The organism is Paracoccus gahaiensis (assembly GCF_005048225.1).
GTDB lineage: Bacteria > Pseudomonadota > Alphaproteobacteria > Rhodobacterales > Rhodobacteraceae > Paracoccus > Paracoccus gahaiensis.
In genome coordinates this window covers 113371-224346 of sequence record NZ_SUNI01000003.1, presented here as the reverse complement: position 1 = coordinate 224346, position 110976 = coordinate 113371, and the positions used below count along the sequence as shown (strand labels likewise).

108 protein-coding genes, 2 tRNA genes and 1 pseudogene (2 of these 111 cut by a window edge) are annotated in these 110976 nt (G+C 69.7%); 36 read left to right on the top strand and 75 right to left on the bottom strand.

The window, feature by feature from the left end; all coding sequences use genetic code 11:
• Positions 1 to 438, bottom strand: the 5' portion of a protein-coding gene (locus FA743_RS05805; protein WP_136884926.1) for a lytic transglycosylase domain-containing protein. 183 nt of this gene lie to the left of the window's left edge; 438 of the gene's 621 nt are visible here — the first part of the coding sequence; the start codon lies at positions 436 to 438; its stop codon lies off the left edge, out of view.
• A gap of 219 nt (positions 439 to 657) precedes the next feature.
• On the opposite strand from FA743_RS05805, the gene ssb reads away from it, so the two are divergent.
• The gene (gene ssb, locus FA743_RS05800; protein WP_136884925.1) at positions 658 to 1164 is read left to right on the top strand and encodes a single-stranded DNA-binding protein; all 507 of its coding nucleotides are present in this window, start codon (positions 658 to 660) and stop codon (positions 1162 to 1164) included.
• A 231-nt stretch (positions 1165 to 1395) separates the two neighbouring features.
• Positions 1396 to 2442 (top strand): Leu/Phe/Val dehydrogenase, encoded by a 1047-nt coding sequence (locus FA743_RS05795; RefSeq protein WP_136884924.1) that lies wholly within the window; start codon positions 1396 to 1398, stop codon positions 2440 to 2442.
• Positions 2443 to 2527: 85 nt separating this feature from the next.
• Here the strand turns inward: FA743_RS05795 and aroB are convergent, their stop codons facing one another.
• Together aroB and FA743_RS05785 are read right to left on the bottom strand one after the other, a co-directional pair.
• Positions 2528 to 3634 carry a 3-dehydroquinate synthase gene (aroB, locus tag FA743_RS05790; protein ID WP_136884923.1) on the bottom strand — a complete coding sequence of 369 codons (1107 nt, stop codon included), beginning with the start codon at positions 3632 to 3634 and terminating at the stop codon, positions 2528 to 2530.
• A complete protein-coding gene (locus FA743_RS05785; protein ID WP_281281767.1) occupies positions 3631 to 4197 on the bottom strand; it encodes a shikimate kinase in 567 nt (188 codons plus the stop codon). Before FA743_RS05785 ends, aroB begins: the two co-directional genes overlap by 4 nt.
• A gap of 109 nt (positions 4198 to 4306) precedes the next feature.
• Here FA743_RS05785 and FA743_RS05780 point away from each other — a divergent pair, with 109 nt between their 5' ends.
• From FA743_RS05780 to FA743_RS05755, 6 genes are all read left to right on the top strand, one after another.
• A complete protein-coding gene (locus FA743_RS05780) occupies positions 4307 to 4507 on the top strand; it encodes a hypothetical protein (protein ID WP_136884921.1) in 201 nt (66 codons plus the stop codon).
• Positions 4500 to 6017: a hypothetical protein gene (locus tag FA743_RS05775; RefSeq protein WP_246054849.1), complete on the top strand. Its 1518-nt coding sequence runs from the start codon at positions 4500 to 4502 to the stop codon at positions 6015 to 6017. Before FA743_RS05780 ends, FA743_RS05775 begins: the two co-directional genes overlap by 8 nt.
• On the top strand, positions 6014 to 6988 hold the full coding sequence (locus tag FA743_RS05770) for a tyrosine recombinase (RefSeq protein WP_136884920.1): 975 nt from the start codon (positions 6014 to 6016) through the stop codon (positions 6986 to 6988). Before FA743_RS05775 ends, FA743_RS05770 begins: the two co-directional genes overlap by 4 nt.
• Positions 6989 to 6998: 10 nt before the next feature.
• Complete coding sequence (locus tag FA743_RS05765; protein WP_136884919.1) at positions 6999 to 8327, top strand: HlyC/CorC family transporter; 1329 nt, start codon at positions 6999 to 7001, stop codon at positions 8325 to 8327.
• 249 nt (positions 8328 to 8576) lie between these two features.
• Positions 8577 to 9521 carry a DMT family transporter gene (locus tag FA743_RS05760; RefSeq protein ID WP_136884918.1) on the top strand — a complete coding sequence of 315 codons (945 nt, stop codon included), beginning with the start codon at positions 8577 to 8579 and terminating at the stop codon, positions 9519 to 9521.
• Positions 9497 to 10366, top strand: a complete 870-nt coding sequence (locus FA743_RS05755) for a lysophospholipid acyltransferase family protein (protein ID WP_136884917.1) — start codon at positions 9497 to 9499, stop codon at positions 10364 to 10366. Before FA743_RS05760 ends, FA743_RS05755 begins: the two co-directional genes overlap by 25 nt.
• A gap of 33 nt (positions 10367 to 10399) precedes the next feature.
• Here FA743_RS05755 and FA743_RS05750 read toward each other — a convergent pair whose 3' ends face one another.
• Complete coding sequence (locus tag FA743_RS05750; RefSeq protein ID WP_136884916.1) at positions 10400 to 11809, bottom strand: class II 3-deoxy-7-phosphoheptulonate synthase; 1410 nt, start codon at positions 11807 to 11809, stop codon at positions 10400 to 10402.
• 170 nt (positions 11810 to 11979) lie between these two features.
• On the opposite strand from FA743_RS05750, the gene FA743_RS05745 reads away from it, so the two are divergent.
• Both FA743_RS05745 and FA743_RS05740 read left to right on the top strand, forming a co-directional pair.
• Positions 11980 to 12963 (top strand): GlxA family transcriptional regulator, encoded by a 984-nt coding sequence (locus FA743_RS05745; protein WP_342774370.1) that lies wholly within the window; start codon positions 11980 to 11982, stop codon positions 12961 to 12963.
• 98 nt (positions 12964 to 13061) lie between these two features.
• The gene (locus tag FA743_RS05740) at positions 13062 to 14189 is read left to right on the top strand and encodes a Hint domain-containing protein (RefSeq protein ID WP_169308780.1); all 1128 of its coding nucleotides are present in this window, start codon (positions 13062 to 13064) and stop codon (positions 14187 to 14189) included.
• Here the strand turns inward: FA743_RS05740 and ftsY are convergent.
• From ftsY to FA743_RS05710, 6 genes are all read right to left on the bottom strand, one after another.
• Positions 14186 to 15232 carry a signal recognition particle-docking protein FtsY gene (ftsY, locus tag FA743_RS05735; RefSeq protein ID WP_136884913.1) on the bottom strand — a complete coding sequence of 349 codons (1047 nt, stop codon included), beginning with the start codon at positions 15230 to 15232 and terminating at the stop codon, positions 14186 to 14188. The genes FA743_RS05740 and ftsY overlap by 4 nt on opposite strands.
• Before the next feature lie 144 nt (positions 15233 to 15376).
• Entirely contained in the window at positions 15377 to 16987 is a 1611-nt protein-coding gene (pgi, locus tag FA743_RS05730) for a glucose-6-phosphate isomerase (RefSeq protein ID WP_136884912.1), read from the bottom strand.
• A 9-nt stretch (positions 16988 to 16996) separates the two neighbouring features.
• Complete coding sequence (gene pgl / locus FA743_RS05725; protein WP_211242205.1) at positions 16997 to 17668, bottom strand: 6-phosphogluconolactonase; 672 nt, start codon at positions 17666 to 17668, stop codon at positions 16997 to 16999.
• Positions 17669 to 17670: 2 nt separating this feature from the next.
• On the bottom strand, positions 17671 to 19116 hold the full coding sequence (gene zwf, locus FA743_RS05720) for a glucose-6-phosphate dehydrogenase (protein WP_136884910.1): 1446 nt from the start codon (positions 19114 to 19116) through the stop codon (positions 17671 to 17673).
• Positions 19117 to 19176: 60 nt separating this feature from the next.
• The gene (locus FA743_RS05715) at positions 19177 to 19716 is read right to left on the bottom strand and encodes an RSP_2648 family PIN domain-containing protein (RefSeq protein ID WP_136884909.1); all 540 of its coding nucleotides are present in this window, start codon (positions 19714 to 19716) and stop codon (positions 19177 to 19179) included.
• Complete coding sequence (locus FA743_RS05710; protein WP_136884908.1) at positions 19716 to 20921, bottom strand: RSP_2647 family RNA methyltransferase; 1206 nt, start codon at positions 20919 to 20921, stop codon at positions 19716 to 19718. The genes FA743_RS05715 and FA743_RS05710 overlap by 1 nt, the downstream gene beginning before the upstream one ends.
• Positions 20922 to 21121: 200 nt before the next feature.
• On the opposite strand from FA743_RS05710, the gene edd reads away from it, so the two are divergent.
• Entirely contained in the window at positions 21122 to 22924 is a 1803-nt protein-coding gene (gene edd / locus FA743_RS05705; protein WP_136884907.1) for a phosphogluconate dehydratase, read from the top strand.
• Between the two features lie 4 nt (positions 22925 to 22928).
• Here the strand turns inward: edd and FA743_RS05700 are convergent, their stop codons facing one another.
• On the bottom strand, positions 22929 to 23792 hold the full coding sequence (locus FA743_RS05700; RefSeq protein ID WP_169308779.1) for a LysR family transcriptional regulator: 864 nt from the start codon (positions 23790 to 23792) through the stop codon (positions 22929 to 22931).
• Positions 23793 to 23939: 147 nt separating this feature from the next.
• Here FA743_RS05700 and FA743_RS20575 point away from each other — a divergent pair, with 147 nt between their 5' ends.
• Positions 23940 to 24170, top strand: a complete 231-nt coding sequence (locus tag FA743_RS20575) for a DUF1127 domain-containing protein (RefSeq protein WP_246054848.1) — start codon at positions 23940 to 23942, stop codon at positions 24168 to 24170.
• Here the strand turns inward: FA743_RS20575 and FA743_RS05690 are convergent.
• The 6 genes from FA743_RS05690 to FA743_RS05665 all read right to left on the bottom strand — a co-directional run bounded on the left by FA743_RS05690 (position 24167) and on the right by FA743_RS05665 (position 28531).
• Positions 24167 to 24643 carry an arsenate-mycothiol transferase ArsC gene (locus FA743_RS05690; protein ID WP_136884905.1) on the bottom strand — a complete coding sequence of 159 codons (477 nt, stop codon included), beginning with the start codon at positions 24641 to 24643 and terminating at the stop codon, positions 24167 to 24169. The two genes, FA743_RS20575 and FA743_RS05690, sit on opposite strands and share 4 nt — an antisense overlap.
• Before the next feature lie 6 nt (positions 24644 to 24649).
• A complete protein-coding gene (locus tag FA743_RS05685; RefSeq protein ID WP_136884904.1) occupies positions 24650 to 25129 on the bottom strand; it encodes a UPF0262 family protein in 480 nt (159 codons plus the stop codon).
• Entirely contained in the window at positions 25126 to 26439 is a 1314-nt protein-coding gene (hisD, locus tag FA743_RS05680; protein WP_136884903.1) for a histidinol dehydrogenase, read from the bottom strand. The genes FA743_RS05685 and hisD overlap by 4 nt, the downstream gene beginning before the upstream one ends.
• 114 nt (positions 26440 to 26553) lie before the next feature.
• Complete coding sequence (locus FA743_RS05675) at positions 26554 to 27030, bottom strand: DUF2948 family protein (protein ID WP_136884902.1); 477 nt, start codon at positions 27028 to 27030, stop codon at positions 26554 to 26556.
• The gene (gene murA, locus FA743_RS05670; protein ID WP_136884901.1) at positions 27027 to 28304 is read right to left on the bottom strand and encodes a UDP-N-acetylglucosamine 1-carboxyvinyltransferase; all 1278 of its coding nucleotides are present in this window, start codon (positions 28302 to 28304) and stop codon (positions 27027 to 27029) included. The genes FA743_RS05675 and murA overlap by 4 nt, the downstream gene beginning before the upstream one ends.
• Positions 28304 to 28531, bottom strand: a complete 228-nt coding sequence (locus FA743_RS05665; protein ID WP_136884900.1) for a hypothetical protein — start codon at positions 28529 to 28531, stop codon at positions 28304 to 28306. Before FA743_RS05665 ends, murA begins: the two co-directional genes overlap by 1 nt.
• Positions 28532 to 28669: 138 nt before the next feature.
• Here FA743_RS05665 and FA743_RS05660 point away from each other — a divergent pair.
• The 3 genes from FA743_RS05660 to FA743_RS05650 all read left to right on the top strand — a co-directional run bounded on the left by FA743_RS05660 (position 28670) and on the right by FA743_RS05650 (position 31500).
• Positions 28670 to 28744, top strand: a tRNA-Thr gene (locus FA743_RS05660).
• Positions 28745 to 28921: 177 nt separating this feature from the next.
• A complete protein-coding gene (locus FA743_RS05655) occupies positions 28922 to 29701 on the top strand; it encodes an SDR family oxidoreductase (protein WP_136884899.1) in 780 nt (259 codons plus the stop codon).
• A gap of 5 nt (positions 29702 to 29706) precedes the next feature.
• Positions 29707 to 31500: a glycoside hydrolase family 15 protein gene (locus FA743_RS05650; RefSeq protein ID WP_246054847.1), complete on the top strand. Its 1794-nt coding sequence runs from the start codon at positions 29707 to 29709 to the stop codon at positions 31498 to 31500.
• Positions 31501 to 31538: 38 nt separating this feature from the next.
• On the opposite strand, the gene FA743_RS05645 is transcribed toward FA743_RS05650, so the two are convergent.
• The 16 genes from FA743_RS05645 to FA743_RS05570 form a co-directional block, all read right to left on the bottom strand.
• A complete protein-coding gene (locus FA743_RS05645) occupies positions 31539 to 32156 on the bottom strand; it encodes a ferric reductase-like transmembrane domain-containing protein (protein ID WP_246054846.1) in 618 nt (205 codons plus the stop codon).
• 5 nt (positions 32157 to 32161) lie between these two features.
• Positions 32162 to 32650 (bottom strand): peptidase associated/transthyretin-like domain-containing protein, encoded by a 489-nt coding sequence (locus FA743_RS05640; RefSeq protein WP_136884897.1) that lies wholly within the window; start codon positions 32648 to 32650, stop codon positions 32162 to 32164.
• A 171-nt stretch (positions 32651 to 32821) separates the two neighbouring features.
• Positions 32822 to 32897: transfer RNA gene (locus FA743_RS05635), tRNA-Phe, on the bottom strand.
• A gap of 124 nt (positions 32898 to 33021) precedes the next feature.
• A complete protein-coding gene (locus FA743_RS05630; RefSeq protein WP_136884896.1) occupies positions 33022 to 33183 on the bottom strand; it encodes a DNA gyrase inhibitor YacG in 162 nt (53 codons plus the stop codon).
• Positions 33183 to 34238, bottom strand: coding sequence for a ribonuclease E/G (locus FA743_RS05625; protein ID WP_136884895.1), 1056 nt, complete (start codon positions 34236 to 34238; stop codon positions 33183 to 33185). The genes FA743_RS05630 and FA743_RS05625 overlap by 1 nt, the downstream gene beginning before the upstream one ends.
• Positions 34235 to 34867 carry a Maf family protein gene (locus tag FA743_RS05620; protein WP_136884894.1) on the bottom strand — a complete coding sequence of 211 codons (633 nt, stop codon included), beginning with the start codon at positions 34865 to 34867 and terminating at the stop codon, positions 34235 to 34237. Before FA743_RS05620 ends, FA743_RS05625 begins: the two co-directional genes overlap by 4 nt.
• 25 nt (positions 34868 to 34892) lie before the next feature.
• Entirely contained in the window at positions 34893 to 35111 is a 219-nt protein-coding gene (infA, locus tag FA743_RS05615; protein ID WP_010397442.1) for a translation initiation factor IF-1, read from the bottom strand.
• Between the two features lie 87 nt (positions 35112 to 35198).
• Entirely contained in the window at positions 35199 to 36329 is a 1131-nt protein-coding gene (locus FA743_RS05610) for a FliM/FliN family flagellar motor switch protein (RefSeq protein WP_136884893.1), read from the bottom strand.
• 60 nt (positions 36330 to 36389) lie between these two features.
• Positions 36390 to 39053: a sensor histidine kinase gene (locus tag FA743_RS05605; RefSeq protein ID WP_136884892.1), complete on the bottom strand. Its 2664-nt coding sequence runs from the start codon at positions 39051 to 39053 to the stop codon at positions 36390 to 36392.
• Complete coding sequence (locus tag FA743_RS05600; RefSeq protein WP_246054845.1) at positions 39043 to 39357, bottom strand: hypothetical protein; 315 nt, start codon at positions 39355 to 39357, stop codon at positions 39043 to 39045. The genes FA743_RS05605 and FA743_RS05600 overlap by 11 nt, the downstream gene beginning before the upstream one ends.
• A gap of 94 nt (positions 39358 to 39451) precedes the next feature.
• The gene (locus FA743_RS05595) at positions 39452 to 39811 is read right to left on the bottom strand and encodes a response regulator transcription factor (RefSeq protein ID WP_136884891.1); all 360 of its coding nucleotides are present in this window, start codon (positions 39809 to 39811) and stop codon (positions 39452 to 39454) included.
• 84 nt (positions 39812 to 39895) lie between these two features.
• Positions 39896 to 41182: a short-chain fatty acyl-CoA regulator family protein gene (locus FA743_RS05590; RefSeq protein WP_136884890.1), complete on the bottom strand. Its 1287-nt coding sequence runs from the start codon at positions 41180 to 41182 to the stop codon at positions 39896 to 39898.
• A 6-nt stretch (positions 41183 to 41188) separates the two neighbouring features.
• On the bottom strand, positions 41189 to 42031 hold the full coding sequence (locus tag FA743_RS05585) for an ATP-binding protein (RefSeq protein ID WP_136884889.1): 843 nt from the start codon (positions 42029 to 42031) through the stop codon (positions 41189 to 41191).
• Positions 42028 to 42939 carry a twin-arginine translocase subunit TatC gene (gene tatC, locus FA743_RS05580; RefSeq protein WP_136884888.1) on the bottom strand — a complete coding sequence of 304 codons (912 nt, stop codon included), beginning with the start codon at positions 42937 to 42939 and terminating at the stop codon, positions 42028 to 42030. Before tatC ends, FA743_RS05585 begins: the two co-directional genes overlap by 4 nt.
• A gap of 1 nt (position 42940) precedes the next feature.
• Positions 42941 to 43540, bottom strand: coding sequence for a Sec-independent protein translocase protein TatB (tatB, locus tag FA743_RS05575; RefSeq protein WP_136884887.1), 600 nt, complete (start codon positions 43538 to 43540; stop codon positions 42941 to 42943).
• A 22-nt stretch (positions 43541 to 43562) separates the two neighbouring features.
• Entirely contained in the window at positions 43563 to 43877 is a 315-nt protein-coding gene (locus FA743_RS05570) for a twin-arginine translocase TatA/TatE family subunit (RefSeq protein ID WP_136884886.1), read from the bottom strand.
• Positions 43878 to 44041: 164 nt separating this feature from the next.
• On the opposite strand from FA743_RS05570, the gene FA743_RS05565 reads away from it, so the two are divergent.
• Positions 44042 to 44662, top strand: coding sequence for a MarC family protein (locus tag FA743_RS05565; RefSeq protein ID WP_136884885.1), 621 nt, complete (start codon positions 44042 to 44044; stop codon positions 44660 to 44662).
• A complete protein-coding gene (locus tag FA743_RS05560) occupies positions 44659 to 45231 on the top strand; it encodes a retropepsin-like aspartic protease family protein (RefSeq protein WP_136884884.1) in 573 nt (190 codons plus the stop codon). Before FA743_RS05565 ends, FA743_RS05560 begins: the two co-directional genes overlap by 4 nt.
• Positions 45232 to 45241: 10 nt before the next feature.
• On the opposite strand, the gene FA743_RS05555 is transcribed toward FA743_RS05560, so the two are convergent.
• From FA743_RS05555 to FA743_RS05520, 8 genes are all read right to left on the bottom strand, one after another.
• Positions 45242 to 46489, bottom strand: a complete 1248-nt coding sequence (locus FA743_RS05555) for a Zn-dependent hydrolase (RefSeq protein ID WP_136884883.1) — start codon at positions 46487 to 46489, stop codon at positions 45242 to 45244.
• On the bottom strand, positions 46486 to 47673 hold the full coding sequence (locus FA743_RS05550; protein WP_136884882.1) for a hypothetical protein: 1188 nt from the start codon (positions 47671 to 47673) through the stop codon (positions 46486 to 46488). The genes FA743_RS05555 and FA743_RS05550 overlap by 4 nt, the downstream gene beginning before the upstream one ends.
• A 33-nt stretch (positions 47674 to 47706) precedes the next feature.
• Positions 47707 to 49992, bottom strand: coding sequence for an FdhF/YdeP family oxidoreductase (locus FA743_RS05545; RefSeq protein ID WP_425467173.1), 2286 nt, complete (start codon positions 49990 to 49992; stop codon positions 47707 to 47709).
• A 71-nt stretch (positions 49993 to 50063) separates the two neighbouring features.
• Complete coding sequence (locus tag FA743_RS05540; protein ID WP_136884881.1) at positions 50064 to 52280, bottom strand: xanthine dehydrogenase family protein molybdopterin-binding subunit; 2217 nt, start codon at positions 52278 to 52280, stop codon at positions 50064 to 50066.
• Positions 52277 to 53239: an FAD binding domain-containing protein gene (locus FA743_RS05535; protein WP_136884880.1), complete on the bottom strand. Its 963-nt coding sequence runs from the start codon at positions 53237 to 53239 to the stop codon at positions 52277 to 52279. The genes FA743_RS05540 and FA743_RS05535 overlap by 4 nt, the downstream gene beginning before the upstream one ends.
• Positions 53236 to 53769, bottom strand: a complete 534-nt coding sequence (locus FA743_RS05530; protein ID WP_136884879.1) for a 2Fe-2S iron-sulfur cluster-binding protein — start codon at positions 53767 to 53769, stop codon at positions 53236 to 53238. The genes FA743_RS05535 and FA743_RS05530 overlap by 4 nt, the downstream gene beginning before the upstream one ends.
• Before the next feature lie 104 nt (positions 53770 to 53873).
• The gene (locus FA743_RS05525; protein ID WP_136884878.1) at positions 53874 to 54857 is read right to left on the bottom strand and encodes a bile acid:sodium symporter family protein; all 984 of its coding nucleotides are present in this window, start codon (positions 54855 to 54857) and stop codon (positions 53874 to 53876) included.
• A gap of 12 nt (positions 54858 to 54869) precedes the next feature.
• Entirely contained in the window at positions 54870 to 56453 is a 1584-nt protein-coding gene (locus FA743_RS05520) for a gamma-glutamyltransferase family protein (RefSeq protein WP_136884877.1), read from the bottom strand.
• A gap of 91 nt (positions 56454 to 56544) precedes the next feature.
• Between FA743_RS05520 and FA743_RS05515 the strand changes: the two genes are divergently transcribed.
• A complete protein-coding gene (locus FA743_RS05515) occupies positions 56545 to 57171 on the top strand; it encodes a GntR family transcriptional regulator (protein ID WP_169308778.1) in 627 nt (208 codons plus the stop codon).
• 9 nt (positions 57172 to 57180) lie between these two features.
• Here FA743_RS05515 and FA743_RS05510 read toward each other — a convergent pair whose 3' ends face one another.
• Complete coding sequence (locus tag FA743_RS05510) at positions 57181 to 60276, bottom strand: efflux RND transporter permease subunit (RefSeq protein WP_136884875.1); 3096 nt, start codon at positions 60274 to 60276, stop codon at positions 57181 to 57183.
• On the bottom strand, positions 60273 to 61376 hold the full coding sequence (locus FA743_RS05505; RefSeq protein WP_169308777.1) for an efflux RND transporter periplasmic adaptor subunit: 1104 nt from the start codon (positions 61374 to 61376) through the stop codon (positions 60273 to 60275). The genes FA743_RS05510 and FA743_RS05505 overlap by 4 nt, the downstream gene beginning before the upstream one ends.
• A gap of 181 nt (positions 61377 to 61557) precedes the next feature.
• Between FA743_RS05505 and FA743_RS05500 the strand changes: the two genes are divergently transcribed.
• Complete coding sequence (locus FA743_RS05500; RefSeq protein ID WP_136884873.1) at positions 61558 to 62355, top strand: inositol monophosphatase family protein; 798 nt, start codon at positions 61558 to 61560, stop codon at positions 62353 to 62355.
• Here FA743_RS05500 and FA743_RS05495 read toward each other — a convergent pair.
• A complete protein-coding gene (locus tag FA743_RS05495) occupies positions 62337 to 63068 on the bottom strand; it encodes an FkbM family methyltransferase (RefSeq protein WP_246054844.1) in 732 nt (243 codons plus the stop codon). The genes FA743_RS05500 and FA743_RS05495 overlap by 19 nt on opposite strands.
• A gap of 197 nt (positions 63069 to 63265) precedes the next feature.
• Between FA743_RS05495 and ribA the strand changes: the two genes are divergently transcribed.
• Genes ribA through FA743_RS05470 form a run of 5 tightly spaced genes read left to right on the top strand, consistent with a single transcriptional unit; the run spans position 63266 to position 67383 of the window.
• Entirely contained in the window at positions 63266 to 64393 is a 1128-nt protein-coding gene (gene ribA, locus FA743_RS05490) for a GTP cyclohydrolase II (protein ID WP_136884872.1), read from the top strand.
• Positions 64390 to 65334: a zinc-dependent alcohol dehydrogenase gene (locus FA743_RS05485; RefSeq protein ID WP_136884871.1), complete on the top strand. Its 945-nt coding sequence runs from the start codon at positions 64390 to 64392 to the stop codon at positions 65332 to 65334. The genes ribA and FA743_RS05485 overlap by 4 nt, the downstream gene beginning before the upstream one ends.
• 17 nt (positions 65335 to 65351) lie before the next feature.
• A complete protein-coding gene (locus tag FA743_RS05480) occupies positions 65352 to 65747 on the top strand; it encodes a 6-pyruvoyl trahydropterin synthase family protein (RefSeq protein WP_136884870.1) in 396 nt (131 codons plus the stop codon).
• 2 nt (positions 65748 to 65749) lie between these two features.
• Complete coding sequence (locus FA743_RS05475) at positions 65750 to 66523, top strand: class I SAM-dependent methyltransferase (protein WP_136884869.1); 774 nt, start codon at positions 65750 to 65752, stop codon at positions 66521 to 66523.
• Positions 66524 to 66546: 23 nt separating this feature from the next.
• A complete protein-coding gene (locus tag FA743_RS05470) occupies positions 66547 to 67383 on the top strand; it encodes a RibD family protein (RefSeq protein WP_136884868.1) in 837 nt (278 codons plus the stop codon).
• 10 nt (positions 67384 to 67393) lie between these two features.
• On the opposite strand, the gene FA743_RS05465 is transcribed toward FA743_RS05470, so the two are convergent.
• The gene (locus tag FA743_RS05465; RefSeq protein ID WP_136884867.1) at positions 67394 to 68542 is read right to left on the bottom strand and encodes a CaiB/BaiF CoA transferase family protein; all 1149 of its coding nucleotides are present in this window, start codon (positions 68540 to 68542) and stop codon (positions 67394 to 67396) included.
• The gene (locus FA743_RS05460; RefSeq protein ID WP_136884866.1) at positions 68535 to 69743 is read right to left on the bottom strand and encodes an acyl-CoA dehydrogenase; all 1209 of its coding nucleotides are present in this window, start codon (positions 69741 to 69743) and stop codon (positions 68535 to 68537) included. The genes FA743_RS05465 and FA743_RS05460 overlap by 8 nt, the downstream gene beginning before the upstream one ends.
• Positions 69744 to 69849: 106 nt before the next feature.
• On the opposite strand from FA743_RS05460, the gene FA743_RS05455 reads away from it, so the two are divergent.
• Entirely contained in the window at positions 69850 to 70740 is an 891-nt protein-coding gene (locus FA743_RS05455) for a LysR substrate-binding domain-containing protein (protein ID WP_136884865.1), read from the top strand.
• Positions 70741 to 70754: 14 nt separating this feature from the next.
• Here FA743_RS05455 and FA743_RS05450 read toward each other — a convergent pair whose 3' ends face one another.
• The 9 genes and pseudogenes from FA743_RS05450 to gmk all read right to left on the bottom strand — a co-directional run bounded on the left by FA743_RS05450 (position 70755) and on the right by gmk (position 80299).
• The gene (locus tag FA743_RS05450) at positions 70755 to 71213 is read right to left on the bottom strand and encodes a DUF2141 domain-containing protein (RefSeq protein WP_136884864.1); all 459 of its coding nucleotides are present in this window, start codon (positions 71211 to 71213) and stop codon (positions 70755 to 70757) included.
• Between the two features lie 5 nt (positions 71214 to 71218).
• Positions 71219 to 71542, bottom strand: a complete 324-nt coding sequence (locus FA743_RS05445; RefSeq protein WP_136884863.1) for a 2Fe-2S iron-sulfur cluster-binding protein — start codon at positions 71540 to 71542, stop codon at positions 71219 to 71221.
• 136 nt (positions 71543 to 71678) lie between these two features.
• Positions 71679 to 73082 (bottom strand): Do family serine endopeptidase, encoded by a 1404-nt coding sequence (locus FA743_RS05440; RefSeq protein ID WP_246054854.1) that lies wholly within the window; start codon positions 73080 to 73082, stop codon positions 71679 to 71681.
• Positions 73083 to 73805: 723 nt separating this feature from the next.
• Positions 73806 to 74777: pseudogene (hflC, locus tag FA743_RS05435) on the bottom strand (protease modulator HflC); the annotation flags it as partial.
• The gene (hflK, locus tag FA743_RS05430) at positions 74777 to 76102 is read right to left on the bottom strand and encodes an FtsH protease activity modulator HflK (protein ID WP_136884861.1); all 1326 of its coding nucleotides are present in this window, start codon (positions 76100 to 76102) and stop codon (positions 74777 to 74779) included. The gene hflK and the pseudogene hflC, both read right to left, overlap by 1 nt.
• Before the next feature lie 115 nt (positions 76103 to 76217).
• Positions 76218 to 77609 (bottom strand): glutathione-disulfide reductase, encoded by a 1392-nt coding sequence (gorA, locus tag FA743_RS05425; RefSeq protein WP_136884860.1) that lies wholly within the window; start codon positions 77607 to 77609, stop codon positions 76218 to 76220.
• A 4-nt stretch (positions 77610 to 77613) separates the two neighbouring features.
• Complete coding sequence (gene rpiA / locus FA743_RS05420; protein ID WP_136884859.1) at positions 77614 to 78369, bottom strand: ribose-5-phosphate isomerase RpiA; 756 nt, start codon at positions 78367 to 78369, stop codon at positions 77614 to 77616.
• A 145-nt stretch (positions 78370 to 78514) separates the two neighbouring features.
• A complete protein-coding gene (locus tag FA743_RS05415) occupies positions 78515 to 79627 on the bottom strand; it encodes a sensor histidine kinase (RefSeq protein ID WP_136884858.1) in 1113 nt (370 codons plus the stop codon).
• Between the two features lie 33 nt (positions 79628 to 79660).
• Positions 79661 to 80299, bottom strand: coding sequence for a guanylate kinase (gene gmk / locus FA743_RS05410; protein WP_136884857.1), 639 nt, complete (start codon positions 80297 to 80299; stop codon positions 79661 to 79663).
• A 225-nt stretch (positions 80300 to 80524) separates the two neighbouring features.
• On the opposite strand from gmk, the gene FA743_RS05405 reads away from it, so the two are divergent.
• Complete coding sequence (locus tag FA743_RS05405) at positions 80525 to 81295, top strand: PAS domain-containing protein (protein WP_211242196.1); 771 nt, start codon at positions 80525 to 80527, stop codon at positions 81293 to 81295.
• A gap of 10 nt (positions 81296 to 81305) precedes the next feature.
• Here FA743_RS05405 and FA743_RS05400 read toward each other — a convergent pair whose 3' ends face one another.
• From FA743_RS05400 to FA743_RS05360, 9 genes are all read right to left on the bottom strand, one after another.
• Positions 81306 to 82289: a GNAT family N-acetyltransferase gene (locus tag FA743_RS05400; RefSeq protein ID WP_136884855.1), complete on the bottom strand. Its 984-nt coding sequence runs from the start codon at positions 82287 to 82289 to the stop codon at positions 81306 to 81308.
• Between the two features lie 4 nt (positions 82290 to 82293).
• Positions 82294 to 83463, bottom strand: coding sequence for a ribonuclease D (gene rnd / locus FA743_RS05395; RefSeq protein ID WP_136885019.1), 1170 nt, complete (start codon positions 83461 to 83463; stop codon positions 82294 to 82296).
• An 89-nt stretch (positions 83464 to 83552) separates the two neighbouring features.
• Positions 83553 to 84011, bottom strand: a complete 459-nt coding sequence (gene mnhG / locus FA743_RS05390; RefSeq protein WP_136884854.1) for a monovalent cation/H(+) antiporter subunit G — start codon at positions 84009 to 84011, stop codon at positions 83553 to 83555.
• Positions 84008 to 84298 carry a monovalent cation/H+ antiporter complex subunit F gene (locus tag FA743_RS05385; RefSeq protein ID WP_136884853.1) on the bottom strand — a complete coding sequence of 97 codons (291 nt, stop codon included), beginning with the start codon at positions 84296 to 84298 and terminating at the stop codon, positions 84008 to 84010. Before FA743_RS05385 ends, mnhG begins: the two co-directional genes overlap by 4 nt.
• A 4-nt stretch (positions 84299 to 84302) precedes the next feature.
• Complete coding sequence (locus FA743_RS05380; protein WP_136884852.1) at positions 84303 to 84779, bottom strand: Na+/H+ antiporter subunit E; 477 nt, start codon at positions 84777 to 84779, stop codon at positions 84303 to 84305.
• A complete protein-coding gene (locus tag FA743_RS05375; RefSeq protein ID WP_136884851.1) occupies positions 84776 to 86275 on the bottom strand; it encodes a Na+/H+ antiporter subunit D in 1500 nt (499 codons plus the stop codon). Before FA743_RS05375 ends, FA743_RS05380 begins: the two co-directional genes overlap by 4 nt.
• Positions 86272 to 86706, bottom strand: coding sequence for a Na+/H+ antiporter subunit C (locus FA743_RS05370; RefSeq protein WP_136884850.1), 435 nt, complete (start codon positions 86704 to 86706; stop codon positions 86272 to 86274). Before FA743_RS05370 ends, FA743_RS05375 begins: the two co-directional genes overlap by 4 nt.
• Positions 86707 to 86708: 2 nt before the next feature.
• The gene (locus FA743_RS05365) at positions 86709 to 87125 is read right to left on the bottom strand and encodes an MnhB domain-containing protein (RefSeq protein ID WP_135817264.1); all 417 of its coding nucleotides are present in this window, start codon (positions 87123 to 87125) and stop codon (positions 86709 to 86711) included.
• A 1-nt stretch (position 87126) separates the two neighbouring features.
• Positions 87127 to 89415, bottom strand: a complete 2289-nt coding sequence (locus FA743_RS05360; RefSeq protein ID WP_136884849.1) for a putative monovalent cation/H+ antiporter subunit A — start codon at positions 89413 to 89415, stop codon at positions 87127 to 87129.
• Between the two features lie 414 nt (positions 89416 to 89829).
• Between FA743_RS05360 and FA743_RS05355 the strand changes: the two genes are divergently transcribed.
• Together FA743_RS05355 and FA743_RS05350 are read left to right on the top strand one after the other, a co-directional pair.
• A complete protein-coding gene (locus FA743_RS05355; RefSeq protein ID WP_136884848.1) occupies positions 89830 to 90372 on the top strand; it encodes a biotin transporter BioY in 543 nt (180 codons plus the stop codon).
• A 54-nt stretch (positions 90373 to 90426) separates the two neighbouring features.
• A complete protein-coding gene (locus FA743_RS05350) occupies positions 90427 to 90867 on the top strand; it encodes a PaaI family thioesterase (protein ID WP_246054843.1) in 441 nt (146 codons plus the stop codon).
• A 24-nt stretch (positions 90868 to 90891) separates the two neighbouring features.
• On the opposite strand, the gene FA743_RS05345 is transcribed toward FA743_RS05350, so the two are convergent.
• Positions 90892 to 91413 carry a MarR family winged helix-turn-helix transcriptional regulator gene (locus tag FA743_RS05345; protein WP_136884847.1) on the bottom strand — a complete coding sequence of 174 codons (522 nt, stop codon included), beginning with the start codon at positions 91411 to 91413 and terminating at the stop codon, positions 90892 to 90894.
• Positions 91414 to 91629: 216 nt separating this feature from the next.
• Between FA743_RS05345 and ectA the strand changes: the two genes are divergently transcribed.
• The 6 genes from ectA (at position 91630) to FA743_RS05315 (ending at position 98263) form a co-directional block, all read left to right on the top strand.
• Positions 91630 to 92166: a diaminobutyrate acetyltransferase gene (ectA, locus tag FA743_RS05340; protein WP_136884846.1), complete on the top strand. Its 537-nt coding sequence runs from the start codon at positions 91630 to 91632 to the stop codon at positions 92164 to 92166.
• Between the two features lie 59 nt (positions 92167 to 92225).
• Positions 92226 to 93518, top strand: a complete 1293-nt coding sequence (ectB, locus tag FA743_RS05335; RefSeq protein WP_136884845.1) for a diaminobutyrate--2-oxoglutarate transaminase — start codon at positions 92226 to 92228, stop codon at positions 93516 to 93518.
• Between the two features lie 5 nt (positions 93519 to 93523).
• On the top strand, positions 93524 to 93913 hold the full coding sequence (locus FA743_RS05330) for an ectoine synthase (protein ID WP_136884844.1): 390 nt from the start codon (positions 93524 to 93526) through the stop codon (positions 93911 to 93913).
• A 2-nt stretch (positions 93914 to 93915) separates the two neighbouring features.
• Positions 93916 to 95343: an aspartate kinase gene (locus FA743_RS05325; protein WP_136884843.1), complete on the top strand. Its 1428-nt coding sequence runs from the start codon at positions 93916 to 93918 to the stop codon at positions 95341 to 95343.
• A gap of 144 nt (positions 95344 to 95487) precedes the next feature.
• A complete protein-coding gene (locus FA743_RS05320; protein ID WP_136884842.1) occupies positions 95488 to 96081 on the top strand; it encodes a biliverdin-producing heme oxygenase in 594 nt (197 codons plus the stop codon).
• Positions 96082 to 96115: 34 nt separating this feature from the next.
• On the top strand, positions 96116 to 98263 hold the full coding sequence (locus tag FA743_RS05315; RefSeq protein ID WP_136885017.1) for a histidine kinase dimerization/phosphoacceptor domain -containing protein: 2148 nt from the start codon (positions 96116 to 96118) through the stop codon (positions 98261 to 98263).
• Between the two features lie 33 nt (positions 98264 to 98296).
• Here the strand turns inward: FA743_RS05315 and FA743_RS05310 are convergent, their stop codons facing one another.
• The 6 genes from FA743_RS05310 to FA743_RS05285 form a co-directional block, all read right to left on the bottom strand.
• Positions 98297 to 98746, bottom strand: a complete 450-nt coding sequence (locus tag FA743_RS05310; RefSeq protein ID WP_136884841.1) for a response regulator — start codon at positions 98744 to 98746, stop codon at positions 98297 to 98299.
• On the bottom strand, positions 98743 to 99867 hold the full coding sequence (locus FA743_RS05305) for a PAS domain-containing protein (protein ID WP_136884840.1): 1125 nt from the start codon (positions 99865 to 99867) through the stop codon (positions 98743 to 98745). The genes FA743_RS05310 and FA743_RS05305 overlap by 4 nt, the downstream gene beginning before the upstream one ends.
• Positions 99868 to 100018: 151 nt before the next feature.
• A complete protein-coding gene (cysW, locus tag FA743_RS05300; protein ID WP_169308775.1) occupies positions 100019 to 100870 on the bottom strand; it encodes a sulfate ABC transporter permease subunit CysW in 852 nt (283 codons plus the stop codon).
• Positions 100867 to 101715: a sulfate ABC transporter permease subunit CysT gene (gene cysT, locus FA743_RS05295; protein ID WP_136884839.1), complete on the bottom strand. Its 849-nt coding sequence runs from the start codon at positions 101713 to 101715 to the stop codon at positions 100867 to 100869. The genes cysW and cysT overlap by 4 nt, the downstream gene beginning before the upstream one ends.
• On the bottom strand, positions 101712 to 102704 hold the full coding sequence (locus FA743_RS05290; RefSeq protein ID WP_136884838.1) for a sulfate ABC transporter substrate-binding protein: 993 nt from the start codon (positions 102702 to 102704) through the stop codon (positions 101712 to 101714). The genes cysT and FA743_RS05290 overlap by 4 nt, the downstream gene beginning before the upstream one ends.
• Positions 102701 to 103792 carry a sulfate/molybdate ABC transporter ATP-binding protein gene (locus tag FA743_RS05285; protein WP_136884837.1) on the bottom strand — a complete coding sequence of 364 codons (1092 nt, stop codon included), beginning with the start codon at positions 103790 to 103792 and terminating at the stop codon, positions 102701 to 102703. The genes FA743_RS05290 and FA743_RS05285 overlap by 4 nt, the downstream gene beginning before the upstream one ends.
• Positions 103793 to 104109: 317 nt before the next feature.
• Here FA743_RS05285 and FA743_RS05280 point away from each other — a divergent pair, with 317 nt between their 5' ends.
• Positions 104110 to 105054 (top strand): bile acid:sodium symporter family protein, encoded by a 945-nt coding sequence (locus tag FA743_RS05280; protein WP_136884836.1) that lies wholly within the window; start codon positions 104110 to 104112, stop codon positions 105052 to 105054.
• 10 nt (positions 105055 to 105064) lie between these two features.
• On the opposite strand, the gene FA743_RS05275 is transcribed toward FA743_RS05280, so the two are convergent.
• From FA743_RS05275 to abc-f, 4 genes are all read right to left on the bottom strand, one after another.
• A complete protein-coding gene (locus tag FA743_RS05275) occupies positions 105065 to 106024 on the bottom strand; it encodes a 2-hydroxyacid dehydrogenase (protein WP_211242195.1) in 960 nt (319 codons plus the stop codon).
• Between the two features lie 32 nt (positions 106025 to 106056).
• Positions 106057 to 107733 carry a gamma-glutamyltransferase gene (gene ggt / locus FA743_RS05270; RefSeq protein WP_136884835.1) on the bottom strand — a complete coding sequence of 559 codons (1677 nt, stop codon included), beginning with the start codon at positions 107731 to 107733 and terminating at the stop codon, positions 106057 to 106059.
• Between the two features lie 307 nt (positions 107734 to 108040).
• Entirely contained in the window at positions 108041 to 108781 is a 741-nt protein-coding gene (locus FA743_RS05265) for a MipA/OmpV family protein (protein WP_169308774.1), read from the bottom strand.
• A 114-nt stretch (positions 108782 to 108895) separates the two neighbouring features.
• Positions 108896 to 110761: a ribosomal protection-like ABC-F family protein gene (gene abc-f / locus FA743_RS05260; RefSeq protein ID WP_136884833.1), complete on the bottom strand. Its 1866-nt coding sequence runs from the start codon at positions 110759 to 110761 to the stop codon at positions 108896 to 108898.
• 117 nt (positions 110762 to 110878) lie between these two features.
• On the opposite strand from abc-f, the gene FA743_RS05255 reads away from it, so the two are divergent.
• Positions 110879 to 110976: the beginning of a GTP-binding protein gene (locus tag FA743_RS05255; protein WP_136884832.1), read on the top strand. It continues 1120 nt past the right edge of the window; 98 of the gene's 1218 nt are visible here — the first part of the coding sequence; its start codon is at positions 110879 to 110881; its stop codon lies off the right edge, out of view.

Genomic DNA, 110976 nt, shown 5'->3' with positions numbered 1-110976 from the left:
GGGGTTCACGCCCAGCTTGGCCGCCGTCCCGGGCATCAGCTGCGCCAGTCCCATCGCGCCCTTGTGCGAGCGGGCATTGGGGTTCCAGCCCGATTCCTGCTGCACGAGGCGCAGGAACAGATCCTCGGGGATGCCGTGGCGCTGCGCGGCCTGACGGGCATGGGGCATGTATTCGCTGCGCCGACCGGTATAGCGGGGAATGGCGGGCGCGATCTCGGGGGCAATCTCGCGCCCTGCCCCGCCCGGCTGCAACCGGCTGGAGGACTGGTACTGCGTGGACAGGCGCGAATCCATCAGCCGGGTCTGGCGGGCGAACTGTTCGGCGCGCGACCGCGACGAGTCGCCCTGCAGGCGGAGCCCCTGCGCCTCGACCGGCAGCGCCACGGTGGTGATCAGCCCCGCGCACAGCGCCGACTTCAGGAAATGTCCCAGCTGCATCTTTGTCCGCCCTCGTTCATGTCGACCGCAGCTTGGTGCCGCTTTTGCTGGCGACTATACATCAAAACCTTCTCGTTTCCAGTCGGCGCGTGCCGGGCCGGGCTGGCGGGAGGACCTTGGGCGGGTTCCTGCGCGTCGCCATGACCGGGAATCCTTGCGAGAGTGGTCCGGGCTGGGCTAGACGCGGGGACAAATCGACATCATCCAAGGAATCCGCTCATGGCAGGCAGCGTCAACAAGGTCATCATCGTCGGCAATCTGGGGCAGGACCCCGAGGTGCGCAGCTTCCAGAACGGCGGCAAGGTGGTGAACCTGCGCATCGCCACCTCGGAGACCTGGAAGGACAAGAACAGCGGCGAGCGCCAGGAGCGCACGCAGTGGCACACCGTCGCCATCTTCTCCGAGCCCCTGGGCCGGATCGCCGAGCAGTACCTGCGCAAGGGCAGCAAGGTCTATATCGAGGGCCAGCTGGAGACCCGCAAATGGCAGGACCAGTCGGGCGCCGACCGCTATTCGACCGAGGTCGTGCTGCGGCCCTATCGGGGCGAGCTGACCCTGCTGGACGGGCGCAGCGGCGGCGGTCAGGGTGGTTCCTCGGGCGGTGGCGGCTCGAGCGACGGCTACGAGGATTACAACCAGGGCGCCCCGTCCGGGCGTAGCGGCGGCGGCGCGTCCTCGGGCGGCGGTGGCGGTCGGCCGGAATATGACGACGAGATCCCGTTCTGAGGGACCGCCCTTCCGAATCACCACCGCGCGGGATGGCCCCAGAGCCGCCCTGCGTTACAGGCGCCGCGACGGGATCTGTCGCGGCGTTCCCCGTTGACGTCGCGCAAGTTGCGCGGGCCCCCTTGCGTCTTTGCGAATGATCCTGCGCTTGCAAACGCATCGGTTCGGCGCACATTGACGACAGTTCTGCGACGATCCCCCGCATCGCGACCCCCCATGAAAGCTGCCCCGATGGCCCTGACATTGACCGACCTGACCGCCCCCGAGGGTTTCGAGCGCCTCGTTCTGGCCGAGGCGCCCGAGGCCGGGCTGCGCGCGCTGATCTGCCTGCATTCGACCGCGCTCGGCCCGGCGGCGGGCGGCTGCCGGATGTGGTCCTATGCCGATGACGCGGCGGCCATCCAGGACGTGACGCGGCTGGCGCGCGGCATGACCCACAAGAACGCCATGGCCGATCTGGGCCTGGGCGGCGGCAAGGCCGTGATCATCGGCGATGCCGCCACCGACAAGACGCCCCGGATGATGCGGGCCTTCGGGCAGGCCGTCGAGGCACTGGAGGGTTGCTACTGGACCGCCGAGGATGTGGGCATCTCGCCCGAGGACATGGCCCATGCCGCCGAGGCGACGCGCTTTGCCGTGGGCCTGTCGGGGGCCTCGGGCGACCCCTCGCCCTGGACCGCCGAGGGGGTGTTCCGCTGCCTGCAGACTGGCGCGGGCCATGTCTTCGGCACCGCCGACCTGACCGGGCGGCGTGTGCTGGTGCAGGGCCTGGGCCATGTGGGCCTGTCCCTGGCCGAAAAGCTGGCCAAGGCCGGGGCGCGGCTGACCCTTACCGACATCAATGCCACGGCCCTGCAGGCGGCGGCCCGCAGGCTGGGCGCGGCGGTCTGCGCCCCCGATGCCGTCTTCGACCAGTCGGTCGAGATCTTTGCCCCCTGCGCGCTTGGCGGCGTGCTGACCGATCAGACCGCGCAGGATCTGTCCGCCAGCCTGATCTGCGGCGCGGCCAACAACCAGCTGGCCCATGACGGCGTGGCCGGGGCCCTGGCGGCGCGGGGAGTCACCTATCTGCCCGATTACGTGGTGAATGCGGGCGGCATCATCAGCGTGGCCAGCGAGATCCACGGCAAGCCCGATGCCTGGCGGCTGGAGCGTCTGACAGCCATCGCCGGGCGCGTGGGCGACATGCTGGCCCGCGCCGCGCAGACCGGCCGCGCCCCCGCCGAGGTCGCGGACGAGATGGTCGCCGCGATGCTCAACCCCCGCCGCGCCGCCTGATCCGACCCGACCCGACCCGTCGGCAGGGGCCGGCGACAGCCAGCCTGGGCGGGCCCCTCGATGGGGGCCGCCCGGGCTTTGCCGCTTAGCGGGCGTCGTGCAGGACGGACTGCAGCATCTCCGCCTCGACCGCATCGCTGACGAAGGCCGCGCCGATGCCGCGCGCCAGAACGAAGCGCAGCTGCCCGTCGACGACCTTCTTGTCCTGACCCATCAGCGCGATCAGCGCCGCGTCGTCCGGCAGGTCGCCCGGGATGTCGGACAGGCGCGCGGGCAGGCCCATCGCCGCCAGATGCGCCAGCACGCGGCTTGGGTCCTCTTGCGAACACAGCCCCATCCGCGCCGACAGGTCGAAGGCCAGCGCGCAGCCGACCGCCACCCCCTCGCCATGCAGCAGCCGGTCGGAATAGCCGGTGGCCGCCTCCAGCGCATGTCCGAAGGTATGGCCCAGGTTCAGCAGCGCGCGTTCGCCCTGCTCGGTCTCGTCGCGGGTGACGATGCCGGCCTTCATGGCGACGGCATGGGCCACCGCGTGCTGGCGCAGCGCAGGATCGTCGCGCAAGCCTGGGCCGTTCTCCTCCAGCCAGGCAAAGAAATCGGCATCGCCCAGCAGGCCGTATTTCGCCACCTCGCCATAGCCCGACAGGAAGTCGCGCGCGCTCAGCGTGTCCAGCACGTCGATGTCGGCCAGCACCAGCGAGGGCTGGTGGAAGGCGCCGATCAGGTTCTTGCCGCGCGGGCTGTTGATGCCGGTCTTGCCGCCGACGCTGCTGTCGACCTGCGCCAGAAGCGTGGTGGGCAACTGCACGAAGCGGACGCCGCGCCGCAGGATCGCCGCCGCAAAGCCCACCAGATCGCCGATCACGCCGCCGCCAAGCGCCAGTACCATGTCGCGCCGCTCGACCTGCTGGTCCAGCAGCCATTCGACGCAGGCGGTCAGATGCGGCCAGCTTTTCGTGCCCTCGCCTGCGGGCAGGACCAGCGCCTCGCTGGCGATGCCCGCCGCGCGCAGGGCCTCCTGCAGCGGCGCCAGATGCAGCCCTGCCACGGTCGCATCGGTGACGATGACCACGCGCGGCCGCGCCAGCAACGGCGCGATCTGGGCGCCCGCCCCTGCCAGCAGCCCGGCGCCGATGCGGACATCATAGGCGCGCGCGCCCAGGGGAACATGGACGGTGACGGGATCGGTCATGGGATCTCCTGGATCAGGGTCGGATCGGCCTCGGCGAGGGCCGCGATCAGGCGGGTGGCCGAGGCCTCGATGCTGTCGCCGGCCTGGGACAGGAATTCCAGCCCGGCCTGCGCATAGACGGGCGCGCGCTCGTCCAGCAGGCGCAGAAGGGTGCCCTTGGGGTCGGCGGTCTGCAGCAGGGGGCGGGTGGGCCGCTGGCGGACGCGGTGCCAAAGCAGCTCGGGCGGACAGTTCAGCCAGACCGACAGCCCGCGCGCCGCGATCAGGGCGCGGTTGTGCGGCTGCATCCACGCCCCGCCCCCGGTCGAGATGATCCCCGGTGGCCCGGCCAGAAGCCGCGCCAGCACCTGGGATTCGCGGGCGCGGAAGAACGCCTCGCCGTCGCGGGCAAAGATCTCGCTGATCGACATGGCGGCGGCGGCCTCGATCTCGGCGTCGGAATCGGTGAAGGGCACGCGCAGCCGTCGGGCCAGCTCCGACCCGATCGCCGTTTTGCCGGCGCCCATCATTCCGATCAGCACGATATGGCGCCTGAGCCGCTTCGACATGCCTGTCCCCTCAATCGGGTGACTGAATGACGTGATCTTTCGGAAATTGCCATCTATATTCGACCCGAACCGACCCGGACGCGGTCGGAGGCCAACGAGACGCGGTCGAGCAAGGGCGAATGGAATGCGGAAGTTGAAACTGCTGGTGGTGCTGATTCTGGCCGGGCTGATCGGCCTGGCGGGCTATGCCTATTTCGGCGACATGGCCCCGGCGCGCCACGAGGTCCGCAGCCCGCTGGCCCTGGACCAGGCCCCGCCCGCGACGGCGGCCCCTGCGGCCTCGACCGCGGATGCGCCTGCCGCAGATGCCCCTGCCGATGACTGATCCCGGCCCCTTGCGGATCTGCGCGCGCCTCCTCGCCGCACCGGCCCTGCTGCTGTCCCTGCTGGCGCTGCCCCTGACGGCGGCGGCGCAGAGCCAGCCCCTGTCGGCCAGCGACTGGCTGTCGGGCAGCGTGCGCGGGCCCGCGCGCGAAAGCTCGGCTTGGCGCCCGGGCGACGCGCCGCCGCCCGACCGTCCCGGCACCCGCCCCCAGGCCGTGGCGACCAGCGGCGCGGTGGGGCCGGTGCAGGTCACGCGGCTGGACCAGGGCGATCCCGACCAGACCGGCACGCAAAGCCCGCGCCGTGCCGGGCTGCCGGTCGATCTGTGGGCAGGCAGCGATCCGCAGCGGCTGGCCGAGATGATCCTCTCGACCCCCGCCCGGCTGCCCTCCATGCAGGCGCTGCTGCGCCGCGTGCTGACCGCCCAGCTGGCCCCGCCCTCGGGCGAGGCCGCCGCCGGCGCGGCGCGCGGGCAGCTGTTCCTGGCCCGGGCCGACCGGCTGCTGGACATGGGCGCGCTGGACGAGGCGCAGGCCCTGCTGGTTGCCGCCGGTCCCGGCCAGCCCGAGATCTTTCGCCGCATGTTCGACATCGCCCTGCTGGAGGGCGACGAGAGCCGCGCCTGCGCCATCATGAACGGCACCCCCGGCATCGCGCCCAGCTTCTCGGCGCGGATCTTCTGCCTGGCACAGACCGGGGACTGGGCGGCGGCGGCCGTCAGCCTGCACGGGGCCGAGGCGCTTGGGGTGATCGACGAGCGTCAGGCGATCCTGCTGACGCATTTCTTGGACGATGCCTTCGTGGACAGCCCCGACCTGCTGGACCCGGCGGACCGCATGACGCCGCTGGAATTCCGCATCCACGAGGCGGTGGGCCAGCCGCTGCCGACCCTGCCCCTGCCGGTGGCCTTCGCACAATCCGACCTGCGCCTAAACAGCGGCTTCAAGGCGCGGCTGGAGGCGGCCGAACGTCTGGCCCGGTCGGGCGCCCTGCCCCCCGCCGCCCTGCGCCAGATCTATGGCGAGCAGCGCCCCGCCGCCTCGGGCGGGGTCTGGGAACGCGCCAGCGTCCTGCGCACGCTGGAGGCGGCGCTGGCCGGGGGCGATCTGACCCAGGCCCTGCCCCGGGCCTTCGACGAGTTCCGCGCCGCCGGCATGGCCGATCTGCTGGCCGGCATGGTGGCCGTTGACCTGCCAGCCGATCCCGCCAGCGACATCTCCGATCCGCGCGCCGCCGAGATCGCGGATCTTCTGCGCGCCTTTGCCGGGCTGCCCGGCGCCGCGGTGCCCGAACCCGCGCCCGAGCTGGCCGCCCCCGTGCCCCCGCCCCCCGCCGCGCAGCGGGGTGAGGCGCTGCTGGCCGCGATGACCGATATCGATGCGGGGCTGGAGGGCGATCTGGCCCGTGCCGCGCGCGGCATCGCCATGCTGCGCGCCCTGGGTCTGGCCGAGGATGCCGACCGGGCGCAGACGCAGATCGCGCTGATGCCACAGATGGCGGCCAGCCCATGAGCCGCGATCACACCGCCATCTCGGCCTTTCTGGACGCGCAGGCGGCCGAGGCGGGGGCCGCGCGCAACACGCTGCTCGCCTATGGGCGCGACCTGCGCGACCTGTCGGACTGGCTGGGGCGGCGCGGGCTGGCGCTGGCCGGGCTGACCCGCGAGCAGGTCGAGGACTATCTGTCCTTCTGCGACGCGCAGGGCCTGTCGCGCGCCACCCGCGCGCGCCGCCTGTCGGCGATCCGCCAGTTCACCCGCTTCGCGCTGGACGAGGGCTGGCGCGAGGATGACCCCGCCATCCGCATCAGCGGCCCCGGCCGGGCCAAGCGGGTTCCCCGCACGCTGGACCGCGACCAGATCATGGCGCTGCTGACCGCCGCCGCCGATCTGGGCCGCACCCCCGTGGACCGGGCCCGCAACCTGTGCCTGATGGAACTGCTCTATGCCACCGGCATGCGGGTCAGCGAGCTGGTCAGCCTGCCCGTGGCGGGCTGCCGGGGCGATCCGGCCGCGCTGGTGATCCGCGGCAAGGGCGGCAAGGAGCGCATGGTCCCCCTGGGCCCCGCCGCCCGCGCCGCGATGCGCGACTGGCTGGCCCTGCGCGACAGTGCCCCGCAGGGCAGCGCGCTCTATCGGCTTCTGGCCGGGCGCGGCGCGCGCTGGTTGTTTCCCGCCCCGGGCGCTGCCGGCCACCTGCCCCGGCAAAGCTTCTCGCGGCTTCTGGGCCAGATGGCGGTGGCGGCGGGACTCGACCCGACCCGGGTCACGCCCCATGTCATCCGTCACGCCTTTGCCACGCATCTGCTGGAAGGTGGCGCGGACCTGCGCTCGATCCAGATGCTGCTGGGCCATGCCGATCTGGGCTCGACCGAGATCTACACCCATGTTCTGGACAATCGCATGCGCGATCTGGTCCTGAACCATCACCCGCTGGCCGACGTTCAGACCTCGGCCAATCCGGCCCCCAAACCTGCAACCTGATCAAGGACCCATGGACGACCCATCCTCTGCCTTAGACTTCGCAGCCCTCCTGACCATCGGAGCCATTCTCGTCTGCCTGATCCTGTCGGGCTTCTTCTCGGGATCCGAGACGGCGCTGACAGCGGCCAGCAAGGCCAAGCTGCGCGCCCGGGCCGATCGCGGCGACAGCGGCGCCGACGCGGCCATCAAGGTGACCGCCGACAGCGAGAAGCTGATCGGCGCCATCCTTCTGGGCAACAACGTCGTCAACATCCTGGCCGCCAGCCTTGCGACCGCGCTGTTCACCCGGCTGCTGGGTGCCAGCGGCGTGGCCATCGCCACGCTGGTCATGACGATCCTGGTGCTGATCTTCTCCGAGGTGATGCCCAAGACCTATGCCATCTCGTCGCCCGAGAAGGTCGCGAGCCTCGTGGCCCGCCCGATCCGCATCCTGACCATCATCCTGGCCCCGGTGGTCACCGTGGTCCGTGCCATCGTGAACCTGATCCTGTCGGTCGCCGGTCTGAAGACCGATCCCGGCAAGCACATGTTCTCGATCGAGGAAGAGATCGAGGGCGCGCTGTCCATCGGCCACGCGCAGGGCGCCGTCAACAAGGAGGACCGCGACCGCCTGCTGGGCGCGCTGGACCTGGGCAACCGCACGGTGGAGGAGATCATGCGCCACCGTAGCGAGATCCAGATGATCGACGGTTCGCTGCCGCCCGAGACGATCCTGGAGACGGTGCTGGCAAGCCCCCACACCCGCCTGCCGGTCTATCGCGAAGAGCGCGAGAACATCGTGGGCGTGGTCCATGCCAAGGACCTGCTGCGCGCCGTCAACCGCGCCGTGCGCGATGCGGGCGATGCCCAGGTCGCGCGCAAGTTCGACATCATGGATGTCGTCATGCCGCCCTATTTCGTCCCCGAGACCAGCGCGCTGGACGAGCAGATGCGCGAGTTCCTGAAACGCCGGACGCATTTCGCGCTGGTCGTCGACGAATATGGCAGCCTGCGCGGCCTGATCACGCTGGAGGACATCATCGAGGAGATCGTGGGCGAGATCGCCGACGAGCATGACACCGAAGAGGACCAGACCCTCAAGCCGAACGCCACCGGCGATTATCTGGTCGAGGGCGGCATGACCATCCGCGACCTGAACCGCCAGCTGGACTGGACCCTGCCCGACGAGGAGGCCAACACCGTCGCAGGCCTGGTCATCCACATGGCGCAGTCGATCCCCGATCAGGGCCAGGTGTTCAGCTTCCACGGCTACCGCTTCGAGGTGGTGACGCGGCGCGAGAACCGCATCACCCGCCTGCGCATCCGCCCTCTGGTTCCGGTCGCCAAGGCCGACGCCTGACCCGAGCCCGATCCCGGGCCGCGCAGGAGACGCCTGCGCGGCCCTTCCCTTTGCCTGCAAGGACCCGTGCCATGACGATCGCCGCCCGCCGCCTGACGGATCCTGGTTCCTGCCCCGCTTCCGGCATCATGGTCGCGTCCACCACGAAAGCGCTGTCGTGAAGCCGCGTTCCGCCTCCGGCGGGGGTATTTGGGCAAAAGAGAAATGCGGGCTTCTTCTTTGCTCAAATACCCAAAGGACCCCCAGCTGATGCGGGTGCTTGCGCGGGGCTTCGCGCTGATGGGACGCGAGCGGGACGGGCTGCGGCAGCCGGGATCGGATCAGGCGCGCGGCATCGCGCTGCTGCTGGCGGCGATCCTGGGCTTCACGCTGATGGATGCGACGGCCAAGCATCTGACGCAGGTCTATCACCCCGCTCAGGTCATCTGGGCGCGCTTCGTGGGCAATCTGCTGATCTTCGCGCTGATCTTTCGGGGCGCCATGCTGCCCCTGCTGCGCACCCACCAGCCGGGCACGCAATTCGCCCGCGCGCTGATGCAGCTGGGATCGGTGGTGCTGTTCTTCACCTCGCTGCAATATATCGGTCTGGCCGAGGCGACCGCCATCATGGACCTGAACCCGGTCCTGATCACGCTCGGCGCGGCGCTGTTCCTGGGCGAGCGGATCGGGCCGCGCCGCCTGGCGGGCATCGCTGTGGCGCTGATCGGGGCGATGCTGATCATCCGTCCGGGGCTGGGGGTCTTCCAGCCCGCCGCCCTGCTGCCGCTGGCGGGCGCCTTCACCTATGCGGCGGGCGCGCTGCTGACGCGGATCGTGCGGGCCGATTCGGTGGCGACCTCGGTCATGTGGTCGGCGGTCGTGGGCAGCATCGCCAGCAGCCTCGTCGTGCCGTTCTTCTGGCAGCCGATCGCGGTGGGAGACATGTGGGCCTTCGCGCTGCTGGCGATCTTCGGCACCGCCAGCCAGTACCTGCTGGTCCGCGCCTTCAGCGCCGCCGAGGCCGGGGTGCTGGCGCCCTTCGGCTATACCGGCCTCATCTGGGCGGGCCTCTGGGGCTGGCTGTTCTTCGGGCAGCTGCCCGATCGGTGGACCATTGCCGGGGCTGCGGTTATCGTGGGCGCGGGCCTCTATGTCTGGTCGCGCGAGGCCCGCGCGACCCGAAAGGAACCATGCGCGACGACCGACCCTCGCTGACCGACCGTCTGGCCAACGGGGCGTTCCTGGCGATCATGTCGCTGGCGCGCCTCCTGCCCTATGATCGCCGCATCCCGGCGATGGGCTGGGTCTTCGCGCATCTGATCGCGCCCCTGGCGGGCTGGCGGCGGCGCATCCGGGACAACCTCGCATTGGCCCGCCCGGACCTGTCCGAGACCGAGATCGCGGCGCTGGTCCGCGCGGTCCCCGACAATGCCGGGCGGTCCCTGGCCGAGATCTATTCGGGCGAGGAATTCACCACCCGCATCCGCGCCGCCGATCCGCTGGAAGGCCCGGGCCTGCCCGCGCTGGAGGCGGCGCTGGAGGAGAACCGCCCCGTCATCCTCGTCTGCGCGCATTTCGGCAATTACGACGCGATGCGGGCGGCGCTGGCCGGGCGCGGCTGGCCGGTCGGCGCCCTCTACCGCCCCATGAACAACGAGGCGTTCAACCGCCACTACGTCCCCGCCATCACCGCCATCGCCGAGCCGCTGTTTCCGCGCGGCCGGGCCGGGCTGGCGGCGATGCTGCGCTTTCTGCGCGGCGGCGGCTGGCTGGCCCTGGGCTTCGACCAATACGACCGCGAGGGGGCCGAGCTGCGCTTCTTCGATCTGCCGACCCGGACCGTGCTGACCCCCGCCGAACTGGCGCGGCGCTACGATGCGCTGGTCGTGCCGATCGCAGGCATCCGCAAATCCGACGGGCTGAGCTTTCGGGTCCATGTCGGCGCCCCGGTGGCCCAGGACGAACCCCGCATCATGATGCAGGCGCTGAACGACGATCTGGAGATGCTGGTGCGGCGCCACATGGACCAGTGGTTCTGGGTCCATCGCCGCTGGAAGTGAAAAGGCCCCGCGCGCTGGCGGGGCCCTTCGGGATCAGCTGGCGGCGGCGGTGCGGGCCGGGGCCGCATCCTCGCGCCGGGCGCGCAGCTCCTCGGCCACAAGGAAAGCCAGTTCCAGCGACTGGCTGGCATTCAGGCGCGGATCACAGGCGGTGTGGTAGCGGTCGGACAGATCCTCGTCGGTGACGGCGCGCACGCCGCCGGTGCATTCGGTCACGTCCTTGCCGGTCATCTCGAAATGCACGCCGCCGGGGATGGTGCCCTCGGCCTTGTGGACGGCGAAGAATTCCCGGACCTCGCGCAGGATCGAATCGAAGGCCCGCGTCTTGTAGCCGGTCGAGGACTTGATGACGTTGCCGTGCATCGGGTCGCAGGACCAGACGACATTCGCGCCCTCGTCCTTGACCGCCTGCACCAGACGCGGCAGGTGGTCGCCGACCTTGCCCGCGCCGAAGCGCGCGATCAGGGTCAGGCGCCCGGCCTCGTTGTCGGGGTTCAGCTTGGCCATCAGCACCTTGAGGTCGTCCGCCGTGGTGGTCGGCCCACATTTCAGGCCGATGGGGTTCTGCACGCCCCGGCAGAACTCCACATGCGCGCCGTCGGGCTGGCGCGTGCGGTCGCCGATCCAGATCATGTGGCCCGAACCCGCCACCGGCAGGCCGGTGGTCGAATCGATCCGCGCCAGCGCCTCCTCGTATTCCAGCAGCAGCGCCTCGTGGCTGGTGTAGAAATCCACCTTGGACAGCTGATGCGCGGTGTCGGAATTGACCCCCGCGGCCTGCATGAAGGCCATCGCGTCGCCGATCCGCCCCGCGATGTCGCGATAGCGCGCCGCCTCGGGGCCGCCCACGAAATCGGCGATCCAGCTTTGCACCCGCTGCATGTCGGCGAAGCCGCCGGTCGAGAAGGCACGCAGAAGGTTCAGCGACGCCGCCGCCTGCGTATAGGCCGCCAGCATCCGCTGCGGATCGGGAATGCGGGAGTCTGGGGTGAAATCGAACCCGTTGATGATGTCGCCGCGATAGCTGGGCAGCTCGACCCCGTCCACGACCTCGGTCGGTGCGCTGCGAGGCTTGGCGAACTGGCCCGCCATGCGGCCGACCTTGACCACCGGCATTTGCGCGCCCCAGGTCAGCACCACGGCCATCTGCAGCAGCACCTTGAAGGTGTCGCGCAGGTTATCGGCGCTGAACTCGCTGAAGCTTTCCGCGCAATCGCCGCCCTGCAGCAGGAAGCCGCGCCCGGCGCCGACCTCGGCCAGCTGCGCCTTCAGGCGCCGCGCCTCGCCCGCGAAGACCAGCGGCGGATAGCGCCGCAGCTGATCCTCGACCGCGCCGAGAGAGGCGGGGTCGGTATAGTCCGGCATCTGGACGCGCGGATAGGCGCGCCAGCCGGCCTTGTCCCATGCGGGGGTGGCGGCGGTCTTGCGGATATCCTGCGTCATGGCCTTGGGCTCCTTGAAAACGGTGGCGCAGGTATAGACGCGAACCGCCGTCAGGAAAAGGCCCTGCCGCCCCGGCGGGCAGGGCGCGCCGCGCCCGCGTTGCGGCCCCTTGCCGCGGCGCGAAATCCCTGTTTGGGTGCCGGATCGACATGTTCGCAAAGACAGCCCCCATGCCCTCCGACAGACCGCGCCGCTTCACCTTCCTGCTTCTGGACCGCTTCACCATGCTGCCCTTCACGGCGGCGATCGAGCCGTTGCGGCTGGCCAACCGCGCGGCGGGCCGGGCGCTGTTCGACTGGCGGCTGGTCGGTCCGCGCGGCGACATGGCGACCTGCTCGAACGGCACGCGGGTGGCCGTGGATGCCAGCCTGGAGGGCGACGCCCCACCGCCCGGCCGCGACGACGTGGTGATCGTCTGCGGCGGCACCGAGATCGCCCGCGAGGCCACCCGCCCGGTGCTGGCCTGGCTGCGCCGGCAGGCGCGCGGCGACACCTCGATGGGTGCGGTCTGCACCGGCGCCTGGATCCTGGCCGAGGCCGGGCTGCTGGAGGGGCGCAAGGCCACGATCCACTGGGAGAACCATGACGGCTTTGCCGAGGCCTTCCCGCAGGTCGATCTGTTCCGATCCGTCTTCGTGCATGACGGCAACCGGCTGACGGCGGCGGGGGGGACCAGTTCCATCGACCTGATGCTGCACCTGATCGCCGAGGCGCATGGCGATGCGCTGGCGGCCGACGTGGCCGACCAGATGCTGCACACCGCGATCCGCACCGATCAGGACCGCCAGCGCCTGTCGATCCCCACCCGCATCGGCGTGCGCCATCCCCGCCTGGCCGCCGTGATCGCCCGGATGGAGGCCACGCTGGAGGAACCGATCAGCCCGGCCCGCCTGGCCCTGGACGCCGGCATGTCCACCCGCCAGCTGGAGCGCCTGTTCCGCCGCTACCTGAACCGAAGCCCCAAGCGGTACTACATGGAAACCCGGCTGGCCCGGGCCCGCAACCTGCTGATGCAGACCGAGATGTCGATCATCGAGATCGCGTTGGCCTCGGGCTTTTCCAGCCCCTCGCATTTCTCGAAATGCTACCGCGCGCAATATGGCAGCACGCCCTATCGCGAACGCGGGACCTCGGCCTCGACCCCGGCGGGCTGAGACCCGGTTAACGAAAAATTAAGCTTCCGTTCGTATGCTGCGGGCAGTGCCTTGCAGCCCCGCGATGCCCGCATCCGGCCCACCGAACGGAGATGCGCATGTCCTATCAGATCACCGTCCTCACCCTTGCCGACAGGATCACCTCCGCCACCGACGAGGGCAACCGCGAGTTTGCGCCCTGGACCGACCGCCAGCCGATCGTCTTCACCGATCCGGTCCTGACCACGATCCGGATCAGCGACGACGATCCCCATTTCAATTCCGGCCTTTACTCGCCCGGGGAAGACCAACAGAAACTGCTCGATCCCGTCACCTTCGGCTATGGTGCGACGGCGGTGACGGTTCCCGCCGGCACGGCGCTGTCGAACTTCCAGGGATCGATCATCGCCGGACAGGGCAGCGACCGGTTCTTCGCCATGTTCCCCCGGACGCTGATCCAGGGCGATCTGGGGGACGAGATCGGCGACCGCCATTCGGTGCTGATCTTTCCCCTGTCCCGTGTCGAGAACGGGGAAACCGTCTTTCCTGTCTTCACGCTGGACCAGACCTACACCTTCGTCTCGTTCCGCAGCATCTACGCCACAGATGATTCTGTCCCCTATGCCCCCATGCCCTGCTTCGCCGAAGGAACGCTGATCCGCACCGCCGAGGGCCCCCGCCCGATCCAGACGCTGCGCCCCGGCGATCTGGTAGCGACGCTGGATCACGGTCTGCAGCCGATCCTGTGGCTGGGCCATCGCCGGGCGGACGCCGCGCATCTGGACCTGCGCCCGCAGGACCGGCCCATCCGCCTGGCCCCGGGATCGCTCGGCCCGGGGCGCCCCTTGCGCGACATGCTGGTCTCGCCCCAGCACCGGATGCTGCTGCGCTCGGCCATCGCGGCGCGGATGCTGGGATCCGAGGACACGCTGGTGGCCGCCCGCCACCTGATCGGCCAGCCGGGCATCGCCCTGCGGGGCGGGGACGATCCGGTGACCTACTGGCATCTGCTTCTGGCGCGCCACGAGGTGATCGAGGCCGAGGGCGCTTGGACCGAAAGCCTCTATCCCGGCCCGATCGCCTTGCAGGCCTTCAGTTCCCTGCAGCTGGCCCAGATCCACGCCGTGCTGCCCCGCCTGCATTTGGACGGCCCGCCGCCCTTCGCGCGCCCCGTGCCCAGCGGGCGCCAGGCCCGGCAGCTGCTGCATCGCCATCTGCGCAATGCAAAGCCGCTGGTGCGCGCCTAAAGCCCGACCAGCGCCCGGGCGAACTCTTCGGCATCAAAGGCGTCCAGATCATCGATCTGCTCGCCCACGCCGATCGCATGGATGGGCAGCCCGAACCGGTCGGCCAAGGCCACCAGCACGCCGCCGCGCGCGGTGCCGTCCAGCTTGGTCATCACCAGGCCCGAGATATCGGCCAGCTTCAGGAAGGTCTCGACCTGGTTCAGCGCGTTCTGCCCGGTGGTGGCATCCAGGACCAGAAGCGTGTTGTGCGGCGCCTCGGGATCCTTCTTGCGAATCACGCGGACGATCTTGGCCAACTCCTCCATCAGATCCTGACGGTTCTGCAGGCGCCCCGCCGTGTCGATCATCAGCAGATCGGCGCCCTCGGCCTCGGCCCGCACCATCGCGTCCCAAGCCAGGCTGGCCGGATCGCTGCCCTGCGGCGCGACCATGACCGGCACGCCGGCCCGGGTGCCCCAGACCTGCAGCTGCTCGACCGCCGCCGCGCGGAACGTGTCGCCCGCCGCGATCACCACCGACTTGCCGGCCGCGCGGAACTGGCTGGCCAGCTTGCCAATCGTGGTGGTCTTGCCGGCGCCATTGACGCCCACGACAAGCACCACCTGCGGCTTTTTCGGATAGATCGGCAGCGGCCGCGCCACCGGCGCCATGATCCGCGCGATCTCGGCCGCCAGCAACTCCTTCAACTCGGTCGAGGACAGCCGCCGCCCCATCCGCCCCTCGGCGATGTTGGCGGTCACGCGCAACGCCGTGTCCACGCCCAGATCCGCCTGGACCAGCATGTCCTCCAGCTCCTCCAGCATCGCATCGTCCAGCGCCCGGCGCGGCTCCTCGACCTTGGGCTCGGCCCGTCCGAAAAGGCGCCCGACCAGACCCGGCTGGACCGGCTGCGGATGCGGCGTGGCCATCGGCGCGGGCAGCTCGGTCGCGGGCAGCGGCGCCTCGGGCGGGGCCGGCGCCTCGCCCACAAGATCGTCCAGACCCGCGCCGATCTTGGCCGAGGACCGGGTCAGCCGCTCGCGCAATTTGGTGAAGAACGCCATGATCGAACCTTTCCGTGCTGGCCGGACCCTAGCGGGTCGCGCCCCAAAGGAAAAGCGGCGCCAAAACCCGCGCCGCCTTCATCTTGGTCGAAATATCCCGGGGGGAGTCCGCAGGACGGGGGGCAGCGCCCCCCTTCTGCGCGCTCAGCCGCGCATCTCGCGGATCAGCGCGGCCAGCCGCAGGGTCGAGGCGTCATGCCCGTCCATTGCCCCGCCCGTCAGCAGCGGCTCGACCTTCAGGGCCAGTTCCTTGCCCAGCTCGACCCCCCATTGATCGAAGCTGTTGATCCCCAGGATCACGCCTTCCACGAAGACCCGATGCTCGTACAGCGCCAGGATCGCGCCCAGGGCATGCGGCGTCAGTTGCTCGATCAGCAACAGGGTCGAGGGGCGGTTGCCCGGAAAGACCCGGTGGCGGGCCTGTCGGTCCTGCTCGGCCCCCTCAAGCCCCTTCGCGGCCATCAGCGCGCGCGCCTCGTCCAGCGACCGGCCCCGCATCAGCGCCTCGGCCTGCGCCAGGCAATTGGCGGCCAGCAGGATGTGGTGATGGGCCAGATCCGGCTCGTGACCCGTCGCGGCCAGGATGAACTCGCAGGGCACCGGTGTCGTGCCCTGATGGATCAGCTGATAGAAGGCGTGCTGCCCGTTGGTGCCGGGCTCGCCCCACACGACCGGGCCCGAGGCATGGGTCAGCTCGCTGCCATCCATCGCCACGCGCTTGCCGTTCGATTCCATCTCCAGCTGCTGCAGATAGGCCGGCAGACGCATCAGGCGGTTGTCATAGGGCAGCACCGCGCGGGTCGGATAGCCGCAGACCTGGTGATGCCAGATCCCGGTCAGCGCCAGCAGGACCGGCAGGTTCGCCTCCAGCGGGGCGTCGCGGAAATGCGCGTCCATCTCGGCCCCGCCGGCCAGGAACGCGTCGAAGGCCTCGGGCCCCACGGCCAGCATCACCGACAGCCCGATCGGCCCCCAGACCGAATAGCGCCCGCCGACCCAATCCTCGAAGCCGAAGACCCGCGACGGATCGATGCCGAAATCGCCGGTCTTTCCCACGGCCGAGGACAGCGCCGCGAACTGCGCCGCAGGATCGGCGACCGAGGCCGCCATCCAGTCGCGCGCGGTCTGCGCATTGGTCATCGTCTCGATGGTGGTGAAGGTCTTGGAGGCCACGACGACCAGCGTCGTCGCGGGGTCCAGCCCCTTCAGCGTGTCGGCGATGTCGGCGCCGTCGACATTGCTGACGAAATGCGTGCGCGGCCCGTCATGATAGGGTGCCAGCGCCAGCACCGCCATCGCGGGCCCCAGATCGGACCCGCCGATGCCGATATTGACCACATCGGTGATCCTGCCGCCCTGCCCCGCGAAACTGCCGTCGCGGACCGCCCGGGCGAACTCGGCCATGCGGTCATGGATGGCCCGCACCTCGGGCATCACGTCTTGGCCGTCGACCGTCACGCTGCCGTCCAGATTGCGCAGCGCGGTGTGCAGGACGGCGCGGCCCTCGGTCTCGTTGATCTTCTCGCCCGCGAACATCGCCTCGCGCCGCGCCTCGACGCCCGCGTCCCGGGCCAGATCCAGCAGCAGGTCGCGCGCACCTTCGTCGATCATCGTCTTGGACCAGTCGAAGACCATCCCGCAGGCGGTTGTCGAAAACGCCGTCGCCCGGTCTGGATCGGCATCGAACAGCGCGTCGATGCGGGCATCGCCCTGGGCGGCACGGCTTAAGGTCAGGCGGTTCCACAGATCGGTCATGTCGGTCCCTTACTCCGCCCAGTGGACGGTGGCTTCGTCAAGAAAGGCGCGGATCGGCGCCTGCATCGGGTCCAGCTTCTGCGCGCGCTCCAGCGCCTCGCGCTTTTCCGGGCCCATGATCAGCAGGTGGATGTTGATGGCACCCGACAGGATCGGCCGCGTCAGGGTGATGCGCGGCTCTTCGGCGCCCTCGGCCCGGATCGCCATGACCGGCGGCGCGTCAGAGGCTAGGGCGGCGGCCAGATGATCGGCACCGGGGAACAGGCTGGCCGTGTGCATGTCGTTGCCCATGCCCAAAAGCACCACCGTCAGCGGCAGATGCGGCATCAGGCGCGCGCCCAGACCCTCGGTCGCCAGATCGGGCGAGGCATCGCCGGTGTAAAGGTCGATATAGTCGGCCGCCGCCGCCTTCTCCTTCAGCAGATGGCGGCGCAGCAGGCGGGAATTCGACCGCTTGTGATCGCCATCCACCCACCGCTCGTCGCCCAACACGACCGTGACGCGGCCCCAGTCCAGATCGGCCCCCGACAGCGTGTCGAAGACCGGCGCGGGCGAGGTGCCGCCCGGCACGCAGAGCGTTGCCCGCTCGTGGCCGCGCAGATGCTGCGCCAGTTGCGAGGCGATGCGGTCGGCCAGCGACAAGGCCAGCATCTCGCGATCGGGATATTCCTTGAATTCCATGGTCATGACCTGATCTCTCTCCACCGGCGATTGTCGCGGTGCATCAGGCGCAACGCCTCGTCGGGCCCCGAGGATCCGCTGTCATAGGGCTCGGGGCGGCGCTTGCCGTCCTCCCAGGCCTCGATGATCGGATCGGTCCAGGCCCAGGCCGCCTCGACCTCGTCGCCGCGCATGAACAGGGTCTGGTTGCCGCGGATCACGTCCATGATCAGCCGTTCGTAAGCGTCGGGCATGTCGGCGCCATCCGCGCCGAGCGCGTCGGCAAAGCTCATGTCCAGCGGCACCTGCACCAGCCGCATCCCCCCTGGCCCCGGTTCCTTGATCATCACCTTGAGGTTCATTCCCTCGTTGGGTTGCAATCTGATGACAAGCTCGTTGGCCTTGGGCACGCCACTGTCGTCGAAGATCGAATGCGGCGGTTCCTTGAAGGTGATGGCGATCTCGGAGGTGCGGGCGCGCAGCTTCTTGCCGGTGCGCAGATAGAAGGGCGTGCCCTGCCAGCGCCAGTTCGAGATGCGGACCTTCATCGCCACATAGCTTTCCGTGCGCGAGGCCGGATCCTCGGCATCGGTCAGATAGTCGCTGCCCTCGCCAGTATATTGGCCGCGCACGATGTCGGCGGGTTCGACCGGCTGAAGCGCGCGGATCACCTTCAGCTTCTCGTCGCGCACCGCATCGGGATCGAAGTGATAGGGCGGCTCCATCGCGATCAGGCACAGAAGCTGCATCATGTGGTTCTGGACCATGTCCCGGATCGCCCCGGACTTGTCGTAATAGCTGCCGCGCCCGGCCACGCCGACGGTCTCGGCCACGGTGATCTGCACATGGTCGATGAACTGCGCGTTCCACAGGGGCTCGAACAGCACATTGGCAAAGCGCACCGCCATCAGGTTCTGGACCGTCTCCTTGCCCAGGTAATGGTCGATGCGATAGATCTGGTCCTCGTGGAAATGCTTGGCCAGCGTGGCATTCAACGCGCGGGCCGAGGCGCGGTCGCGCCCGAAGGGCTTTTCCACCACGATCCGGCTGTCGTCATGGGCGATGCCATGCCCCGCCAGCCGCTCGGCGATGTCGCCGAACAGCGCGGGCGCCACCGAGAAGTAGAAGGCATGGACCGCGCCGGGCCGCATCCGGTCCTTCAGCGCCTGCCAGCCGCCCTCGCCCCTGGCGTCGATGGCGACATAGCCCAGCAGCCCCAGGAATTCCTGCAGCTGAGGATTGTCCTTGTCCACGCTGGAATGATCGCAGATCGCCCGGAACGCCTCGTCGCGAAAGGCCGCGTCGTCCTGCTCGGTTCGGGCGGCGCCGATGATGCGGCTGCTGGCCGGGATCTGGCCCGCCTCGAACCGCCGATACAGGCCGGGCAGGATCTTGCGATGGGCCAGATCGCCCGTGGCGCCAAAGATCACGAGGTCGAAGTCATCGACCGGAATGACACGCGAGACCATGCGGCTCTCCTTCTGGTTGGCGTCGGACTTAGCGGTTGGTAGCGTTAACGGCAATGCGCATCAAGCGGACAGACGCTTGGCCAGGCGTGGAAGGCGGCAGCGCTTGAGCATCTCGCCCAAGGACATGGCACCGCCCAGGGCGGCTGCCTTGGCGCGGGCAGCCTCGACGGCGCGGCGGACGGTCGCAGGGTCCGCGTCGTGCAGATCGCGCAGCAAGGTGTCGGGATGGATCGCCCGCAGCCCCAGCCCAACCATCAGCGGCTGCGGAAAATCGCGCAGATTGGCGGTGACGATCAGATCGGCGCGCCCCGCAAGTGCCGCCTCGACCACATGGCGGTCGGCCTCGTCGGGAAAATCCAGATCGATCGCCGCATCGCCGTCGTCACGCTGCACGGCCTGAGGGAAACGCAGCCGCAGCAGCGCGATCTCGGCCCCCGCCACCGCATCCTGATCGGGACCCAGCCGGGCGGCGGCATGGCGCCATTCCGCCAGGATCCGCTCGGACCACAGCGCGTGATAGAGGCCCGCCTGCGCCAGATCGGTCAGGATCTCGCGCAGGATCGTGGGGAACAGGACATTGGCGTCCAGAACCGCGCGCATCAGTCCAGCCGGAAGAACAGCGTCTTCAGATAGCCCGTCTCGGCCAGTTGCGGCAGGGTCGGATGGTCGGGCCCGGCTTGGCCCGTATGGATCAGCACGCCGCGCCGCCCGCCCCGGCCGATGCCCCGCGCGCTGGCATTGCGGAACGAGGTCAGATCGGCCGCATGGCTGCAGCTGCACAGCGCCAGATAGCCGCCGGGCGCCACCAGCGGCGCGGCCAGCCGGGCCACCCGCTCATAGGCGCGCAGCCCCGCCTCCAGCGCGGGCTTGGAGGGCGCGAAGGCCGGCGGATCGCAGACCACCACGTCGAAGCGGCGGTCCTCGGCGGCCAGGCTCTCCAGCGCCTTGAAGGCGTCGGACTGCAGCGTCTCCAGCCGGTCGGTGGCGCCCATCGCTTGGGCCCCGCCGCGCGCCAGTTCCAGCGCGGGCGCGCTGCCGTCGACGCACAGCGCATGGGACGCGCCCGCCGCCAGCGCCGCCAGACCGAAGCCGCCGACATGGCTGAAGACGTCCAGCACCGGCCCATCCCCCACCAGCCGCTGCAGAAAGGCATGGTTCGGGCGCTGGTCGAAGAACAGCCCCGTCTTCTGCCCGCCCAGCAGGTCGGCCAGATAGACCGCCCCGTTCATCTGCACCGGCACCGGCGCGTCGGGGGCCGTCCCGCGGATCACCTCCAGCCGCTCGGTCAGCCCCTCCAGCCCGCGCGAGCGGCCCTGCCCGTTCACCACCACCGTGGTCACGCCGGTCACGGCGACCAGCGCCTCGGCGATCTCCTCCACCATCCCGTCGGCCCAGGCGGCGTTGGGCTGGATCACCGCCGCATCGCCGAAGCGGTCGATGACCAGCCCCGGAAGACCGTCCGCCTCGGCATGGACCAGCCGGTAGAAGGGCGCGTCATAGATCCGCACCCGCAAGGCCAGCGCCCGCTCCAGCCGCGCCCGCAGCCAGGCCCCGTCGATCACCGCCGCCGGATCGGCATCCATCACCCGCGCGATGATCTTCGAGGCCGGGTTGACCGTCACCAGCCCCAAGGGCACCCGCTCCGGATCCTCCAGCACGGCCATGCCGCCCGGGGGCAGCGCCTTGGTGCGGCGGTCCAGAACCGCCTCGTCGGCAAAGACCCAGGGAAAGCCATGCCGGATGGCCTGGGGCTTCGACTTGGGCCGCAGCCGGATGACGGGACGATCGCCGGTCAGCTCGCTCATCGCAATTCTCCTTTAGCTGCCGATCTGCCACGCCCCATCCGCCCGCACAAGCGCCCGCACCCTTTCATCTTGGCGCAAATATCCCAGGGGGAGGCCGCAGGCCGGGGGGCAGCGCCCCCCTGCCACGCCGCCGCACGCACATGGTTGAACCGTTATCGCTAACGGCATATACTGCCGCCAAAGCCAGAGGAGGCCCCGCCATGACCCTTCACGCCACCATCGACCGCGTCACCGACCGCATCCGCGAACGCTCGCAGGTCTCGCGCGACCGCTATCTCGCCAAGATCGCCCGCGCCGCGCAGGAGGGCCCCGCCCGCGCGCATCTGTCCTGCGGCAACCAGGCCCATGCCTATGCCGCGATGGAGGACAAGGTCGACATGGCCACCACCCGCAAGCCCAATATCGGCATCGTCACGGCCTATAACGACATGCTGTCCGCCCATCAGCCCTATGAACGCTTTCCCGACCTGATCCGGGCGGCGGGCCAGGCGGCGGGGGCCACGGTGCAGGTCGCGGGCGGCGTGCCGGCCATGTGCGACGGCGTCACCCAGGGGCGCAAGGGGATGGAGCTGTCCCTGTTCTCGCGCGACGTGATCGCGCTGGCGGCGGGGGTGGCGCTCTCGCATGACTGCTTCGATTCGGCCATGTATCTGGGCGTCTGCGACAAGATCGTGCCGGGCCTCATCATCGCCGCCGCCACCTTCGGCCATGTCCCCGCCGTGTTCGTGCCCGCAGGCCCCATGCCCTCGGGCCTGCCCAATGACGAAAAGTCGAAGATCCGCCAGCAATTCGCCACCGGCGAGATCGGCCGCGAGGAGCTGATGAAGGCCGAGATGGCCTCCTATCACGGCCCCGGCACCTGCACCTTCTACGGCACTGCCAATACCAACCAGATGCTGATGGAGTTCATGGGCCTGCACCTGCCCGGCTCCAGCTTCGTGAACCCGAACACGCCGCTGCGCGAGGCGCTGACCGTGGCGGCGGTCGAACGCGCCGCCGCGATCACCAATCTGGGCAACGAATACCTGCCCGCGGGCGAGGTGCTGGACGAACGCGCCTTCGTGAACGGCATCGTCGGGCTGATGGCCACGGGCGGCTCCACCAATCTGGTGCTGCACCTGCCGGCGATGGCGCGGGCGGCGGGCGTCCTCATCGACATCGAGGATTTCCACGACCTGTCCGAGAACGTGCCGCTGATGGCGCGGGTCTATCCCAACGGTCTGGCCGACGTGAACCATTTCCACGCCGCGGGGGGCTTGGGCTACATGATCGGCCAGCTGCTCGAGGCCGGGCTGCTGCACCCGGACGTCAAGACGATCAACGGCACCGGCCTCGACGGCTACACCGCCGAGCCGCGGCTGGACGGCGCCCGCATCCGGTGGGAGGCCGGCGCCCGCGACAGCCTGAACGACAAGATCCTGCGCCCGGCCAGCGATCCCTTCGCCAGGACCGGCGGCATGAAGCAGCTTCAGGGCAATCTGGGACGCGGCGTCATCAAGATCAGCGCCGTCGCCCCCGAACGCCACATGATCGAGGCGCGCGCCCGCGTCTTCCAGGATCAGGAGGCGGTCAAGACCGCCTTCCGCAACGGCGAGTTCACCGAGGACACCATCGTCGTCGTCCGCTTCCAGGGCCCGCGCGCCAATGGCATGCCGGAACTGCATTCGCTGACGCCGACGCTGGCGGTGCTGCAGGATCGGGGCCTCAAGGTGGCGCTGGTCACCGACGGGCGCATGTCGGGCGCCTCGGGCAAGGTGCCCGCCGCCATCCACATCTCGCCCGAGGCGGCCAGCGGCGGTCCGCTGGCCCGGCTGCGCGACGGCGACATGCTGCGGCTGGACGCGGCCCACGGCACGCTGGAATGCCTGGAGCCCGATTTCGAGGACCGCGCACCGATGGCCTTCGACCCCGAGGAGAGCAGCGAGGGCATGGGCCGCGAGCTGTTCGCGGCCTTCCGCGCCGTCGCGGGTCCGGCCACCGAAGGCGCGGGCGTGGTGGTCTGATCCGTCAGGCCGCCGCCGCCACCTCGCAGACGACCTGCCGCAGATAGCCCGCGAAATCCGCGGCGATCTGGCGGGCAGGTCCGTCCGCCACATAGACGTTCAGCCAGGTGGGCGGCAGCGGCGGCAGCGCACCGCCGTGCTCGACGACCTCCAGCCCCGGCTGCTGGATCCCGCGCGGCAGCAGGGTGACCCCCAGATCGGCGGCGGCCAGCACCCGCCAGGTGTCGTTGCCGCCCTCGCCGACCACATGCACCCATTCGATCCCGGCATCGTCCAGCGCCCCCATGCCGACCGGATAATAGGCGCAATGCGTCGAATTGGCGATCGGCAGAGGCCGTTCGCGCCAGGCCGTCCCGCCCGTGGCCCCGAACCAGGCCAGATCGACCTTGGCCAGATTGATGGCACCCGGCGGGGCTTCGAATTCGGTGGTCAAGATCACATCCTGCTCGCCCCGCTGCATCTGCACGCGCAGATCGCGGGTGCGGGCATCGTTGATCACCAGCTCGACCCGGGGAAAATCCTGCCGGAAGGCGCGCACGGTCTGCGCGACCTTGGTGAACATCCAGTCGCTGGTCAGCCCCACCCGCAGCCGCCCCTCGGGGCGCTGGCCGGTGAACCGCGCCAGGATCGCATCGTTCAGCGCCACCAGCTTGCGGCTTTCGCCCAGCAGGTCCTGCGCGAAATCCGACAGCACCACGCCGCGCCCGGCCTTGTCCAGCATCGGGCGCCCAAAGGCCTCCTCCAGCCGCTTCATCTGCATGGACAGCGCGCTTTGCGTCATGTTCAGCGCCTCGGCTGCGCGGGTGACGGCCCCGTATTCGGCCACGGCCTGCAGGGATCTCAGCGTGGCGATGTCCAGATTGCGCATGGCGGTCGATCCTTCACAAATGCTGATGTCTGACATCAATATCATTCGTTTCACAGATACATCCCGGCAGGGTACCAATCAAGCTTGAAGATGATCCAGGCATGATTCATCTTCACCCTTGATGGATCATATCACCGGAGTTGACCGATGACCCCCAAGTCCAAGGCCCTGCTGCGTGTCGTGACCGGCCACGGCATCCTGCCCCGCCCCTCGTGGATCGAGCGGATCCTGACGATGTTCGACGTCCGCCGCACCCGGCTGGACCTGGACCGGCTGACCGACGACCAGCTGCGCGACATCGGCCTGACCCGGGAGGATGTCGAGGCCGAGATGAACCGCCCCCTCTGGGATGTCCCCGCCCATTGGCGCCGCCGCTAGAGGTCGTCGTCGCCCTGCCGGGTGGGCGGGCCGAAGCGGTCCAGCATCCGGGCCTCGATCTGGTCGCGGGTCTGGCGATAGGCGGCCAGCCTTGCCTCGCGCCCTTCGGCAAGGCCCGTGGGGTCCATGATCGGCCAGTATTCGACCTCCAGATGCGCGTGGCGCGTCATCTCCAGCGCCATGCGCTGGCTGGCGGGCGACAGCGCCACGATCAGGTCGAACTGCCCCAGATCGTCGCCCCAATCGCGCATCTGGTCGAAGCTGCGGCTGCGGTGCCCGGCCAGCTGCACGCCGATCTCGTCGCAGACGGCGATGGCAAAGCCGTCCACCTCCATGTCGCTCTTCACGCCGGCCGATTGCACATAGGCCGCGCGGCCGTGGAACTTCTTCATCATCCCCTCGGCCATGGGCGAGCGGATGGCGTTGTGGTCGCAGCAGAACAGGACCGACGAGGGGATCTTGTTCTCTGCCATGCCCCGTCAGCCCTGCGGGATCAGCGCGCAGATCAGGGTGAACAGGCGCCGCGCGGTGTCGATGTCCAGCACCGCCTTGCCCTCCAGCCGCTCCTGCAGGGTGCGGGCGCCCTCGTTGTGGATGCCGCGCCGGGCCATGTCGATCGCCTCGATCTGGGCGGGGGGCAGGCGCTTGACCGCGTCGAAATAGCTCTGGCAGATCTGGAAGTAATCCTTGACCACCTGCCGGAAGGGGCCGAGCGACAGGTGGAACTCGGCCACCTTGGCGCCCGCCTCGTCGGTCATGTCGAAGACCAGCCGCCCCTCGCGGATCGACAGGTCCAGGATGAACGGCCCGTCGGGCGCTGGCGCCCCGTCGCGGCCCGGAACGGTGAAGCTGTTCTCCTCGATCAGATCGAAGATCGCCACGCGCCGCTCCTGCTCCATCTCGGGGGTGGCGGGCGCGATGGCGCTGTCGTCGATCTCGATGCGGGTGATGCGGCTCATTCCGACAGCCTTTCGTTCAGGGTCCCCAACCGAGCCTGAACCGAAGCGCCATGCGCCTGCAAGCCCTCGGATGCGGCCAGACGCACGGCGGCGGGGCCGATGGCGGCCAAGGCGCCCGGCGTCAGCCGCGCCAGGGTCGTGCGTTTGACGAAATCCATCACCGACAGGCCGGAACTGAACCGCGCCGACCGCGCCGTCGGCAGCACGTGATTCGGCCCGCTGACATAATCGCCCACCGCCTCGGGTGTATGCGCGCCCAGGAAGATCGCCCCGGCATGGAGGCACTTGGCCGCCAGCCCCTCGGGGTCGGCCACGCACAGCTCCAGATGCTCGGGCGCGATGCGGTTGGACAGGACTGCCGCCTCGTCCAGATCGCGCACCACGATCAGCGTGCCGAAATCGCGCCAGCTGGCGCCCGCGATGGCCGCGCGGTCCAGCGTCGGGATGATCCGCTCCACCGCCGCCGCCACCGCCTCGGCCATGGCGGGATCGGTGGTGATCAGGATCGACTGCGCATCCGCGTCATGTTCGGCCTGCGCCAGCAGATCCCAGGCCAGCCAGTCGGGATTCTGATCCCCGTCCGCAATCACCAGCACCTCGGACGGGCCCGCGATCATGTCGATGCCCACGCGGCCAAAGACCTGCCGCTTGGCCGCCGCGACATAGGCATTGCCCGGCCCGGTGATCTTGTCGACCGGCGCGATCGTCTCGGTCCCATAGGCCATCGCCGCCACGGCCTGCGCGCCGCCGATGCGATAGATCTCGTCCACGCCCGACAGCTGGGCTGCCAGCAGCACCAGCGGGTTGATGATCCCGTCGGGCGTCGGCACGCAGATCACCAGCCGCTCAACCCCCGCCACCCGCGCGGGAATGGCGTTCATCAGCACGCTCGAGGGATAGGCCGCCTGCCCGCCCGGCACATAGAGCCCCGCCGCCGCCACCGCCGACCACCGCCAGCCCAGGGTCGCGCCTTCGGGATCGGTCCAGCTGGCATCCTCGGGCATCTGCCGGGCGTGATAGGCGCGGATGCGCTCGGCCGCCAGCATCAGGGCCGCGCGATCCTCGGGCGTGACGCGCGCCACCTGCGCGGCGATCTCGTCGGCCGAAAAGCGCAGCGTGCCCGGCGTCAGGTCCAGCCGGTCGAAGCGCGAGGTCAGCTCGCACAGCGCCGCATCGCCCCGCGCCCGCACGTCGCGGATGATCGCGGTGACCGCATCGTTCACATCGGTCGAATCCTCGCGCTTGGCGCCCAGCATGGCCTGAAACCCGCGCTCGAAATCGGCGTCGTCGCTGTTCAGAAAGACCGGCATCTCGTTCCCCTCGGTTCCCGCGCGACCCTTACCCGCCGCCCCGCCCGCCGCAAGGCGCAGCGCGAGGACAGGGTGACGCGGGCTTCTTCTTTGCCCAAATACCCGAAAAAGGCCTCAGTCCGGATGCTGCGGCGCCTTGCCGGAGACCGCCCGGTGCGGGCGCGTCACGTCGTGCAGATCGACATTGATGCATTCGACCTCGGCCAGGATCGTGCCGTCGCCAGCGAAATCCAGCGACAGGCGGCCCGTGCCATCCTCGCCCGGCATCCAGCGCAGGGCCAGCAGCTCCAGCACCGTGTCCGCGTCGCGGGCCACGCCGTCGCTGACGACCCGCATCACGTCACCGAGGACCAGCACGCTGCGCACGCGCTCGAAGTCGCGGCCCTCGCCGCGGGCGGCCTCGGCATCCTCCCACCGGAAGCGGGTCAGCAGCAGCACCAGCCGCCGGGCCTTGGGATCATGGCTGATCTCGGCGCCGGTCAGAACGGCATCCTGCACCAGCGAGGACAGGATGCGCAGGTCGACCTCGTCCTCGGCCCTCAGGGCCAGGGGGCGGGGGTCGGCATCCGAGAAACGGGCATCGCCGGTCATGAGGCCTCCTCTTTCACGCGTTCGATATGGGCACCCACGCCGCGCAGCTTGCGCACGACATGCTCGTAGCCCCGGTCCAGATGATAGACCCGGCTGACGGTGGTCGTGCCTTCGGCCGCCATCCCCGCCAGGATCAGGCTGACCGAGGCGCGCAGGTCGGTGGCCATGACCGGCGCCCCGCGCAGCTTCTCGACGCCCGTCACGGTCGCATGGCCGCCCTGCACCTCGATCCGCGCGCCCATCCGGGTCAGCTCGGGCGCATGCATGAAGCGGTTCTCGAAGATCGTCTCCTCCAGCACCGACGTGCCCTCGGCCAGGCACATCAGCGCCATGAACTGCGCCTGCAGGTCGGTCGGGAAGCCCGGGAAGGGCATGGTCGTGACGTCGACGGCGCGGACGCGGCCGTTCCTGCGCGCGACCTTGAGGCCGCGCGGGGTTTCCGAAACGCTGATCCCGGCCTCGTCCAGCTTCTCGCAGAAGGCCGCCAGCAACTCGATGCGACCGCCCAGCAGTTCCACCTCGCCCCCGCACATGGCGGGCGCCAGCATGTAGGTGCCCAGCTCGATCCGGTCGGTGACCACCGGGTGCGTGGCGCCGTGCAGCGCCTGCACGCCCTCGATGGTGATCGTGCCAGTGCCCTCGCCCTCGATCCGCGCGCCCATGGCCCGCAGGCAGCGCGCGAGGTCCACGATCTCGGGCTCGCGCGCGGCGTTCTTCAGGACCGTCGTGCCCCGCGCCAGCGTCGCCGCCATCAGCGCGTTCTCGGTCGCGCCGACCGAGACCACGGGAAAGTCGAAGACCGCGCCGCGCAGGCCGCCCGAGGGCGCCTTGGCGTGGACATAGCCCTCGCGCAGATCCAGGCTGGCGCCCATCGCCTCCAAGGCACGCAGATGCAGGTCGACGGGGCGCGCGCCGATGGCGCAGCCGCCGGGCAAGGACACCTCGGCCACCCCGTCGCGGGCCAGCAGCGGCCCCAGCACCAGGATCGAGGCGCGCATCTTGCGCACGATGTCGTAATCGGCCCGGTGGCTGGTCAGCGCATGGCTGGACAGGGCCAGCACCTGGCCCTCCTGCAGGCTGGCGACCTCGGCCCCCAGGGATCCCAGCAGCGCGGTCATCGTGCGGATGTCCGACAGGCGCGGGGCATTGGTCAGCGTCAGCGGCTGGTCGGTCAGCAGCGTGGCGGGCATGAGGGTCAGGCAGGCATTCTTCGCCCCGGCAATCGGGATCTCCCCGCTCAGGGGGCCGTTCCCCGTGACGATGATCTGGTCCATCAGCTGTCCTTGCCTGTCTCGCCGCCCGCGTCCGGGGCGGTCTTGTTCTGGGTATCGCCTGCGGCAGCGTTGTCTGCGGCCGGGCCGTCCGGTGCCGGATCGGGGGCACTGCCTGCCGAACGCGCCCGCGCCTGCGCCTTGCGCCGCGCCAGGTTCGCGCGCAGCGCCTGTCCAAGGCGCTGGTCGCGGCTGTCGGGCCCGGCTGTATCGTCGCGTCGGTCGGTCATGCCTGCCCTGTTACCGCCGCGCGAGGGCCTCGTCCAGCAAAGCCGACGGGCGACGGCGGCAATCCGACATTTCGCCCGATTTCGCGCAAATGCCCCTTGCGCGCCCCCCGACCATTGTCTAAACGCCCCCTCATCGGCGCTGTGGTAGCTCAGTGGTAGAGCACACCCTTGGTAAGGGTGAGGTCGAGAGTTCAATCCTCTCTCACAGCACCAGGTCATCCCATGTCCTGAAGATTGCCTGCCGCCCCAAGGCCTTGGCCGAGGGCCAAGCCGTGCCCGGCAGCAGCCGGTCCTGCCGCGATCGTGACCGGTGTGGCGCGCGGGGTCCAAGGAACACCGGACCTTTCGGGGGCGTTTGGCGGGCAACGCAGCAACGCCGGATCATCCCCCATGTCAGACAGCCCCCACGCCCCCATCGCCATCGTCACCGGATCGGATTCCGGCATCGGCCGCGCCACCGCCGAGGCGCTGGCCCGGGCGGGGCACGACATCCTCGTCACCTATCACAGCGACCGCGACGGGGCCGAGGCAACCGCGCAGGCGCTGCGGGCTATTGGCCGGACCGCCCATGTCCAGGGGCTCGACCAGAGCGATCCCGCCCAGGTCGAGGCGCTCTTCGCCTATCTCGACGATCATGGCCTGCGGGCCGATATGCTGATCAACAATGCCGGCGTCGATGCCAGCGGTGCCCATGCCGTCGACATGGAGGATGACGACTGGCTGACCACCGTCGCGACCGACCTGACCGGCCCCTTCCTTCTGTGCCGCGCCTTCGCCCGGCGGGCGGCGCCGGCGGGCGCGGGCGGGCGCATCGTCAATGTCAGCTCGATCCACCAGGAGGTGCCGCGCGCCGGATCGGCTGCCTATGACGCGGCCAAGGGCGGGCTGCGGATGCTGGCCCGCACGCTGGCGCTGGAGCTGGCCGGGGCGTCGATCACCGTGAACAACGTGGCCCCCGGCATGATCATGACGCCGATCAACCAGGCAGCGCAGGACGATCCCGAGCTGCGGCGGCAGATGGAGAGCCATATCCCCCTGGGTCGCGCCGGCCAGCCCGAGGAGGTCGCCGCCCTGATCGCCTTTCTCGTCTCGGACGCGGCCTCCTATATCACCGGGCAGAGCTTTTTCATCGACGGGGGCCTGTCGATCAATCTGGGACAGGGGGCCTGAGCCGCGTGGCGCGCGACGCGGCGGGCTTTGCCGATCTGGACAGCTATGCCGCCTTGGGCGACGGACGCTCGATCGCGCTGTCGGGGGCGGATGGCGGCATCGACTGGTGGTGCGTCCCGAACATGGACAGCCCGCCTCTGTTCGACCGCCTGCTGGCCGGCTCGGCCCCGCTGCAGAACGGCGCGCAGGCGGGGTTCTTCGCCATCACCCCCCGGGGCGCGGTACAGGTCAGCCGCCGCTATCGCCCCGACAGCAACGTGCTGGAGACGCGTTTCACCGGCGCCCAAGGCACGGCCCTGCTGACGGAATCTTTGAACAGCGGCACGGCGGGGCGATTGCCCTGGTGCGAGCTGGCTCGTCGGGTCGAGGTTCTGGACGGGCACATGAGCTTCGACATCACCCTGCAGCTGGGCCATCGCGCCGGCTTGCGCAGCCCCTACCTGTCCTGCCGGGGTCCGCACGAAACTTTCCATGTCGGCTCGGTGCTGGGGCTGTTCCTGCATGGCGACCAGGTCCGGATCACCGATCAGGGCGACGACCGCGTCACCGCCCGGCTGGACCTGGCAGCAGGCGAGCGCGAGATCCTGGCCATCGTGGCGGGCGCGAACGAGCCTCTGGTCGTGCCGGCTCTGGCCGATATCGACGCGCGGATCGACCTGTCGGACCAGGAATGGCGCGACTGGTCCGCCTGTTTCGCGCCGGGCGGCGACGATCGCGATTTCATGGTCCGGCAGGCGCTGGCGCTGAAGCTGCTGCTTTATGCGCCCAGTGGCGCCATCGCGGCGGCGGCCACCACCTCGCTGCCCGAACGGATCGGCGGTGACAAGAACTACGACTACCGCTTTGCCTGGGTGCGGGATGCGGGCTATGTCATCGCCTCGTTCCTGCGGCTTGGCGTGGTGATCGAGGCCAAGGCCGCCCTGACCTGGCTGCTGGACCAGCTCTGCGCCCATGGTGCCCGGGTCTGCTTCCGGCTGGACGGCGGCGTGGACGAGACGGTGCGGCAGGTCGACCTGCCCGGCTATCGCCACTCGCGCCCGGTCCTGGCCGGCAACCGCGCCGCGGGCCAGCACCAGCACGGCATCTATGGCGACATCTTCGAGACGGTGTCGGTCTTCACCCGGGCGGGCAACCTGATCGACGCGCGCAGCGCCGAGACCCTGTCGCATCTGGCCGACGAATGCGCCGACCGCTGGAAGCTGAAGGATTCCGGCATCTGGGAACTGCCCGAGCTGGAACATTACACGATGTCCAAGATCAGCTGCTGGCAGGCCCTGAACCGGGCCGTTGAACTGGCCGATGCGGGCCAGCTGCCAACCACCTGCCGCGAGCGGTGGAGCCGCGAGCGCCAGCGCATCGCCGACTGGATCGACGCAAACTGCTGGAACGAGGATCTGGGCGCCTATGTCATGCATCCGGGCACCACACGGCTGGATGCCGCGCTGGCCCTGGCGGTGCGGTTCGAGTTCGACGGGCCCGACCGCCTGCGCCGGACCCTGGACGCCATCGACCGGACCTTGGGGGCCGACCGGCATCTGCATTACCGCTATTCCGGCATGGAGGCCGAAGAGGGCTGCTTTCTGGCCTGTTCCTTCTGGATGGTCGAGGCGCGTGCCCTTCTGGGCCAGCAGGATCAGGCGCGCGCTCTGATGGCGGGCCTGCGCGGGACGATCTCGGACAGCCCCGGCATCCTGCCCGAGATGATCGACCCCAAAAGCGGCGCTTGGCTGGGAAACATGCCGCAGGGCCTGAGCCATCTTGCCGCGCTGCAGGCCTGCCTGACGCTGGAACGGACCTGAGGGGCATCCGGGGCCGGTCATCGTGGCACCAAGAGAGATCACCGGGGTCGGCGGGTCGGGGTCCGTCGCCCGGCCACCACCCTGGCCGTCGCAGCGACGACCAGCGCGCAAAGGAGGATCTTGGAGACCGTCTCCATCGTCCCCTGGATCAGCAGCGCATGCAGGACGGTTCCCAGCACGATCACGGCGGCCAGCGCGGTGTGGGCCCGTCGCCAGGTGCTTGGGCGCAACCGCAGGCGGCGGCGGGAGGCCGCCAGCAGGGCCGCGGCAAAAACCGCCCACATGGCGATGACGCCCCAGACCGAAAAGGAGGTCGGCGATCTGAACAGCAGCGCATCGACCACATCCGGCGGACTGGTGATCCACAGCGCGGCGACATGGATCACGACGGCGGCGACCAGCCCTCCTCCGATCCAGCGATGGGCCCGCCGCGATCGGGCAAGCGAAACGCCCGGCAGCATCCCCCCGGCCAGCAACGGCTGGACCAGCAGCAGCGCCAGCCCCAAGACCCCCGCCAGCCCCGCGAGGATATAGACCGGGTCGCGCCATGCCAGCAGCGGGCTGGCGGCGGCGGCCAGGACCGGAACGATCAGGGCGACCAGCAGGCCTGCCCAGACCAGACCCGCCCGCGCCCGCGCCACCTTCGTCGACGGCACGCCGATCAGGCCGGCTGCAGGACGAAATCCGCGTTCAGGCTGGTATCGCTGGCCCGTGCCATGACGGGGCGCAGGAAGACGGTCTGGAACTCTCCGCTGTCATAGGCCAGATGGCCATGGGCCTGTCCGAAGGCCGGGATGATCTGCGGCATCTCCAGCCGGAAGACGCCCTCCGCATCCGTCAGCGTGGCGCCGTGGCTCTGGGGGTCACGCTCCTGCCCCTCGGTGGTGTGGGCCCAGATCTGGATGCGCTGCCCGGCCAGAGGTGCCCCGTCGCCCGCGCGGCGCACGGTGCCGGTCATCCAGAAGCCGCCGCCGCCAATCCGCGCCACGACCGGCGCCCCGGGGCGGTAATTGTTGGCCCCGCCCCGCATCGAGGGCGTGGGCGCGACCCCCTGCGCATGAGCCGGGACCAGAAGGCCCGACATGCCCGTGGCGGCGGCTGCCCCGGCAAGGCGCAGCAGGGTCCGGCGGGTGGTGAGAGGGGTGGTCATCGCGCGATCTCCTTCCTCGGGTCCGGAGGTGCGAGGCACAAGGTCCCCGGATCCATGCAAGAGGCGAGTGTAGCGCGATTCCCCGGCGATCCGATGGTCAGGATGCCGCGAGGCCTGCTCAAACCTGCGTGAGCCTGTGATCCGGACAGCAAAGTAATCTTTTGAGGAAAGTGGTGCCCGGAGACGGATTTGAACCGCCGACACGCGAATTTTCAATCCGCTGCTCTACCAACTGAGCTATCCGGGCCCCCTAGGACGCCATCTCTGGCGTCGGGTGAGCGGTGTTTACGAAGCGGCGGGGCGACTGTCCAGACCCAATCCGTGGTTTTTTTGGCCACGGTTTTTTCGCCCGCCGTTTTTCGGCCCCTGGGTCAGTCCCGGTCGGGATCGTCCGAGGGCACGTCCTCCAGCGGCGGGCCGGGGATGACATAGGCGCCGCGCAGCCACTTGGCCAGATCGACATCCGCGCAGCGCTTGGAGCAGAAGGGGCGATAGCGCGGGGTGCTGTCCTTACTGCAGATCGGGCAGGCCATCAGGCCCCCCCTCCGGCGGCGGCCAGACGGGCCAGCGGCACGCGGTCGCGCTTGCGGGTCAGCTCGTAGAGGCCCATCGCGGTCCAGCCGACCAGCGTCGCCTCACTGCCTGCCTGACGGAAGGCGGCCTGCAGGACCTGATCCAGCGTGGCGCGGTCGCGCTTGGGCATGGGGGCGAAGTCGATGACGATCTGGCCGCCCAGACCCCGCAGCGTCAGCTGGCGCGGCAATTCGCGGGCCAGCGCGATATTCGCCTTCAGCCCGGCGGCGGCCGAGCTGTCATTGCCGGTGTTCACGTCGACGGCCACCAGCGCCCGCGTCACCTCGACATGCGCATCGCCGCTGCCCGGCAAGGGCAGGCGATCGGCCAGCAGCGCGTCGACGGCGTCCAGCACGCCGCAGCGCTCGAAGCTGTCCGCGCCCTCCTCGACGGCATCGGGCACGGGATCGGCCCAGTCCATCCAGGCCTGCTCCCAGGGCGTGGGGGCGTCCAGCAGCAGCTCGGGGCCGCCCGAGGTCTCGGCGCAGATGCGGTCGGTCAGCTCGATCAGCTCGGCCAGCTCGGCCAGGATCTCGTCATCCTCGGCCTCGGCGGCAGCGCTGCGCAGGATCAGCCCGTGGTCGCGGTCGCCCAAGGCGGCACGGCCCAAGGCCTCCAGCGCCTCGCGGCGATCCTCGTCGCGGATGCGGCGCGAGACGTTCACGCCGGGTGCGCCGGGCGTCACCAGTACATGGCGGCCGCGAAAGATCAGCCGGGTGGACAGGGGCACGGCCTTGCCCTCTTCGGCGACGCCCGCGACCTGCACCAGCAGGGGCTTGCCCTCGGACACGCTCTTGCGGTCGCGCAGATAGCCGGTCTGCCCGTCGGGCAGCCGCAGGAAGACCCCGCCCTGCCCCTTCATGAAGCGGTCGGTCTGCGCGCGGCAGATGGCGCCGGGCGCCAGCGCGGTCAGGGGATCGGCGGCGACCATCAGGTCGACCAGCTGGCCATCCTCCATCAACGCGGCGGATTCGAGCCCGAACAGATGGCCCAGAACGACTTGGCGACCCTTCATGGGGCATCTCCTTGCGGAACGGGGTGGATGCCGATGGCGGCCAGCATCGCGGCGGTCTCCGCCAGCGGCAGCCCCACCACGGCCGAGAACGATCCCTGCAGCCAGGGGATGAAGGCCGCGGCGGCACCTTGGATGGCATAGCCGCCAGCCTTGCCCTGCCAGTCGCCCATGTCCAGATAGCGCTGCAATTCGGGCGCGGCGATCGGGCGCATGCGGACCTTGGTCTCGACCAGGCGCTGCGACAGGCGGGGGCCGTGGCGCAGCGCGATCGCCGTCAGCACGACATGGCGGCGCCCTGACATCAGGCGCATGAAGGCGGCGGCCTCGTCACGATCCACGGGCTTGCCCAAGATGCGGCGGCCCACAGCCACGGTGGTGTCGGCGGTCAGCGCGGCCTCGTCGGGGGCCAAGTCCAGCGCTGCCGATTTCTCGGCGGCCATGCGGCGGACATAATCGCGCGGCACCTCGCCCTTGCGCGGGGTCTCGTCGATCTCGGCGGGGCGCAGGGCGTGGGGGGTGATGCCGATCTGGGCCAGCAGGTCCAGCCGTCGCGGGCTGGCCGATCCCAGGATCAGCCGGGGCGGGCGGGACGGCGCGGGGACCGGGCCGTCTGCCGTCTCGGCGGCCAGCGGGGCCAGGGCCCCGGCAGCGGGTTTACTTGAAGCGGTAATTGATCCGCCCCTTGGTCAGGTCATAGGTGTTCATTTCCACCTGCACCTTGTCGCCGGCCAGAACGCGGATGCGGTTCTTGCGCATCTTTCCTGCCATATGTGCGATGATCTCATGGCCGTTTTCAAGCTCGACCCGGAATGTCGCATTGGGCAGGAGTTCCTTCACGACGCCGGGGAATTCGAGCATTTCTTCCTTGGCCATGGTCACTCCATCATAATCATCCCGCAGGATTCGGGACCGCCGTTACATGCGTCCGGAGCGCGGGGAATTCAAGGAGAAAGCGCCACCCTAGCCGCCCAGCAGGGTCAGGCCGGTCATCGCGGGGAAATCGATGACGGGCGCCGCGCCACCGGGGGTGCGGAACGGATCGGGCGCTGCGAGGTCCTGCGGCGCGGCCATGCCGGACAGACCGGCCCCGCCCCCCAAGCCCGCGCCGGCGGGCAAATCCCCGTCCTCGCCTGCCATGGGCAGGGTCGGATCGCGCAGGCGCAGCGCGTGGCACCCGTCGGCCTCGCCCAGCTTGCCGGTGGCCAAGACCTGCCCCCCGGCGGTTTCCAGGGTCGCCTGCGTCAGGCTGTTGCGCGGCAGGGTCAGCAATCGCCCCTGCGTCAATCCGCGCAGCTCGGCCAGCGAGATGCGGCGGCGGCAGAGGATGGCGGACAGTTGGACCGGCGCCTCCTGCATGGCGGCGGCCAGGGTCGGGCGCGGCGGTGGCGGCGGCGGGGCGACCGGAGCCGCCATCTGCAGGGGCACGGCCCCCTCGCCGCGCGGGCGGATCAGGCCCGCCGGCTGCGGCAGCGCCAGCAGCAGCTTGCCTTCGCGCATGTCGGGCGCGCCGATGCCCAGATCGAACGAGAGGCTGCGGAAGGGCACGTCTTCCAGCATCAGCGACAGCGGGCGCGGATCGTCCAGATGGGTCATGAAACTGAAACCCGCCACAGCCTCGAAGCCCTCGACGCCCTCCATCTCGGCGGGCAGTTCCTTCAGGAAGGTGTCGATGAATTCGGCGCAGAGCAGCGCATCGCTGCGCGAGGGGCGGCGGCGTTCCAGCCCGCGCGAGGTCACCCGGCCCAAAGCCTGCCATTCGACCAGCCCCGCGACCGCCTGCGGGCACAGCGCCAGCGCCCCCAGCCGATCGCCCGGCCCCTGCAGCACCGCGATCAGCGGCAGTTCGGGCAGCAGTTCGGGCAGTTCGGCCAGGGTCAGCGCCCCGGGCCGCACCGACAGCGTCCGCACCGGCAGCTTGTACAGCCGGTCCGCCGCCCGCCCGATCGCGGTGGCCGCCGCCCGCGCCGGGGTGGGCGCTGCGGGCGAGGGCAGCTGCGGGGCCCCGCCCTGCCCCAGCCTGGCCTGACTGCGCACCCGCAACATGCGGCGCAACACGCCCTCGCCGCATTCGTTGGGGTCTGGTTGGATCATGTCGGGTCCGAATCGCTTGCTCGCCACGACCCAATCTGGGCGGTCGCGGTTGAGAAAGCGTTAAGCGGGCGGCTCGGACCCCGCAGAGGCCGGCGGGCGCTGCGGCAGGGTGATGCGGAATGCGGCACCACCCTGGCCGGGCAGATAGCTGATGTCGCCGCCAAGGGTCAGCATGATCTCGCGGCAGATGGCCAGGCCCAGGCCCGCCCCCCCGGCGCGGGCGGGGTCGTTCAGGCGGGCGAACTTCTCGAAGATCAGCGACTGGCGGCCGCTGTCGATGCCGCTGCCATTGTCCACGATGTCGATCACCGCGCCCCCCGTCTCGGGCCGGCGGGTGCGCAGGATCAACACCGGATGGGCGGCGTCGCAATATTTGCGGGCATTGGTGATGACATTGATCAGCACCTGCAGCAGGCGGTCGGGATCGGTGATCAGCCCCAGATGCTCGGCCGGCAGGTCGCGGTCGATCAGGAACCCCCGCTCGGGCCGGGTGGCCGAGGCGGCGGCCAGTGCCCGGGTGATCAGGTCGTGCAGGTTCACGACCGACACGTTCAGCTGCGCCCGCCCGCTTTCCAGCACCGAAAGGTCCAGAAGATCGTCCAGAAGCCGCGTCAGCCGTCCGGCCTCGGTATGGATGATCCCGGCAAAGCGGCTGCGGTCCTCGGGCGTCAGGTCGGGCTCCTTGAGGATCTCGGAAAAGGCCCGGACCGAGGTCATGGGGGTGCGCAGCTCGTGGCTGATCTGGCTGAGAAAGGCGTCCTTCTGCACCGACAGGTCGGTCAGCTTGTCATTGGCCTCGCGCAGCTGCCGGGCGGTGCGGGTCAGTTCGGCCTGCGCGGCCTCCAGCCGCTGCGTCTCCTCCTTGGCACGCTGCGCCTCGTCGGCGACCTGCAGCAGGTCGGCCACAGTCAGCGCCACGCCCCCCGCCACGCGGTCGATCATCGCATGGGCCGTCGCCGATCCGATCGAGCCCGCCAGCCGCCGCTCCAGCCGGGTCAGGAAGCGCGGGGTCAGGTCGGGCAGATAGCCGGACCGGCCCTGCGCCCGCGCCTCGGCCTGGAAATAGCGCAGCGCGGCCTCGGCCCCCCAGACCTTGCGCGCCATCGCCAGCAGCGGCTCTGCCCGGTCGTCGCCGCGCATCATGCGGCTGTGGCGGATGGGCTCCACCGCCGAGACGAAGGACAGGCCCTGCAGGCGTTCCACCGGGTCGGGAAAGCCAAAGATGGACATGCCGATGAAGGCCAGCGTGTTCACGATCAGCGACGCCATCACCGCCGCCGTCCAGGGATCGACCCCCGGCGGCACCGGCAGATCGCCCCCCACCCCCACCGAGGGCAGGAAGATCAGCGCCATCCACAGGACCAGCCCCGATCCGATCCCCGCATAGGCGCCCTTGCGGTTGGCGCCGCGCCATAACAGGCCCCCCAGCATCGCGGGCAGCACCTGTGCCATGCCGGTGAAGGCCACCAGCCCCATCGCCGCCAGCGCCGCCGTCCCGCCCGAGGCCTGGTGATAGACCCAGCCCGCCGCCATGACGGCCAGGATCGCCATGCGCCGGGCGTTCAGCACGAAGCCGCGCAGGTCGTCGGTCTCGTCCGGCGAGGGGATGCGGCGCAGCGCCAGCCAGGCGGGCACCAGCCAGTGGTTCGACACCATCGTCGCCACCGCGATCGCGCAGACCACCACCATCGAGGTCGCCGCCGAGAAGCCGCCCAGAAAGACCAGCAGCGCCAGCATGTCCTGCCCCGCCGCCGCAGGAAGGGTCAGCACGTACAGGTCCGGGTTCGATCCGGCGGGCAGAAGCTCGCGCCCCATCACCGCGATGGGCAGCACGAAGAGCGACATGGCGAACAGATAGGCCGGAAAGGCCCAGCCCGCGACATGCAGGCGCTCCTCGTCGGCGGCCTCGACGACCATCACCTGGAACATGCGCGGCAGGGTCAGGATCGCCGCCGCCGAGACCAGGATCAACGCCGTCCAGCGGTCGGGCTTCAACAGCCAGCCCTCGGCCACCTGCGGATCGGCGGCGGTGCGGGCGATGCGGTCCAGCATGTCGCCCGGCCCGTCGGCCAGGCCCCAGACCACGAAGACCCCAAGCGCGATGAAGGCCACCAGCTTGACCACCGCCTCCAGCGCGATGGCGGTGACGACGCCGTGGTGGCGTTCGTCGGCGGCCAGGTTGCGGGTGCCGAAGAGGATGGTGAACAGCGCCAGCCCGGCAGCCACCCACAGCGCGGTGCCGCCAAGGGCGCCGTTGATCTCGGGGCCGTTCGGGGCGTTGGTCGCGAAGACCTCGAAGGACAGGCGCACCGATTGCAGCTGCAGCGCGATATAGGGGGTCGAGGCGATGACCGCGATCAGCGTCACGATGGCCGCCAGCCGGTTCGACTTGCCGAATCGCGCCGAGATCAGGTCCGCGACCGAGGTGACATGGTGCATCCGCGCCACCCGCACCAGACGCCTCAGGCCCCACCAGGCGGCGGTGAAGACCAGCGTCGGCCCCAGATAGATCGTCGCGAATTCCAGGCCGGATCGCGAGGCGTAGCCCACCGCGCCGTAGAAGGTCCAGGCCGAGCAATAGACCGACAGCGACATCGTGTAGACCAGCGGATGGTCCAGCCAGCGCACATGGCCCCGCGCCGCCGCGCGGTCGGCGGCATAGGCCACGCCGAACATCAGCGCGACATAGGCGAGGCAGGTGGCCAGCAGGGCCTCAAAGGGCATCGGCGGGCCCCTTGACCGGAGGGGGCGGCGTCTCGGCCGGGGGTGGAGGCGGCGTCTCGCTGGCGCGCAGGGTGGCGGCCTCGGCGCGCAGCAGGGCGCGGTGCAGCGCCCACACGACGACGATCAGCCCGGCCCAGAGGCCAAAGATCCAGACCGCGCCGCCCGCATAGGACAGGCTGGCGGGCATCCACCAGACCGGCACCAGGATCAGGAGCATCGTCAGGACGGGCAGCACCCGCGCCGCATCGCCAAGCCGGCGGCGGTGAAACGAGGCACGTTCCAGAAACAGCGGCCGCTCGGGCATCAGCGCCCCCTGCCCCGGCCCGGCGCGCATCGGCCTGTGAGGGCATCAGGCCCCCGGCTGCGAGGCCTGTCTGCGTCAGGCCCTCGCCCGCGCGTCACGGCAACATCCGGCGCACGGTCTGGCGCAGCTCGTCATTGTCGAAGGGCTTGGCCAGGACCTCGTCCGCCCGCGCCCCGGCCTCGGCGGACTGGCCGCGCGCAGTCAGCATCAGAACCGGGGTGGCGGCCAGAGCCGCATCACCCTCGGCGCGCAGATCGTCCAGGATCTGCGTGCCCGAGCGGTGCGGCAGCATCAGGTCCAGGATCACCAGACGGGGCGTCGCGGCGCGGATCGCCTCGATCGCACCGGCGCCATCGGCATGCAGCCCGACCTGCCAGCCCTCGCGCGACAGCAGGAAGCGCACCGCTTCGGCGATGTTGGGCTCGTCCTCGATCATCAGGATGTCCATCTTCATCCGGCTTGCCCCCCCTGCCCGCGATCTGCGCGCCCGGATCATGGGCCGGATCACGGTCCGGTGTCAAAGACGATGTCCGAACGGTCAGGCCCGTCCGCCCGGTCCCGCCTGCGGCATCAGGATCGAGGCCTCGCGCCGGGCCGGGCAGTCGAGGCGGGGGCAGATGCGGCAGGCCGGGCCGATGGGCAGCGCATCGGCGGGCGCGGGCCCGTCCAGCGGCATTAGCAGCATCAGCGCATCCGTCAGCAGCGGGCCGTCCAGCCCGCGCGGCTGACGGCGCTGCGCATAGGACAGCGTGGCGAAGCCCCGCCCCTCGGGCGTCACGACCGTACGCGACAGCGCCACCTGCGGCACCGCCAGCGCATGATAGAGGGGCCACAGCGCGCAACTGTCACCCGGGCGCGGCAGCGCAAAGCCCTGCGCGGCGCGGCGCAGGGTCAGCACGCCCGAGCCGTCGCAGGCCAGCAGCCCCGCCCCCTCGAAGCCCGGCGGGCGCAGATCGGCCAGCCGCCGCAGCACCAGATCCAGCGGCCGGTCCAGAAGGCCCGCCAGCCGCAGCGGATCGACCGGGCGCCCGGCATCCGCGACCGCGCCCGCCAGCACCGCATCGGGCAGCGCCGCACGATCCGCCTGCAGCCCGTCCAGAAGGACCGCCGCCATCGCCTGCGCCGCATCCGAGGCCAGGGTCGAGGGATCGGGCCCGTCCGCCCCCGCCTCGGCCAGCCAGGCCTCGACCTCTTCCTGGGGGGTGGCGGCCTGGCCCTCGGCCTCGAAGCTGTCCAGATGGGCCACCAGCGCCTGCGCGGTCAGTGACAGGCGCTGGCTGTCCTGATGCAGGTTCTGGTGAAAGCGCCGCCGCCATTCGGGCGAGATCTCGCCCTCCTCGACCAGGATCGCGGCGGTCGAGCGCACGGCGGTCACCGCCGACAGGATCTCGTGCAGCGTTGTCAGCAGGTAGGGGTCCTGCGTCATGCGGTCCGACAGGTCGACCAGCTGGCGCTCCAGCCCGCCCGCGCGCCGGGCATGGGCGATCAGCAGCGCCGACCAGCCGGGATAGCGGGCCAGGTATTCGGTGACCTGATCCAGCTCGGGTGAGGTGCCCACGGCGACGGGATGGGCCGCCGCCTCGCGCAGGGCGGCGATGCGGATCTCCTCGCGACCCTCGGCCAGCTCGTCGGCGGGCACCTCCAGCTCGGCGGCCAGCCGGGCGATCAGGTCGGGGCCGACGGGGCGGCGGTTGTGTTCGATCAGGTTCAGATAGGCCGCCGAGATGCCGATGGACCGGGCCACCTCGGCCTGCCGGCGCGACAGGGCCAGACGCCGCTCGCGGATGCGGGTTCCGGTCAGGACATTCGCGCTGCGCCCGGTCATCGCGGATCAGGCCGCCAGGCCATGCCGCCCCGCCAGATCCGTGAACAGCTGCCACGCCACCCGGCCCGAGCGCGCGCCCCGCGTCGCCTGCCATTCGATCGCCTCGGCCCGCAGCCGGTCGGGGTCGATCTGCAGCCCGTGGACCGCGCAATAGCCCCGCACCATCGCCAGGAACTGATCCTGATCGCAGGGGTGAAAGCCCAGCCACAGCCCGAACCGGTCCGACAGCGAGACCTTTTCCTCGACCGCCTCGCCGGGATGGATCGCGGTCGCGCGCTCATTGTCGATCATGTCGCGGGCCATCAGGTGGCGGCGGTTCGAGGTGGCGTAGAGGATCACATTCGCCGGGCGCCCGCTGATGCCGCCGTCCAGCACCGCCTTGAGCGACTTGTACTGCGCATCCTCCTGCCCGAAGGACAGATCGTCCGAGAACAGCAGGAAGCGCCGCGTCGAGGCCCGCCCCAGCACCGCCAGCAGCCGCGAGACCGAGGCCAGATCGTCGCGGGCGATCTCGACCAGCACCAGCGGCAGGCCCTGCGCCACGGCCTCGGCATGGACGGCCTTGACCAGCGAGGATTTCCCCATCCCCCGCGCGCCCCACAGAAGCGCGTTGTTCGCGCCGAAGCCCCGGGCGAATTGCAGCGTGTTGTCCAGCAGCACCTGCCGGGCGCGGTCGATGCCGATCAGCTGGTCCAGCGCGACGCGGTCGACCTTCTCGACCGGCTCCAGCCGGTCGGGATCGGGATGCCAGGCAAAGGCTGTGGCCTTGGCGAAATCCGGGGCGGGCACGGGCGGCGGGGCCAGCCGTTCCAGCGCCTCGGCGATGCGATCCAGAACCGGGCGGGTCATCGCGCCGTCGCCGGGTCGTCGCCCTCGTCCTCGTCATCCTCGACCCACAGCCCTTGGGCGCGCAGATGTGCCTCGCGCTTGCGCTCGATCCGCGCGACCAGCTGGATCGAGACCTCGTAGAGCCCATAGATCACCACGAACAGCACCACCTGCGAGATGACGTCGGGCGGCGTCGCCACCGCCGCCAGCGCCAGGATCGCCACCACCGCATAGCGGCGCACCGAGCCCAGCCCCTCGGCCGAGACCAGCCCCGCCTTGCCCATCAGCGTCAGCAGCACGGGCAGCTGGAAGCTGAGGCCGAAGGCCAGGATGAACTTGATGGTCAGCGACAGGTACTCGTCGACCGAGCCCTGGAAGACGATCGCCGCCAATGCGCTGGCCTCGGGGACTGCCGCCCCGGCTGCCGCCGCATCGTCGGGCAGCTGCAGCGGCCCCTGCTGGAAGCCCAGGAAGAAGTCGTAGGCCATCGGCAGGATGACGTAGAAGGCGAAGGATCCGCCGATGAAGAACATGACCGGCGAGGCGATCAGGAAGGGAAAGAAGGCCGCCTTCTCGTTGCGATAGAGGCCCGGGGCGACGAAACGCCACATCTGGTAGCCGATGATCGGAAAGGCCAGCACGAACCCGCCCAGAAGCGAGATGCGGACGGCCACGAAGAAGCCCTCCTGCAGCTTCAGCAGGATCAGGCCGCATTCCTGACCGCGTTCCTCCAGCGCATGGCAGATGGGCTGAGTCAGGACGTTGTAGATCGGGTTCCAGATCGTGTAGCTCAGCACCATCGCGATGATGAAGGCGACCATCGACCAGATGATGCGGGTGCGCAGCTCGGTCAGATGTTCGATCAGCGGGGCCGAGCTGTCATCCAGATCGTCATCCGTCCGCGCCTTGGTCTTGGTCTTGCTGGCCAATTCAGTCGTCTTTCATGTCGCGGCGGCGCACCGCATGCAGGCGCCGCGCGGGGGCCGGGCCCTCGGTCGCAACGGACGGGGCCGCGACGGTCGGGACCGCAGGGGATTGGGGCGAGGCAGGCTGGGCCGGGACCGGCGCCACCCGGGGAGCAGCCGCCATCTCGGCGGGGGCACCCACAGGGGCGACGGGTGGCGCGCCATTGGCGGGGGACGATGCCGGGGCCGCGACGGGTGCCCCGATCGGAGCCGTCGCCTGCGGCGTGGCGGGGGCATCGGGATCGGGCTGCAGGCCGGCGCCCTTGGGGGCGGCGCGCTTGGGGTCCCATTTCTCGAACCGGTCCGCCGCGCGGTCCAGCGCGTCGAGGCCAAGCGATTTCTTCGAGGTCAGGTTCTTGACGTCGCGCAGCGATTTCGAGGCCTCGTCGAGGCCCGATCCCTTGGCGGCATCCTCCATCGCCGAAGAGAATTCGCGCGCCATGCCACGGGCCTTGGCCGTGAACCGGCCAAGGGCGTGGAACAGATGCGGCAGGTCCTTGGGACCCACTACGATCAGGGCGACGATGCCGATCAGCAGCAGCTCGGTCCAGCCGATGTCCAGCATGGGATCCCTGCCTTTCCGGCGATCAGCTGCGGTCGGTCGAACGCGGGCCGGGGATCGGCGCGCCATCGGGGCCGACGGAGGTGGACCCCGGCATCACGCCATGGGTCCCGTGCGGGGTCACGTCGCGCGCGGCCTCGCCCGGCACCTGGCGGGGCGGGGTGCGGTCCACATCGGCGGCGGTTTCCACGTCATTGGCGGGATCGTTGACGCCGCGCTTGAAGGCGGTGATGCCTTTGCCGACCTCTCCCATCAGCGAGGACACCTTGCCGCGTCCGAAAAGGACCAGCACGACGACCGCGATCAGAAGGATGCCGGGAAGGCCAATGTTGTTCAGCATGAGAAACTCCCTTGCAGGGTGCTCGGATCACCCGCCGTCGACATTTACGCCCTTGCCCAGGGGAATGCAAAGCCCATTCCCGTGAGGATCGGCGGCTGTCCGCAGGGGCTGCGCGCAGGGACGGCAGCGCTTGGCAGCGGGCGCGTGCCGGGCAATAAGGGGGCATGGACATGGCCACCACCATCACCGCCTTCGTCACCCTGTTCGTGGTCATCGACCCGATCGGGCTGGCGCCGATCTTCATCGCCCTGACCCCGGGCATGGACGCCTCGGCCCGGCTGCGCATCGGCCTGAGATCGCTGGTGATTGCGGCAATCCTGCTGACCCTGTTCGGGCTGGCCGGAGAGGCGATCCTGTCGGGCATCGGCATCTCGATCTCGGCCTTCCGCATCGCCGGGGGGCTTTTGCTGTTCCTGACCGCGCTGGACATGCTGTTCGAACGCCGCACCGAGCGGCGCGAGGGCCAGGCCGAGGGCGACGATCCCGGCCACGATCCGTCGGTCTTTCCGCTGGCCATGCCGCTGCTGGCGGGGCCCGGCGCGCTGGCCACGATGATCCTGCTGGCGGGCGAGAATCAGGGGGCCGTTCATCTGGTCATGATCCATCTGATGATGCTGGCCGTGCTGGGCATCTGCATGGTCCTGTTCGTGCTGGCGACGCCCCTGGCCCGCGCCCTTGGCCGGACCGGCACGATGGTCGTCACGCGCCTGCTGGGGATGCTGCTGGCGGCGCTGTCGGTGCAGTTCGTCATCGACGGGCTCAAGGGATCGGGGCTCTTCGCATGAGCGGGGACGAGGTCGCGCGCCTGGCCTTCTACGGCCTGCTGCTGGTCGTCATCGGCGGCGCCATGCTGGTCGAGCTGTCGGGTCGCGGCGGGCGAGCGCTGCGCCAGCTGTTCCTGTGGGGCGTGGTGATCGCCGGGCTGGCCCTGGGCTATGACTGGTGGCAGGGGGCCAACGCGCCGCGCCAGCAGGTGCTGGAGGGCGGCGCCCGGATCGAGATCCCGGCCGGCCCCGGCGGGCATTTCCATCTGGAGGCGCTGCTGAACGGCACGCCCGTCGATTTCATCGTCGATACCGGCGCGACCACCGTCGCGCTCAGCCGCAGCGACGCCGAGGCGATCGGGCTGGATCTGGGGCGGCTGCGGTTCTCGGGCCAGGCGGTGACCGCGAACGGGCGCGTGGGCACCGCGCCCGTCACCATTGCGGACTTCGCGCTTGGCGATGCGCTGGACCGCAACGTGCCCGCCGTGGTCATCGACAGCGAATTGCAGGACAGCCTGCTGGGCATGTCCTACCTGCGCCGCTTCGCCCGCGTCAGCTTCGAGGGCGATCTGCTGGTGCTGGAGCGCTGAGGTCCGCGCATCAGCCCGGGCGGGCGTTCGACATCTGCCGGATCGTGGCAAAGATCACGTCGATGCCCCGCGCCAGCTGCAGGTAATCGGTCCATTCCTCGGGCGCGTGAGAGATCCCGCCCCGGCTCGGCACGAAGATCAGGCCCGTGGGCGCGACCCCCGCCATGATCATCGCGTCATGCCCCGCCCCGCTGACCATCACCCGATGCGAGACGCCCAAGGCATCCGCCTGCCCCGTCAGCGCCGCATGGATCTGGCCCGACAGGGGCGTGGGGGCCGCGTAAAGCTGTTGCTCGACCGTGCAGGTCAGGCCGTTGCCCTGCGCATGGGCGGCGGTGGCGTGGACCATGTCGATCAGCTGGCGCACATCCGCCTCGGCGGGCGCGCGCAGATCGACGGTGAACCAGACATGGTCGGGGATGACATTGGCGCCGCCGGGCAGGACCTCCATCTTGCCCACGGTCAGCACGCTGTCGCGGCCCAGCTGCCGCGCCAGATCGGGCAGGTGGGACAGGATGCCCACCGCCCCCACCAGCGCGTCGCGGCGCTGGTCCATCGGCGTGGTGCCGGCATGTCCCGCCCGGCCCCTGACGGTGACCTTCAGCTGCGCCAGACCCACGATGCGGTCCACGATGGCAATGTCGCGGCCCTCGGCCTCCAGCACCGGGCCCTGCTCGATATGCAGTTCCAGAAAGGCATGCACGGCACCCGGCGCCAAAGCCGCCTGCCCTGCCCGCGCCGGGTCCAGCCCATAGTCGCGCATGGCGTCGGCGGCGGAGATCCCGTCATCGTCGCGCAGATCCTCCAGCGTGGCGGGGTCCACCTGCCCCGTCAGCAGCCGCGATCCGAACAGACCGCCGCCAAAGCGCGCGCCCTCCTCCTCGATCAGGGCGATGACCTCGACCGGGCGTTCGGGGCGCAGGCCCAGGTCGCGGAAGAGGAACGCGGTCTCGATCCCCGCGACCACGCCCGCCGGCCCGTCGAAGCGCCCGCCATTCGGGACCGAATCCAGATGCGAGCCCACCAGGATCGGCGCCAGACCGGGATTCGTGCCCTCGATCCGGCCAAAGACGTTGCCCACCGCATCCTCGCGCACGGCCAGCCCCGCCTCGACCATCTGCGAGGCGACGAAGTTGCGCGCCTGCGCATATTCGGGGCTGTAGGTCAGCCGCGTCGTCCCCTGCCCCGGCGTGGCGTTGAACCGGTCGATCCCCTCGATCAGGGCCTCGATGCGGCGGGCATCGGCAAATCCGGTCATGCGATCATCCCCACGAATATCCCTGCCAGCACGACCGACACCATGGTGACGGTCACGAAGCCCGCCACCAGCATCGGCGGCAGCAGATGGGCGGTCAAGGCCTCGCGCTCGGCCGCGTCCTCGGTCAGGGTGTCGATCACGTCCTTGGTGATGATGTAATCCGCCGGAAAGCCGTAAAGCGCGGTCAGCGAACAGGCGAAGGCCATGGCGGGCGTGACGCCCAGCAGGCGCCCCACGATCCACGAGGCCAGATACATCCCCAGCAGGCCGATGCCGATGATCGCCACAAGGGGCACGATCAGCTGGCCCAGCATCTCGGGCGTGGCGCGCTTCAGCCCGTCGAAGATGAAGACCATCAGGATCAGCACGGTGAAGCCGAAGGCATTGGCCTTGCGCAGAGGCTCGCGTTCCAGGAACCCCAGGGACGTGGCGATGACGCCGAAGACCAGGCACAGCACGAAGGGGCTGATGGTGACGAGGGGCGCCGCCAGTTCCGACAAGCCCCACGCGGCGAAGGCCACGGCGCCAAGACGCAGCATCTTGAAATAGGCGGTGTCATAGGCGGCGGGCAGGCCTGCGAACAGGCGCGGCGGCAGGGGCGCCTCGGCGGTCTCGACTGCGGTCGCCGGGGCCTGCCAGTTGCCCGCGCGATGGGCCGCCAGCACGCGCCGCCCCTCGCGTTTCAGCATGATCGCGGTCAGGGGATAGCCCGCGAATCCCTGCATCACATAGATCAGGATCGCCAGCACCGACAGTGCCTGCAGCCCGGCGTCCGCCGCCGCCTGCGACATGATCAGCGAGGCCACGACGCCCCCCACCAGGGGCGGTGCCCCCACGACGATGGTTTGCCAGTCCAGCACCGTCAGCCCGACGGTGAACAGCAGCACCAGGATGCCGCCGATCCCCGACAGGGCGATGACGACGGTGCGCCATTGGCGGCCCAGCTCCTCGACCGACAGCAGCGTGCCCATGTTGGTGATCAGCAGATACATCGCCAGAAAGACGATGGGCGTTTGGAAACCCGCGGTCTGGACGATGTCCTCGGGGAAGAAGGTCCAATAGCCCGCCAGGAACAGCAGCGCGCAGACGAAGACCGAGGGCAGCCAGGATCGGGTCCGGGTCGAGACGATGTCGCCGATCCACAGGATCAGCGCCAGAAGGGTGAACGCCAGCAATTGCGGCATGGGAAGGGACCTTTCGGGTCGGGTCGCGCCCGATCAGGCCAGGTCCAGGCGGACGGGGATTCCCTTGGTCGCCGGCGTGTCCGAGGCCAGATCGGCCCGCGACAGGGGCGACAGCGGGTTCAGCTCGGGGAAATATCCCGCGATGCAGCCGCGCGGCAGGTCATAGGGGATGATGCGCAGCCCCGCAACCCGGCGCGCGATCCCGTCCTCGGCGTCGCCCGCCAAGGCAATGCGCTGCTCGGCCACCAGCCCCTCGGCGGCCATGTCCTCGGGCGACATCATCACCAGCATGCGGTCGCCCTCGATCCCGCGCAGCCGGTCGGACATGCCATAGACGGTGGTGTTGAACTGGTCGTTCGACCGCAGCGTGATCAGGCGATAGAGGCCCGGATCGCGCCCCAGCCCGGTCGCGTCCAGCGCGGCCGGCACGGTGAACTGCGCCTTGCCGCTGTCGGTCTGCCAGTCGCGGTCGCGCGCGGGGTTGCCGCGATAGAAGCCGCCGGGCTGGTTCATGCGCGCGTTGAAATCGCGGAAATCGTCGGGATAGACCGCCTCGATCAGGTCGCGGATGCGGCCATAGTCGCGGGTCCAGTGGTCCCAAGGCATCTTGGCATTCACCGGCAGCGTCGCCTCGGCCAGCCGGGCGACGATGGCCGTCTCGGACAGCAGATGCGGGCTGGCGGGGCCGCGCTTGCCGATCGAGCCGTGGATATGGCTGAAGCTGTCCTCGATGGTGACCTGCTGGTTGGTGCCGTCCTGCATGTCCTCCTCGGCGCGCACGAGGCAGGGCAGGATCCACGAGGACCGCCCCGGCATCAGATGCGTGCGATTGAGGCGGGTGGCGACATGGACCGTCAGGTCCATCCGGCCCCAGGCCTCGGCCACGCGGTCGGTATCGGGCACCGCGCGGGCCAGGTTGCCGCCCAGACCCAAGAAGACCTTGGCGCGCCCCTCCAGCAGCGCCTGCACGAAGGCGATGGTGGTCCAGCCCTCGTCCATCGGCGGCTCAATGTCGAACAGGTCGCGCAGCCTGTCGTTCGGCACCAGTTCGGGCTTTTCGGTGATGCCCACGGTGCGCTGGCCCTGCACATTGGAATGGCCGCGCACCGGGCTGGCGCCCGCCCCCTTGCGGCCGATATTGCCGCGCAGCAGCAGAAGATTCACCAGCGCGCCGATCGCATCCGAGCCGTGCACATGCTGCGTCAGCCCCATGCCATAGACGCCGATCACCGCCTTGGAGCGGGCATAGATCGCGCCGATCCCCTCCATCGCGGCACGGGTCAGGCCGCTGACCTGTTCCAGATCGACCCATTCGGTCGCGTCGACCCAAGCCATCCAGTCCTGCAGCCCGTGGCAATGCGCGTCCAGGAAGGCGTGGTCCAGCACCCCGCCCTCGGCCTTCTCCAGCGCCAGCACATGTTTGGCGATGCCGGTCAGGGCCGCGATGTCGCCGCCCGCGCGGACCTGAAGATAGCGGTCCGCGATCTCGGTCGGCGCGCCCACGGTCATCTGCCAGGCGCTTTGCGGATTGGCGAATTCGATCAGGCCCTTTTCGCGCAGCGGGTTGATCGCCACGATGCAGCAGCCCCGCTTGGCCGCCTGCTGCAGCGGATGCAGCATGCGCGGGCTGTTGGTGCCCGGGTTCTGGCCGACATGCAGGATCATGTCGCAATGGTCGAAATCCTCCAGCACGCAGGTGCCCACGGGCGAGCCGATGACCTCCTTGAGGCCGACCGAGGTCGTCTCGTGGCACATGTTGGAGCTGTCGGGCAGGTTGTTGTGCCCCATCGCGCGGGCGAAGAGGCCATAGAGGAACGACGCCTCCAGCCCCGCCTTGCCCGAGGCGTAGAAGGTCGTGGCCTTGGGATCGGCGGCCTGCAATTCGCGGCCGATCTGCGAGAAGGCCGCGTCCCAGGTCGTCTCGACATAGCGGTCGGTAGCGGCGTCATAGCGCAGGGGGTGGGTCAGGCGCCCGGCACGCTCCAGGTCGTATTCCGACCAAGTGGCCAGTTCGGTCACCGTGTGATCGCGGAAGAAGCCGGGGCCGCAGCGGGCGCTGGTCAGATCCCACAGCGTCGCCTTGGCGCCGTTCTCGCAGAACTCAACGACATGGGGATTGGGGGGCTTGGCCCAGGCGCAGGACGAGCACATCAACCCGCCGGGCTTGTTCTGGTGGCGCAACGTCTCGAAGGCGCCGGGGCCGGAGCGCGCGGTGCGTGCCACGGCGGCCATGCCCTTGGCCGACCCCCATCCCCCGACCGGTCCGTCATAGGTGGCGGTGGGGGTCTCGCGGTCGGCGGGGGGCATGTCGTCGGGCATGGGAGGCTCCTGTCGGATGGACCCGGGCGCGCAGACGGCGCGCCCGGGTGCTTTGGGTCAGGGGACGATCCTCACGCGGCGGGGGCGAAGGGATCGGGCAGATCGGCCAGCAGCTTGTCCGGCGTCATCGGGAAGTCGCGCAGCCGCACGCCGCAGGCGTTATAGATCGCGTTGGCGATCGCGCCCGCCGCGCCGCAGATGCCTAGCTCGCCCACGCCCTTGGATTGCAGGGGCGAGGCGTCGGCGTCGCGTTCCTCCAGCAGGATCACCTCCATCGGCGGGATGTCGGCATGGACCGGCACGTGGTATTCCGCCAGATCGTGGTTCACCAGATGGCCGTCGCGGGCATCGAAGGACAGCTCCTCGGTCAGCGCGCTGCCGATGCCCCAGACCATGCCGCCGATGCATTGCGACCGCGCGGTCTTGGCGTTCAGCACCCGGCCGAAGCCGAAGGCCCCGGTCATGCGCCGCAGCCGCGTCTCGCCGGTGAAGGCATTGACCGCGACCTCGCAGAAGAAGGCGCCATAGGTGGACTGGTTGACCTTCTCCATCAACTCGCCAGGCTCGATCTTGCCGGTGCGGGTCAGATCCTCGGTCAGAAGGTCGGTGACGGGGCGCGCATCCACGCCCTCGGCCCAGGCTTGGCCATCCTTGAGGATCAGTTGATCGGCGGAACAGCCAAGCGCCTGCGCCAAGGTCGCGCGGATCGCCTCGCAGGCATAGAACACTGCCGAGCCGGTGGACGAGGCCCCCCAGCTACCGCCTGAACCCGAGCCTGCGGGCAGCAGGCTGTCGCCCAGCTTGACCGTGGTGCGGTCGATGGGCTGGCCCAGCATCTCGGCGGCGATCTGTCCGAAGATCGCATAGCTGCCGGTGCCGATATCGGTGTGATCGGTTTCCACGACGACATGGCCTTGGGCCGTCAAGGTCACGCGCGCCTCGGCCTTGGCGAGGATGTTGACGCGGGCGGCCGAGGACATGCCCATGCCGATCCACCATTCGCCCTCGCGCCGGGCGCAGGGGGTGGGGCTGCGCTGGTCCCAGCCAAAGGCCGCAGCCCCGGCATCCAGCGCCTCGACCAGGCGGCGCGAGGAATAGGGCGTGCCCTGCCCCGGGACCGTCTCGGGCAGGTTGCGCTTGCGCAGCTCCACCGGGTCTAGGTTGGTCGCGATGGCCAGCTCGTCCATCGCCACCTCCAGCGCCTGCATCCCCACGGCCTCGCCGGGCGCGCGGACGGATCCGGCGGTCAGGCGGGTGATGTCGGACTTGCGCACCCCGAGCAGGCGGTTGTCTCCGGCATAGAGGAATTCCGAGGCCTGCGTGACGGGCTCGGAAAAGGACTCCTCGGGCAGGTTCGACACCAACGCCTCGTGACCGAAGGCGGTCAGGCGGCCATCGGCCCCGGCGCCAAGCCTGATGCGCTGGACGGTTTCCGACCGGCGCATGATCGACTGGAACACCAGCTGGCGGCTCATCACGACCCGGACCGGACGGCCCAGCTCGCGCGCCGCCAGCGAGGCCGCCACGGCCTCGTGCGAGATGCCCAGCTTGGACCCGAACCCGCCGCCGACATAGGGCGACAGGATGCGGACATGCTTGGGATCGATGCCCAGGCTGTCGGCCAGTTCGGCCACGTTGAAGGCGATCATCTGCAGGCTGCCCCACAGGGTCAGGTCGTCCCCGTCCCATTCCGCAACCGCCGCATGCGGCTCCATTGCCGCGCTGGCATGGCCGGGCGTGGTGAAGTTCGCGTCGATGACATGGGCGGCGTCGCGCAGGGCGGCCTCCAGATCGCCCGCCGTCACGGGCTCCTTGGCCGCCTCGGCGGTCTCCTGCGTCGGCAGGAAGCGCGCCTTGTCCGAGGCATCGTCATAGTCGATGCGGAGGGCCTTGGCGGCGGCAGTGGCCTGTTCGAAGGTCTCGGCCACGACCAACGCCACCGGCTGCAGCGGGTAATCGACGCGCGAGGGGTCCTGCAAGGGGGCCTCGCCCGCCGTGCCCTGCGCCGGACGGCGCAGCATCTGCGGGGCGGCATAGACGCCCAAGACGCCGGGCATCGCCAGAACCTCGTCCTTGTGGATCGCGGTCACGCGGCCCGTGCTGATGGTCGCGCCGACCAGCACGCCCTCGGCGCAGTTCTCGCGCGCATATTCGGCGGCATAGGTCGCCTGACCCGCCACCTTCAGCGGCCCCTCAGGGCGGTCCAGCGGCTGGCCGATCACGCCCTGGCGGGTGCGGTCCAGCATGTCGCGGGTGTCGGGGGTGTCATAGGTATCGCTCATGGTCATTCCCCCGTGGCTTCCGCCAGCACGGCCGCAAGGGCGCGGCGCAGCAGCGGGATCTTGAAATCATTGTGGCCCTGACCCTGCGCGTCTTCCAAGAGCAGGTCGGCGGCCTTGTCGAACAGCGCGGGCGAGGGACGCTCGCCGGTCAGCAGTTCATCAACATGGTCGTTCGTCCAAGGCGTATGCGCCACGCCGCCGAAGGCCAGATGGACCGAGGCGATGCGCCCCTCCTCCATCCGCAGCGCCGCGGCGACCGAAACCAGCGCGAAGGCATAGGACGCCCGGTCGCGCACCTTGCGATAGATCTGGCGTCCGCCCAAGGGCGCGGGCAGGCTGATCGCGGTGATGACCTCGCCCGACTCCAGATGGTTGTCCTGCTGGGGCGTGTCGCCCGGCAGGCGGTGGAAATGCCGCATCGGGATCTCGCGCGCGCCCTCGGGGCGTTCGGTATGCACGACCGCCTGCAGCGCCGACAGGGCCACGGCCATGTCGCCGGGATAGGTGGCGATGCAGTCGGACGAGGCGCCCAAGATCGCATGGTTGCGGTTCACGCCCCCGATGGCTGCGCAGCCCGAGCCCGGCTCGCGCTTGTTGCAGGCCGAGCGGTTGTCCATGAAATAGCCGCAACGCGTGCGCTGGCACAGGTTGCCGCCCATCGTGGCCTTGTTGCGCAGCTGGGGGCTGGCCCCGGCCAGAATGGCGCGCGACAGAAGCGGCCAGTCGCGGCGGATGCGCGGATCGGCGGCGGCGTCGGAATTGCTGACCAGCGCGCCGATGCGCAGGCCCTCGCCCTCGGCGTCGATGGCGTTCAGGCCGATGCGGGTGATGTCCAGAAGCGCCTCGGGCGTCTCGACCTCCAGCTTCATCAGATCCAGCAGGTTGGTGCCGCCGGCGATCAGGCGGGCGGACTGGCCCACGGCGTCGGCAGTGGCCTCGGCCCGGCTGTAGTCGAACGCCTTCATTGCGCCACCTCCTCTTCGGCGGCCATCGCCTCGCGAATGGCCGAGACGATGTTGTCATAGGCGCCGCAGCGGCACAGATTGCCGCTCATGCGTTCGCGGATCTCGTCGTCGGTGACGGTGGTGGGCATCTCGGTCGGATCGTCGCCGACGGCACTTGGCCAGCCGGCGCGGATCTCGTCGATCATGGCGGCGGCGGAGCAGATCTGGCCGGGGGTGCAATAGCCGCACTGGAAGCCGTCATGGGCCACGAAGGCCTTCTGCAGCGTCGACAGCGCCTCGGGCGTGCCCAGACCCTCGATGGTGGTGATCTCGTCACCGTCATGCATCGCGGCGAGCGACAGGCAGGAATTGATCCGGCGGCCGTTCACGATGACCGTGCAGGCGCCGCACTGGCCGTGATCGCAGCCCTTCTTGGTGCCGGTCAGGCCCAGATCGAGGCGCAGGAAATCGAGAAGCGTGCGGCGGGGATCGCCTTGGAAGTCTTGGGATTGGCCATTGATGGTCAACCTGGCTGCGGGGCGATGTGCCATGGGGGCTCCTTGAACCGCTTGCTGGGTCCGACAGAACGTGACCCAAGCCGCGCGGTTCCCTGCCCCCGTGTCCCTGCACCCATGTCAGGCCCCCCGGTTTCTCCTCAGGACACCAGCGCCGTCTGCGCCGCCCGCGCATGGCGCTGCGCGATCATCGCGCAGATCAGCAGTTGCGCCATGTGATAGATCAGCACCGGCAGCACCGTGGCCCCCACCGTCTCGACCGGAAACAGCGCCGCCGCGATGGGCAGGCCCGAGGCCAGGCTTTTCGTCGAGCCGCAGAAGAACAGCACCGAGCGGTCCTCGGGCGGCAGCTTGCAGAGACGCCCCAAGCCCCCGATCAGCGCGAAGACCACCCCCAGCATCGCCAGCATCACCGCGATCAGCACGATCAGGCTGACGGGCGGGATCTCGGCCCAGAGGCCCGAGACGGTGCCTGCGCTGAAGGCCGAATAGACGATCAGCAGGATCGCGCCCCGGTCCACGACCAGCGTCAGCCGCTTGCGCGACTTAACGAACCCGCCGACCCAGGGGCGCAGGATCTGGCCCAGCACGAAGGGCAGCAGGATCTGCGTGCCGATGCGGATCACCGCGTCCAGGCTGACGCCCCCCTCGCCCGCCTGCAGCAGCAGCGCGACCAGCGCGGGCGTCAGCACCACGCCGACCAGATTGGACAGCGAGGCGGCGCAAATTGCCGCAGGCACGTTGCCGCCCGACATCGACACGAAGGCGATCGAGCTCTGGATCGTCGAGGGCAGGACCGCGAGAAAGATCACCCCCATCGTCACCTGCGGCCCCAGGATCCCGCCGAAGACGGCGGCGAAGCCCAGCCCCAGGGCCGGGATGACCAGATAGGTCGATCCGAAGGTCAGCCCCTGCAGCCGCCAGTTCAGCATCCCCGCCTTGACCGAGGCCGGGTCCAGCTTGGCGCCATAAAGAAAGAACAGCAGCGCCACTGCCCAATAGGTGACCTGCCCCAGCCCCTCGGCCGCGACCCCGCGCGCGGGCAAAACCAGCCCCAGCAGGACCGTGCCCAGCAGCATCAGCATATAGCTGTCGATCCCGATCCGTCCCAGAAAGCGTCTCATCGTTCAAATCCTTCAGAAGCCAATGGCCATGCCGTCCTTGCGGCTGTCCGACCCGCCCTCCAGCAGGCCGGTCGCCGCATCGATGCGGATCGCCTGCGCGCCGCCCATGGGGCCGGTCAGGCGCTTGATCACATGGCCGCGCGCGGCCAGATCGTCGCAGATGTCCTGCGGCAGGGTCGGCTCGACCTGCAGCACGCCCTCGGTGGCAAAGCTGCGCGGCTCGTCCATGGCCGCCTGCAGCGACAGGCCCCGGTCGATCACCGCCGACAGGAAGGCCGCGTGGCCGGTGGCCTGATACTGCCCGCCCATCACGCCGAAGGGCATCACCGCGCGGCCCCCTTGGGTGACCATGCCGGGGATGATCGTGTGCATCGGCCGCTTGCGCGGCCCGATGGCGTTGGGATGGCCCGGGATCAGCCGGAAGGACGCGCCCCGGCTGTGAAACAGCACCCCGGTCGCCGGGTCCAGCCGCCCCGATCCGAAGCCGTGAAAGATCGAGTTGATGAACGAGATCGCGTTGCCGTCCGCGTCCACGACGCACAGATAGATCGTGTCCTTGTGCTCGGGCTCGTCCCACAGCCCCGGGGCCTGCGCGCGGGCCATGTCGATGCGCGCCCTCAGCGCGGCGATGGCGGGGTCGGACAGCAGCGCCTCAACCAGCCCGGGGCAATGGTCGGGATCGCCCAGCAGCGCGTCGCGGTGGTGATAGGCCAGCTTGGTCGCCTCGGCCTCGACATGGATGCGGTCGGCGGGCGACAGGGCGGCCATGTCGAAGCCCTCGAGGATCTTCAGGATCAGCAGCGACGCCACCCCTTGCCCGTTCGGCGGGCATTCATGCACCTCAACGCCACGATAACTGGCGCTGATCGGCGCGACCCATTCGGCGCCGTCGGTGGCTTCCGCGAAATCCTGCTCGGTGTGCAGCCCGCCAAGCGCGCGCAGATGCGCGACCATGCGCGCGGCGGTCTGGCCCTGATAGAAGGCCGCCGGGCCGTGGGCCGCGATCTCCTCCAGCCGGTCGGCCAGCAGGGGCTGGGCATGGCGCACACCCGCCGCCGGGGCGGGCAGGAACACCGCCGCCGCATGGGGATCGCCACCGATCAGCGCGGCGGCATCGGCCCAGTCCTGCGCCACGCGGGGGGTGACGGGATAGCCGCCCCGGGCATGGCCGATGGCATCGCGGAACAGCCGCGACAGGGGCAGCGTGCCCAGATCGGCATGCAGCCGGCACCAGGCCGAGATCGCGCCAGGCACCGTCACCGCATGGGGGCTGGTCTGCGGGATATGGTCGGTCAGCCCCGCCGCCTGCAGCGCCGCGACGCTGGCGGCGGCGGGCGCGCGGCCCGATCCGTTCAACGCCCGCACCGCACCCCCTGCCGGGGCGTAGAGCGCAAAGCAGTCGCCGCCGATCCCGGTCATCAGCGGATCGGCCACCGCCTGCACCGCGCTGGCGGCGATGGCGGCGTCCACCGCATTGCCGCCCTCGGCCAGCACGGAAAGCCCCGCCGCACTGGCCAGCGGATGCGAGGTCGCGATCATGGCACGGCCCGCATAGCTGGGCGCGCGGCGGCCCGACAGGAAATCGAAACGGGTCATGGGCTCTCCGGGGGCTGACGGAATCGGTGGTGGGTGTCTGGTAACATGTATACAGGTGAAGGCGTCCGGAATACAATTGATGGAAATGTCCATGTCTTCGGCCGATCAGATCCATGCCACGCTGTCCGCGCAGATCGTGGCGGGTCACCTGCGCCCCGGCGATGCGCTGGCCGAAACCGCGCTGGCCGCGCAGTTCGGCCTGTCGCGCACCCCCGTGCGCGAGGCCCTGCAGCGCCTGGCCGCCGAGGGGCTGGTCGAGCGTGGCCCGCGCCGCGCCTTCGCCGTGCGCCGCATGTCCACCGAGGCGCTGCGCCACCTGTTCGAGGCGCTGGCGGAACTTGAGGCCTTGTGCGCCGGCATGGCGGCCCTGCGCATGACCCCCGCCGATCACGCGATGCTGGCCGGGGTGCTGGACCGCGCCGACGCGCCGGAGGCCGATTATGCCGGGCTGAACATGCGCTTTCACCAGATCCTGCGGCAGGGGGCGGGCAACGCGGTGCTGGCCGAGGTGCTGGAGGATCTGAACCGCCGCAGCCTGCCGTGGCGCAACGCCCAGTTCGAGGCGCGGGCTGAGCGCGTTGATGCCTCGCGCGCCGAGCATCGCGCCATCCTGGCGGCGATCACCGCCCGCGATGCCGAACGCGCGGCGGCGGCCATGCGGGCGCATATGGGCGCGGCGCTTGGCGTGATCCTGGAGATGCTGGCAGCGCGGGACTAGGCGCCCTGCCTATTCGGCAGGCTGGGGCGCTGTGGGCTGCGGGCTTGCGGGTTGGGGATCGGGCGCATCGTCCCGCCGCCCGATCCGCTCGATCAGCACATATATGACCGGCGTCAGCAGCAGCGTCAGGATGAAGGCCAGCGACAGGCCGCCCACGATCACCGCCCCGATGGCGCGGCGGCTTTCGGCCCCGGCGCCCGAGGCCGTGGCCAGCGGCACCGCGCCCAGCACGGTGGCGATGGTGGTCATCAACACCGGGCGCAGCCGCGTCACCGCCCCTTCCCGCGCGGCCGAGACCAGATCGCGGCCCTCCTCGCGCAGCTGGTTGGCGAATTCCACGATCAGGATGCCGTTCTTGGCCATGATCCCGATCAAGAGGATCATCCCCACCTGCGAGAAGATGTTGACCGAGGCCCCGGTCAGCCACAGCGTCGCCACCGCCCCGGCCAGCCCCAAGGGCACGGTCAGCATGATGGTCAGCGGCGTGCGGAAGCTTTCGAACTGCGCGGCCAGCACCAGGAACACGATCATCAGCGCCATGCCGAAGACCGTGGCGACGCCGCCCTGGTTATCCTGATAATCGGCGGCCTGCCCGCGCCAGACCAGCAGGGCGCCGGCGGGCAGCTCGACCGCGGCGGCCTCGACCGTGGCGATGGCGCGGGCCAGATCGGTGCCCTCGACCAGATCGGCCTCGGTCTCGACCGAGATCAGGCGGTCATAGCGGTTGATCTCGGGCACCGTGGCGCCGGTCTGGATCTCGGCGAAGGCCGAGAGCGGGATCAGGTCGCCGCGCGTGTTGCGGATCATCACCGCCAGCATGTCCTGCACCGAATCGCGATCCTCGGCGGCGGCCTGCAGGATGACCGGATACTGCCGCCCGTCGCTGCTGTATTCGCCGACCGTGCGCGAGGCGAACAGCACCTGCAGGGTCTGGGCCACCGTCTCGCTGTCCAGCCCCAGATCCTGCGCGCGGGTGCGGTCGATGGAGAGCGAGGCGCCGGGCTGGTTGGCGGCATAGTCAACCTCGATCCCCGACAGCCCCGGCGCGTCGGCCAGACGCGCGGCCACATCCTCGGCCCACAGGGCGGCGCGTTCCAGATCGGGGCCGCCGATGGACCAACTGATGCTGCCGCTGCCGCCGCCCAGACCCAAGCCCCCCGAGGGCCGGATGGAACTGGACACTTCGGTCAGCGCCTCCAGTCGCGGGCGCAGGCCCGCGATCACCTCGTCCACGCCGACCTCGCGGTCGTCCCACGGCACCAGCGTCACGAAGATCAGCGAGCGGCGCGTGTCGCCCCAGATGCCCACGATCGAGGTCGCGTTGTCCACGACCCCCTCCGCGCGCAACTCGTCCAGCATCGCCTCGACCCGGCGGGTGGCGGCATCGGTATAGTCCAGGTTCGAGCCCTGCGGCGCATTCAGCACGATGCGGAAGCCGCCCCGGTCCTCGTCCGGGGTCAGCTGGCGCGGCAGCGCCTGATAGACCGACACGGCGCCCGCGACGGTGAAGACGGTCAGCGCCAGGATCGCCACCGGATGCGCGATCAGATGGCCCAGCACCCGGCCATAGCCGCGCTCCAGCCAGCCGATCACCCGGTTGACGCTGCGGGTCAGCAGGTTCGGGCGGTCCTCGCGCGGCATCACCCGCGCGGCCAGCACCGGCGACAGGGTCAGTGCGACAAAGCCCGACACGGCGACCGCGACGGCCATCACGATGCCGAATTCCGCAAACAGCTGGCCCAGCTCGCCCTCCATGAAGCTGACCGGCAAGAAGACGGCGATCAGCACCGCGGTGGTGGCGATGACGGCAAAGCTGACCTGGCCCGCGCCGCGCCGCGCCGCCTCGGCCCGGCTGGCGCCCATCGCGCGGTGGCGTTGGATGTTCTCCAGGACCACGATGGCATCGTCGACGACCAGGCCGATGGCCAGGATCAAGGCGAACAATGTCAGGATGTTGATCGAGAAACCCAGAAACAGCATCACCAGCAGCGAACCCAGAGCCGAGATGGGGATCGTCACCACCGGCACCAGCGACAGGCGCAGCGAGCCGAGGAACAGGAAGATCACGGCGGTGACCAGCACCACGGCCTCGGCAAAGACCTTGATCACCTGCGAGATCGAGCTTTCGATGAACACCGCCTCGTCGCTGGTGATGCGCATCTGCATGCCGTCGGGCAGGGTCGGGCGGATGCGGTCCAGCTCCTCGCGCACGGCGGTCGAGATGGCGACGGTGTTCGACTGCGCCTGCGGCTGCACGCCCAGGCCCAGGGCGATCACGCCATTGGCGCGATAGATGGTGTCGGTCTCCTCGGCGCCCTCCTCGATGCGGGCCACATCGGCCAGGCGCAGCGGGCGCCCGCCCTCGTCGCGCAGCACGACCTGGCCGAAGACGGCGGCGCTGGTGAAGCGCGTCTGCGCCAGCACCTGCAGCTGCCGGGCGCCGGTCTCGATCTGGCCCGCGGGCAGTTCGACATTGTTGGCTTCCAGCGCCGAGATGATGTCGCCGGTGGTGATGCCATAGGCGGCCATGCGCGACTGATCCAGCCAGATGCGCATCGACGGCGCGCGTTCCCCGAAGATCGAGGCATTGGCCACACCCGGCAGACGCGCCAGCCGGTCGGTGATGAAGCGGCTGGCATAGTCCGACAGTTCCAGCGAGGTCATGTTCGGGCTGGACATGCTGACGCGGATGACCGGATCGCCCTCGTCGTCGTTCTTTTCGACGCGCGGCGTGCCGGCGCCATCCGGCAGGTCGTTCAGCACCCGGTCCACGGCGGCGCGCACGTCATTGGCGGCGGCATCGATGTCGCGCGAGGTGTCGAAGGTCAGCCGGGTGCGCATGCCGCCCCGGTCGGAATTGGTCTGCATGGCGGTGACGCCGCTGACGCCCGCAAGGCTGCCCTCGATCACGTTGGCCAGCTGGTTGTCGACGACATCGGGGGCGGCGCCGGTATAGTCGACGCGCACCGTCACCTCGGCCGCCTCGACCGAGGGCAGCTCGCGCACCGGCAGGCGGGTGACGGCGACGGCGCCGATCAGCACGATCAGCAGGTTCATCACCGTGGCGAAGACCGGGCGGCGCAGGGCGAAATCGGGAAGGCTCATCCGCCCGTCCCCGGCTGTGCGACGGCGGTGCGGTCGGTGCGGGGCGTGGCCTCGACGGCGGTGCCGGGCTCGACCCGGTGCAGGTTCGACACGATGATCTGGGTGCCGACCTCGATGCCGCCCAGCACCTCGATCAGCCCGTCGGCCTGCTGGCCCACCTCGATCTCGGCCCAGGCCGCCTGCCCGTCCTGCAGGACCAGCACCCGGTGCACGGGGCCCTCGACGCTGATCGAGGCTTCGGGAATGGCGGGGCGGTCGCCCTGATCCAGGACCAGCTCGACCTGCAGGAACATGCCGCCCGTCAGCGCGCGGTCGGGATTGGGCATTTCGGCGCGCAGCGCGATGGACCGGGTGGCCGCGTCGACCCGCGTGTCGATCAGGCTGAGCCGGGCCTGGAACACCCGGTCGGGCCAGGCCGAGGAGCGCAGCAGGACCTCCTGCTCCTCGGCCAGCCTCGGCAGCAACTGTTCGGGCACGGCGAAATCGACCTCGATCACGTCCAGATCGTCCAGCGAGGCGATGGGCGTGCCGCTGTCCAGCATCTGCCCCTCGACCAGGTCGGTCAGCCCGATCACGCCCGAGAAGGGCGCGCGCAGGCGGCGGTCGTCCAGCTGGACCTGCGCGCGGTCCCGCTCGGCCTCGGCGCGCAGCAGGGCGGCGCGGGCAGTCTGGAAGGCGGCGTCCGAGGCGTTGCCGGTGCGGTTCAGCTGTTCCTGGCGGTCGAAGGCGGCCTGGGCCTCGGCCAGCGTCGCCTCGGCGGCGGCCAGATCGGCCTGTTGGGCGCGGTCGTCCAATTCCAGCAGGACGGCGCCCTGTTCGACGCGGGCGCCGGGACGAAATCCGATGCGGGTGATGCGGCCGCTGGCCTCGGGCATCAGGTCCACCGCCCGGCGGGCGCGGGCGGTGCCCACGGCGCGGACGCTGTCGACGAATCGCTCCAGCCGCACCGGCACCGTCTCGACCGGGACCGGCGCGCGGTCGCCGTCGCTGCTGCGGATCTGCGCGTCGGGGGCGGCCAGAAGCCGGTCGGACAGGGTCAGACCCAGCACACCGGCGCCGATGATGACGATGGCCCCGATGACCGCCTTGAGAAAGCGCATGGTCGAAGACCTCCGGTCAGATGGCGGAAATCGACCCGCACGGGCTTGCCGAATTCCATGGCTGCGGGCAGATTGCCCGATCGGGCGCGGGCCGCAACTGATAATCCCGTGTGGCCCGTCCCTTGCGGCCCCAGTGCCGCGCTGTCGGGCACCTTTGCCCGGCCTGTCGAAAGGACCGCCCATGAGCACGCAAGACGATCTGACCTTGGCCATTGCCGCCGCCCGAGAGGCCGGAGAGGGGCTGCGCGCCGCATGGGCCGACCGGGGCACGCTCAGGATCGACGCCAAGCGGCAGGGCGACTTCGTGTCGCAGGCCGATCTGGCGGCCGAGGCGCTGCTGCGCGACCGGCTGCTGGGCGCGCGCGCCTCGGACGGCTGGCTGGGCGAGGAGACCGAGGCCCGCCCCGGCGCGCGGCGCTGGATCGTCGATCCGCTGGACGGCACCACGAATTTCCTGCGCGGCATCGCGCATTGGGCGGTGTCCATCGCTTTGGAGGAGGACGGGCGGCTGGTGCTGGGCGTCGTCCACGATCCCCTGAAGGACGAGACCTTCAGCGCCCGGATCGACGGCGGGCTGCATCTGAACGGCATGCCCCTGACCCCTGCCCCGCCGCCGGGCTTTGATGCGGCTCTGTACGGCACCGGCCTGCCCTTCGGCGACATGCCCCATATCGACGATCACGCAGGCGACCTGACCCGGATCCTGCCGCAATCGGCGGGGGTGCGGCGGATGGGGGCTGCGGCGCTGGATCTGGCCTATGTCGCGGCGGGGCGGCTGGACGGGTTCTGGGAACGCCGCCTGCGCCCCTGGGACATCGCGGCGGGCCTTGTGCTGCTGCGCGAGGCGGGTGCCCGCGTCGAGGGCTGGACCCCGTCCGAGCGCCCCGAGGACAGCGGCACCGTCATCGCGGCCAGCCCGGCGCTGTTCGACGCCTTTGCCGCCGCCCTGCGCAGGCCCGATCAGGTCAGCCGCGCGTAAAGATCGCCCGACCCGCCTTGAGCTTCCAGCCCGCGCAGCCAGTCCCGCGCGGCCTCCGGGCCCCGCCAGTCCGCCCAGAGGAACTGCCCCTCCTCGCCCGCGACCGGGTTGAAGCTGTAGCGGCCCAGCCCCTCCAGCCGGTCGATCACCGCCAGCGTGCGGTCGATGAAGGCGGGCAGGTATTCGACCGACAGAAGCGGCAGCGGCTGGCCCAGACCCGCCAGCACGTCCAGCTCGAACCCCTCGACGTCGATCTTGACGAAATCGGGCAGGCCGTGATCGGCGATCAGCCGGTCCATGGTGGTCACCTGCACCTGCTGGCTGCTGTCCCACCGCACATGGCCGAAGCCCGGCTTGTCTGCGGCCTCGCCGGTGAAGCTGGTGCTGAGCGAGGACACGGTCGGATGCAGCGAGGAGACCGACATCCGTGCTACCGTCTCGGACGGGCCCACGGCCTTTTCCACTAGGATGATGTCGCGCGGCAGGCTGCGGCGCAGGAAGCCCGCGAAGGGCTGCTGCGGCTCGCAGGCCACCACGCGCGCACCGGCCGCCCGCATCGCCCGCGCCCGGCTGCCGACATGGGCGCCGATGTCGAAGGCCAGCGCGCCGGGCGGCAGAAGCCCCGCATAGAAGGCACGCAGCTGCCTGCGCCGGGTTGGATTGTAATAGATGGCCAGCGACCGGATCAGCCCCAAGGTGGCGCGCAGCTGCATGGGGAAACCTCCGTTGAACCCGAGCGCGAGAGTATGGCATGCCGAGACGCGGCGTCCAGACGCCAACGACGCGGCCACGGGACCTTTGAAATCATTGCGACATCGTGCCACGGCCTTGCAACCTTTCAGGAACTGTTACGTGAATGCCAACGTTGGAACATTTGCAAAAGTCCAGTTTGTGGGCCGAAGGTTGACCTATGAAAGCATTTCCGCCCGCCTCTCCCATGACCGCCTTGGGCGGGGATCCACTGGCCCTTCGCTTGTCGGAACGCGTGGCCCGGATGGTCTCGGACCTGCGGCTTGGCCTGCCGGTCGTGCTGACCGGCGCCGATGGTCCCGCGATGGTCTATCCCGTCGAAACGCTGTCCTCCGAACGCTTTGCCGAGCGTGGTGACGACTGCCAGCTGGTCGTGACCGCGCGCCGCGCCGAGGCCCTGCGCCATCGCCCGCACGAGGGCGAGGTCGCGCTTCTGGCCGTGCCCTCGGGCGCGCGTCTGGACTGGATCCAGGCGCTGGCCGATCCCTCGCGCGGGATGCCTCCCTCGGGCGCGCTGCCGCAGGCGACGCAGCGGGCGCCGGGCGTGCTGCACCGCGCCGCGATCCGGCTGGTCAAGGCGGCCGAGCTGCTGCCCGCAGCGCTCGTCGCCACCGGCGCCGATGTGATCGCCACGGCGTTGCGCCATGACCTGTGCATCCTGCCCGCCGCCGATGCGCTGACTCAGCTGCAACTGCCCCGCGATCCGCGCCCGGTCTCGAATGCCCGCGTGCCGATGCTGGCGGCGCGCAACGGGCGCCTCCATGTCTTCCGTGCCCCCGATGGCGGGGCCGAGCATTACGTGGTCGAGGTCGGGCAACCCGACCGCACCCGCCCCGTCCTTGTCCGCCTGCACTCCGCCTGCTTCACCGGCGATGTGCTGGGATCGCTGAAATGCGATTGCGGCCCGCAATTGCAGGCCGCCTTGGCCGCGATGGAGGCCGAGGGCGCGGGCGTTCTTCTGTACCTGAATCAGGAGGGGCGCGGCATCGGGCTGGCCAACAAGATGCGCGCTTACAGCCTGCAGGATCAGGGGCTGGACACGGTCGAGGCGAACCACCGCTTGGGCTTCGAGGATGACGAGCGCGATTTCCGCACCGGCGCCGCCCTGCTGCGGCAGATGGGCATCGGCCAGGTCCGGCTGATGACCAACAACCCCGCCAAGATCGCCCGGCTGGCCGACGAGGGCATCGACGTCGCCGAACGCGTGCCGCTGAAGATCGGGCGCGGCCCCGACAACACCCGCTATCTGGACACCAAGGCCCGCAAGTCCGGGCATCTGCTCGCATGAGCGCCCCTGCCCTGTGGTGCACCGGGCCGGGCGAGGTCCAGACCCGCACCGGCGCGATGGGCGAGGGCGTTCATGTCCGCACGCTGTTCTCCGGCATCAGCCGGGGGACCGAGCGGCTGGTCCTGTCGGGCCGCGTGCCCGCCAGCGAATATGACCGCATGCGCGCGCCCTATCAGGAAGGGGATTTCCCCTTCCCGGTGAAATACGGCTATGCCGCCGTGGGCCTGGTCACCGAGGGCGGGCTGCAGGGGCGGCATGTCTTCGCGCTGCACCCCCACCAGACCGAATTCCGCCTGCCCGAGGCGGCGCTGACCCCGTTGCCGCAGACGCTGGCGCCCGAACGGGCTGTCCTGGCCTCAAACATGGAAACCGCGCTGACCATCCTGTGGGACAGCGGCGCGGGCGCAGGCGACCGGATCGCCGTGATCGGCGGCGGGCTGGTGGGCCTGCTGGTCGCCAGCCTAGCCGCCCGCCTGCCAGGCGCAGATGTCACCGTCGTCGATCCTCAGGCCGGCCGCGCCCCGCTGGCGCAGGCCTTGGGCTGCGCCTATGTGACCCCCGAGGATGCGCCCGGCGATCAGGACGTCGTCATCCACACCAGCGCGACCGAGGCCGGGCTGACCCTGGCCCTGTCGCTGGCCGGGCCGCAAGCCCAGATCACCGAGGCCAGCTGGCATGGCGCGGCGCAGATCGCGTTGCCCCTGGGCGGGGCCTTCCACAGCCGCCGCTTGAAGATCGTCAGCTCCCAGGTGGGCACCATCCCGCCCGACCGGGCGCCCCGCTGGACCTATCGCCGCCGCCTGACGGTGGCGCTGGACCTGCTGGCGGACGACCGGCTGGACGCACTGATCTCGGGCGAGACCGATTTTGCCGACCTGCCCGCCGCCTATCCCGGCATCCTCGCCGATCCCGGCACGCTGTGCCATCGTATCCGTTACTGACCTTATCAGGAGTCCCCATGTTCGCCGTCGAAGTCCGAGACCACATCATGATCGCCCATTCCTTCCCCTCGCCCACCTTCGGGCCCGCGCAGGGGATGCACGGCGCGACCTTCACGGTCGACGCCGCCTTCTTTGCCGAAGAAATGGACCATGAAAGCCTGGTCGTCGATATCGGTCTGGCCACCGAGGCGCTGGCCGCGACGCTGGCGCCGCTGCGCTACAAGAACCTCGACGAGATCCCTGAATTCGCCGGGAAAATGACCACCACCGAATTCCTGTGCAAGCATATCTTCGACCAGATGGCCGGCAAGGTCCGCGCGGGCGATCTGAAGGATGGCGGGCGCGTGAAGAAGCTGCGCATCCTCCTGCACGAAAGCCACATGGCCCGCGCCTGGTTCGAGGGGGACCTCTAGTCATGGGCTTTTCCGCCGACTGGCTGGCGCTGCGCGAACCTGCCGACATCGCCGCCCGCGATGCCGGGCTGCTGGCGGGGGCCGTCGCGGCGGCGGGGGCGGATCCGGTGATCCTGGATCTGGGTTGCGGCACGGGCTCGACCCTGCGCACGCTGGCCCCACATCTGCCCGCCCATGCGCACTGGCATCTGGTGGACAACGACCCCGCTTTGCTGGAGCGTGCCGCGACCGAGGCGCCGGGCCGGGCCGAGACCCATGCGCTGGACCTGCGCGATCTGGACGCCCTGCCTCTGGAGGGGGTGACGCTGGTCACGGCCTCGGCGCTCTTGGACCTGATGCCCGCCCCCTGGATCGAGGCGCTGGCTGCACGCCTGGCCAAGGCCGGCCTGCCCTTCTATGGCGCGCTGTCCTATGACGGGGTGATGACCTGGGATCCGGCCTTGCCCGAGGACGCCCAGATCACCCGCGCCTTCAACGACCACCAGCGCGGCGACAAGGGCCTGGGCCCTGCGCTTGGCCCCGATGCCGCCACCCGCGCCGCCGCGATCTTCGCCGCCGCGGGCTTTCGCGTGACCGAGGGCGACAGCCCCTGGCGCCTGGATGCCGAGACCGCCCCTCTGCAGCGCGCGCTGCTGGAGGGGATCGCAGGCGCCGCCGCCGAAACGGGCGCGTCAGGTGCCGCCGCATGGGGCGACCGCCGCGCCGCCGCCGCCGAGGACAGCCTTTGCGCGATCGGCCATCGCGATCTGCTGGCCCTGCCCGCAGCCCGGCCCTGAGCGGACCAGAGAGGAGAGGAGCCATGCAGGTCGTCGACGTCACCCCCCGGGTCTGGGACCGCATCCTGTCGGTCCGGGACGGCATGGCCTGCGCCTGCTGCGGGCGCTTCTCGCCCGGTGAACGCGCCGCGCTGGACCTCTACGGTCCCGTGGCGCGGCGCGATCTGGGGGCGGTGACGCTGGCGCAGATCGGGCAGTCGCTGGACGGGCGCGTGGCCACCGCCTCGGGCGATGCGCGCGATGTGTCGGGCCCCGAGGGGCTGGCGCATCTGCACCGGCTGCGCGCGCTGGTCGAGGGCGTGGTGATCGGCGTCAGGACGGCGCTGCACGACCAGCCGCGCCTGACGGTGCGGCTGTGCAGCGGCGCCAACCCCGCGCGCATCGTCATCGACCCGCGCGGACGCCTTCCCGACGACGCGCTGGTGCTGGCGGCGGACGGCGCGCGCCGCATCGTGGTGACCGGCACCGACCGCCCCCGCGCCCCGGGCATCGAGATCCTGCGCCTGCCCGCCCCCGATGGACGGCTGGACCCCGCGCAGATCCTGGAGGGCCTGCGCGGCATGGGGCTGGGATCGCTGCTGATCGAGGGCGGCGGGCTGACCATCACCGGCTTCCTCGAGGCCGGGCTCTTGGACCGGCTGCAAGTCTCGGTCGCGCCGCTGATCATCGGGGCGGGGCCACAGGGCCTGACCAGCCTGTCCCCCGTGGAGCGGCTGAAGGACGCGCTGCGCCCCCAGATGCGGGTCTTCGGCATGGGCACCGACATCGTCTTCGACTGCGCGCTCGGGGACCGGGCCAGCCACGCCACGCTGCCGCTGCATGATGCGGCGCCGCTGGCACAGGTCACCGCCGCGAACTAGGGCCGCGATCTCAGGCCGGATCGAAGGACCAGCGCCCTTCGCCCAAGGCGGGGGCGGCGCCGTCGGCCACGGTCGGGCTGCGCGACAGGGTGATCGGCGTGCGCAGCCCCGCGATCCCCTCGGGCGCCACGACCATGTTCCGCGCCTCTGCCTGCGGATCGGACAGCGCCTCTGACACCCGGTTGATCGGCCCCGCCGGCACCCCCGCCTGCGTCAGCGCCGCGATCAGGTCACCGCGACTGCGCCGGGCGAAGGCCTGGGCCAGGGTGGCGCAGAGCGCCTCGCGCCCCGCCACGCGCAGGGCATTGGTGGCCAGCGCGGGGTCCTGCGCCAGATCGGGCAGGTCCAGCGCCAGGCACAGCGACCGGAACTGGCGGTCATTGCCGCAGGCGACGATCAGATGCCCGTCCGACGCCGGAAAGACCTGATAGGGCACGATATTGGGATGGGCATTGCCAAGCCGCGCGGGCTCGACCCCGCCCAGGAGGTGATTGGCCGCCTGATTGGCCAAGACGCCAAGGGCGCAGTCGAACAGCGCCAGATCGACCTGCTGCCCCTGCCCGGACCGCGCCCGTTCCGCCAAAGCGGCCTGGATGCCGATCACGCCGTAGAGCCCGGTGAAGATGTCGATCCAGGCCACGCCGACCTTCTGCGGCTCGCCCGCCGGATCGCCGGTCAGTTCCATGATGCCGCCCATGCCTTGGATCAGGAAGTCATAGCCCGGCTGGCGGGCGCGCGGCCCGGTCTGCCCGAAGCCCGTGACCGAGGCATAGACCAGCCCCGGATTGCGCGCCGAGACGCTGGCATAATCCAGCCCGAACCGCGCCAGCCCACCCTGCTTGAAGTTCTCGATCACCACGTCGGCACCGTCGATCAGGTCTCGCAGCCGCGCCAGATCGCCCGCATCGTTGAAGTCGCAGGTCACGCTGGTCTTGCCGCGATTGGTGGCATGGAAATAGGCCGCGACCGTTTCCATCGTGCCATCCGCCCGGGGGCGGGTGATGAAGGGCGGCCCCCACCGGCGGGTGTCGTCGCCCTCGGGCGCCTCCACCTTGATGACCCGGGCGCCCAGATCGGCCAGGGTCTGGCCGATCCAGGGACCGGCCAGGATGCGGGCCAGCTCGACGACCTTGAGGCCCGCCAGAGGTCCCTCAGCCAAAGGCCGCCAGCCCGGTCTGCGCCCGACCCAGGATCAGGGCATGGACGTCATGCGTGCCCTCGTAGGTGTTCACGGTCTCCAGGTTCTGCGAATGGCGCATCACGTGGTACTCGATCTGGATGCCGTTGCCGCCATGCATGTCGCGGGCCATCCGGGCGATGTCCAGCGCCTTGCCGCAATTGTTGCGCTTGATCATCGAGATCATCTCGGGCGCGAAGCGGCCCTGATCCATCAGCCGACCCACGCGCAGGGACGCCTGCAGGCCCAAGGCGATCTCCGTCTGCATGTCGGCCAGCTTCTTCTGGTACAGCTGCGTGGCGGCCAGCGGACGGTTGAACTGCTTGCGGTCCATGCCATAGCGATGCGCGCGGAACCAGCAATCCTCGGCCGCCCCCATCACGCCCCAGCTGATGCCGTAGCGCGCGCGGTTGAGGCAGCCGAAGGGCCCGCTCATGCCGCTGACATTGGGCAGCAGGGCGTCCTCGCCGACCTCGACATCCTCCATCACGATCTCGCCGGTGATCGAGGCGCGCAAGCTCAGCTTGCCGCCGATCTTGGGTGCCGACAGGCCCTTCATGCCCTTTTCCAGGACAAAGCCCCGGATCTTGCCGCCATGCGCGTCCGACTTGGCCCAGATCACGAAGACATCCGCGATCGGGCTGTTCGAGATCCACATCTTGGCGCCGTTCAGCACATAGCCGCCCTCGGTCTTGACGGCGCGGGTCTTCATGCCGGCGGGGTCGGACCCGGCATCGGGCTCGGTCAGGCCGAAGCAGCCGATCCATTCGCCCGAGGCCAGCTTGGGCAGGTACTTCATCCGCTGTTCTTCCGACCCGTAGGCATGGATCGGGAACATCACCAGAGAGCTTTGCACCGACATCATGCTGCGATAGCCGCTGTCGATCCGCTCGACCTCGCGCGCCACCAGGCCGTAGGCGACGTAGGACGCGCCCACCCCGCCATATTCCTCGGGGATGGTGACGCCCAGCAACCCGCTGGCGCCCATCTCGCGGAAGATCTCGGGGTCGGTGTGCTCGTTCAGATAGGCGTCCTGCACGCGCGGCGCCAGCTTGTCGGCGGCGAAGGAGGCGGCGGTCTCGCGGATCATCCGCTCGTCCTCTTCCAGCTGGTCGTCCAGCAGGAACGGATCCTGCCACGCGAACGCGGTGCCCTTGTGGTCGACGGTGGTCTTGTCCAGCATGATGGCGCCTTCCTGCATCAGGTGACTGTTCAAGACAGGTTACCCGATCCGGCGCCGCACGAAAAACCCTATTTCCTCATGCGATCATGCATTCTATGAATGATCCATGCGCCAACGCCGCTTCCTGCCCTCGCTGTCCCAGCTGATCGCCTTCGAGGCGGTGATGCGCCACGCCTCGGTCACGGCGGCGGCGGACGAGCTGCACCTGACGCAGAGCACCGTCAGCCGGCTGGTCGCCTCGCTGGAGCGGCAGCTGGGCAAGCCGCTGTTCACCCGCGACCGCAAGCGCCTGACCCCCACGGCCGAGGCGGCGGTCTATGCGGCCTCCGTCACGCAGGGGCTGGACACGATCCAGCGCGCCAGCATGGGGCTGATCGCCAATCCGGGCGGGGGCGTGCTGTCGCTGTCGGTCCTGCCGACCTTTGCCACGCGCTGGCTGGCGCCGCGCATCGGGCAGTTCCTGTCGGCCAATCCGGGCATCTCGATCAACCTCTCGACCAAGATCCAGCGCTTCAGCTTTGCCAGCGAAGCCTTTGACGCGGTGATCTATTTCGGCCTACCCGACTGGCCGGACGCGCAGCATGTCAAGCTGTTCGACGAACGGCTGACCGCCTGCGCCTCGCCCGATTTCCTGGCCCGGCACCCGGTCGCGGGACCCGCCGACATGGCCGGCCTGCCGATGCTGCAGCTGGAGACGCGCCCCTCGGGCTGGCCGGCCTGGTTCGCGGCGCAGGGCGGGGCGGGTGTTCCGGTGTCGGGGATGGTGATGGACCAGTTCTCGATGATGATCCAGGCGGCGATCTCGGGTCTGGGGGTGGCGCTGCTGCCCAGCTATCTGGCCCGGCCCGAGATCGACGAGGGGCGGCTGGTCCCGATCCTGCGCCCCGCCGTCCCGGGCGAGGGCGCCTATTGGCTGGCCTGGCCCGACCGGCGGCAGGGCGACCCGGCCTTCACCCGCTTCCGCGCCTGGATCGAGGCGCAGGTCGCGCAAGAGTGACGGTGGAAGCGCCGTCAGCGCAACGTGATCTGCAGCCCCATCGGGTCCGGCCCCAGATCGAAGGCACTTTCATCGAAGCGCGGCGCCCGCAGGCGCGGCGCGGCATTGCCCGAGACGCCCCAGCCCTCGGTCGGGATCCCCAGGAAATTCACGCCCAACTGCCCGTCAGCGTCCGCATCATGCAGGGCGGCCACGGCATAGCGGCCCGGCGCCAGACCCGAGAAGACGCAGCGCGCCTGCCCGTCGCGCGGCGGCACCCGGTCGGCGGCCAGCGGCGTACCTTGGGGAAAGCCGCCCGGATCGCGGTGCAGGCTGCAGGCCACCACACCCAGATCGCTCGGAACGCCGGTGACCAGCACCTCCAGCCGGTCGGCCCGGGCGGGCGCCGCCCCGGCCATCAGCAAAGCGGCAGAGGCCGCAAGCCCCGACCACCCGCAACTAGGCCCGGTCAGAAGGCCAAGGCGCCGACCCATGCCGATCAGATCTGGCGCTCGGGCATCTGCACGACCAGTCCGTCCAGCGCCTCGGTCACCTTGATCTGGCAGGTCAGCCGCGAGCGTTCCGGATCGGGCTGGTAGGCAAAGTCCAGCATGTCGTCTTCCATCGGATCGCGCGGGGTCAGCTTCTCGACCCAGGCCGGATCGACATAGACGTGGCAGGTCGAACAGGCGCAGGCGCCGCCGCAATCGGCGTCGATGCCGGGAATGCCGTTGTCGCGGGCGCCCTCCATGACCGTCATGCCGGGGCGGACCTCGACCTCGTGCCGGGTGCCGTTATGTTCGATATAGGTAATCTTCGCCATGTCGCTCGTTCCCTAAAATGCCCGGCGCGAAAGGCCGGTCCGTGATGTCCCGCCGCAGTTAGGCGATCGGGGACGGATTGAAAAGGGGCAGCCCGAAGGCCGCCCCGTCATGCTTATCCTGTCAGGATGCGCGGCCTTATTCGGCCTCGCCTTCGCCCTCGTCCGCGCCTTCGTCCTCTGCCGACAGCGGCAGCGCGACGAACAGCGGGTCGCCGCCCCGGCGGATCAGCATCAGCACCGACTGGCGCCCCGCCTCGCGGGCCTCGGTGATGCGGTCCCGCAGATCCGAGACCGACGCCACGGCCTGCTGGTTCACATCGGTGATGATGTCGCCGGGCGACAGGCCCTTGTCCGCGGCCGGCCCCTCGGGATCGACATCCGTGATGACCAGCCCCCGCGCATTGGGGGCAGCGCCCAGTTCGGCCGCCATCTCGGGGGTCATCACGGTGACGGACATGCCCAGAAGATCGGTCTCGGCCGGTTCCTCGGCACTGGCGGGCGCGGCCTCGCCCTCGGCGGTCTCGCGGCGACCCAGGGTCACGTCCAGCACCTGCTCGTCGCCGTCACGCATCACCACGATCTGCACCGTCTCGCCGGCGGGCGCCTCGGCCACGCGGCGCACCAGGCCGCGCGTGTCCTCGACCTCGGTCCCGTCGAACTGGGTGATCACGTCGCCGGTCTGCAGCCCCGCGTCGCGGGCCGGCCCTTCCGGCACGTCGGTGATCATCGCGCCGGCCGAGGCCTGCAGGCCCATCGCCTCGGCCATCTCGGGCGTCAGATCCTGGATCATCACGCCCAGCCAGCCGCGCCGCGTCTCGCCGAACTCCTGCAGCTGCGAGACGACCTGCGACACCACGTTCGAGGCCATCGAGAAACCGATGCCGATCGAGCCGCCATTGGGCGACAGGATCGCGGTGTTCACGCCGACCACCTCGCCATCCAGATTGAACAGCGGACCGCCGGAATTGCCCCGGTTGATGGCCGCATCGGTCTGCAGGTAATCGTCATAGGATCCCGACAATTCGCGGTTGCGGGCCGAGACGATGCCCGAGCTGGCCGAGAAGCCCTGGCCGAGCGGGTTGCCAAGCGCCAGCACCCAATCGCCCACGCGGGCCTCGTCGCTGTCGCCGAAGGTCACGAAGGGGATCGGATCCTCGCTTTCCACCTTCAGCAGCGCCACGTCGGTATTGGGATCGGTGCCCACCACCTCGGCGGGCAGGCGTTCGCCGGCATAGAACTCGACCTCGATCTGGTCGGCGCCCTCGATGACGTGGTTGTTCGTGACGATATAGCCATCCGCCGAGATCACGAAGCCCGAGCCGAGCGCGTTCGAGCGGCGCGGCGTCGGGCCGCCTTCGGGGCCGCCGGGCATTCCGGGCATGCCGAACTCGCGGAAAAGGTCGGAAAAGGGGCTGCCCTCGGGAATACCCGGACCACCGAAGCCGGGGCCGCCGGTGGGCTGCGACACGACCGAGGTGGTGGTGATGTTCACCACGGCGGGCGAGACCTGTTCGGCAAGATCGGCGAAGCTGCCGGGCATGACCTGCGCGGTCTCCGCCTGACCCGCATCGGCCCCCAGGGGGCGATTGGCCTCAGCGGCGTCCTGCGCCTGTTCGCTGACCTCGGGGGGCAGATCGGTGTTGGCGGGGTCGACGGCCTGCTGGGCGCTTGCGGACCCAAGCCCCACCGCCAGCGCCAGCGCCGATGCGGTCAGGAAATGGCCTTGGAAAAGCGGTTTCATGCTGGATGTCCTCATCTCTCGAGGGCAGCGGCAGGGCAAGGCGCCCTTGGCTGCCTGATGGCTATGAACGCTATCTGGGGTGTCGTTGCAAATAAACCACGCTCTCGGATCGTGAACAGATCGTGATTTTCATTGCAGTCCGCGATCAGGGGGCGGGCGGGGGTGACCCCGCCCACCGCGATCTCAGTTCGCCGGAGCCGGCTGAGGGGCGGCCTCGGCGGGGGCATCGGCAGCCGGTGCATCGGCAGCGGGGGCCTCGGCGGCGGGCGCCTCGGTCGCCGGAGCCTCGGTCGCCGACGCCTCGGGTTGCGCCGTGTCCGCGGCAGGGGCATCCGCAGCGGGGGCCTCGGTCGCCGGCGTTTCGGCCTGCGGAGCGCCCTGCACATCGGCCTCGGGCGAGACGATCTCGGCCGGCTGCTGCGGCGGGGTGGCCAGGCTCTCGGGAACCGGCGTCAGCCGAACGCCCGAGGTTTCGCCCAAGGGGTTGCCCTCGCGGTCGGTGACCTCGGGCGTGACCAGACCTTCCTCGTCCTCGATCGTCGTCGGCTCGGGCGTGTCGAACTGCGCCGCCGAGGTGCCTGCCGGCACCGGGGTCGAGGCCGGATTGGCATCTTCCCCGCCATCGCTGGACAGATAGGTGAAGAACTCGCTGTCGGGCTGCATCACGAACGAGCTGTTATTGCCGCTGAGCGAGCGCTGATACGAGGTCAGTGAGCGGGTGAAGGCGAAGAATTCGGGATCGCGGCCATAGGCATCGGCATAGATCGCGTTTCTCTGCGCATCGGCCTCGCCTCGGACGATCTCGCCCCGGCGCCCGGCTTCGGACGTCAGTTCGACCATGGTCCGGTCGGCGGCGGCACGGATCCGCTGCGCGGCCTCGTTGCCGCGCGCGATCTCGTCGGCGGCCTCGCGTTCACGCTCGGCGCGCATCCGGCCATAGGTGGCGGCCAGGTTCTGCTCGGGCAGGTCGGTGCGGGTCAGGCGGATGTCGATGATCTCGATCCCCAGCCCCCCCGAATTGCCGCGCGCCTCGTCGCGGATCTGGTTCATCAGCGTCGTCCGGTCGTCCGACAGCACGGCGGTCGAGGGCACCGTGCCCAGAACCTCGCGGATCGAGTTCCGCACGATCGGCTCAAGGCGCATCTGCGCGCCCTGCTCTCCCGCCACGCCCACGGCCTGACGGAAGCGGACCGGATCGGTGATCCGCCAGCGCGCGAAGGCGTCGACCACCAGGCGGCGGTCGTCCAGCGGCGTGACTTCCAGCGGGCTGGTGGGCATGCCCAGGATCCGCCCGTCATATTTCACGACATTGTCCACGAAGGGCAGCTTGAAGCCCAGGCCCGGCGTCTCGTGCACGTCGACGACGCGACCGATCCGCAGGACCAGCGCCTTTTCACGCTCGTCGACGATGAAGATGGACGAGGCGGCCACGACGGCCACCAGGATCAGGGCCGGAATGGCCAGGGTGGTCAGCAGCTTGGTCCGTGCGGCCATCAGTTCGTCCCTCCGGTGGCGGTGGTTGCGGGGGTGCTGGTCGTGCCCGGCGTCGTGGTCGAGGTGGTGCCCGGCGCCGTGTTCAGGATGCCCGTCGTGGCGTTGCGCACGCTGCCCGCGTCATCCGACGAGGTCTGGCTGCTGCGCAGCTGGTCCAGCGGCAGATAGGGCACGACGCCCGATCCGCCTTCGCCGCCCGCGACGCCCTCGCCGATGATGATCTTGTTCACGTCGGCAAAGACCTGCTCCATCGTCTCCAGATACATCCGGCGACGGGTCACTTCGGGGGCGTTCACGTATTCTTCGTAGATCGAGTTGAAGCGCGCGGCCTCACCCGCGGCGGTGTTGACCGCCTCGGCGCGATAGCCCTCGGCCTGCTCCAGCACCTGCGCCGCGTTACCGCGGGCCTGCGCCAGCACGCGGTTGGCATAGGCATCGGCCTCGTTCTCCAGGCGGTCGCGCTCCTGCTGCGCGGCCTGGACCGAGCGGAAGGCGTCGATCACCTCTTCGGGCGGGTCGGCGCGGTCCAGGTTGACCCGGACGACGTTGATGCCCGACTGATAGGCGTCCAGCGTCGACTGGACCGAGGTCTGCAGGTCGGCGGCGATGGCGCCCCGGTCGCGGTTCAGAATGGGGGCCAGCTCGGTCCGGGCGATGATGTCGCGCATGGCGCTTTCGGCCACGGCGCGCATCGTGTCGGCGGGATCGGCCAGGTTGAACAGATAGGCCTGCGGATCGCGGATGTTCCAGACGACCTGGTATTCCATGTCGACGATGTTCTGGTCGCGGGTCAGCATCAGCCCGCTGTCCATCTCGCCGCCCTGGCCGGTGCCGATCTCGGTCACGCGCTCGTTCGTCACCGGGACGACCTCGGCGGTCACGATGGGCCAGGGGGCGAAATTCAGGCCCTCGGTCCCGACATCCACGGCGCGGCCGAACAGGAACTCGACCGATTGCTCGTTCGTCTGCACCCGGTAGAAGCTGGCGAAGGCCCACAGGCCCACCGCGACCAGACCGACCACGGCCAGGGTCGAGCGGTTCAGCCCGAAATTCGGCCCCATCGGGCTGCGTCCGCCGCCATTGCCGCCGCCGGTGCCGCCCCCGCCGCCGCGGCCACCCATCAGAACGCGCAGGCGTTCCTGGCCCTTCTTCATCAGATCCTCGATCTCGGGACGCTGAGGCTCGCCCCCCGGTCCCGGACGGCGCGGGCCGCCCTGCGGCGGCTGCTCGCCCCAGGGACGACCTGCGGGCTTCTTGTCACGATCCCCGTCATCCCGACCGCCGTTTCCGCCGCCGCCTCCGCCCCAGGGGCCCTGATTTGCCATCCGTTAGACCTTCTTTCGCTGGTATTTCCGTGGTTTAAAATTGGGGCCCCGAGGCCCGAAATGCAAGCCTGCGCCCGGCCTCTGGCCGCGACCTGGGGCCGCGCCCACGCGATTGTCAGGCCGTCCTCGGCCCCGACAGCGCCTCCAGCCGGCGCGAGGGGGTGCGCATGGTCACCAGCTCCTCGGCGGCGGTGGGGTGGACGGCGATGGTGGCGTCGAACTGCGCCTTGGTCGCGCCCATGCCGATCGGGATCGCGGCCAGCTGGATCATCTCGCCCGCCTCGGGACCGAAGATGTGGCAGCCCAGCACCTTGTCCGTGTCGGGATCGACCAAAAGCTTCATCATCACCTTGGCATCGCTGCCCGCGAACATCGAGCGCATGGGCCGGAAGACCGTCGAATAGACATCGACCGCGCCCCGGGCATGGGCCTCTTCCTCGGTCAGACCGACCGTGGCCAGCTCGTGGGGGCGCAGATAGACGGCGCTGGCCACGACCGAATGATCGACCTTGCGGGGCCGGGTGCCGAACACCGTGTCGACGAAGCTGTGCCCCTCGCGGATCGCCACCGGGGTCAGGTTCACGCGGTCGGTCACGTCGCCCACCGCGAAGATCGAGGGCACGCAGGTCTGCGACCAGTCGTCCACCTCGATCGCGCCGTTGAGCTTCAGCCGCACCTCGGTCGTCTCCAGCCCCAGCCCCTTGGTATAGGGATCGCGTCCGGTCGCCATCAGCACGGCGTCGAAGACCTCGTCGCTGCCATCGTCAAAACGGGCGCGGATCCCCGCCCCGTCTTGCGTGAACTCGGTCGGCGTCAGGCCGAGGCGCAGATCGACGCCTACATCGCTCAGCTGCAGGGTGGCCAGGTCGCGCGCCTCGCGGTCGAAGCCGCGCAGCACCGCATCGCCCCGATAGGCTTGCACCGTGTCGACGCCCAGACCCGCCAGGATGGTGGCGAATTCGCAGGCGATGAAGCCGCCGCCGACCAGCAGCACCCTTTTGGGCAAGGTCTCCATCAGGAACAGGTCGTCCGAGACCATCGCCAGCTCTTCGCCGGGAATGCCGATGAGCGCGGGGCGACCGCCGGTGGCGATCAGGATGTGGCGGGCGGATTTGCGGGTGCCGTCGGCCAGGAGGACCTCGTGATGGCCCGAAAGCGTCGCGCGCTGGTCATGGACCTCCACCCCCGCCCGGCTGAGGCCGGCGCGATAGATCAGCTCCAGCCGGGTCAGCTCGGCATCCAGCTTTTCGCGGAACACCTCCCAGCTGAAGGTGCCGGCCTGCGCGTCGCACCAGCCATAGCCGCGCATCTCCTCGGCCATCAGCCCGGCCTGCGAGGCAAAGATCATCAGCTTCTTGGGCACGCAGCCCCGGATGACGCAGGTGCCGCCCATGCGGCTTTCCTCGGCCAGCCCCACCTTGGCGCCATATTCGGACGCGGCAATCCGCGCGGCGCGCACGCCGCCCGAGCCGCCGCCGATGACGAACAGATCATAATCGAAGCTCACGGTCTCAGTCTCCTTCATGGGCCAGCATGTCGGCGTCGATATCGGCATCGCGGGCCAGTTCGACCACGCTGCCATCCTCGCGCCCGATGATGGCCAGATCACACATGCCCAGGAACAACCCGTGCTCCACGATGCCCGGAATGCCCTGCAGGGCGCGCGACAGGGCGGCGGGGTCGGGGATCTCGCCCAGATGCAGATCCAGGATGAAGTTTCCCTCGTCGGTCACCAGCGCATCGCTGCCTGCCAGGCGCTGCAGCACGTCGCGCTCGCCCAGATCCAGCCCATCGAGCGCGCGGCGGATCAGCTTGCGCGTCGTCTCGAAGCCGAATTGCAGGACCTCGACGGGCAGCGGAAAGGCCCCGAGCGTCTCGACCACCTTGCCGGGATCGGCGATCACCACCATGCGGTCGCTGGCGGCGGCCACGATCTTTTCGCGCAGATGCGCCGCGCCGCCGCCCTTGATCAGGTGCAGCTGCGGATCGACCTCGTCGGCGCCGTCGATGGTCATGTCCAGCCAGCCGATCGCATCCAGGCTTTCGACCGTCAGGCCCAGGCTTTCGGCCAGCCCGGCCGTGGCCTTCGAGGTCGCCGCGCAGCGCAGCGTCAGCCCCTCGGCGGCCACGCGGGCGGCCAGTTCGCGCACCATCACGCTGGCGGTCGAGCCGGTGCCCAGACCCAGCCTCATCCCGTCCTGGACCAGCGCCACCGCCGCCCGTGCGGCGGCCAGCTTGGCCGGATCGATCTGCGACGCTTGCGACATGACGACATTCCTTCACCGATACCCATCGCGCTTATAGGCCAAGCGCCGCCGGAGGGCGAGAGGCAGCAAGCCCCTGCCCCGCCCCTCCGTCCCCCTTTCGGCCTGAAAACCCCGCCGCACCGCCCGGGCGGCGCATGGCCAGCCCTCAGCCGCGCGACAGACCCTCGGGCAGGATCACGGTGAAGCGGCTGCCCTCGCCAAGCCGGCTCTCGATCCGCAGGCGGCCCCGGTGGCGGTTCACGATGTGCTTGACGATGGCCAGCCCCAGCCCGGTGCCGCCCTGGCTGCGGGCGCGGTGGGTGTCGACCCGGTAGAAGCGTTCGGTCAGCCGGGGCAGATGCTGTTCCTCGATCCCCTCGCCGCGATCCTCGACGACCACCACCCAGGCCGGACCGCGCAGCAGCGGCTCGTGAGCGATGCGCGACAGCGTGACGCGCAGGCTGCCGCCCGAGGCGCCGTATTTCAGCGCGTTCTCGATCAGGTTCTGGAACACCTGCGTCAGCTGGTCGCCGTCGCCCGGCAGGCGGACAGGCTGATCCAGCCCCTCGGTGGTCACCGTCACCCCCGCGGCCTCGGCGCGCGGGGTCAGCGTCGCCAGCACGCCGCGCAGCAGCCCGGGCAGATCGACCCGGCCCGAGGGGCGGCGCCGTTCCTCGGCCTGCACGCGGCTCAGCGTCAGCAGTTCGGTGATCAGCCGGTTCATCCGCCCCGCCTCGCGCTCCATGATGTCCAGAAAGCGGTCGCGGGCGCGGGCGTCGTTGCGGGCGGGGCCGCGCAGCGTCTCGATGAAGCCGGTCATGGCGGTCAGCGGGGTCTTCAGCTCGTGGCTGACATTGGCGACGAAATCGCGCCGCATCTGCTCGGCCTCCTCGGCGACCGAGCGGTCGATGACCGCGATCGTGGCGCCGCGACCGAAGGGTGCCGGCAGGGGCGCGATGGTGACTTCGGCCAGGATGTCGCGCCCGTCGGCGGCGCAGGCGGCGCGCAGGACCGCCACCCCCTCGGGCGGGGTGGGCAGGTCCGGGTCGGGCGGAGGGGCGGGGAAGACGGCCGGGTCCAGCACCCAGTCCAGCGCCTGCAGGATCGCGGGATGGCGCAGCACGGTCACGAAGGGCCGGCCCGGCAGGGCCGCGCCCAGAAGCCCCCCGGCCAGCGCATTGGCCGCGATCACCCGGGCCGTGTGGTCCACGGCCAGCATCGGCACGGGCACCCCGTCCAGGAACCCCGCCAGACGACGCAGGCTGATGGGCGGCGCCATGCGCTCAAGCCCCCACGCGGCGGCGAGGCGCGCTCATGGCGCGTCCTCCTCGGCCATCAGCGCCTTCACGAAGGCGCCCAGGCCCGCCTGCCGGTCGCGGCGCAGCCGCTCGGCGGTCAGGATGGCACGCAGCCGCGCCTCGGTCTGGTCCAGATCGTCATTGACCAGCACGTAATCGTATTCGGCCCAATGGCTGATCTCGGACCGGCTCTTCAGCATCCGCCCCGCGATCACCGGCTCGCTGTCCTGGCCCCGCATGCGCAGCCGCCGCTCCAGTTCCGGCAGCGAGGGCGGCAGCACGAAGATCGACACCACATGCCCGCCGAGCGCCGAGGCGCGGATCTGCTGGCCGCCCTGCCAGTCCACGTCGAACAGCGTGTCGCGCCCGTCGCGCATGGCCCGTTCCACCGGGCCGCGCGGGCTGCCGTAGAGATTGCCGAAGACCTCGGCATGTTCCAGCATCTGATCCTCGGCGACCATCTGCAGAAATCCCTCATGCGAGGTGAACTGGTAATCGACGCCATCGACCTCGCCGGGGCGCGGCGCCCGCGTCGTGGCAGAGACGGAAAAGCGCAGGCTGTCGTCCCACTCCATCAGCCGCCGGGCCAATGTCGATTTGCCCGCGCCCGACGGCGAGGACAGGATGACCATCAGGCCGGTCCGGTCGATCATGGTTGCGTCTCCCCCTGCCGCATGTCGCTGGCCCGTGGGATGCCCCGGCACGCCGCAGCGGTCAAGACCCGGGCGGGTCGCGCGGCATCTTAACCATTCGTTCATGAAATGACTCGGCGCGGGGATCCGTTTCGCCTAAAGTTGCTGTGCGGACATGGGCCTAGGCCGATCATGCCGGAACCAGAAGAGGTGCCCTTGTCGGACCTGAAGGACGGACCAGAAACCATGCCGGAACCGTCACCGGGTGCCGGACCGGGACGCGTCCTGCAATTGCAGGATTACGAGACCCTGCGCCCCGAGCGCATGCTGCGCGAGATGCGCGACTACTGGAACAGCATCCGGCAGGGGCGCGCCGTGCCCGCCCGCGCCGATGTGGACCCCCGCGCCATCGCCCGGATCCTGGATCATGCCTTCATCCTGGAACGGATCGCGCCGGGGGCGGGGCGCCTGCGTCTGGCCGGGCGCCACCTGATCGACCTGATGGGGATGGAGGTGCGCGGGATGCCCGTCTGCGCGCTGATCCAGACCAGTTCGCGCGGGCGGTTCTCGGATGTGCTAGAAAGCGTGTTCAAGGCCCCGCAGATCGCGCAGCTCTCCCTGCAGGCCGGCGCCAGCTATGCCCGCCCGCAGCTCTTCGCGCAGATGCTGCTGCTGCCGCTGCGGTCGGATCTGGGGGACGTGACGCGGGCCCTGGGCTGTCTGGTAGCCGAGGGCGAGCAGGGCGTCGCGCCGCGCCGCTTCGATCTGGTGGGCGACACGGTGATGCCGATCATCGAGGGGGGGCAGACGCTGGCCCCCTCGCCCTCGACCATCGGCTTTGCCGAAGAGGCGCCGGAATTCGTGCTGCGCTCGCCCGGCCCACAGCGCCGGCCCGCGCCGCCGCCCGGGGACCGCGCGCAGGGCCAGACGCCCCAGCCCCCCACGGGGACCACCCCGGAGGCGCGGCGGGCGAGCTTTCGCGTGGTTTCCGATCCCGGACCATCCGAGGACCCCTGACGCGGCGGGATCAGGGCAGCAGCCCCGGGCGCCAGCGGTACAGCGCCGCCTCGGCCTGCGCCTCGCGACCAAGCGTGTAGAGGGCGACATCCTCGGCCCGGCGAAAGCCCAGGTTCTTCAGGATCTTGCGCGACGCGGGATTGTCCAGGAAGACATCGGCCACGATCTCGGGCGGGGCAAAGCGCGCGACCAGCTCGTGAAAGACCGCCGCCACCATTTCCTGCCCGAAGCCCTGCCCCGCCAGCTGCGGGTCGAGGAAATAATGCAGGCGCGGCGGCGATCCGGCGCCCAGGCCCACCGCCCCGATCACCCGGCCCTCGTGGCGCACGGCCAAGCGCAGCGGCGGCAGCAAGCCGCCGTTCTCCAGAAGCGCCGCGACCTCGTCCAGCCGCATGTCGGGACGCACCCGCAGCATCATGCGGGCGACCTGCGGCTGCGTGACGATGGCGTGCAAAGCGGGCAGATCCGCCGGGGTGATCGCGGTGATGGCCAGACGGGGCGTGGTCAGCGCGATCGCATGGCGGGCCTCGAAACCGGCGCGGTCCAGATGCAGGACCGTCGCCTCCACCGGCCCGTCCAGCGGGCGCGACCGGATCGTCGTCTGGCCCTGCGGCACGAAGCCCAGTCCCTCCAGCAGCCGGGCCGAGCGGTCATTGCCCAGCAGCACATGCGACTGGATCCCCTCGGCGCCCGACAGGAACAGCCGCGACAGGGCCAGCACCCCGGCGCGGCGCCCGATGCCCTGCCCCTGCAGGTCCGGCGCGATCCACAGCCCGAAGGCGCGCCCCGCCAGAACCGTCCCGGCCAGCCGGTCGCCCAAGCGGATCGCATATTCGTCCAGCGAGGCCTGCGCGATGAACTCCTGCGCATCCGCCAGCCCATAGGGCCAGGGCGGCGTCGACAGCCAGCGCATCGTCTCCCAATCCGACAGCGCCGCCGCGATCGCCTCGGCATCCTCGGGCCAGGGACGCGACAGGACGATCGGCGGGGGCATCGGCCTAGCGGGCCGGAACGACCTTGACCGCGCCGTTCTGGGCGGACAAGGCGATCTCTCCGCCCGCAAGGCGCAGGGCGTCCTTGCCGAAGACCTCGGCCCGCCATCCCTGCAGCGCCGGCACGTCGCGATGCCCGGTGGCGATGGCGTCCAGTTCCGAGGCCGAAGCGATCAGCTTGGGCGCGACCCCCGCCGCATCGGCCTTGGCCTTCAGCAGCACCCGCAGCAGGTCGGACAGGGCGGCATTTCCGGGACGGCCGGGCTCGTCGGCCTTGACCTGCGGCAGGTCCTTGGCCTCCAGCCCCGCCCTGACGGCGGCGAGGATGCCATTGGCGATGTCGCCCTTGCGGGCCTCGCGCAGCAGCAGGCGGGACTTGCCCAGATCGGCCTCGGAGGCGGGCTTGGTCGAGGCCAGTTCGATCATCGCATCGTCCTTGTAGACGCGCGAGCGGGGGATGTCGCGGTCCTGCGCATAGGATTCGCGGAACCGCGCCAGTTCCCGCAGGATCGCCAGGAAGCGCGGCGAATTGGTGCGGGTGCGCACCTTCTGCCAGGCCTCCTCGGGGCGGGTGATATAGGTCTCGGGGTCTTCCAGCACGGCGATCTCTTCGGCCAGCCAGGCCTCGCGCCCGGTCTTGACCAGCTCGGCCGACAGGAACTCGTAGATCACCCGCAGATGCGTCACGTCGGCCAGCGCATAGGCCGATTGCGCCTCGGACAGGGGCCGGCGCGACCAGTCGGTGAAGCGCGAGGACTTGTCCAGATCGGCCTTGGCGATCTTGCGCACCAGCGTCTCGTAGCCGACCTGCTCGCCAAAGCCGCAGACCATCGCGGCGACCTGCGTGTCGAACAGCGGCGTGGGGAACAGCTGCGCGTCGTGAAAGAAGATCTCAAGGTCCTGGCGGGCGGCGTGGAACACCTTGACCGTGCCGGTATGGCGGAAGAGGTCATAGAGCGGTTCCAGCGACAGCCCCTCGGCCAGCGGATCGACCAGGACGGCCTCGCCCCCCGGGGTCTTGCTTGTCGAGGCGGGCGGGATCGCCAGCTGGATCAGGCACAGCTTGGACCAATAGGTCCGCTCGCGCAGAAATTCCGTGTCGACGGTGACATAGGGGGCGGTTTTGGCGAGCTCGCAAAAGCGGGCGAGGTCTTCGGTGCGCGTGATCGCGGGGATGTCCTGGGGCATTCAGCTCTTTCAGATCCGGCAGTTCGTCCGCCAACCCGGCAGATTTACGCCCAAGCGCGCGGTTTGGAAAGCCCCGTTCACGGGGCCTTTCGCGGTGCTCCACCGGTGGCCGGGGTGCCGGCTTCGGCCTCGGGCCGGGCTTCGGGTTCGACATGGGCGGTGGCCGGTCCGGTCGCATCCTCGGGATGGCGTTCGGCGGGGCGCTTGCGCAGGGCCTCGGTCACGCCGTCTTCGCACGCGGTGTCGTCGATCATCGGCACGCCGCTGCGAAAGGCCGCGCGCCCGATCAGATGGGCCGCGACCGGGGCGGTCAGGATCAGGAACAGGATCGCGGCCACGGCCCGCGCGATCACGGTGCTTTCCGCAAAGGCGATGGCCACCGCCACCAGGATCAGGCCGGAGCCGAGCGTGCCCGCCTTGGTCGAGGCATGCATCCGCAGCAGCAGGTCGGGCAGCCGCAGCACGCCCATCCCGGCGGCAAAGCAGAAGATGCCCCCGGCGACCACGAACAGCGAAACGATCAGTTCGGTGATCATGCCAGCTCCTCCGCGCTCAGCAGGATGCGCCGTTCCAGATAGCGCGCAAGGCAGACGGTGGCCAGAAAGCCCACCAGCGCCAGCACTACGGCCACGTCCAGGAAGGCCGCGCTGCGGGCCTGCAGCGCCGCAAGGCCGCCGAAGGCCACCAGCTGCACCGTCATCATGTCCAGGGCCACGATCCGGTCGGCCAGCGTCGGCCCGATCACCAGACGGATGGTCGCCAGGGTCACCCCCAGGATCACCAGCACAAAGCCCAAGAGGACTGCATAATCGAGAACTGTCATCGCGTTACTCCGTCGCCTCGCGCACCCAGACCTCGAACCGGTCGCGGATCTGCGCCCGGATCGCGTCGGGATCGTCCGCGAACATCGCGTGGATGTAGATGGTCTTGCGGTCCTCGGACACGTCCAGGCTGAGCGTGCCCGGGGTGAGCGAGATGAAATTGGCCAGAAGGGTGATCTGCGTGTCCGTGGTCACGGTGATCGGCACGGCGATCAGCGCGGGCTCGGAGCGCTGGCCGGGGGTCAGCACCTCCTTGACCACGGGGATCGAGCTGACCACCAGCTCATAGATGAACATGACGATCAGCCGGATCCAGTAGTAGAGCCGCAGGAAATAGGTGCCGGTCTGCGGGAACAGCGGGCGGACCAGCCACATGGCGGCCATGCCGACCAGGAAGCCGGTGATCAGCCCGCCAAGCGTCAGCCCCCCGGTCAGCGCGACCCAGGCAAATGCCAGCACCAGATTGACGGCAAAGAGGTTCATGGCTGCACCCCCAGAACGGTCGTGACATAGTCGGTCGGATCCAGCAGCTGCCCCGCGGCGCGTTCGGCGAACTGCACGAAGGGCTCGGGGAAGAGGCCGATGATGCAGGTCAGCGCGGCCAGCGCGACGATCGGCAGCATCAGCGCCACCCGGTCACCCACCGGCAGGTCCGACAGGCGCGGCTTGATCCCGTCCGGATGTGCCGGCCAGAAGGCCGCGCCCCAGATCTTGGTCATCGAGAAGATGGTCAGCAGGCCTACGGCCAGCGACACGCCCGCGACGAACCACATCTCGAGGTCCAGCGCGGCCTTGACGACCACATACTTGGCCCAGAAGCCTGACAGCGGCGGAAAGCCCGCCAGCGAGAAGGCCGGGATCAGGAACAGGAAGGCCAGAAGCGGCGCATGGGCGTAAAGCCCGCCGATCCGCGCCAGATCGGTCGATCCGGCGATGCGCTTGGCGACGCCCGCGACGAAGAACAGGTTGGCCTTCACGATGATGTGGTGGACCAGATAGAAGACCGCGCCCATCAGGCCCAGGGGCGTGTACAGCGCCAGCCCCAGCACCATGTAGCCGATCTGGCTGATGATGTGGAAGGACAGGATGCGGCGGAAGTCGTTCATCGCCGCCGCCCCCAGGACGCCGGTGACCATGGTCACGACCGCCAGCCACAACAGCAGCGTATGGGTGAAGCCCACGTCCTGGTCGAAGACCAGCGTGAACATGCGGATCAGCGCGTAGACGCCCACCTTGGTCAGCAGGCCCGCGAAGATAGCGGACACCGCGACCGGCGGTGTGTGGTACGAGGCCGGCAGCCAGAAGAACAGCGGGAAGAGCGCCGCCTTGACCCCGAAGGCCACCATGAACATCACCGCGATGGTCGTCAGCAGGCCGGTGTTTTCCACCCCGCGCACGGCCAGGTGCAGGTCGGCCATGTTCAGCGTGCCGGTCAGGCCGTAAAGCAGGCCGATGCCGGACAGGAACATGATGGTCGAGATCAGGTTCAGCAGCACGTATTTGATGCCGCCATCAAGCTGCTCGCGTGTTCCGCCCAGCACCAGCAGGCCGAAGCTGGAGATCAGCATGACCTCGAACCAGACATAGAGGTTGAACAGGTCGCCCGTCAGGAAGGCCCCGCAGACGCCCATCAGCAGGGTCTGCAGCAGGGCGTGGAAGCCAAGGCGCTCCAGCCGCTCGGGGATCTCGGACAGCGAATAGATGACGGTGGCAAGGCCGGTGATCGCGGTGATGACCACCATGACGCCGCCCAGCAGGTCGGCGGCCAGGGTGATGCCGAAGGGCGCGTCCCAGTTCGACATCTGCGCGGCCAGCACGCCCTGGTCCAGCACCTCGGACATCAGCATCAGGCTGGCCAGCAGCAGCGCCGTGGTGCCCGCGACCGAGATCCAGCGCCCGGCGACCGTGTTGCGGAACAGATAGCACAGCACCGCCGTCATCACCGGAATGAGGATCGGATAGACCAGAAGCCAGCTCATAGTCCGGCCTCCTGCCCGGTGGCGGGGTGCTGCGGATCGGCCCGACCCGGACCCGGCTTGCCGGTGCCCGGATCCTTGTCGTCCATCGGTTCGGCGATCCGCATCTCGTCGCTGTTGACGGTGCCCAAGGTCATGAAGGTCCGGTAGACCAGCGCCAGCGTGAAGGCCAGAAGGCCGAAGCCGATGACGATGGCGGTCAGCACCAGCGCCTGCGGCAGGGCATTGGCGACGACGCCCGTGGGCGCGTATTCGCCAGGCGCGATCAGTGGCGGGGCGCCAGCGGTCAGGCGGCCGCCCGCGAAGATCAGCAGGTTGACCGCGTTCGACAGCAGGACCAGCCCGAACAGGAAGCGCAGCACGTTGCGGTCCAGCATCAGATAGACCGAGGTGGACACCAGGATGCCCAAGGTGATGGCAAGCAGCAGTTCCACGCTCAGATCTCCTGTTCCAGGGCAAAGACCAGGGTCAGGATTCCGCCGAAGACGGCCATGTACACTCCGATGTCGAACACGAGGACGGTGGACAGGGGCACATAGCTGTCGCCGTCCTGGAACAGGAACAGCCATTGCCCGGTGAAGAACGGCTCTCCGGCGAAGCCCGCGCCCATGCCGCCCAGGGCCGCGACCCCCACCCCCAGCATCGCCAGGTTCGACGGGTCCATGCGCAGCGCGGCCCGCGCCTCGGAAACCGAGGTGGCGATGGTGTAGAGGATGAAGGCCGTGGCCCCGATCAGCCCGCCGATGAAGCCGCCGCCGGGCAGGTTGTGCCCGCGCAACAGCGCATAGACCGAGAACATCAGCAGCAGGGCCGCCATCAGGCGTGTCGTCGTGGTCAGGATCAGCGACTGCATCTCAGCTCTCCTCCTCGTGCTTGCGGCGGGGGGGTGCCCCGCGCAGCAGGGCAAAGGCCGCGATGGCGGCGATGGCGACCACGGTGATCTCTCCGAACGTGTCCAGCGCGCGGAAATCGACCAGGATCACGTTGACGATGTTGCGCCCGAAGGCCTCGGGATACGAGGTCGCCTCGAAATAGGTGGTCAGGCGGCGGTCGAAATCGGATGCCAGGACCGAGATCGTCAGGAAAGTCGTGACCAGGCCCATGCCCCCCGCGATGACGGCATGGCCGGTGCGGAACACCATCTTGGACCGGCGCGGCAGGTAGGGCAGCCGCAGCATCGCCAGGCTGACCAGCACGACGACCAGCACCTCGACCAGAAGCTGGGTGATGGCCACGTCGGGGGCGCTGAACATGATGAAGATCAGCGCGACGCCGATGCCCACCACGCCCATGGCCGCCACCGCCGTCATGCGGCTGTGGGTCCAGACGGTCAGGATCGCGCCGGTGGCGATCAGGCCCAGGACGGCCCATTGCACCGGGTGCACACCGTCCGTGGACAGGCTGAGCCCGGCCTGGAAGGCGCCCTTGAGGATGTAGGTGCCGCCGACCAGCACCACGAAGGTGGCGAAGGTCACCGCCATGTAGCGCTGCAGGCTGCCGGTCTGGATCAGCCCGGTCAGCCAGGCGGCGAAGGCCTTGAACCCGTCCAGCAGGCGGTCCCAGCCCGCGTCGAAATCGACCCGGCTGCGCGCCTCGATGGCGGCCAGGCGGGCGCGGATCGCCTCGTGCCGGCGATAGACCAGCCAGCCCGCCAGGAAGGTCAGCAGCGACAGGATCAGCGCCATGTTGATGCCGCCCCACAGGTACAGTTCCACGGGGCGCACCTCGCCGAAGACCGCATGGGTGGCGGGGCCGACCAGGTAATGCCCCAGCACGCCCGGCACCAGGCCGAAGATCAGCGACAGCGCGCCCAGGACCAGCGGCCCGGCCAGCATCGGCCAGGGCCCCTCATGCGGCGCATGCGGCGTCGGGCGCAGGTCGCCGCGGAAGGGCTTCAGCGCGACGATGCCGCCCACCGCGAACATCAGGACCGAGGCTGCGAAGGCCATCATGGTCACCCAGAAGGCGCCGAAGCCCTCCAGCCCCAGACCGGCCTTGTACATGAATTCCTTGCCGATGAAGCCGACCATGGGCGGGATGCCCGCCATGCTGATCGCGGCCAGCGCGGCGGCCAGCCCGGTCAGCGGCATGGCCTTGGACAGGCCCCCCAAGACGCCCGCCTCGCGGGTGCCGGTGGCATGGTCGACGATGCCGATCATCAGGAACAGCGCCGCCTTGTAGAGCGAATGGACCACCAGGAAGGTCATCGCGGCCATGATCGCGTAATGCGTGCCCGCGCCGATGAACATGGTCAGCGTGCCAAGCGCCATCAGCGTGGTATAGGCCAAGACCTGCTTGATGTCGGTCTGGCGCATCGCCATGACCGAGGCGAAGACCGCCGTCACGCCGCCGAACAGCGTCAGGATCCAGAACCAGGCATCCGTGCCGCCAAGCGTCGGGTTCATCCGCGCCATCAGGAACACGCCCGCCTTCACCATCGTGGCGCTGTGCAGATAGGCCGAGACCGGCGTCGGCGCGGCCATCGCGTTGGGCAGCCAGAAATGGAACGGCACCTGGGCCGATTTCGTGAAGGTGCCCGCCAGGACCAGCAGCAGGATCGCCATGTACCAGGGATGGGCGCGGATCTCGTCGCCCATGGTCAGGATCTGCGACAGCTGGAAGGTGCCCGCGACATTGCCCAGGATGATCATGCCGCCCAGCATCGCCAGACCGCCCGTCCCCGTCACCAGCAGCGCCTGCAGCGCCGAGCGGCGCGACTTGGCGCTGTCGGCGTTGAAGCCGATCAGCAGGTAGGACGAGATCGTCGTGACCTCCCAGAAGACGAACAGCATGATCAGGTCGTCCGACAGGACCAGGCCCAGCATGCCGACCATGAACATCAGCAGATAGCAGACGAAGCGCGGGTAATCGGGGTGATCGCCCAGGTAGCGCGCCGAATACAGCGTCACCGCCAGGCCGATCCCGGTGATCAGCAGCGCGAAGGTCATGCTCAGCCCGTCCAGCAGCACCGCCAGCCGGATGCCGAGCGAGGGCACCCAATCGATGCCGCCCAGCACGGGAGCCAGCGCTACCTGCGGCATCAGCCCGAGGAAGTACAGGAACAGGATGGCGGGAAAGGCGATGGACACCCAGCCCGCCGGCCCGCCCATTGCGCGATCCACTTTTGGATAGTCGTCAGCCATGTCTCGAACCCTTGTCGCGGCATGCAGTTGGCGACGGGTCTTAGCACCCTTCCTTTCCGGAAGACAGACGGCACGCCACCCGAAATGCGGTCGCGCGATCGAAAAGACAGGCCTCCCCCGGGTCCCGATGTCTCGCGCCCGCGCCCGCGGTGTAAAGAAGTCGGCAGGGGCGGCGTTGCCGGTCGAGGGGCGCCGGTCAAGCCCGCCGCGGCGGCCCAGTTGCGACGACTTGACGCAGGTTCGCGGGGCTGAATTCGTCAACGTGCGGATGCACTTGGCGGGCTTTGGCGGCGCATCGGGCTGCTTTGCCATCTGGCCCCTTGTCTAAGGACCCCGCTTGCGTGTTCCATGACCCCCGATCCCGGCGGCAGGTCCGCCTTCGATTCGCCACATTCCACCGAAAGGGAACCTCCCATGCTGCTTGCCCAGGACCGCATCGCCGGACAGAGCCTTGCCGCCAAGACCGGCCTGACGCTGGCCGCCGCCGCGCTGATCGCGCTTGGCGCCAAGATCCAGCTGCCCTTCTGGCCGGTCCCGATGACGCTGCAGACTCTGGCCGTGCTGGTCATCGCGGCGGGCCTGGGGCCGCGCCTCGGGCTGGCGGCGATGGGCGCCTACATGGCGGCCGGGCTGGCCGGGCTGCCGGTCTTTGCCGGATCGCCCGAGCGTGGGCTGGGCCTGGCCTATCTGGCGGGGCCGACCACGGGCTTCCTGATCGGCATGGCGCTGGCCATGGCGGTCACCGGCGTGCTGGCGCAGGGGCGCGGCCTGGGGATGCGGGCGCTGGCGATGATCGCGGGCACCGTGGCCATCTATGTGCCGGGCCTGATCTGGCTGTCGGCCTTCGTGCCCGCCGACCAGCTGCTGGCCGTGGGCGTGGCGCCGTTCATCTTGGGCGACATGGTCAAGGTCGTGATCGGCGTGCTGGCGCTGCAGCTGGTTAGCGCGCGCCGCTGACCCCGACGCCTCGGCCCGGGACCTCTCCCGGGCCCCCTGCCCCAAGGGCCGTGCATGACCCCCGACCTCTCTCCCCAGACCCGCGCCCGGATCGAGGCCAGCTTCGGCGCCCAGGGCCTGATGCGCCATCTGGGCGCCACCATCGCCGCGATCCGCCCCGGAGAGGTCGTGCTGCACCTGCCCTATCGCGCCGAACTGACCCAGCAGCTGGGCTATTTCCACGCCGGCGGCACCTCGGCCTTGGCCGATACCGCCGGGGGATATGCGGCCCTGACCCTTTTCCCCGAGGGCCATGACGTGCTGACGACCGAGTTCAAGCTGAACCTGCTGAACCCCGCGCGGGGCGCATGGCTGGAGGCGGTGGGCCGCGTCGTCAAGCCGGGGCGCACGCTGACCGTCTGCCAGCTGGACGTGCATGCCGTCGAGGGCGAGACCCGCATCCATGTCGCCACCGGGCTGCAGACGCTGATCTGCATCGCCGGGCGCCCTTCCTGAACCGGGTGCCGTCCCGACGGCCGATCAGGGCCGGGGAAAGCCGATCTCGCCCAGGGTGAGGACCGGCGAGGCGTCGATGCCTTGCGCGTTCAGCATCGCCGCGACACGCTCCAGCGAGGCGACCAGCATCGCCTGCTCCCAATCCTTCAGGGCATGAAAGCCCCTCACGAAATGCTGCTGCAGCGCGTCGGGCGCCTCGGCCAGCGCCGTCGCGCCGCTGTCGGTCAGGATGACATGCAGCTGGCGCCGGTCGGTGCTGGAGCGCTGGCGCTGCGTCAGGCCCAGCTTGTCCAGCTGATCGACCAGCGCCGTCACGGTCGCCTGGCTGACGCCCATCTGCGCGGCCAGCAGCGTCGGCGTGGCGGTGCGGTCGTCGCGGGCGGCCAGGATCTGCAGCACCCGCAGCTTGGCCGGGGTCAGGCCCACGGCCTGGGCCAGATCGCGCTCGTATTGCTCGGTCGCGCGCAGGATGCGGCGCAGCGCGATCAGCGCCGCGTCGGAACGGGGCACGGCGGAATCGCGGGTGATGGCGGCCTCTTGGGTCATGGATGCTGTATGCCATTGGCGGCGGGGTCCGGGCAATGGGACGAATCATCTTTCGTCGGACGAAGGGTGATGGTCACGCCGCCGTGTGGCGCGGGTGAAAATTACCTTACATATAATGGCAGTTAGCTGAAATCGGGCCAAAGACGGGCAGAAAGGTTGAAACCAAAGCCCCGGTCGGTTAGTTAGAGGCCCGAAGCAATTGAGGATCATCGACCCATGCCCAAGGATATGCAGGACATCGAACGTCCCCGCCAGCTGACACTGCGCAAGCCCGACCCGACCGACGGCGCCGCCGTGTGGGAGCTGGTGCGCGACTGCAAGCCGCTGGACGAGAACTCGATGTACTGCAATCTGGTGCAGGCCGAGCATTTCCGCGACACCTGCGTGGTCGCGGATCTGGACGGCGATGTCGTGGGCTGGATCTCGGGTCACATGATCCCCAACGAGGATGCGCTGTTCGTCTGGCAGGTCGCGGTCAGCCCCCGGGCGCGCGGTCTGGGGCTGGGCCGCAAGATGCTGACCCATCTGGTCGAGCGTGACGAATGCGCCGAGGCCACCCGGCTGAACACCACCATCACGCGCGACAACGAGGCCTCTTGGGCGCTGTTCGGCAGCTTGGCGCGCGCCTTGGGTGGCGAGCTGAGCGACGATCCTCATTTCACCCGCCACGAGCATTTCGACGGGCGCCACGCGACCGAGCATATGGTGACGATCACCCTGCCCCGGCCCGCCCGTCAGGCCCGCGCCGCCTGAACCCTCGCGGCGCATTCCCCATTCTGCTGAAAAACGCACATCGTGCGAAAGGACTTCTCATGGCCAAGGATATGGCAACACCCGACACCGATACCGGCATCTTCACCCGTCGCGAAAGCGAGGCGCGGTCCTATTGCCGGGGCATTCCCACCCTCTTCGCCTCGGCCAGCGGCTCGGTGATGCGGGGCGCGGACGGGTCCGAGCATATCGATTTCCTGGCCGGCTGTTCGTCGCTGAACTATGGCCATAACGATCCCGACATGAAGGCGGCGCTGATCGACCATATCTCGGGCGACGGCATCGCCCATGGTCTGGATCTGCACACCACGACCAAGGCGGCCTTCCTGCAGGCGTTCGAGACGCATATCCTGGCGCCCCGCGGCATGGATCACCGGGTGATGTTCACCGGCCCGACCGGCGCCAATGCCGTCGAGGCCGCGATGAAGATCGCCCGCAAGGTGACCGGTCGCACGAACATCGTGGCCTTCACCAACGGCTTCCATGGCGTGACCATGGGCGCGCTGGCCGCGACCGGTAACGGTTACCATCGCGGCGGCGCGGGGATGGAGACGCAGGGCGTCACCCGCGTGCCCTTCGACGATTACGCCAAGGGCTTGGACAGTGCCGCGCTGCTGGACCAGATGCTGTCGGACAATTCGGGCGGCATCGACGCCCCCGCCGCCATCATGATGGAGACGGTGCAGGGCGAGGGCGGGCTGAACGCCGCCTCGGCCGAATTTGTGAAGGCCGTGGCCGAGATCGCCAAGCGCCATGGCGCGCTGCTGATCCTGGACGACATCCAGGCGGGTTGCGGGCGGACCGGCAAGTTCTTCTCCTTCGAGGAGATGGGCGTGATGCCGGATCTGGTGCCGATGGCCAAGTCGGTCTCGGGCTTCGGCCTGCCGCTGGCGATGGTCCTGGTGCGGCCCGAGCATGACGTCTTCGGCCCCGCCGAGCATAACGGCACCTTCCGCGGCAACACTCATGCCTTCGTGACCGCCCGCGTGGCGATCGAGAAGTTCTGGTCCGACGGCGCCTTCGAAGCCGAGCTGGCCGAAAAGGCCGCGCTGATCGAGACGCGCCTGACGGAACTGGCCGACATGATCCCCGGCGCCTATCTGAAGGGTCGCGGGCTGATGCGCGGCGTCGATGTGGGCGGCGGCGAGTTGGCAGGCGCCATCTGCAAGCGCGCCTTCCAGGGCGGGCTGATCATCGAGACCTCGGGCAACGAGGATCAGGTGGTCAAGGTGCTGGCCCCCCTGACCACGCCCACCGATCTGCTGTCGCGCGGCTTCGACATCCTTCTGGATGCCGCCCGCGACGTGATCGCCCAAGACATTGCTGCGGAGTAAGACACATGATCGTTCGTGATTTCAACACACTGAAAGACACCGACCGTTCGGTGTCAGACGCCAAGTGGAACTCGGTCCGCATGCTGTTGGCTGATGACGGGATGGGCTTTTCCTTCCACATCACCACGCTGGAGGCGGGCTCGGAACACACGTTCCACTACAAGCACCATTTCGAAAGCGTCTATTGCATGTCCGGCAAGGGATCGATCACCGATCTGGCCACCGGCGAGACGCACCAGATCACGCCCGGCGTGATGTATGCGCTGAACCTCAACGATCACCACACGCTGCGCGCGGACGAGACGCTGGTCATGGCCTGCTGCTTCAACCCGCCGATCACCGGGACCGAGGTCCATCGCGAAGACGGCAGCTATGCGCCTGCCGAGACGGCCTGAGCATGGCAGGACCGACCCATACCGTTGAGAAGATCGGCGGCACCTCGATGTCGCGGGTCCATGAGCTGCGCGACACGCTGCTGATCGGCGACCGCCCGAACCTCTATGGCCGGATCTTCGTCGTCTCGGCCTTCGGCGGCATCACCGACCTGCTGCTGGAGCACAAGAAATCCGGCGAGCCGGGCGTCTATGCGGCCTTCGCCAGCGGCGAGGATGATCACGGCTGGCTGGCCGCGCTGGACCGCGCCAGCGAGGCGATGGGCGCGGCGCATCGCGTGGTGCTGGACCATCCCGGCGATCTGGAGCGCGCCGATGCCTTCGTGCGCGACCGGCTGGTGGGGGCGAAGAACTGCCTGATCGACCTTCAGCGCCTGTGTTCCTATGGCCATTTCCGGCTGTCGGAACACATGCTGCAGACGCGCGAGCTGCTGTCGGGCCTGGGCGAGGCGCATTCGGCCTTCGTCACCACGCTGATGCTGCAGCGCGCCGGGGTCTCGGCCCGCTTCGTCGACCTGTCGGGCTGGCGCGACACCGGAGAGGTCAGCCTGGACGAGCGCATCCTGGGCGCCATGTCCGGGATCGATGCGCAAACCGAGATGCCCATCGTCACCGGCTATGCCCAGTGCCGCGAGGGGCTGATGCGCGAATTCGACCGGGGCTATTCCGAGGTGACCTTCTCGCGTCTGGCTGCGCTGACCGGTGCGCAGGAGGCGATCATCCACAAGGAATTCCACCTGTCCTCGGCCGATCCCAAGCTGGTGGGCGCCGATGCGGTCCGCAAGCTGGGGCGCACGAATTACGACGTGGCCGACCAGCTGTCCAATCTGGGGATGGAGGCCATCCATCCCAAGGCCGCCAAGACCCTGCGCCAGTCGGGCGTGCCGCTGCGCGTGACCAACGCCTTCGAGCCGCATGATCCCGGCACGCTGATCGACGACCAGCCCGCCGAAAGCCCGGCGGTCGAGATCGTCACCGGTCTGGACGTCTTCGCGCTGGAGCTGTTCGAGCAGGACATGGTCGGCGCCAAGGGCTTCGATGCCGCGATCCTCGAGGTGCTGACGCGCCACAAGGTGCGGATCGTCAGCAAGGTCTCGAACGCGAACACGATCACGCATTACGTGGACAGCAGCCTCAAGGTGCTGCGCCGCGTCGAGAAGGACCTGGTCGAGCGCTTCCCGGCGGCCTGCGTGTCCTCGCGGGCGGTGGCCATGGCCTCGGCGGTGGGACGCGATCTGGACGGGCTGGCGGTGCTCAGCCGCGGCCTGAACGCGCTGGCCGATGCCGGGCTGTCGGCGATCGGCGCCACGCAGGGCCCGCGTCAGGTGGATGTGCAGTTCATCGTCGAACGCGACGCGCTGGCCGGCACGATCCGCGCCCTGCATGGCGCGCTGGTCGAGACGCAAAGCCGGGATGTTGCGCAGGCGGCGTGACGGCGGATCATCCGACCGGCTGAAGACCGACCCTCCCCCTGCCCGGGGAGGGTCTTTTTGGACGATGCCCGGGGGCGCCGGCCCTCTGGCCGACCCTGCCTTGCCCTGCTAGAAAACCAGATCGTTCAAACTACCGGTCCCCAGATGCCGCTTCCCGCCCCGCCGCCCCCTGCCGCCCTGCGCGCCGCCCTGCGGCACGGCACCGATGATCTGCACATGCGGCTGGATGCGGGCATCGGTCCGCTGACGACCAAGGCAGAGTATCTGGCCTATCTGCAGGGCAGCTTCGCCTTTCGCGCGGCCATCGAGCCCGCCCTGCACGCGGCTGCCGAGGCGGCGGGCTGGGCGCCGATCCGTCTGGCCCCCACGATCGCCGAGGATCTGGCGACGCTCGGTCTGGCCCGCCCCCGCCCTGTGACCGCCCCCGCGCTGGAGGGCCTCCCGGCCATCGCGGGCGCGCTTTACGTGCTGGAGGGCTCGGCCTTGGGCGGCGTCCTGATCGCCCGGCGGGCAGCGGCCTTGGGCTATGGGCCCGACAGCGGCGCCGCACACCTGCACCGCCAGACCGCCCGGCCGGGCCGGTGGCGGGCCTTCCTCGCCTGGATGGAGGGCCATGACCTCGATCCGCGCCCTTCTGTCGCAGCCGCCCGCACGGTCTTTGGCGTGGCCCTGCTGGCCTATGGGCAGGCGCCCGACCCCGCCGGCCCCCGCTCTAAACCAAAAGCAAATGGCACCTGACCCCGGGTCAGAATACATTTGTTCGATGTCCAAGATGCATGACACCCCCCCGCCCGGGCTGATCGACACGCCCGTCGACCTGACCGCCTGCGATCTGGAACCGATCCACATCCCGGGCGCGATCCAGTCCCACGGGCAGATGCTGATCGCCGACCTGGCCAGCCTGACCGTCATCGGCGCGGCGGGGGTCCACGATGCCTTGGGCCGCGACCTCTTGGGCCAGCCGCTGGCAGAGGTGCTGGACGGCGCCTTCGCCGGGCTGGCCGCCGATCCGCCGCAGGACGGCGCGCCGCACATCCTCGGCACCGTCACCGCCCGAGGCGCCTCCTGGGAGGCGCTGACCTATCGCAGCGGCCCGCATCTGGTCATCGAACTGCTGCCCCGCCATCCGGGCGAGGCCGTGGATGCGCGCTTCCTGGGCCAGATGCAGGCGCTGGATGCCGGGCTGGAGCGGTCCTCGTCGCAGGCCGACCTCTATCGCAACGCCGCGCGGATCTTCCGCGAGCTGACCGGCTTTGCGCGGGTGATGATCTATCGCTTCATCGATGACGAGGCCGGTGCGGTCGTGGGCGAAAGCCGCGACCCTGGCATGTCGGGCTTCCTGAACCACCATTTCCCCGCCACGGACATCCCGCAGCAGGCCCGCGCGCTCTATGTGCGCAACCGCGTGCGGGTGATCGCGGATGTCGCGGCACCCATCCAGCCGATCACCGGGATCGTGCCCGAGATCGACCGGGTGGACCTGAGCAATTCCATGCTGCGCAGCGTCTCGCCGATCCATCTGCGCTACCTGCGCAACATGGGGGTGCGGGCCTCGGCCTCGATGTCGATCGTCAAGGACGGGGCGCTGTGGGGGCTGGTGGCCTGCCATCACGACCACCCCCATGATCTGTCGCTGACCACCCGGCTGGCCTGCCAGTCGCTGGCCGACAGCCTGTCCCGCCAGATCCACCTGCGCGAGGAGACGGTCCTTTATCGCGAGCGCATCCGCCTGCGCGCGCAGGAGGACACGGTCCTGTCGCGTCTCGGTCCCGACGACCGACTGAACGGCTTCTTCGCGCAATCGGGCGAGGCGCTGGCCGATCTGGTCGGCGCGGACGGCTTTGCCGCCGTGCAGGGCACCGAGATCTTCCGCTTCGGCAGTTGCCCCGACATGGATGCGCTGATGGCGCTGTCCCGGCATCTGCGTCGTCCCGCCGCGCTGAAGCCCTTTGTCAGCGCGCAGCTGAGCCGCGACATCCCCGAGGCCCTGGCCTATCGCGATCTGGCCAGCGGGCTTTTGGCTGTCACCATGTCGACCGAGGAACCGACCGTCCTGATGTGGTTTCGGGCCGAGAAGCTGCAGGTCGTCACCTGGGCCGGCAATCCGCACGCGGGCGTCCCTGCCCTTCCCGGCGCCTCGCTGGAACCCCGGGCCTCCTTCGCGGCCTGGTCCGACGAGGTCCGGGGCCGGTCCCGCCCCTGGACCGCCGCCGAGACCGAGGCCGTCGCGCGTCTGGTGCGCCTGCTGTTGGAGGCGCGCAACACCCGCCGCATCCGCAAGCTGAATGCAGAGCTGTCGGTCACGCTGAAGGAAAACGACAGCCTGATCCAGCAGAAATCCTTCCTGCTGCGCGAGGTGAACCACCGCGTGCAGAACAGCCTGTCGCTGGTGGCCTCGTTCCTGCGCATGCAGGCGCGGGGCGCAGCACCCGAGGTCCGCAGCCAGCTGGACGAGGCGCAAAGCCGCCTCTCGGCCGTCAGCCTGGTGCATCGGCGGCTCTATCAGGATGACAGTGCCGAGATCGTGGATCTGTCGGTCTATCTGGACGATCTGATGCGCGACATGACCTCGGCGCTGGACCCTGCCTGGACCTCGTCGATCCAGACCGATTTCGCGCCGATCCAGGTCTCGGCGGACCGGGCGGTGACCATCGGCCTTCTGACGAACGAGATCGTCGCCAATGCGGTCAAATATGCCTATGAGGGGCGGCCCGGGCCGGTCTCGGTCGTGCTGAAGACGACCCGGGACGGCCTGCGGCTGGACGTGTCGGACCAGGGCGTGGGCACGGACGGGACAGTGAAGGGCACCGGGTTCGGGATGCGCATGGCCAGCGCGCTGGTCGAGCAGCTGGACGGCCAGCTGCAGACCGCGGACAACGCGCCGGGCCTGCGCCTGACCGTCACCGCGCCGCTGGACTAGGCCCGGGACGCCAAGGCGACACGGGCCCCGGGGTCACCCCCAATGCGCCCCGAAGGCGGGCGAGGCCACGAAGCTGCCCGGCTCGGGCGAGACGGGGGGCGGATCGCAGACCCCCTCCTCCAGATAGCGCAGGGCGGCGACGAAGCCCGCCGACGAGAAGGGCTTGGCGATGACGCCATGCGCGCCCGCGAAATCCTCGGGGATCTTCTTGGGATTGGCGGTGACGAAGACGACGATGGTGCCTGGCCAGCGCTTGCGGATCTCGTCATTCACCTCCAGCCCGGTGCTGCCCTGCGCCAGCTGCATGTCGACCAGCGCCACGTCGGGCTTGGTCTCGACCGGCAGCGCCGCGACCGCCTTCAGCGAGGCGGCCGTGGCCATGACCCGATGGCCGGCATCTTCGATCATCATCTCGATATCCATCGAGATGATGAGTTCGTCCTCGACGACCAGGATCGAGAGCGGGGGCTTGGGGCGGTTCATGAGACCTCTGTATCGACGATGACGGTGACTTCGATGGACCCGCTTGGCCCCTGCGTCCACGAGACGGAGGTGCGCGTCTGCGCGGCCAGGCGAGAGATGATCTGTTCGGTGACCCCGGACGGGGAATAGCGCGGCAGGGCCGGGTGCTTGGCGCTGCCGTCCCGGGCGTCGCGCCCGAAGCGGATGCCCAGCTCGACCCGGCCCCGGCTGACGCGCGACGAGATGTCGAAGACCCGCGCCCCGCCGAAATCGGTGGGCCGGATCATGTGGGACAGGATCTCGTTGACGATCAGCCCGATCGCCGAGGCCTGGCCCGCGGGCACCTCGGCCCGGCCCAGATCGGCGCGGATACGGATGTCGCAATCGCTGCGGCTCTGGGTCAGGTCCGAGGCGAGGTTGACCGTGTAGGACCCGATGTCGAAGCGCGTCACGTCCTCGGACTGATACAGATGGCGATGCACCGTCGCCAGCGCGTCGATCCGGGTCATCATGGCGCGCAGCAGATCGACCGTCTCGCTGTCCTGCGCCTCGCGCAGCTGCAGCCGCAGGATCGAGCCGATCATCGTCATGTTGTTCTTCACGCGGTGATCGACCTCGTGCAGCAGCAGGCGCTGCGCATCCAGCGAGTCGCGCAGCTCGGCCACGCGGCGCGTCACTTCGGTCTCGACCCGGGCCTTCTCGCGGGCCATGCGCGACTGCACGTCGATGCGGTCGGTCACGTCCAGCTGCGAGGCGAAGAAGAACTGGATCGTGCCCGCATCGTCGCGCACCGGGCTGAGATAGAGCGCGTTCCAGAAGGACGTGCCGTCCTTGCGATAGTTCAGGATGTCGACGGCGATATCGGTGCCCGCCTCCACCGCCTCGCGGATGCGGCCCACCGTCTCGGGGTCGGTCTGGCTGCCCTGCAGAAAGCGGCAGTTGCGTCCGATCAGCTCGTCACGGTCGTATCCCGTCAGGCGCTGGAAGGCGTCATTGGCGAAGATGATCGGATTGTCGGGCCGGGTCGGGTCGGTGATGATCATCGACATGCGGGTCGAGCGCACCGCCGCCGCGAAGGGATCGCCCCGTCCCTGCTCGTGATGCAGTGCCTCGGTAAGGGTCCAGTCGTCCCGGTCGTCCACGTGCCGTCCTCGTCGAATCCACGCTTTCGCGTCAGTCCCGTGACAAGGTTCCGGGGAAAGGATTGGTTCCCCCATCGGGGGCGGGCGAGGGTCCGGCACGACGCGACGTTGCACCAAGGCGACAGGTCCGCATGGCCCCCGCCCGTCCCGGTCAGCCGCGCCGTCCCTCCAGCACGGCCTTGAGGATCAGCGCCACCAGCGCGATCACCGTCAGGGTCGAGGCGGCGGCGAAGGCCCCCACCGCGTTCAGGTCGTTGAACAGCAGTTCCACATGCAAGGGCAGCGTGTTGGTCTGGCCCCGGATATTGCCCGACACGACCGAGACGCCGCCGAATTCCCCCACCGCGCGGGCCGTGCACAGCACCGCACCATAGAGCAGCGCGAAGCGGATGTTGGGCAGCGTCACGCGGCGGAACACCTGCCAGCCCGAGGCGCCAAGCGTCACGGCGGCCTCCTCCTGCGCGGTGCCCTGCGCCTGCATCAGCGGCAGCACCTCGCGCGCGACAAAGGGCGCGGTGACGAACATGGTCACCAGCACGATGCCGGGCAGCGCGAACATCACCTGCAGGTCGACCTCGCCCAGCCAGGGACCCAACAGGCCCTGCCGGCCGTAGAGCAGCAGATAGCAGATGCCCGCGATGATCGGCGAGATCGAGAACGGGATCTCGATCATCGTGACCAGCACGCCCCGCCCCGGAAAGCGGTGCTTGGCCACGGCCCAGGCCGCCGCGATGCCGAAGGCGATGTTCAGCGGCACCACGATCACCGCGACCAGGCTGGTCAGCCAGATCGCGTGCAGCATCGCCGGATCGAGGATGTTCGAGGCATAGACCTGCCAGCCTTCCGAGAAGGCGCGGGCGAAGATATAGACCAGCGGCGCCACCACGATCAGCAGCGTCAGGATGACGGCCAGCCCGATCAGCGCGCGGGCGCCCATCGTGCGGGCGGGGCGGCCATGACCGGTGGCGGCAGATCCGGGGGCGATCATGTCGGGGGCGCTCATCGGGTGGCCTCGCGGTGGCGGGCGGCCCAGGATTGCAGGATGTTCGACACGATCAGCAGCACCAGCGCAAAGCCCAGCAGCACCAGCGCGATGGCGGCGGCGCCGTTGTAGTCGTATTCCTCCAGCCGGATATAGGCCAGAAGGGCGGCGATCTCGGTCTCGAAGGGCAGGTTGCCGGCGATGAAGACGATGGCCCCGAACTCGCCCAAAGACCGCGCGAAGGCGGTCGTGCAGCCGGCCAGCCAAGCGGGCAGGATCGCGGGAAAGACCACGCGGGTGAAGACCTGCCACGGCGTCGCGCCAAGCGTCTCGGCGGCCTGTTCCAGCGAAGGGTCCAGATCCTCCAGCACCGGCTGGACGGTGCGGACCACGAAGGGGATCGAGGTGAAGGCCATGGCCAGCGCGATGCCCCAGATCGTGTAGACGACCGGAATGCCCGCCGGGTGCAGGACCTGCCCGAACCAGCCATTGGCCGAGAAGAGCGCCGTCAGCGACAGCCCCGCCACGGCGGTGGGCAGCGCGAAGGGCACGTCCATCAGCGCATCCAGGATCCGCTTGCCGGGAAAGTCGTGGCGCACCAGCACCCAGGCCATCAAGAGCCCATAGGCCGCGTTGAAGGCGGTGGCGATCGCCGCCGCCGTCAGCGTGATCCGGAAGGCTGCCACCGCACGTTCGGAACTGACGATCGCCCAGAAGGCGGCCGGGCCGATCTCGGCCCCCTTCAGGATCAGCGCCGCGATGGGGATCAGCACGATCAGCACCAGATACAGAAGCGTCGTGCCCAGGCTCAGTGTGAACCCGGGCAGGACGCGCTTGGCGCGGAAGGGGGCGGCCGTCGCGGTCATCGGTTAACGAAGACCTGATCCAGGATCCCGCCCGAGGCCAGATGTTCCTCGGCCACCGCATCCCAGCCCCCGAAGACCTCGTCCACGGTGACCAGCTCGACCGGGGCCTGCGCGTCGGCGAATTCGGCCGCGACGGTCTCGTCGGTCACGCGATAGTCGCGCTCGGCCAGCATCCGCTGCGCCTCGGGCGTATACAGCCAGTCCAGATAGGCGGTTGCCAAGTCGGTCGTGCCGTTATCCTCGGCATTCTCGGCCACCACGGCGACCGGGAAAGCAGCGAAGAGGCTCATCGACGGGGTGACGCGCTCGAACCCCTCGGCCTCGTATTGCGCGGCGATCTGGCCGGTCTCGGCCTCGAAGGTCACCAGCACGTCGCCGATGCCCCGTTCCGCGAAGGTCTGGGTCGAGGCCCGCCCGCCGGTGTCGAAGACCGGCACGCCGGCAAAGATCGACCGCACGAACTCCTGCGCGGCGGCCTCATCGCCGTCATTCTGCGCCAGCGCATAGGCATAGGCGGCCAGATAGGTATAGCGCGCATTGCCGCTGGTCTTGGGATTGGGGAAGACCGGCGCCACATCCTCGCGCGCCAGATCGTCCCAGTCCTCGATCCCCTTGGGGTTGCCCTCGCGCACCAGGAAGGCGGGCAGCGAGTAATAGGGCGAGGCGCCGTTCGGGAAGGCATCGCGCCAATCCTCGGGCAGAAGGCCGCTCTCGGCCAGCACGTCGATGTCGGTCTCCTGGTTGAAGGTCACCAGATCGGCGGGCAACCCCTCCAGGATCGCACGGGCCTGGCGCGAGGATCCGCCATGCGACATGTCGATGGTCAGGCTTCGGCCGGTATCGGCCTCGTATTGCGCGGCGAAGGCGGGGTTCAGCGCCTCGAACAGCTCGCGGGCGATATCGTAGCTGACATTCAGCAGGCGGTCCTGCGCATGGGCGGGACCGGTCAGGATCAGGGCCAGCGCGGTGGCCAAGACGGGCAGTTTCATCGGGCGATCTCCTTGGGCAGGGGCAGGACGGGGGTGGCGGTGTCGCGGCGGGCATCGGGAAAGATCGCCGCCGCCTCGACCCGCAGGGCAATGGGGGCGCCCTTGGTCAGAGCGGGGGCGCCGCGGCGGGGCATCTGCGCCTCGGCCTCGGCGCCGTCGGCGCGTGTGGCGGTCAGGCGCAGCTCGGCCCCGGTGCTGGCGAGGCTGGTCACATGCCAGACCCCCGCCGGGTCGGGCATCGCGCGGATATCGGCGGGCCGGGCGAAGAGCCGCGCCGTGCCATCGGGCAGCGCCCGGCGCGGCAGGGCCGTCAAGTCCAGCCCCGGGGCGGCAGCGCGGCCCGAGGCCAGCACCACCGGCAGCTCGACCGTGGCGCCCATGAAGCGGGCCACGAAGGGCGTGGCGGGGTGGTCATGGATCTGGTCCGCATGGCCGATCTGCTCGATCCGCCCCTGCCCCATGACGACGACGCGGTCGGCCAGCTCGAAGGCCTCCTCCTGGTCATGGGTCACGAAGATGGTGGTCGATCCCGTCGCCTCGTGCACGCCCCGCAGCCAGCGGCGCAGATCGCGGCGGATCGCGGCGTCCAGCGCCCCGAAGGGCTCGTCCAGCAGCAGCACGCGCGGCTTGATCGCCAGCGCCCGGCCAAGCGCCACGCGCTGGCGCTGCCCGCCCGACAATTGCGCCGGAAAGCGGTCGGCCAGATGGTCGATCTGCAGGAAGGCCATCAGCTCGTCGGCGCGCGCGGCGATCTGCGCCTTGGCGGGGCGGTCGGCGCGGGGGCGCACGGTCAGGCCGAAGGCGATGTTGTCGCGCACGCTCATATGGGGGAACAGCGCGTAATGCTGAAAGACGAAGCCGATGCGCCGGTCGCGGGCGGCCAGCTGCAGCCAGTCCTGCCCGGCCACCGACAGCCGCCCGGCATCGGGCCATTCCAGCCCGGCGATGATCTTCAAAAGGGTCGTCTTGCCCGAGCCCGACGGCCCCAGCAGGGCGACCAGTTCGCCGTCGGCCACGTCCAGATCGATGCCGCGCAGCACCTCGGTGCGGTCGAACCGCTTGGTCATCCCGGCGATCGTGATGGACATGGCGCACCCCTCTGGCTGAACCTGCCAGCTAGGATGCCGCCCTGCCTGCGGCAAGGGGGCGGCGGACCAGCCCCCGCCCGACCCCGGGGGCCGGTGTTTCGCCTGCGCGGCAGGGGGCGAAACGATCCGCCGCGCAGGCGGCCCGGCAGGGCACGGATCGTTCCGACAAACCCGGGCTGCAGGCGGCGGGCGTTCTTCTTTGGCCGCCCGCCAATTGAACCACCCAGTTCGGAATACCTTGATCTCGCCCCGGCCCGCGCCTAAAGCGGCCCCCCGGGCGCGTGGCGCGACCCGCAGGCGCCTTGGGGAGGGATGTCATGAAGGCTTTGGCCGGGCTATCGCAATTCGTGGGCAGGACATTCGCCCTGTGGGTCCTTCTCTTCGCGGTATTGGGCTTCCTGCTGCCCGAGACCTTCCGCCAGCTGACCCCCTGGATCGTCACCCTTCTGGGGATCATCATGTTCGGGATGGGGCTGACCATCTCGGCCCGCGACTTCGGCGAGGTGCTGCGGCGCCCGGCGGTCGTGGGCGTGGGCGTCGCATCCCAGTTCATCATCATGCCGCTGCTGGCCGTGGCGCTGACCCGGATCATCCCGATGCCGCCCGAGGTCGCCGCCGGCGTCATCCTGGTCGGCTGCTGCCCCGGGGGCACCTCGTCCAACGTCATGACCTATCTGGCCAAGGGCGACACGGCCCTGTCGGTGGCCTGCACCAGCGTCACCACGCTGCTGGCGCCGGTGGTGACGCCCTTCCTGGTTCTGATGTTCGCGCGCGAATACCTGCCCGTGGATGCCTGGGCGATGTTCCAGTCCATCGTCAAGGTCGTGCTGCTGCCGCTGGCCTTGGGCCTGCTGGCGCAGCGGCTGGTGCCGGGCGTGGTCCGTGCGGCGATCCCGGCCCTGCCGCTGGTCAGCGTGACGGGCATCGTGCTGATCGTCGCCGCCGTGGTCGGCGCCTCGAAGGGGGCCATCGTGCAATCGGGGCTGATGATCTTTGCCGTCGTCGTGCTGCACAACTTGCTGGGCTATCTGATCGGCTATCTGGCGGCACGGGCGGCGGGGCTGGAGCTGGCCGGCCGCAAGGCCATCGCGATCGAGGTCGGCATGCAGAACTCGGGCCTGGCCGCAGCCCTCGCGACGACCTATTTCTCGCCCCTCGCGGCGGTCCCGGCGGCGATCTTCAGCGTCTGGCACAATATCTCGGGCGCGATCGTGGCCAGCATCCTGGCCCGGATGGACGCGGAGGCGCCGCCGCGCCGCTGAGGCGCCCATTTCACACCAGGATGTCGATGTCGCGGGGCGCACGCCCCTCGGCCACGGCCTGCAGGTTGTCCATCATCCGCTGCACAGTGGGCGCGAAGCCGTCCGCCGAGATCGCGGCCAGATGCGGGGTCAGGATCACCTGATCCAGCCCCAGCAGCGGATTGTCAGGGGTGATCGGCTCGACCGAGAACACATCGACCCCCGCCCCGCGCAGGCGGCCCGCGCGGATCGCGTCCGCCAGATCGGCCTCGACCATCACCCCGCCCCGCGCGGCATTGACCAGGATCGCGTCGGGCTTCATCAGCGCCAGCCGCTCGGCGTCGATCAGGTTGCGGGTGGTGTCGTTCAGCTCGCAGTTCAGCGTCACCACGTCCGAGGCCGCCAGCAGGTCGGGCAGGTCCGCATAGCTTGCCCCGATCCGCGCCTCCTCCTCGGGCGGCAGCGGCTGGCGCTTGGTATAGAGAATCTTGCCGCCGAAGCCGCGCAGCATCCCCGCCAGCGCCATGCCGATATGGCCCATGCCGACGATGCCCACCGTCCGCCCGCTGAGCTGCATCGAGGTCGGCCCCAAGGCCCCCTTGGGCCAGTCGCCGCGCAGGATGCCGACATGGCCGCGCACCAGGTTGCGGTTCACCGCCAGGATCAGGCCAAGCGTCGTCTCGGCCACCACGACCGCGTTCGATCCGGTCGTGCGCATCACCCGCACGCCGTGGGCGCCCGCGGCCTCCAGGTCGATGGCGTCATAGCCCACGCCCCATTTGTGCACCGCCCGCAGCCCCGGCACGGCCATCATCGCGGCCGTGACCGGCGCGTCGCCGCTGATCGCAAAGGTCGCACCCTGCAGCGCCTCCATCTGGTCGGCGGGGCTGCGCGAGGCGGCGGCGGTCAGCTGCCAGCCCTCGGGCAGCAGCGACCACATCCGGTCCAGGCGAGCCGGGTCGGAGGGATCAAGCAGGGCAATGCGGGTCATGGACATCTCCGTGGGGGTCGAATTTGGGGGGGTCAGATCTTGAAGCGGATGCCGGGGCGGGCCAGCCCGCCGCCATGGGCCAGGACCGTGCCGTCCGCGCGCCAGCAGGCGGCGCCGGTCATCATCCCGTCGGGCGCAAAGCCGATGGCGGTCATGCCGCCGCCGATGGTCCGGGGCAGCTGCACCTCGTGGCCCATCGCGCGCAGGGCGTCCTGCATCGGCGCATAGGCGGGTTCCAGCTCCACATGCCGGCCCTGGGTCCACAGGCGCGGGGCCTCGACCGCCTGCTGCAGGTCCATGCCGTGGTCGATCAGGTTCATGATGGCCTGCAGGGCCGAGGGAAAGATGCGCACGCCCCCCGGCAGGCCAAGCGCAAAGACCGGCCGCCCGTCCCGCAGCACGATCATCGGCGCCATCGAGGTCGGCACCCGCTTGCCCGGCCGGATCGACAGCGCCAATCCCGGTCGGGGGTCATAGTTCACCATGTAGTTGTTGGGGATGATCCCGGTCCCCGGCACCATGATGCGCGCCCCGAACAGCCCGTTCAGCGTATGGGTGGCAGTGACGATGTTCCCGTCGCGGTCGGCCACGGTCACATGGGTGGTGTCGCGGCTTTCGGGGGGCTCGGGCCGCGCCCCCGCTCCCGCCACCCCGCCCCGCGCCCGCAGCCGTCCCTGGCACTCGGCGGCATAGGCCTTGGAGATGTAGCGCGCCACCGGCACGTCCACGAAGGCCGGATCGCCCGAGGCGGCGTGGCGATCCTCGAACCCCACGCGGATCACCTCGGCCAGCAGATGCAGCGCGGCAGGGGTGCCGAAGCCCAGGGCGCCCACGTCATGCGCCTCCAGCATGTTCAGCATCTGCACGACATGGACCCCGGACGAGGCCGGGGGCGGCGGGCCCGCGATGACATGGCCGCGATAGCTGCCGGTGATCGCGTCACGCTCGATGGCGCGATAGTCCTCCAGATCGGCTAGCGTGACATGGCCCGCCTCCGGCCCGCCGGTGGCCAGCCGCTCGACCAGCGCGCGGCCCAGGGCGCCGCCATGCAGCGCCGCGTCGCCCTCGGCCTGCACCAGCCGCAGGCTGTCGGCATAGGCGCCCATCACCAACCGGCTGCCGACCGGGGCCGGGGCGCCACCGGGCAGCATCAGCGCGGCGATCCCCGGATCGGCCGACAGGTCGTCGGCATGCTCGGCCAGCGCGCCGTTCAGATAGGGGCTGACCGCAAAGCCCCGCGCGGCGGCCTGGATCGCGGGCTCGACCACATCGGCCCAGGGCAGGCGGCCATGGCGCTGCTGCATCAGATACCAGCCGCGCAGGTTGCCCGGTACCGCCACGGCCGAGGGGCCGACCAGATTGCGCCGGTCCAGCGTGTCCATGTCGTCGGGCGGCCGGCCCGGACGGGGCGTGAACATGTCCGCCCGCGCGCCCTGCCCCGCCACCGACAGCGCGTCGATCACCACATGGCGCCCGTCGGCCAGCCGCAGATGGCTGATCCCGCCCCCGGCAATGCCGACCATCATCGGCTCGACCACGGTCAGCGTCAGCAGCGCGGCCACGGCGGCGTCGATCGCATTGCCCCCCGCCGCCAGCATCGCCGACCCCGCCAGCGAGCCCTGCGGCGCATTGGTCACCACCATCCCGGCATCGCCCAAGGCCGGGCGCTTGTCGCAGGTGAAGGGCAAAGGCGTGTCGGAATGGGTCATGAAGCCTGTCCTGTCCGGGAGGCCCGGCCCGACCGAGCCTAGAGACCCGCGCCCGCGCCCACAACCGGGACCAAACCAGCCGCGCGCGGCTGGTTCGGCCCTGCCCGAAGGTTCATCAGGCCGGGCACGATCAGCGGAAGATTTCGGACCCGAAGCGCCCGCGATCCGGTCAGGCGATCATGCCCACGTGGACCAGATGCGACGTCGCTGCGAACCGCGGGGGGGGGGGGGGAACTTAAACGATGACGACCCGCACCGGGGTGCAGGCCGTCAGTGTCCAAACACGCAAAGAATGCAGCCCCCAGCCTCAGAACCCGAACGAGAAGCGGCGGGTGATGCCGAGGCGCAGCGAGGGCTGGTATTCGTCCTGCACGACCGGCGAATCGGCGGCGTCGCCGATCAGCTTGCCATAGCGCACCTCGCCCGACAGGGCGGTGGTGTCGGTCAGGGCATAGCGCGCCTCGAAGGTGATCGCGGCCTCGTTGACGCCGCCGCCGGGGGCGGTGACGGGCAGGCCGCTGGTCCCGCTTTCCGCAGGCGTCACGCCGAAATAGGTGTCGTTGAAATCATCGTTGCCATAGCCGACCTCGGCCCCCGACCACAGGGTGACCCGGTCGGACAGCTCGGTGCGGTATTTCGCGCCGATCTCGCCGGTCAGGCCCTCATGGCCGTCGAAGCCGCGGCGCAGGCTGCCATAGGCGGTGACGGGGCCGGCGGCATAGCTGGCGCGCAGGCCCAGCTCATAGGCGCGGTCGATATCGTCCAGCCCGGTCAGGGCGGCCTCGTCGCTGCTGTCGCGCGAGCCGACCAGATTGAGCGAGGGGGCCAGCGAAAAGCCCTGCGCGGGCGCGGCGCCCACCGGGCCGAAGCCCGCATCGCGGAAGATGAACCAGGGCGCGACCTCGGCCTCTTCGGCGCCGGGATAGGCGGTGCCGATCCGGGCGCCCAGCCCCAGATCGAACGAGAAGATCCGGTCCCCGGTCAGGCCGAAATCCTGTGCGGAAACCGGAGCGGCGAAGAGGACAGCGAAGGCCAGAGCGTATTTCATGAGCAGGATCCGGTCAAAGGGCGTGACGGCCATCTAAGGCGCCGGCGGGCGGCGCACAACCGCAGCCCGGCAGCATCCGGAACGGTCAGGGCATTTCCGCCACAGCCAGTGGGCTCAGGCTTTCTCGGCCGCGTCAAGCTTTTCCAGCGCGCCCATCCACAACTCTTCCGCGAAGGCCAGCGCGCGCACGGCCTCGGCGCGCTTCTTGCCCCATTTCTCGGCCTCGTAGGGATCGTTGTACAACCCCGGATCGGCCAGCTTCTTGTCCAGCTTGCCCATCATCTCGGTCAGCTTCTGAACCCGCTCCTCGGCCTTGCGCACGTCCGAGCGCATCGCCAGCACCGCATCGCGGTTGGGCTTCTTCGGAGCGGCGGGTTTCGGGGTCTCGGAGGATTTCTCTCCCGACTTCTCGGCGGGCACGTCGCCCGACAGCAGGAACTTGCGGTAATCGTCCAGATCGCCCTCGTAGGGGGCGACCGCACCGTCCTTGACCAGCCACAGCCGGTCGGCCACCAGACCCAGCAGGTGCATGTCGTGGCTGACCAGCACCACGGCGCCGGTATAGTCGTTCAGCGCCTCGGACAGGGCCTCGCGCGATTCGATATCGAGGTGGTTGGTCGGCTCGTCCAGGATCAGCAGATGCGGCGCGTCGATCGTGGCCAGCAGCAGCGACAGCCGCGCCTTCTGGCCGCCCGACAGCGCGCGGACCTTGGTCTCGACCTGCGCCTCCATCAGGCCGAAGCCGGCCAGGCGGGCGCGCTGACGGGCCTGCATCTCGTTGGGGCGCACGGCGCGGATATGATCCAGCGGCGTCTCGTCCAGCGACAATTCGTCCACTTGATGCTGGGCGAAATAGCCCACGCGCAACTTGTTCGAGCTGGTCACCTTGCCGGTCATCGGCGCCAGCCGGTCGGCCAGCAGTTTCGACAGCGTCGATTTGCCCTGCCCGTTGCGGCCCAGCAGTGCGATCCGGTCGTCCTGGTCGATGCGCAGCCCAAGGCGCGACAGCACCGCGCGATCGCCATAGCCGACCGAGACGGCCTCCATCGCGACGATGGGCGGCGACAGTTCCTCGGGCTGGGGAAAGCTGAAGCGGAAGAACTTGGCCTCTTCGGGGGCGGTGATCGGCTCCATCTTGGCCAGCGCCTTGACGCGGGCTTGGGCCTGACGCGCCTTGCTGGCCTTGGCGCCGAAGCGGTCGACGAAGCTTTGCAGATGCGCACGACGCTCGGTCTGCTTCTTGGCCTCGGCGGCCTGCAATGCGCGCTTTTCGGCGCGGATGCGGGTGAAGCTGTCATAGCCGCCGGTATAGAGCGTCAGCTTCTTGTCCTCGACATGCAGGATATGCCCGACCGCGCGGTTCAGCAGGCCCCGGTCGTGGCTGATGATGATGACGGTATGCGGATAGCGGGCCAGATAGGTCTCCAGCCACAGCGCGCCTTCCAGATCCAGATAGTTGGTCGGTTCGTCCAGCAGCAGCAGGTCGGGCTGCGCGAACAGCACCCCGGCCAGCGCCACGCGCATCCGCCAGCCGCCCGAGAAATCGCTGGTCGGACGCTGCTGGTCGTTGGTGTCAAAACCGAGACCGTTCAGGATCGTCGCGGCCCGCGCCTCGGCCGACCAGGCGTCGATATCGGTCAGGCGGGTCTGGATGTCGGCGATGCGATGGGCGTCGGTCGCGGTCTCGGATTCCGCCATCAGGGCGGTGCGCTCCTGATCGGCCTCCAGCACGGTGTCCAACACCGACAGCGCGGTCGCCGCCGATTCCTGCGCGACCCCGCCGATGCGGGCGCGGGTCGGCAGGCTGATCGCGCCGCCGTCCAGACCCAGCTCTCCGCGGATCAGCTTGAACAGCGTGGTCTTGCCCGCGCCGTTGGGACCGACAAGGCCCACCTTGTGGCCTTCGGGGACAGAGGCCGAGGCGCCGGCGAACAGCGGGCGGCCCTGAATGGAATACGAGATGTCATCGATATGCAGCATGCGCGCGGCATGACCCAAAGGGCGCGGATCGTCAATGCCCGCCGGGCAGCGCCGCGCCGCTTGCGTTTCGCTTTACGTAATAGTATTACATAACGGCACCCGCCACAGGAGCCAACCATGTCCGCATCCCCCCGCCTTCCCGTCACCGTGCTCTCCGGCTTTCTGGGCGCCGGCAAGACCACGCTGCTGAATTCCATCCTGAACAACCGCGAGGG

Coding starts and splice junctions, on each gene's coding strand:
- ssb (WP_136884925.1), top strand. CDS start 658: ATGGCAGGCAGCGTCAACAAGGTCATCATCGTCGGCAATCTGGGGCAG.
- FA743_RS05795 (WP_136884924.1), top strand. CDS start 1,396: ATGGCCCTGACATTGACCGACCTGACCGCCCCCGAGGGTTTCGAGCGC.
- aroB (WP_136884923.1), bottom strand. CDS start 3,634: ATGACCGATCCCGTCACCGTCCATGTTCCCCTGGGCGCGCGCGCCTAT.
- FA743_RS05780 (WP_136884921.1), top strand. CDS start 4,307: ATGCGGAAGTTGAAACTGCTGGTGGTGCTGATTCTGGCCGGGCTGATC.
- FA743_RS05775 (WP_246054849.1), top strand. CDS start 4,500: ATGACTGATCCCGGCCCCTTGCGGATCTGCGCGCGCCTCCTCGCCGCA.
- FA743_RS05770 (WP_136884920.1), top strand. CDS start 6,014: ATGAGCCGCGATCACACCGCCATCTCGGCCTTTCTGGACGCGCAGGCG.
- FA743_RS05765 (WP_136884919.1), top strand. CDS start 6,999: ATGGACGACCCATCCTCTGCCTTAGACTTCGCAGCCCTCCTGACCATC.
- FA743_RS05760 (WP_136884918.1), top strand. CDS start 8,577: ATGCGGGTGCTTGCGCGGGGCTTCGCGCTGATGGGACGCGAGCGGGAC.
- FA743_RS05755 (WP_136884917.1), top strand. CDS start 9,497: ATGCGCGACGACCGACCCTCGCTGACCGACCGTCTGGCCAACGGGGCG.
- FA743_RS05750 (WP_136884916.1), bottom strand. CDS start 11,809: ATGACGCAGGATATCCGCAAGACCGCCGCCACCCCCGCATGGGACAAG.
- FA743_RS05745 (WP_342774370.1), top strand. CDS start 11,980: ATGCCCTCCGACAGACCGCGCCGCTTCACCTTCCTGCTTCTGGACCGC.
- FA743_RS05740 (WP_169308780.1), top strand. CDS start 13,062: ATGTCCTATCAGATCACCGTCCTCACCCTTGCCGACAGGATCACCTCC.
- ftsY (WP_136884913.1), bottom strand. CDS start 15,232: ATGGCGTTCTTCACCAAATTGCGCGAGCGGCTGACCCGGTCCTCGGCC.
- pgi (WP_136884912.1), bottom strand. CDS start 16,987: ATGACCGATCTGTGGAACCGCCTGACCTTAAGCCGTGCCGCCCAGGGC.
- pgl (WP_211242205.1), bottom strand. CDS start 17,668: ATGGAATTCAAGGAATATCCCGATCGCGAGATGCTGGCCTTGTCGCTG.
- zwf (WP_136884910.1), bottom strand. CDS start 19,116: ATGGTCTCGCGTGTCATTCCGGTCGATGACTTCGACCTCGTGATCTTT.
- FA743_RS05715 (WP_136884909.1), bottom strand. CDS start 19,716: ATGCGCGCGGTTCTGGACGCCAATGTCCTGTTCCCCACGATCCTGCGC.
- FA743_RS05710 (WP_136884908.1), bottom strand. CDS start 20,921: ATGAGCGAGCTGACCGGCGATCGTCCCGTCATCCGGCTGCGGCCCAAG.
- edd (WP_136884907.1), top strand. CDS start 21,122: ATGACCCTTCACGCCACCATCGACCGCGTCACCGACCGCATCCGCGAA.
- FA743_RS05700 (WP_169308779.1), bottom strand. CDS start 23,792: ATGCGCAATCTGGACATCGCCACGCTGAGATCCCTGCAGGCCGTGGCC.
- FA743_RS20575 (WP_246054848.1), top strand. CDS start 23,940: ATGACCCCCAAGTCCAAGGCCCTGCTGCGTGTCGTGACCGGCCACGGC.
- FA743_RS05690 (WP_136884905.1), bottom strand. CDS start 24,643: ATGGCAGAGAACAAGATCCCCTCGTCGGTCCTGTTCTGCTGCGACCAC.
- FA743_RS05685 (WP_136884904.1), bottom strand. CDS start 25,129: ATGAGCCGCATCACCCGCATCGAGATCGACGACAGCGCCATCGCGCCC.
- hisD (WP_136884903.1), bottom strand. CDS start 26,439: ATGCCGGTCTTTCTGAACAGCGACGACGCCGATTTCGAGCGCGGGTTT.
- FA743_RS05675 (WP_136884902.1), bottom strand. CDS start 27,030: ATGACCGGCGATGCCCGTTTCTCGGATGCCGACCCCCGCCCCCTGGCC.
- murA (WP_136884901.1), bottom strand. CDS start 28,304: ATGGACCAGATCATCGTCACGGGGAACGGCCCCCTGAGCGGGGAGATC.
- FA743_RS05665 (WP_136884900.1), bottom strand. CDS start 28,531: ATGACCGACCGACGCGACGATACAGCCGGGCCCGACAGCCGCGACCAG.
- FA743_RS05655 (WP_136884899.1), top strand. CDS start 28,922: ATGTCAGACAGCCCCCACGCCCCCATCGCCATCGTCACCGGATCGGAT.
- FA743_RS05640 (WP_136884897.1), bottom strand. CDS start 32,650: ATGACCACCCCTCTCACCACCCGCCGGACCCTGCTGCGCCTTGCCGGG.
- FA743_RS05630 (WP_136884896.1), bottom strand. CDS start 33,183: ATGGCCTGCCCGATCTGCAGTAAGGACAGCACCCCGCGCTATCGCCCC.
- FA743_RS05625 (WP_136884895.1), bottom strand. CDS start 34,238: ATGAAGGGTCGCCAAGTCGTTCTGGGCCATCTGTTCGGGCTCGAATCC.
- infA (WP_010397442.1), bottom strand. CDS start 35,111: ATGGCCAAGGAAGAAATGCTCGAATTCCCCGGCGTCGTGAAGGAACTC.
- FA743_RS05610 (WP_136884893.1), bottom strand. CDS start 36,329: ATGATCCAACCAGACCCCAACGAATGCGGCGAGGGCGTGTTGCGCCGC.
- FA743_RS05605 (WP_136884892.1), bottom strand. CDS start 39,053: ATGCCCTTTGAGGCCCTGCTGGCCACCTGCCTCGCCTATGTCGCGCTG.
- FA743_RS05600 (WP_246054845.1), bottom strand. CDS start 39,357: ATGCCCGAGCGGCCGCTGTTTCTGGAACGTGCCTCGTTTCACCGCCGC.
- FA743_RS05595 (WP_136884891.1), bottom strand. CDS start 39,811: ATGAAGATGGACATCCTGATGATCGAGGACGAGCCCAACATCGCCGAA.
- FA743_RS05590 (WP_136884890.1), bottom strand. CDS start 41,182: ATGACCGGGCGCAGCGCGAATGTCCTGACCGGAACCCGCATCCGCGAG.
- FA743_RS05585 (WP_136884889.1), bottom strand. CDS start 42,031: ATGACCCGCCCGGTTCTGGATCGCATCGCCGAGGCGCTGGAACGGCTG.
- tatB (WP_136884887.1), bottom strand. CDS start 43,540: ATGCTGGACATCGGCTGGACCGAGCTGCTGCTGATCGGCATCGTCGCC.
- FA743_RS05570 (WP_136884886.1), bottom strand. CDS start 43,877: ATGCTGAACAACATTGGCCTTCCCGGCATCCTTCTGATCGCGGTCGTC.
- FA743_RS05565 (WP_136884885.1), top strand. CDS start 44,042: ATGGACATGGCCACCACCATCACCGCCTTCGTCACCCTGTTCGTGGTC.
- FA743_RS05560 (WP_136884884.1), top strand. CDS start 44,659: ATGAGCGGGGACGAGGTCGCGCGCCTGGCCTTCTACGGCCTGCTGCTG.
- FA743_RS05555 (WP_136884883.1), bottom strand. CDS start 46,489: ATGACCGGATTTGCCGATGCCCGCCGCATCGAGGCCCTGATCGAGGGG.
- FA743_RS05550 (WP_136884882.1), bottom strand. CDS start 47,673: ATGCCGCAATTGCTGGCGTTCACCCTTCTGGCGCTGATCCTGTGGATC.
- FA743_RS05545 (WP_425467173.1), bottom strand. CDS start 49,992: ATGCCCGACGACATGCCCCCCGCCGACCGCGAGACCCCCACCGCCACC.
- FA743_RS05540 (WP_136884881.1), bottom strand. CDS start 52,280: ATGACCATGAGCGATACCTATGACACCCCCGACACCCGCGACATGCTG.
- FA743_RS05535 (WP_136884880.1), bottom strand. CDS start 53,239: ATGAAGGCGTTCGACTACAGCCGGGCCGAGGCCACTGCCGACGCCGTG.
- FA743_RS05530 (WP_136884879.1), bottom strand. CDS start 53,769: ATGGCACATCGCCCCGCAGCCAGGTTGACCATCAATGGCCAATCCCAA.
- FA743_RS05525 (WP_136884878.1), bottom strand. CDS start 54,857: ATGAGACGCTTTCTGGGACGGATCGGGATCGACAGCTATATGCTGATG.
- FA743_RS05520 (WP_136884877.1), bottom strand. CDS start 56,453: ATGACCCGTTTCGATTTCCTGTCGGGCCGCCGCGCGCCCAGCTATGCG.
- FA743_RS05515 (WP_169308778.1), top strand. CDS start 56,545: ATGTCTTCGGCCGATCAGATCCATGCCACGCTGTCCGCGCAGATCGTG.
- FA743_RS05510 (WP_136884875.1), bottom strand. CDS start 60,276: ATGAGCCTTCCCGATTTCGCCCTGCGCCGCCCGGTCTTCGCCACGGTG.
- FA743_RS05505 (WP_169308777.1), bottom strand. CDS start 61,376: ATGCGCTTTCTCAAGGCGGTCATCGGGGCCATCGTCATCATCGGCGCC.
- FA743_RS05500 (WP_136884873.1), top strand. CDS start 61,558: ATGAGCACGCAAGACGATCTGACCTTGGCCATTGCCGCCGCCCGAGAG.
- FA743_RS05495 (WP_246054844.1), bottom strand. CDS start 63,068: ATGCAGCTGCGCGCCACCTTGGGGCTGATCCGGTCGCTGGCCATCTAT.
- ribA (WP_136884872.1), top strand. CDS start 63,266: ATGAAAGCATTTCCGCCCGCCTCTCCCATGACCGCCTTGGGCGGGGAT.
- FA743_RS05485 (WP_136884871.1), top strand. CDS start 64,390: ATGAGCGCCCCTGCCCTGTGGTGCACCGGGCCGGGCGAGGTCCAGACC.
- FA743_RS05480 (WP_136884870.1), top strand. CDS start 65,352: ATGTTCGCCGTCGAAGTCCGAGACCACATCATGATCGCCCATTCCTTC.
- FA743_RS05475 (WP_136884869.1), top strand. CDS start 65,750: ATGGGCTTTTCCGCCGACTGGCTGGCGCTGCGCGAACCTGCCGACATC.
- FA743_RS05470 (WP_136884868.1), top strand. CDS start 66,547: ATGCAGGTCGTCGACGTCACCCCCCGGGTCTGGGACCGCATCCTGTCG.
- FA743_RS05460 (WP_136884866.1), bottom strand. CDS start 69,743: ATGCTGGACAAGACCACCGTCGACCACAAGGGCACCGCGTTCGCGTGG.
- FA743_RS05455 (WP_136884865.1), top strand. CDS start 69,850: ATGCGCCAACGCCGCTTCCTGCCCTCGCTGTCCCAGCTGATCGCCTTC.
- FA743_RS05450 (WP_136884864.1), bottom strand. CDS start 71,213: ATGGGTCGGCGCCTTGGCCTTCTGACCGGGCCTAGTTGCGGGTGGTCG.
- FA743_RS05445 (WP_136884863.1), bottom strand. CDS start 71,542: ATGGCGAAGATTACCTATATCGAACATAACGGCACCCGGCACGAGGTC.
- FA743_RS05440 (WP_246054854.1), bottom strand. CDS start 73,082: ATGCCCGGCAGCTTCGCCGATCTTGCCGAACAGGTCTCGCCCGCCGTG.
- hflK (WP_136884861.1), bottom strand. CDS start 76,102: ATGGCAAATCAGGGCCCCTGGGGCGGAGGCGGCGGCGGAAACGGCGGT.
- rpiA (WP_136884859.1), bottom strand. CDS start 78,369: ATGTCGCAAGCGTCGCAGATCGATCCGGCCAAGCTGGCCGCCGCACGG.
- FA743_RS05415 (WP_136884858.1), bottom strand. CDS start 79,627: ATGGCGCCGCCCATCAGCCTGCGTCGTCTGGCGGGGTTCCTGGACGGG.
- gmk (WP_136884857.1), bottom strand. CDS start 80,299: ATGATCGACCGGACCGGCCTGATGGTCATCCTGTCCTCGCCGTCGGGC.
- FA743_RS05405 (WP_211242196.1), top strand. CDS start 80,525: ATGCCGGAACCGTCACCGGGTGCCGGACCGGGACGCGTCCTGCAATTG.
- FA743_RS05400 (WP_136884855.1), bottom strand. CDS start 82,289: ATGCCCCCGCCGATCGTCCTGTCGCGTCCCTGGCCCGAGGATGCCGAG.
- mnhG (WP_136884854.1), bottom strand. CDS start 84,011: ATGATCACCGAACTGATCGTTTCGCTGTTCGTGGTCGCCGGGGGCATC.
- FA743_RS05385 (WP_136884853.1), bottom strand. CDS start 84,298: ATGACAGTTCTCGATTATGCAGTCCTCTTGGGCTTTGTGCTGGTGATC.
- FA743_RS05380 (WP_136884852.1), bottom strand. CDS start 84,779: ATGAACCTCTTTGCCGTCAATCTGGTGCTGGCATTTGCCTGGGTCGCG.
- FA743_RS05375 (WP_136884851.1), bottom strand. CDS start 86,275: ATGAGCTGGCTTCTGGTCTATCCGATCCTCATTCCGGTGATGACGGCG.
- FA743_RS05365 (WP_135817264.1), bottom strand. CDS start 87,125: ATGCAGTCGCTGATCCTGACCACGACGACACGCCTGATGGCGGCCCTG.
- FA743_RS05360 (WP_136884849.1), bottom strand. CDS start 89,415: ATGGCTGACGACTATCCAAAAGTGGATCGCGCAATGGGCGGGCCGGCG.
- FA743_RS05355 (WP_136884848.1), top strand. CDS start 89,830: ATGCTGCTTGCCCAGGACCGCATCGCCGGACAGAGCCTTGCCGCCAAG.
- FA743_RS05350 (WP_246054843.1), top strand. CDS start 90,427: ATGACCCCCGACCTCTCTCCCCAGACCCGCGCCCGGATCGAGGCCAGC.
- FA743_RS05345 (WP_136884847.1), bottom strand. CDS start 91,413: ATGACCCAAGAGGCCGCCATCACCCGCGATTCCGCCGTGCCCCGTTCC.
- ectA (WP_136884846.1), top strand. CDS start 91,630: ATGCCCAAGGATATGCAGGACATCGAACGTCCCCGCCAGCTGACACTG.
- ectB (WP_136884845.1), top strand. CDS start 92,226: ATGGCCAAGGATATGGCAACACCCGACACCGATACCGGCATCTTCACC.
- FA743_RS05330 (WP_136884844.1), top strand. CDS start 93,524: ATGATCGTTCGTGATTTCAACACACTGAAAGACACCGACCGTTCGGTG.
- FA743_RS05325 (WP_136884843.1), top strand. CDS start 93,916: ATGGCAGGACCGACCCATACCGTTGAGAAGATCGGCGGCACCTCGATG.
- FA743_RS05320 (WP_136884842.1), top strand. CDS start 95,488: ATGCCGCTTCCCGCCCCGCCGCCCCCTGCCGCCCTGCGCGCCGCCCTG.
- FA743_RS05315 (WP_136885017.1), top strand. CDS start 96,116: ATGCATGACACCCCCCCGCCCGGGCTGATCGACACGCCCGTCGACCTG.
- FA743_RS05310 (WP_136884841.1), bottom strand. CDS start 98,746: ATGAACCGCCCCAAGCCCCCGCTCTCGATCCTGGTCGTCGAGGACGAA.
- cysW (WP_169308775.1), bottom strand. CDS start 100,870: ATGAGCGCCCCCGACATGATCGCCCCCGGATCTGCCGCCACCGGTCAT.
- cysT (WP_136884839.1), bottom strand. CDS start 101,715: ATGACCGCGACGGCCGCCCCCTTCCGCGCCAAGCGCGTCCTGCCCGGG.
- FA743_RS05290 (WP_136884838.1), bottom strand. CDS start 102,704: ATGAAACTGCCCGTCTTGGCCACCGCGCTGGCCCTGATCCTGACCGGT.
- FA743_RS05285 (WP_136884837.1), bottom strand. CDS start 103,792: ATGTCCATCACGATCGCCGGGATGACCAAGCGGTTCGACCGCACCGAG.
- FA743_RS05280 (WP_136884836.1), top strand. CDS start 104,110: ATGAAGGCTTTGGCCGGGCTATCGCAATTCGTGGGCAGGACATTCGCC.
- FA743_RS05275 (WP_211242195.1), bottom strand. CDS start 106,024: ATGACCCGCATTGCCCTGCTTGATCCCTCCGACCCGGCTCGCCTGGAC.
- ggt (WP_136884835.1), bottom strand. CDS start 107,733: ATGACCCATTCCGACACGCCTTTGCCCTTCACCTGCGACAAGCGCCCG.
- FA743_RS05265 (WP_169308774.1), bottom strand. CDS start 108,781: ATGAAATACGCTCTGGCCTTCGCTGTCCTCTTCGCCGCTCCGGTTTCC.
- abc-f (WP_136884833.1), bottom strand. CDS start 110,761: ATGCTGCATATCGATGACATCTCGTATTCCATTCAGGGCCGCCCGCTG.